Here is a 115,343-nt window from a genome sequence, read left to right as displayed (position 1 = left end):
GCACGAGGCCGCTTCGGCGGCCGCCTCAGGGTCGGCATCCCTCCCGCCCGGGAGGGATGGCCCGACATCTGCGAGCAGCTCGCCGAGATGCTGGTCGCAGGCTGCAGCAGGCGCGGCGCCAGGCCCGACGGCGTCGTCCTGTTCCTGTGCCAGGACCCCGCGGAAGGGGAGACCGCCCATGCCGTGATGGAGCGGCTGCGCCCGCTCGCCCAGAGCCTCCGTCTCGCCTGCGGCGGGCTCGACGTGCCCGTCTTCGAGGCGCTGTGCATCTCCGACGGCCGCTTCTGGTCGTACTGCTGCTCCGACACCCGCTGCTGTCCACCCGAAGGCGTGCCCCTGGCCCTGCCCGGCACCTCGGTGATGGCCGCGGCAGCCGCCTACGCCGGCATCCAGGTCGCGGGCTCCCTGCGGCAGATGGAAGCCCGGCTGGCCCCGCTCACCGGCACCCCGGCCGACGAGCAGCGGCGGGCTCTCGACTCCGCGGCTGCCGAGCTCGTCCCGCGCATGCTCGGAGAGGACGTCGAGGCCGTGCGCCGGGAAACGCTGGACCTGGCACAACTGGTGCTGCGACGGCTCCGTGAGGCTCCGCCCGCCCCCGACAGGCAGGAGGCCGATGCGCGCGACGACAGTCTCGTCTCCGCCGACGAAGCTGCCGCGATCGTCCTCGGGCTGCAGGACCGCGTGACCCGGGATCACGCCGCGGAATGGATGGAAGGCCCGGACGCGACGGCGATCCAGCGCCTCTGGCGCGCGATCGCCCGGCGCTGTATCCCTCCGTACACGGAACACGCGGCTGCGCCCCTGGCCCTGGCCGGCTGGGTCTCCTGGTCGATCGGTGACCACGCGGAGGCCCGGGTCGCCCTCGGCCGCGCGCTGAGCGCCGATCCCGAGTACCTGTTCGCGCAGCTCCTGCACCACGCGTGCAACGAGGGACTGGACCCGGAACGGCTCCGGAGCCGCCTGCGCCGGGATCGAAGCGGCCGTGGAGGTCCGGGAGCGCCCCGGCCCGGCGGCCCGCACGGGCCCGCGGGCAAACCACGGGCACGGCGGCACGCCGGGCGGCGCGCGGTGCGTGACAAGCGGTGACGGCATGCCGTAAGGGCCACCGTGACCTCCGCGGGCCCGGCGGCGTTCACCTGAGTGGTCCCCTCAGCCGTCCCCCGTCCCGGTCCTGGCGCCCGCAGGGAGTGCAAACACGTGCATGACACCGTCCCCCATGCCCATTCCGCTCTCCGGGTGCCCGCGCAGCAGCGCACCGCCGCCGCGCGGCCCCCGGGGCCGGAGCCCGTGCACACCGCGCTGATCTGCGTCGCGCTCCCGGCGCTCGCGATCTCCGGTGAGCACGGGCAGCTCACCGGGCAGGGGCTCGACGGCTTCTACCGGAGCGGGAGGCGGCTGCTGGCGCGGTGCCGCGTGCGCGTCGCCGGCGCCGAGCCGGTTCCCGTGCAGGGCCGCCTGCTCCGGGCCGACCGCGCACGCTTCGTGGGCACGGTGCGCACTGCGGACGAAGGGCCGGACCCCGCCGTCGTCGTCGAGCGGCTGCGGGACGCCGAGGGCATCGAGCGGATCACCGTGCGCAGCTCGGCCGTCCGGGAACTGCGGCTGGGGGTGGAGGTGTCGCTGGGCACCGACCTTGCTGAGCTCGGCGCGGTGGCGGCGGGCCGGGGCGGCCCCGAGATCCCCGCCGACGTGCATGCCTCCGGCCTGCGCTGGGCGGCGCCCGGCATGCACAGCGTGGTCACGGCCGACCCGCCGCCCGGCGACATGCTGGCCTCCGCCGGGCTCCTGTGCTGGGAGATAGCCCTGCCGCCCGGCGGGAGCTGGAGCACGGAGCTCCGCGTCCGGCCCGAACTCCCCGGCAGGCCCAGCGTGCCGAAGAGCGCCGCATCCCGCGGCGGAGCGGGCGCACCGTGGGGCGACGCCCAGGCGGACGGCGACGACCCCCGAGCAGCCGCGCTGCTGGAGGCCAGCCTGGACGACCTCCAAGCCCTGCTCGTGCGCGACCAGGGCCACGCGACGGTCCACCTGGCCGCAGGGGTTCCCTGGCGCTGCGGCTCCCTCGCTCCGGCGGAGGCCCTGTGGGCGGCCCGTATGACACTGCCGCTGGGAGTCCGGCTGGCCGCCGGGACGCTGCGCGCCCTCGCCCGTACGCAGCTCCCGGGGCCGGGCCCGGACACCGGACGCATCCCGGGGGCGCTCCGGCACGCGGGTGCGCACCTGCCGCCCGGGTGTACGGGCATCGAGGCGACGCTGCTGTTCCCCGTAGTCCTCGCCGAAGCCCGGCGATGGGGCCTCCCCCCGCAGGAGGTGGAGTCGTTGCTGCCCGCTGCCGAGCGCTGTCTGCGGTGGCTGCGCTCGGCGGCAGGTGATGGCGTGTTCCTCGCGGATCCGGCGCCGGGCGGCCCGTACCGCTGTGAGGTCCAGGCACACGCCCACCGCGCGGCCCTGCTCGGCGCGGACCTCCTGGAGGCGTTCGGCCGCCCCGGAGCGGGGGAGTGGCGGGAGTGGGCGGCCGTTCTCCGCCGTCGCTTCCGCGAGGAGTTCTGGGCCGAGGACCGCACGGGCGGACGCCCCCTGACCGCCCGGACCCCTCAGGGCCGCCGGATACCGCACCTGGGCAGCACCGCCGCGCACCTGCTCGACACCGGCCTGCTCGGTACCGGGACGTATGCCCAGGGCCTGCTCGACAAGGTGCAGACCGAGCAGCTGGCCCGCCTGCTCGGCGGTCCCGCCTTCGACTCCGGGTGGGGTCTGCGCAGCCTCGGGTCGAAGGAGCCGGGGCACAATCCGTTCGGCCACCGCAGCGGAGCCGTGCGGGTGCACGAGACGGCCGTGGCCGTGGCAGGGCTGGCCGCGGCGGGCTACGAGAAGGAGGCCGCCGCGCTCCTGCGCGGGACGCTCGACGCCGCCGAGGCGTTCGGCCATCGGCTGCCGGAGATGTACGCGGGCGAACAGCGCAGCATCGGCAGTGCCCCGCTGTCGCACCCCGCCGCCTGTCGGCCGGCCGCCGTCGCGGCGGCGGGTGCGGTCCAGCTGCTGACCACGCTCGTCGGCGTCAGGCCCGACGTGCCGGCGGGGAGCGTGAGCGTCCGCCCGCTGCGTTCCGCGCCCCTGGGCGCCCTGCGGCTCACGGGGCTGCGCGTGGCCGAGCGGCCGTTCGCCGTGAGGATCAGCAGGCTCGGGCTGGGCATGGTCGAGGAAGCGGCCGACGGTTTGCAACTGGGGGTGTGAGCGGGATGCGTGCCAGACTGTCCGGCAGATCATCCGCCGCCGGGATCGGCGGTGGTCAAGCGCCTGATTATCGTCAGGCAGACGACTATGATCGCGACATGCCCTACGACCCGTCGGCTTTCCCGCCTTTTGCCGTCACCGTCGACCTGGTCGTGCTCACCGTGCGCCGCCACGCGCTGTGCGCGCTGGCGGTCCGCCGCGGTGAGTCGCCCTTCCAGGGGCGGTGGGCGCTGCCGGGCGGGTTCGTGCGTGCGGACGAGGACCTGGCGACCGCCGCGGCCCGGGAGCTCGCCGAGGAGACCGGGCTGCACGCCCACGAACCGGCCTGCCCGGTGCTCGCCAACGCCGCTCACCTCGAACAGCTCGCCACATACGGGGATCCGAAGCGCGATCCCCGCGGGCGGGTGGTGAGCGTCGCGCATCTCGCCCTCGCCCCGGACCTCCCGGCCCCGCGCGCCGGCGGTGACGCGCACAGCGTCCGCTGGGCCCCGGTGGACGACCTGCTGGGCCGCGGGACCTCCCACGAGGGCGAACAGGCCGCCCCGCTCGCCTTCGACCACGCCCGCATCCTGGCCGACGGCGTCGAACGGGCCCGCTCGAAGATCGAGTACTCCTCGCTCGCCACGGCCTTCTGCCCCCAGGAGTTCACCGTCGGCGAGCTGCGGCGGGTGTACGAGGCGGTGTGGGGCGTCGCCCTGGACCCGCGGAACTTCCACCGGAAGGTCACCGGCACCCCGGGCTTCCTGGTCCCCACCGGGGGGACCACGACCCGTCAGGGCGGCCGTCCCGCGCAGCTCTTCCGGGCGGGCGGGGCCACGCTGCTCAACCCGCCGATGCTGCGCCCCGAGGCGTAGGCGGGCTCTGCTCCGGCACAGGGCGTGACACGCCCTCCAGGGGCCCGCAATACATGGCAAATAGGACATATCGGTTTACGGTGCTGCGGTACGTCCGCCGTCCCCGTACGCCCGCCGACGCCCACGCGCAGGGCCGTCTCACGTCCCGCGAGAGAAGCCATGATCCAGGCCATCGGACTGACCAGCGCTCCCCGTCGCAACCAGCCCCTCGCCGTCGAAGACCTCACCTTCGAAGCCCGGCCCGGACGCGTCACCGTCCTGCTCGGAGAGCCCGGAGCGGGCAAGACCAGCGCCCTGCGTCTCATGCTGCGCCTCGCCCCCGGCCGGGGCGTCGCGCTCTTCCGCGGGCGCCCGCTCGACCGGGTCCCCCATCCCACCCGGGAGATCGGCATGCTCCTCGGCGACGTCCCCGGACACCCCGCCCGCACCGCCCGCAGCCACCTGCGGATGCTCGCCGCGGCCGCCGGGGTCCCCGCGGAGCGCGCGGACGAGGTGCTCGAGGTCGTCGGACTCAGCGGCCTCGCCGACCAGCGGCTCGGCGACTTCTCCCGCGGCATGGACCGCCGCCTCGGCCTCGCGGCGGCTCTCCTCGGCGACCCGCACACGCTCGTGCTGGACGACCCCGGCCATGATCTCTCGCCCCGCGAGACCGCCTGGCTCCACGGGATGCTGCGCGGCTACGCGGCCCACGGCGGCGCCGTCCTCGTCACCTCACGCTCTCCCGGCGAGGCCGCACGCATCGCGGACCAGGTCGTGACCATCGACCAGGGCCGTCTCGTCGCCGACCAGGAGGCCGCGGACTTCGCCCGCTCGCGCCTGCGGCCCCGTGTCGTCGTCCAGACGCCGCACGCGAGCCGCCTCGCCCATCTCCTCTCCGAGGACTCCGGTGCGGACGGCCCGTCGTCGGCCGGATCCCCCGTCGAAGTGGTGCGCGAGGACGGCACCCGGCTGTCCGTCTACGGCAGCAGCTGCGCCGTCGTGGGTGAGACCGCCTACCGGCACGGCATCCTCGTACACCGCCTGGCCGAGGAGACCGGGGACTCCGGCCCCGTACCGCCCTTGCAACGCGCCGACGGCCGCCGTGAGGCTGACGACCCCGGCACACCGCAGGCGCCGCGCGCCCAGACCCAGAGGCCCCTCCCCGGGCCGGGTCCCGCGTGGCCGCTGCGTTACGAGCTGCGCCGGGCCGCCGGTGTGCGCACCGCCTGGGTCGTCCTGGCCGCGACCCTCGTGGCCTCGCTGCTCGCCGCCGTGCTGCTCGCGCGCACCGGAGCGCCGGTGCCCGCGGTGCTCGCGGGCTGGCCCACGGTGCTGCCGCTGCCGCCGGCCGCCCTGGGCGCCGGGCTGTTCGGGGCGTTCGCCTTCGGTCACGAGTTCCGCTACCCCGCGCTGGTCCCGGACGGGGGTACCGTCCCGCGCCGCCTCGGCCTGCTCGGGGCCAAGCTCGTCGTCGCGGCCTGCGCGGCCCTGTTCTTCGTGCTGTCCTCCGTGGTGCTCGACGCGGCCGTGGCGTGGCTGCTCTTCGGCGGATCCGTCGTCGCGCCTCCGGCCGGCTGGGGGCTCACGCTCACGGGCTGGGTCGCCCTCTCCGGCGGCTGTGCCTGGGCCGGTCTGCTCGGTGCGGGGCTCTTCCGCTCGACCGTCCTGGGCCTGTTCGCGGTGCTGGCTGTGCCGGCGTTCGGGGCGCCCGTCGTGAGCGGCATCCTCGCCCGGCCCGCGGTGCGGTCCTTGACCGGACTGCCGGAGCGGCTGCGCTCCACCGGCCTGGTGCAGTGGCCGTCCGGGCTGGACCAGGGCGTCGCGGCCGGCCTGCGGATGATGTCCCAACCCGTCGGCTGGGCCCTGGTGTTGTCGCTCACAGGGCTCCTCGGCGCCTACGTCCTCACGGTGTTCCGTGGCCGGCCACGCTGAGCGCTGTGCTAATGCGGCCGTCGTGCCTCCCGGCCGGAGGGCGCCAACGCAGGGTGACCATCGATCCGTGCGGAGTCGGACGGATGCTCGTCAAGATCCGTGGATATGGGCCCGAGGGGAGGTCAAGGGCGCAGCGCCCGTGGTGAGTTGGTAGCTCTCCGTACTCATGCCACCTCGGAGCGTGCCCTTTTGTGTCCGTTTGGGCGTCAATTGTGAGGTAATGGGCGATCACCCTTTCGTGTGCTTTTCACCAAAGACCTCAAGGCGCTTCCACCCGTCGCCGACAAAGGAAGCGTGAGTACCCTTGCGCACACCATGATGACCGCGGCTCGCCCCGCCGACTCAGGCCTCACGGGCCCGGGCGAGCTAGACCGTTACTCCTACGCGGAAGCCCCCGGGGCGGACCGCGGCTCTCCGCCGGCCTGGGAGAGCGACGCGGAGCTGGGCCGTGGCCGCCGCGCCGCCGGAAGCCGCGGCCGAGGGCTGCACGGCCAGCTCGTCCAGCAGCTGGGGCAGATGATCGTCTCCGGCGATCTGGGCGCCGACCGCCCGCTCGTCCCCGAAGAGATCGGGCAGCGCTTCGAAGTCTCCCGCACCGTCGTCCGCGAGTCCCTGCGCGTGCTCGAGGCCAAAGGCCTCGTCAGCGCCCGCCCGAACGTCGGCACCCGCGTCCGTCCCGTCAGCGACTGGAACCTCCTCGACCCGGACATCATCGAGTGGCGGGCCTTCGGCCCGCAGCGCGAGGACCAGCGGCGCGAGCTGTGCGAACTGCGCTGGATCATCGAGCCGCTGGCCGCCCGGCTGGCCGCGGGCCACGGCCGCGAAGAGGTCCAGCAGCGGCTCGCGGACATGGCGGAGATCATGGGCCACGCGCTGGCCCAGGGTGATTCGCTCACCTTCTCCCGGGCGGACGCCGAGTTCCACACCCTGCTGCTCCAGGTCGCGGGCAACCGCATGCTGGAGCACCTCTCGGGCATCGTCTCCGCGGCCCTCCACGTCTCCGGCGCCCCGGCCGGCGGCTGCGACCGCCCCACTGATGCGGGCGTCGGTCACCACCTGCGGATCGTCGACGCCGTGGGTGCGGGGGACGGCGCGGCGGCGGAGGCCGCGATGCGTCAACTTCTCGTGTCCCACCCAGAGGTCGAGCGGGTGGTTCCCGCGCCGCGCGAGCACTGACGCGAGGGCCGGATCGGACGGACGGAACGGTACGCGCGGGGTTGCTCGTCCGGCTCGCGCGTACGACCGTAGGCGCGAGCCCGGCGGGCGGTCTCGCGCGGCTCGGTGTGGTGGTCTGTCCGGTTGAATGGCCTTTCACTCCAGTATGTGGTGTGACTCGGGCCACGAGGATTGGGCGTAACGCTCCTTGAAACAGCGCGATGACTAAAGAGGTGGTGGCCGCGGAGGGAATACAAGCCTCATTCGAGGCGCTGTGTTTGCACACCGCACCACCGCCCGCGCCGTCGGTTTTATCCCTGCCGACGGTCGTCGGCTCCGGTCCGCCGCGGACGGAGCCGGAAGCCATTTCCATCGTTCCGAGAGGTTGTTCGTGTCGGCCAGCACATCCCGTACGCTCCCGCCGGAGATCGCCGAATCCGAGTCTCTGATGGCGCTCATCGAGCAGGGAAAGGCCGAGGGGCAGATCGCCGGCGACGACGTGCGTCGGGCCTTCGAGGCTGACCAGATTCCGCCAACCCAGTGGAAGAACGTTCTGCGCAGCCTCAACCAGGTCCTCGACGAGGAGGGTGTGACGCTGATGGTCAGTGCCGCAGAGGCGCCCAAGCGCACCCGCAAGAGCGTCGCAGCGAAGAGTCCGGCGAAGCGCACCGCCACCAAGGCCGTCTCGTCGAAGACGGTCACGTCCCGGTCGGCCGCCTCCACGGCGTCCGCCTCCGCCCCGGTCGGCGCGTACGGGGACGACGCGGATGACGAGACCATGACGCCCGCCAAGAAGGCCGCGGCCAAGAAGACGGCCGCCAAGAAGGCGGTGGCCAAGAAGGCTCCTGCCAAGAAGGCGACGACCAAGAAGGCTGCCGCCAAGAAGGATGCCGACGAGCTCCTCGAAGAGGATCTTGTCGACGAGACCCCCACCCCGGGCAAGGGCGACGAAGAGGAGGAGTCCGGCGAGAACAAGGGCTTCATCCTCTCCGACGACGACGAGGACGACGCCCCCGCGCAGCAGGTCGCGGTGGCCGGCGCCACCGCCGACCCGGTCAAGGACTACCTCAAGCAGATCGGCAAGGTCCCCCTGCTCAACGCCGAGCAGGAGGTCGAGCTCGCCAAGCGCATCGAGGCCGGTCTGTTCGCCGAGGACAAGCTGGCCAACGCCGACAAGCTCGCGCCCAAGCTCAAGCGCGAGCTGGAGATCATCGCCGAGGACGGCCGGCGCGCCAAGAACCACCTCCTGGAGGCCAACCTCCGTCTGGTGGTCTCCCTGGCCAAGCGCTACACCGGTCGCGGCATGCTCTTCCTGGACCTGATCCAGGAGGGCAACCTCGGTCTGATCCGCGCGGTGGAGAAGTTCGACTACACCAAGGGCTACAAGTTCTCCACCTACGCGACGTGGTGGATCCGCCAGGCGATCACCCGCGCCATGGCGGACCAGGCGCGCACCATCCGCATCCCGGTGCACATGGTGGAGGTCATCAACAAGCTCGCGCGTGTCCAGCGCCAGATGCTCCAGGACCTGGGCCGTGAGCCCACCCCGGAGGAGCTGGCCAAGGAGCTCGACATGACCCCCGAGAAGGTCATCGAGGTCCAGAAGTACGGGCGCGAGCCGATCTCCCTCCACACGCCGCTGGGCGAGGACGGCGACAGTGAGTTCGGTGACCTCATCGAGGACTCCGAGGCGGTCGTTCCGGCCGACGCGGTCAGCTTCACGCTCCTTCAGGAGCAGCTGCACTCCGTCCTGGACACGCTCAGCGAGCGTGAGGCCGGCGTGGTCTCCATGCGGTTCGGTCTCACCGACGGCCAGCCGAAGACCCTCGACGAGATCGGCAAGGTCTACGGGGTGACGCGTGAGCGCATCCGGCAGATCGAGTCGAAGACGATGTCCAAGCTGCGTCACCCGTCGCGCTCCCAGGTGCTGCGCGACTACCTGGACTGATCCCGGAAGCGATGCTCCCTCAGGGCCCGGTCTCTCCCTCTGGAGAGGCCGGGCCCCGGTGCTTCCGGATGCGGTGATCGCCATCTCGTCTGACGCTGAGTGAGTAAGGAACTCCGATCCGTCAGGAGGTGGTTATGTGTGCCCTGAGATACCGACTGGCCGGCCTGCTCGCGCTGGTGCTGGTGTTCTCGGTCCCGGCTTCGGCCCAGGACCGGGTGGTGGTCGGAGGACAGGTCGTGAAGGTCATCGACGCGCCCTGGGCGGTGGCTCTGGCGAGCCGTGCGCGGTTCGGGAGCTCCAGGGGAGGGCAGTTCTGCGGCGGGGTCGTGGTGGGGCCGACGACCGTGCTCACCGCCGCCCACTGTCTGGGCCGCGATGTGCTCGGTGCCGACGTGGCCGAGACCAAGGACCTCAGGGTCATCGTGGGGCGCGATGATCTGCGTGCTGCCGGCGGGGTGGAAGTTCCCTTGCAGGGCGCATGGGTCAACCCCGCTTTCAACACCACGACCAACTCCGGCGATGTGGCCGTCCTCACTCTGGCGCAGCCTCTGGTGGAGGGGTACGTCCTTCCCATGGCGCAACAGGGCGATGCGACCTATGAACCCGGGACGTCAGCCGCCGTCTACGGCTGGGGCGACCTGACCGGCATGGGGGCGTACGCCCACACCCTGCACGGCGCTCCGGTGCTGGTGCTGGGGGACGAACTGTGCGAGCAGGCGTACCCAGGAGGCCCGGAAGGCGTGTACAGCCGCGCCTCGATGCTCTGCGCGGGATGGCCGCAGGGCAAGAGGGACGCCTGCCAGGGGGACAGCGGCGGGCCGCTGGTGGCGCGCGGGCGGCTGGTCGGGCTCGTGTCGTGGGGGAGCGGGTGTGCGATGCCGGGGCATCCGGGGGTCTATACGCGGATCTCGGCCGTGGCGCCCATGGTCATGGCGCACCGGGCCGGAGCCGCGAGGCCTCCTGTCGCCCAGGCCGGTCCGCCGGCCGCGGGGCAGCACAAGTGAGAGCACACGAGAGCGGGCGGCCTCCCCCCTGAGGGATGCCGCCCGCGGCTGTCCAGCCCTGGATGGCGGGACCTCGCTCGTCGTCGGATGCGATGTGTCTGCGTTCGCTTGCGGACTCAGCGGTCCTCGTCGGACGCGGACGCCGGGACGGCGGTCAGCCGCTCCGTCTCGTCCTGTATCTCCGCGGCGATCTTCTTGAGTTCTGGCTCGAACTTGCGCCCGTGGTGAGCGCAGAAGAGCAGTTCACCGCCGCTCAGGAGAACGACGCGCAGGTATGCCTGGGCGCCGCACCGGTCGCAGCGGTCAGCGGCCGTCAGCGGGCTCGCAGGGGTCAGAACAGTAGTCACGTCGCCTCTTCTCTAGCTCGACGAGCTGTCGTACCAGGGTCAACATCCAACCAGGCCGAAAACGTTCCCGCTCGTGGCTTTTCCTCGAAACTTCCTTCCGAGTGAGCCGGATCTTGACGTTTGGCGGCGAATGAGCCGTATTGCGTGGGGCTTACGGTGTCACATCGCTGGGGGCTTTCGTCCGCCCGGCCGGCTTGCCGGGTTGTTCTTGAGGACGTGCCCGGAGCCTAAATGGTTCATGCCTCCAAGGGAACGTGACGTGCGCGTCACCCTATCGAGTCATCGAACGTCTGATCGATATTCGACTAGCATGGGCATCATCACGGGTGGCGGCGCAAAGGCTCTACCAGGCCTCGGTACCCTCTGAACGGCAGACTGAGCCACCCAAGTGCCCACAGTGGGGCCGAGAGAGAAATTCAGCGAGGAGCGAACCGCGTGACCGCCGATACGTCCGTGCCGTCCACCGCATTGCTGACCGGGGCAGACCGGGACGGATCCAACTACACCGCGCGGCACCTGCTCGTCCTCGAGGGACTCGAGGCCGTTCGCAAGCGTCCCGGCATGTACATCGGCTCCACCGACAGCCGTGGACTGATGCACTGCCTCTGGGAGATCATCGACAACTCCGTCGACGAGGCCCTCGGCGGCTTCTGCGACCGCATCGAGGTGATCCTCCACGACGACGGTTCGGTGGAGGTGCGGGACATCGGCCGTGGCATCCCGGTGGACGTGGAGCCCAAGACCGGGCTGTCGGGCGTCGAGGTCGTGATGACCAAGCTGCACGCGGGCGGCAAGTTCGGCGGCGGCTCGTACGCCGCCTCCGGCGGTCTGCACGGTGTCGGTGCCTCCGTCGTCAACGCGCTGTCCTCGCGCCTGGACGTCGAGGTGGACCGCAACAGCAGGACCCACTCGATCAGCTTCCGCCGGGGCGTCCCCGGCATCTTCACCGAGTCCGGGCCCGACGCTCCCTTCGACCCGGCCAACGGCCTCCTCAAGAGCAAGAAGGTCCCCAAGACCCGCACCGGTACCCGCATCCGCTACTGGGCGGACCGCCAGATCTTCCTCAAGGACGCGAAGCTTTCGCTCGAGACGCTGTACGGGCGCGCCCGGCAGACCGCGTTCCTGGTCCCGGGACTGACGATCGTCGTCCGTGACGAGCGCTGCCTGAACGGTGAGGACATCACCGAGGAGACCTTCCGCTACGACGGAGGCATCAGCGAGTTCTGCGAGTACCTCGCGCAGGACAAGGCGGTGTGCGACGTGCTGCGGCTGAGCGGGCAGGGCACCTTCAAGGAGACCGTGCCGGTCCTCGACGACCGAGGCCACATGACCCCCACCGAGGTCACGCGCGAGCTCGGAGTGGACGTCGCCCTGCGCTGGGGCACCGGGTACGACACCACGGCGAAGTCCTTCGTCAACATCATCGCCACCCCCAAGGGCGGCACGCATGTGACCGGTTTCGAGCGCGCGATCACCAAGACGGTCAACGAGGTGCTGCGTGCGTCGAAGATGCTGCGGGTCGCCGAGGACGACGTCGTCAAGGACGACGCCATGGAGGGACTCACCGCCGTCGTGACCGTGCGGCTGGCGGAGCCGCAGTTCGAGGGGCAGACCAAGGAGGTACTGGGCACCTCGGCCGCGTCCCGGATCGTGGCGAACGTGGTGGCCAAGGAGCTCAAGGCGTTCCTGACCTCCACCAAGCGCGACGCGAAGCAGCAGGCGCGTGCCGTGCTGGAGAAGATCGTCGCCGCGGCACGCACCCGTATCGCCGCCCGGCAGCACAAGGAGGCCCAGCGGCGGAAGACCGCCCTGGAGTCCTCCTCGCTGCCGGCCAAGCTCGCCGACTGCCGCAGCGACGACGTCGACCGGAGCGAGCTGTTCATCGTCGAGGGAGACTCGGCACTCGGCACCGCCAAGCTGGCGCGGAACTCGGAGTTCCAGGCGCTCCTGCCGATCCGCGGCAAGATCCTCAACGTTCAGAAGGCGTCCGTCTCGGACATGCTCAAGAACGCCGAGTGCGGGGCGATCATCCAGGTGATAGGAGCCGGGTCCGGCCGGACCTTCGACATCGACGCCGCCCGTTACGGCAAGGTCATCTTCCTCGCCGACGCCGATGTCGACGGTGCGCACATCCGCATCCTGCTGCTCACGCTCTTCCAGCGCTACATGCGGCCGATGGTGGAGGAGGGCCGGGTCTTCTCGGCGGTGCCGCCGCTGCACCGTGTCGAGCTGACCAACCCCAAGAAGGGCCAGGACAAGTACATCTACACGTACTCCGACAACGAGCTGCGGCAGACCCTGATGGAGCTCGAGCGCAAGGGCGTCCGGTACAAGGACTCCATCCAGCGCTACAAGGGTCTTGGCGAGATGGACGCCGACCAGCTCGCGGAGACGACGATGGACCCGCGCCACCGCACCCTGCGGCGGATCAACATCAGCGACCTGGAGGCGGCCGAGCGCACCTTCGACCTGCTGATGGGCAACGAGGTGGCGCCCCGTAAGGAGTTCATCACGAACTCCGCGGCCACGCTGGACCGTTCGCGCATCGACGCCTGACCCTCCACCTCCGGGTGGAGAGAGGATCTCCACCCGGAGCCAACCCGTGCTCCGATCCGGGCAGGGCGCCGTCTCCGTAGCGTCGGACGTGTCGATGGTCCACGTTCCACGGAGGCTCTTCTCATGTCCGGTGCGATCTATGCGGTGGCGATCGTCGCGGTGCTCGCGGTCGTGTTCGCGCGGCAGTTGAAGCCGCGGAGAGTGGCCACGGACACCAGGCGATGGTGGCTCATTCCCGCGGTGCTCTGCTTCGTGGCGCTGCGCGGCCCGGGGCTGATCGATCCCGGCGATCGCACGATCTCCGCCGCCCTGCTGGCCGGAGGCGTGCTGAGCGGGCTCGCGATAGGCGTGGCCTGGGCGTTCACCACCCGAATATGGGCCGACGAGGCCGGGGCGGTGTGGGCCCGGGCCGGCCGGGCGACGGTCGCGGTGTGGTGCGGAGGAATCGTCCTGCGCCTGGGGCTGTACGGCCTCGGCATCCTCGCCGGGGTTCACCAGGGAGGCCCGGCCGCGATGCTCACCATGGCGGCCGTGCTGCTGGCCCGGACCGGCACCGTGGTCTGGCGGGCCCAGGCCCTGCAGCCGACGTACCGTGTCACTGCCCGTGGCTGACACAGGTGCCTCGGCGGAGGGATGGCGCGTGCCGATCGAGAACTGGACCGAGTGGCCTGCCCGTGAGGCGCTGTACCGGGGGAACGTGCCGCTGCGGCGGCAGATCATGACCTGGGTGGTGCGGCTCGTCCTGGTCGGGGTGTTCTTCTGGGCCTCGCTGAGCGAGGGAGCGCTGCACGGGTGGGGGTTCGCCGGCTTCGCCGCCGGGTTCCTGGTCGCCGCGGTGGCGGTCTGGCGCTACTACCACTCGACGCTCGCCCACCGGCTGTGGCCGTCGGTGGGGTTGCTGGGGGTGCTCGTCCTCATCGGGGCCGGTGCCGCTGCGGCGGGGATGCACGCGGCTGCGGCAGGGCTGTGGTGTGTGGGGGCGGCCATCGCGGTGCAGAGGCTTCCCCTGAGACATGGGCTGGCCGTCGCGGTGGTCGCCATGGGCGCCTACTACGCCTTGGTCGGCAGGGAGAAGGTGCTCATGACCGCGGGCACGGTCGCCGCGGTCATCCTGGTCGGGTACTCGCTCAGGCTCGACGACGAGGCACGGGGGGCGGGATTCAGGTTGCTGGCGCAGGAGCGGGTGGCGCGGCGGGCGGAGGCCGAGTCGGCGGCGCTGGCCGAGCGCACCCGGATCGCCCGTGAGATCCACGACGTGCTCGCGCACAGCCTTTCCGCTCAGCTCGTCCATCTCGAGGCCGCCCGGCTGCTCATCGAGAGCGGGGCGGAGCGGGAGCGGATCCTGGAGCGGGTCACGGCCGCCCGGGGCATGGCGCGCGAGGGGCTCGCCGAGACCCGGCAGGCCTTGTCGGCGCTGCGGGGCGAGATGGCGCACGTCGAGGACTTCCTGCGGGAGGTCGCCGATGCCGAGGGAGCGCGCCTCGAGGTGACGGGTGAGCGGCGCCGGCTGTCCGCGGAAGCCGGGCTGGCCGTACGCAGGGTTGCGCAGGAGGCGTTGACGAATGTGCGCAAGCACGCGCCGGGTGCGTGGGTGGAGATGAAGTTCGCCTATCTGGAGGGAGAAGTGGAGCTGTCGGTGCGTGATGGAGGGGCGCACAAGGAGCACGGCGGCCTGGAGGCCACCGGAGCCGGGTACGGTCTGCTCGGAATGCGGGAGCGTGCCGAGCTGCTGGGCGGGACGCTGGAGGCCGGGCCGGCCGGGGCCGATCAGGAGGGTTTTGTGGTGCGACTGAGGGTGCCTGCATGACGGAGGACGCGGGTGCCGTGCGGGTGGTGGTCGCCGATGACCAGACCGTGGTCCGGGAGGGGATCGTGACCCTGCTGGGGCTGTTGCCCGGCATCGAGGTCGTGGGTTCGGCGGCCGACGGGCTCGAAGCCCTGCGGCTGGTGGCGGAACACGCCCCCGACGTCGTGCTGATGGACCTGCGCATGCCGCGCTGCGACGGGGTGGAGGCGACCCGGCGGATCCGCGCCGAGTTCCCGGGCACGCAGGTCGTGGTCCTGACCACGTTCGGCGACGACGACTCGCTCTTCCCCGCCCTCCAGGCCGGTGCGCGCGGCTATCTGACGAAGGACGCCGGGGCGAAGGAGATCGTCAGGGCGGTGCAGCATGTGAGGTCGGGGGAGGCGGGGCTGTCGCCGCAGGTGCAACGGCGGTTGCTGGAGCGGCTGGCCGGTTCCGGCGCGGGTGTGCCCGGGGCCGGTGTGCCGGCGGCCGGTGACGCGGGTCCTCGGGAGCTGCCGGACGGGCTGACGGTCCGCGAGGCGGAGGTGCTCGCGCTGGTCGCCGAGGGGTTGTCGAACACGGAGATCGCCCGCAGTCTCCACGTCAGCCCGGCGACGGTGAAGACGCACATCAACAACCTGTTCGCCAAGACCGGTCTGCGCGACCGGGCCCAGGCCGTGCGGTATGCCTTCCGGCACGGCATCGCCCGGACGCCGGGCCCCCACGACGGCGGCTGAAGCGCAGCAAGCCGTCAGCGGACTGTCCAGGTGTAGCGGTGTTCCGGGCGGCCCGTCTCGCCGTATCTGAGCGTGAGGCTGAGCCTGCCGGACTCCTCGAGCCGTTTGAGGTAGCGCTGGGCGGTGGAGCGGCTCAGCCCCGCCCGGGCCGCGACCTCGTGCGCGGACAGGGGGTGCGCCGCGTCCGACAGCACCTGGCGGATCAGGTCGGCCGTCGGGGCGGAGTGGCCCTTGGGCAGCGGCGCGGTGGTGGCGGCGGTGCGCAACGTGCCGAAGATCCGGTCGACTTGGTCCTGTTCCGCCTCGGCGGTGCCGTCGAGCGTACGGCGCAGCTGGGCGTAGGCCTCCAGCTTCACCCGCAGCCCCGGGAAGGCGAAGGGTTTGACCAGGTACTGCAGTGCGCCGTAGCGCATGGCCGTCTGCACGGTGTCGATGTCGCGCGCGGCGGTGACCATGATGACGTCGGTCAGGTGTCCGCGCTGCCGGATGCGGTGGATCAGTGACAGGCCCGATTCGTCCGGCAGATAGTGGTCGAGCAGCATCAGGTCGACCGGGTCGCGTTCCAGTACGGACAGAGCCTCCGCCGCGCTGTGGGCCTTGGCCCGGACGCGGAAGCCCGCAACCCTGGCCACATAGGCCGCGTTGATCTCGGCGACGCGGAAGTCGTCGTCCACGACGAGGACTTCGATCATCGGTTCACCCCTTCGAGCAGTCGCAGTGCTTCCGGCAGTTCCACCGTGAAGACCGCACCACCGCCGTCGCGTTCGGTCACCCGGGCCGATCCGCCGTACCGTTCGGCCAGCCGTCGTACGAGAGCGAGGCCGAGGCCCCGGCGGCGGTGCGGGGCCGAATCCTTGGTGGTCCAGCCGTCGGCGAAGACCAGCTCCCTGGCCTCGGCGGGGACTCCCGGGCCGTTGTCCGAGACCCGCAGGACGACGGTGGATCCTGTGGGCCGCAGATCGATTTCCACCAGTGGCGCCAAGTCCCGGTCCGCATGCGGTCGTTCGATTGCAGCGTCGACGGCATTGTCCACCAGGTTGCCGAGGACGGTGACCACGTCCCTGGAGTCCACCACATGGCCCGGCAGCCGTGTCGTCCCGCTCACCCGCAGCGTCACACCGCGTTCCGCGGCGACCGCGGTCTTGCCGACCAGCAGCGAGGCGATCAGCGGGTCCCGCACCCGTTCGGTGACCTGCTCGGCCGTGGCCCGGTGCGCTCCGGTCACCTCCGACACGAACGCGACCGCCTCGTCGTACAGTTCCAGTTCCAGCAGGCCGACCAGGGTGTGCATGCGGTTGGCGTGCTCGTGGTCCTGGGCGCGCAGCGCCTCGGTCAGCCCCCGGGTGGCGTCCAGTTCCCGGCCGAGCTGCTCGATCTCGGTGCGGTCGCGCAGGGTTGCCACGGCGCCGCCGTCGGAGGTGTCCGTCCGGTTGACGACCAGCACCCGTCCGTCCCGCACGGTGAGCAGATCCGTGCCCGCCACGCGCCCCGCCAGGACGTCGGCGGTCCGGCCCGCGGGCAGCACGGTGTCGAGGGAGCGGCCGACGGCCTCCGGGCCCAGCCCCAGCAGCCGCTGTGCCGCGTCGTTGACGAGCCGTACGCGCCCGTGCCGGTCGAGGGCGACCACCCCTTCGCGGATGCCGTGCAGCATGGCCTCCCGCTCGTCGAGCAGGGCCGAGATCTCCGAGAGTTCGATGCCGTGCGTGCGCTTGCGCAGGCGCAGCGAGACGGCGAACGCGGCCGCCGCGCCGACACCGAGCGCCGCGCCGGCGTACAGCAGGATGTCCGGCACCGCGTGCAGCAGCAGCACGCGCACGCTGTCGTACGGGATGCCGACCGAGACCGCGCCGACGATGCCGCCGTCGGAATCGCGGAGCGGCACTTTGCCGCGTGCCGAGCGGCCGAGCGTGCCCTCTTCGATGCCCGTCCACGTGTGTCCGGACAGTGCGGGGCCCGGGTCGCTGCTGACGTGCCGTCCGATTTCGGCGGGGTTGGTGTGGGAGTAGCGGATGCCGCGCGTGTCGACCACGACGACATAACTGGCGCCCGTGGCAAGGCGGATGCGCTCGGCGTCCTCCTGGACGGGACCGTCCGGGTCGGGCCGTGTGGCCAGCAGGGCGTGGGCCATGCCGGGTTGGGCGGCGGTGGCCTGGGCGATGGCCAATGCCCGGTGCTCGGCCTGGTCGTCCATGCGGGCACCGAGGGGGGCGAGGAAGAGCCCGACGGTGAGCAGGGTGACGCCCGTGATGATCAGCAGCTGGACGAACAGCACTTGGGCGAAGACGCGTCGGGGCCACCGGGGGCGCATGGGTGTCTCTTTCGTGTCGGCTCCACCCCGTTCCGGAGTGCGGCGTTGGTGCGGCGGTGTTGGTGCACAGGGGCCGTCCGGCGGGGCCGAACAGCGTGTTGATCATGCCCTGTTGCCCAGCCCTCGTATGCCTGTCACTTGTTCTAGCGCGAGCAAAACGAGTAGAACAGGGTTCGTGCACTCAAGCCGCACAGCGCTCACAAGGCTGCCCCCGTATCCTTCGCCACTCTTAGCCTCCAGCACCGGCGTGCCGTACCGGGGCGCCGGGCCGACGATCCGGTAGCGGAGGCGGATGAATGAACTACGGCAACCCACCGGGAAGCGTCCCGGCGATCGAACTGCGTGGTGCGAGCAAGGTGTTCCGTACCCCGTCGGGGGCGGACTTCACCGCGGTGCGCGATCTCGATCTCACCGTCGCGCAAGGGGAGTTCGTGGCCGTCGTCGGCCCGACCGGGTGCGGCAAGTCCACCACGCTCACCCTGGTGAGCGGCCTGGAGGAGCCCACCGAGGGCGACGTGCTGATCGCGGGCCGGCCCGTGGAGGGCATCCGGCCCGAAGTCGGCTTCGTCTTCCAGCAGGACGCCGTCTTCCCCTGGCGGACCGTCCTGTCCAATGTGATGGCGGGCCCGCGCTTCCGCGGCGTCCCCAAGGCGGAGGCGCGGCAGCGGGCCCGGGACTGGCTGCGCCGCGTGGGGCTGGCGGCCTTCGCCGACCGCTATCCGCATCAGCTCTCCGGAGGCCAGCGCAAACGCGTGGCACTCGCCCAGACCTTCGTCAACGACCCGGCCATTCTGCTCATGGACGAACCGTTCTCGGCGCTGGACGTCCAGACCCGGGCCCTGATGTCGGACGAACTGCTCGACATGTGGAGCGGTTTGCGGGCCGACGGGCACAACTCTCCTCGTGCCTCGGTCGTCTTCGTCACGCACGACCTCGAGGAGGCCATCGCGCTGGCCGACAAGGTCGTGGTGATGACCGCGGGCCCGGCCACCGTCAAGGAGATCTTCCCGATCGCCCTTCCGCGCCCCCGCAGGGTCGAAACCGTGCGTCTGGAACCGCAGTTCATCGAGATCTACCGCGACATCTGGGCCTCGCTCGGTGAAGAAGTCCGTATCACCCGGGAGAGGAGTGGCCACCGTGTCGCCTGAGTCCGCTGTCGCCCCCGCCACCGCGCGGCGGTCCGTACCGGGCCGTACGGAGGCCAGGGCGCGCGCCGCCCGTAACCGCAGGATCCTGGTGTACGCGGTACGCGTGCTGATCCTCGCCGCCTTGCTGGGCGCCTGGGAGATCATGGCGCGCAACGGCACCGTCGATTCCTTCTACTTCTCGATGCCGTCGAAGGTCTGGGACCAGATCGTCCAGTGGACCCTGCACGGCACCTCCCAGGGATCGCTCGGGAAGCAGATCTGGACCACGCTCTACGAGGCCCTGTGCGGCTGGGGCATCGGCGTGGGCGCCGGTGTGGCGTTCGGCATCGTGCTCGGCCGGGTGCCCTTTCTCGGCGATGTCCTGGGCCCGTTCGTCAAAGTGCTCAACGCGCTGCCGCGGATCGTCCTGGCGCCGATCTTCCTGATCTGGTTCGGGCTCGGACCGGCCTCCAAGATCGCCTCAGCGGTGGTGCTCGTCTTCTTCCCTGTGTTCTTCAACGCGTTCCAGGGCGCCCGCGAGGTGGACCGCAATCTGGTGGCCAACGCCCGCATCCTCGGTGCGAGCAACCGGCGCGTCACGCTGCAGGTCGTCGTCCCCTCCGCCACCTCCTGGATCTTCACCAGCCTGCACGTCAGCTTCGGCTTCGCCCTGATCGGCGCCATCGTCGGTGAGTACATGGGCGCGAGCAAGGGCATCGGCCTGCTCGTCTCCATCTCCCAGGGGAACTTCAACACGGCAGGCGTGTATGCCGCGATGGCGATCCTCGCCGTCGTCGCGCTGCTCGCGGAGGGCTTGCTGACCTTCGTGGAGAAACGCCTCTTCCGCTGGAAGCCCCAGGGCACGGACAGCAGGACCTGACACCGCACGACCCCGCCGCAGACACCCCCCCTGACCGTAAGGAACCGCACATGCGCACGTTCGGAAAGTCCGCCAGGGTCTTCGCGATGACGGCCGCGGGAACGCTGTGTCTTTCGCTCGCCGGTTGTGCCGACGACTCGTCGAGCAGCTCGTCCAAGGAGGTCGGCGACGCCGATGTCAAGATCATGGTCGGCGGTCTGGACAAGGTCATCTACCTCCCGGTGATGCTCTCGGAGCGGCTCGGCTACTTCCAGAAGGAGGGCGTGTCGGTCAAGTTGCTGACCGAGCCCGCCGGGGTGCAGGCCGCCACCGCCCTCGTCTCCGGCGATGTCCAGGGTGCCGTCGGCTTCTACGACCACACGCTCGACCTCCAGGCCAAGGGCAAGCAGGTCGAGTCGGTGGTCCAGTTGGGGCAGACACCGGGGGAGGCCGAGGTCGTGTCCGGCTCGGCAGAGGGCAACCTGGCCTCGCCGAAGGACTTCAAGGGCAAGAAGCTCGGCGTCACCGGCCTCGGCTCGTCCACCGACTTCCTGACGAAGTATCTGGCCGCGAAGAACGGTGTGAAGGCCGGTGACTTCACGCCCGTCGCCGTCGGCGCGGGCTCGACGTTCATCTCCGCGCTCAGCCGAGGCTCCATAGACGGCGGCATGACCACGGACCCGACTGTCGCGCAGATCCTCGCCAAGGGCGCGGGCAAGGTCATGCTCGACATGCGCACGCCCGAGGGGTCCAAGAACGCGCTCGGCGGCCTCTACCCCTCGTCCTGCCTCTACATGAGCACCAGTTGGGCGAACGGGCACAAGGACACCGTCCAGAAACTCGCCAGTGCCCTGGTGAAGACCCTCAAGTGGATGTCCGAGCACAAGGCGTCGGAAATCGCGGCCAAGATGCCCGACGACTACGCGAAGGGCGGCAGGGACCTCTACACGAAGGCAATTGAGAGCACCCTGCCGATGTTCACCAAGGACGGTGTGATGCCCGACGACGGGCCGAAGACCGTGCACAAGGTCATGAAGTCCTTCAGCCCGGAGCTCAAGAACGCCTCGCTGGACCTGGAGAAGACCTACACGACGGAGTTCGTCAAGCAGGTGGGGTGACGGAAGTTAAGCAGGGTGACGGGAGCCAAGCGGGGTGACGGAGGTGACGTCCATCCGGGCCGGGGTGACCAGTGCCCGGCCGCAGCTCTCCGGGCGGGGCGGCTCCGCGGCGCCCTGCTCGACCACCACGCGCCAGGCGCGGCCGTCGGTGTGGGCGACGGTCACGGCCCAGCGCGGGGCCGCGCCCTCGGTCGCGGACACGTCCAGGGCGTCCGCGCCCTCCTCGCCGGTCAGCTCCCGGACCGCCAGTTCGGCGGCCTGGGCGGGGCGCTCCCAGGCGGAGCGCCCCCGGCAGTTCGCGGTGACGGCCCGGCCGTCGCGGGCGGCCTCGAGCACCTCCTTGACGCCGTGCGCGGTGGCGCGCCCGTACGCGTAGCCGTACGGCAGCACGAAGAGCGTCGGCGCGAAGCGGTGGCCCCCGATGTGGGTGACCTCCCAGACCTCGGTGCCGCCCGCGGCGGCCAGCTCGGCGGCGAGCGGGCGGCCCAGCAGGGCACAGCAGCGGTCGCGCTTGCCGTTGGTGCACACCAGGGCGAACGGGTCCCCGTCGTACGGCTCCCACAGACCGTCGTGCTCACCCGCTCCGAGCGCGGTGAAGTCCAGCTCCGCGAGGCACGCAGTGTCGGTGAGATCCGTGGTGCGGATCCAGGAGCGGCCGGGGGCTGTATGGGCGGCGAAGACCCGCCGGCGGGCCGGCTCGTGGCAGTCGGCGTGCCGCCCGGGGCGGCGGATCAGCGCGATCCGTACGCCGGTGCCCGCGGCCGCCTCGTCCAGGGCGCGGCCGGTGGCGGCGTCGAGGTGGCTGGAGGCGAGCGCGTCGGAGCCCCACGGCCCGGGCTGCTCGACCAGCAGCCAGGTGCGTGCCGTGGCGGCGGTGCCGGCCAGGGGCTCGGCCAGGGTGCGGGAGGCGCTCGCGCAGGTGCTCACATAGGTGAGCCTAACCTGGCTGGGTCGGCTCTCAGGGCAGCGGCTGCGGCGGACGGGGCCCGCAGTACTGGCCGGACGGGCGCAGCCGCATGGGGCGCTCGGCGTACTCCTCCAGCGCGTGCGCGATCCAGCCCGCCGTCCGGGCCACGGCGAACACCGTCTCCCCGGCCTCGGGCGGCATGCCCGCGGAGACGGACAGGACGGCGAGCGCGAGGTCCACGTTGGCGTGCAGGGACGCGTGCCGCGCGGTGGTCGCCTCCACCTCCCGGGCGGCGGCCAGGGCCTCGGCCGCGGCGGGTACGGACTCCAGCCGGGTGAACAGCGCCTCGGCCCGCGGGTCCGGTCCCGGGTAGAGCCGGTGGCCGAGGCCCGGCACCCGCCGGCCGCCGCGCAGGTGGTCGGCCACCACCGCGGCCGCGCTGCCCCGCTCCAGCACCTCGCCGAGCATCCGGTGCGCCAGCCCGCTGGCCGCGCCGTGCAGCGGGCCGTCGAGGGCGCCCAGCCCGGCCGAGACCACGGCGTACGGGTGGGCCTGCGCCGATGCCGCGACCCGCACCGCGAGGGTCGACGTGGCGAGGTCGTGGTCGATGAGCAGCACAAGTGCCGCCTCGAGGGCGGCCAGTGACGTCTCGCCGGGTGCGTGTGCGCTCAGCCGTGACCACAGGCGCCGGGCGAGGCGTTCGTCGCCGCGGTGCGGCTTCGCGGCGGCCGGCAGCGCGTCGACCAGCGTCGGGATCAGGCCGCGCGCGGTGCCCAGTACGGCCTCGGGCGACAGGTCGAAGCGCAGCGGGTCGGCCGCCGCCGCGGCGATCGCGGCGACCCGCAGCCGGTCGACGGTCCCGCTGTGCGCGGGCAGCGCCGCCACGGCGTCGCGGGCCGCGGCGAGGGTCTCGGCGGGGGAGGTGAACCGGATGCCGTGGTGCAGCTCCCCGGTCCACAGCCAGTCGGCGACCTCCTCGTAGCCGTACCGCTCGGCGAGCGCGGTCGCGTCCACGCCGCGGTAGTAGTGCCGGTCCTTGGCGATGAGGGTGATGCCCGTACGGATCGCGCTCTCGCTGCCGAAGGAGGGCTCGCGCCGGGTGCCGCCGCGGCGCACCAGCGCCTCGACCTCGCGCGGGTCGAACGTACTGCCCCTGCCGCCCGGGCCGCGGCTGCTGGTGAGCTGGCCCCGGCTCACATAGGCGTACACCGTCTCGGGCTTCACCCCGAGCCGCTCGGCGACCTCGCGCGTGGTCAGCCGCTGCCTGCCGCGGGGCTCCGGGCCCGTCCCCTGATCAACCATGCGCCCACGGTATCCGTGTCTTCATATTGATTCAATCAACATTGACAGAGATTGAGTCAACCATGGACAGTCGGCATCAAGTTCGAGGAAGCAAGTTCGAGGTAGCAAGGAGGCATGGGATGACCCTCACCGAGGTGCCCCGCGGGCTCGCGGGCGTCGTCGTCACCGACACCGCCCTGGGCGATGTCCGGGGCCGCGAGGGCTTCTATCACTACCGCCAGTACTCCGCCGTCGAGCTCGCGCAGAGCCGCGGCTTCGAGGACGTCTGGCACCTGATGTTCCACGGCCGGCTGCCGGACGCGGCGGAGTCCGCGGCCTTCGCGGCCCGGACCGCCGCGCTGCGCCGGCTCCCCGCGGAGGTACGCGATGCCCTGCCCGGCATCGCCCGCTCCTGCGCGGACGCCGGGCCGCTCGCCGGGCTGCGTGCCGCGCTCTCGCTGCTCGGCGGCGCCCGCGGGATGCGTCCGCTGTACGACATCGGCCCCGCCGAGCGCTCCGCCGACGCGCTGGCCGCCTGCGCCGCCGTGCCCGTCGTGCTCACCGCGCTGCACCGGCTGGGGCGCGGGCTGGAGCCCGTCGAGCCGCGCGAGGACCTGTCGTACGCCGCCGACTACCTGTACATGCTCACGGGGGAGGTGCCGGACGCGCGGCGTGCGCGGGCCGTGGAGCAGTACCTGATCTCGACCATTGATCACGGTTTCAACGCCTCGACCTTCACCGCGCGCGTCATCGCCTCCACCGGTGCCGATCTCGCCGCCTGTCTGTGCGGGGCGATCGGTGCCCTGTCCGGGCCGCTGCACGGGGGTGCGCCGAGCCGGGCCCTGGACACGCTGGACGCCATCGGCACCCCCGACCGCATCGGCCCCTGGATCCGGGAACGGGTGCTCGGCGGGGAGCGGATCATGGGCTTCGGCCACCCCGTCTACCGCACCGAGGACCCGCGCTCGCGGATGCTGCGCGGCATCGCGCAGGAATTCGGCGGCCCGCTCGTGGAGTTCGCCGTCGAGGTCGAGCGGCAGGTGGAGGGGATCCTGGCGGAGCTCAAGCCGGGGCGTGAGCTGCACACCAATGTGGAGTTCTACGCCGGGGTCGTCATGGAGCTGTGCGGGCTGCCCCGGGAGATGTTCACGCCCACGTTCTGTGCGGCTCGGGCGGTGGGGTGGAGCGCCAATATCCTGGAGCAGGCGGAGGACTCGAAGATCATCCGCCCGGCGGCCCGTTACGTCGGTCCGCCCCCGCCGCAGCCGGTGCCCGCCGCCGTGCTCGGCTGACGACGCCCGTGTGACAAGGAGGCGCCCCCGTGGCCAAGCGACAGATCCCGGTCATCGTGCTCGCAGGATTCCTGGGATCGGGCAAGACCACATTGCTCAACCATCTGCTGGCGAGAAGCGGGGGCAGCCGTATCGGCGTGGTCGTCAACGACTTCGGCAGCATCGAGATCGACGCGATGAGTGTGGCGGGCCAGGTCGACTCCATGGTGTCGCTCGGCAACGGCTGTCTGTGCTGTGCGGTGGACACCAGTGAACTGGACGGGTTCCTGGAGCGGCTGGCCCGGCCGGCGGCCCGGATCGATGTGATCGTGGTGGAGGCCAGTGGGCTGGCCGAGCCGCAGGAGCTGGTCCGGATGATCCTCGCCAGCGAGAACGCGGACATTGTGTACGGCGGGCTGGTCGAGGTCGTCGACGCGGCGGAGTTCGCCGGTACGCGCGCCACGCATCCCGAGCTCGACCGGCATCTCGGCATCGCCGATCTTGTGGTGCTCAACAAGGCCGACCGGATCGGGGACGGGGCGCGGGAGGAGTTGCTGTCGACGCTCGGCGGGCTCGCGCCGGGTACGCCGGTGGTGCCCGCTTCGTACGGGCGGATCGATCCTGAGCTTCTGTTTGACTGCAAGCCGCGTGAGGATCATCTGGAGGCGGTGCGGCAGTTGTCCTTCGAGGACCTGTGCGCCGAGGAGCGCGATCACGAGCATGAGCACGGCGGGCATCTGCATGCGGCTTACGAGAGCGTGGAGTTCGTGTCCGACGAGCCGTTGCATCCGCGGCGGCTGATGGACTTTCTCGACCGGCGGCCGGAGGGGCTGTACCGGATCAAGGGCTTTGTGCACTTCGGGATATCCGGGTACAAGCAGAAGTTCGCGGTCCACGCGGTGGGGGATTTTCTCCGGTTCTATCCGTCGGCGTGGGCGCGTTCGGAGCGGCGGGTGACGCAACTGGTGCTGATCGGGCGGGGGGTTGATGCTTCGGCGTTGCGGGAGGGGCTTGAGAGGTGCCGGGTTGTGGGGGAGCCGGAGGGGGATGGGAGCAGCATGTGGGGGGTGCTGCGGTACGCGCAGGGGTGAGGTGTGCCCCGCTTGTCGCGGCTCCGCCGCTCGTCCTCAATCGCCGGACGGGCTGAATTTCAGCCCGTCCGGCGATTGAGGACAACCGCGCGAAGCGCGGTTTCGGGGGCCCGGGGGGGGGGGCCCCAAGGGGGAAGGGGAAAGGGGGGGGGGGGGGGGGGGGGGGGGGGGGGGGGGTTCCCCCCCCCCCCCCCGGCACTGGCCGTTTACACCGGCCCCGCCACCACGCTCACCTGCTTGGTCAGCGGGATTCCCGAGCCGTCTCGGCGGGGGTCGGGGGTCGGGAGGTCGGCGGGGGTGCCGTTCGATGTCGCGGCCCGGGCGGGGGTGGGGCCTGCCCAGGCGAGGGTCAGGCAGTCCTCGCCCTTGAGGAAGCGCTGGCAGCGCACGCCACCCGTGGCCCGGCCCTTGCGCGGGTACTGGTCGAACGGCGTCAGCTTCGCCGTGCCCGCGACCGCGGTGCCCGGCAGGCCGCCCGCGGCGCCCGCGACCGTGAACACCACCGCGTCGGCCGCCGGGTCCACGGCGGTGAAGGAGATCACCTTCGCGTCGCCGGACAGCTTGATGCCCGCCATGCCGCCCGCCGCCCGGCCCTGGGGCCGTACCTGCGAGGCCTGGTAGCGCAGGAGTTGTGCGTCGTCCGTGATGAAGACCAGGTCCTCCTCGCCCGTCCGCAGCTCGACCGCGCCGACGACGCTGTCGCCGTCCTTGAGGGCGATGACCTCCAACTCGTCCTTGTTGGCCGGATAGTCGGGGACCACGCGTTTGACGACGCCCTGCTCCGTGCCGATCGCCAGGCCCGGCGAGCTCTCGTCGAGCGTGGTGAGGCACACCAGCCGCTCGCCCTCCTCCAGCGACAGGAACTCGGAGACCGGCATGCCCCCCGCCAGGCTGGGCGCCGACGCCGTCTCCGGCAGCTGCGGCAGGTCGATCACCGGCAGCCGCAGCAGCCGACCGGTCGACGTCACCGCGCCCACCGTGCCGCGTGCGGTCGCCGGGACCGCGGAGACGATCACGTCGTGCTTGACGCGCTTGCCGTCGGCGGCGCCGGCGAAGGGCTCGACCCCGGACGTACGGGCGAGCAGCCCGGTCGAGGAGAGCAGCACCCGGCACGGGTCGTCGGCGACCTGGAGTGGCACCGCCGCCACCGTGGCACCGGCCGACTCGAGCAGCACCGTGCGCCGCTCGGTGGCGAACTTCTTGGACACCGCGGCCAGTTCGGTGGAGACCAGCTTGCGCAGCTCCGCGTCGGACTCCAGGATCCGCGTCAGCTCCTCGATCTCCGCGGTGAGCCGGTCCCGCTCCGACTCCAGCTCGATGCGGTCGAACTTCGTCAGGCGGCGCAGCGGGGTGTCGAGGATGTACTGCGTCTGCACCTCGGAGAGGGAGAAGCGCTCGACGAGTGACGCCTTGGCGGCCGCGGCGTTTTCGCTCGATCGAATGATTCTGATGACCTCGTCGATGTCGACGAGCGCCACCAGCAGACCCTCGACGAGGTGCAGCCGGTCGCGCCGCTTGCCGCGCCGGAACTCGCTGCGCCTGCGCACCACCTCGAAGCGGTGGTCGACATAGACCTCCAGCAGCTCCTTGAGGCCGAGGGTCAGCGGCTGCCCGTCCACCAGGGCCACGTTGTTGATGCCGAAGGACTCCTCCATCGGCGTCAGCTTGTAGAGCTGCTCCAGCACGGCCTCGGGGTTGAAGCCGTTCTTGACCTCGATGACCAGACGCAGGCCGTTGGTGCGGTCGGTGAGGTCCTTCACATCGGCGATGCCCTGGAGTTTCTTGGCGCCGACCAGGTCCTTGATCTTGGAGATCACCTTCTCCGGGCCGACCGTGAAGGGGAGTTCCGTGACGACGATGCCCTTGCGGCGGGCGGTCACGTTCTCGACGGAGACGGTGGCGCGGATCCGGAAGGTGCCGCGGCCCGACTCGTACGCGTCGCGGATGCCGTTCAGGCCCACGATCCGGCCGCCCGTGGGCAGGTCCGGGCCGGGGACGAACCTCATCAGGGTGTCGAGGTCGGCGTCCGGGTGCTTGATCAGGTGCCGGGCGGCGGCGACGACCTCGCCGAGGTTGTGCGGCGGCATGTTCGTCGCCATGCCGACGGCGATGCCGGACGAGCCGTTGACGAGGAGGTTGGGGTAGGCCGCGGGGAGGGCCACCGGTTCCCGCTCGCTGCCGTCGTAGTTGGGGGAGAAGTCGACCGTGTCCTCGTCGATCGAGTCGGTCATCAGCGACGTCGCCGACGCCATCTTGGCCTCGGTGTACCGCATGGCGGCCGGCGGGTCGTCGTTGCCCAGCGAACCGAAGTTGCCGTGCCCGTCGACCAGGGGCACCCGCAGTGAGAAGGGCTGCGCCATGCGCACCAGGGCGTCGTAGATGGAGGCGTCGCCGTGCGGGTGCAGCTTGCCCATGACCTCGCCGACGACCCGGGCACACTTCACATAGCCCCGGTCGGGGCGCAGCCCCATCTCGTTCATCTGGTAGAGAATGCGGCGCTGCACGGGCTTGAGGCCGTCACGTGCGTCGGGCAGCGCCCGTGAGTAGATGACCGAGTAGGCGTATTCGAGGAAGGAGCCCTGCATCTCGTCGACGACGTCGATGTCGAGGATGCGCTCCTCGAACTCTTCCGGCGGCGGGGTCTTCGTGCTGCGGCGGGCCATCGCGGCTGTGGCTCCTTCGATCGATCGATTGCCGGGGCAGGGACTGACGCCGACCATTGTGGACCGCGCCACCGACAACCCCGACCGCGACCCGTCCGCAAGCGTGCGCCGTGCGGGGAACTTCGCGGGAGGGCGGTGCGCTTGCATACAGTGACAGCAGTTTTCATTAAGCGGGAACCCACAGAGATCGAAGGGACGTACATGCCCATGGGTCACACGGCCACGCAACAGGCCGGCAGCGGCGGCCTGAAAGCGACTGAGTACCGCCTGGCCAATGGCCTGCGGGTCGTGCTCTCGGAGGACCACCTGACCCCGGTCGCGGCGGTCTGCCTCTGGTACGACGTCGGTTCGCGTCACGAGGTCAAGGGCCGCACCGGCCTCGCCCACCTCTTCGAGCACCTCATGTTCCAGGGGTCGGCGCAGGTCAAGGGCAATGGCCACTTCGAACTGGTGCAGGGCGCAGGCGGCTCGCTCAACGGCACCACGAGCTTCGAGCGCACCAACTACTTCGAGACCATGCCGGCCCACCAGGTGGAGCTGGCGCTGTGGCTCGAGGCGGACCGGATGGGCTCGTTGCTCACCGCGCTGGACGACGAGTCCATGGAGAACCAGCGCGACGTGGTGAAGAACGAGCGCCGCCAGCGCTACGACAACGTCCCCTACGGCACGGCGTTCGAGAAGCTGACGGCGATGGCCTACCCCGACGGCCACCCCTACCACCACACGCCGATCGGCTCGATGGCCGACCTGGACGCCACGTCCCTCGAGGACGCCCGGGAGTTCTTCCGGACGTACTACGCACCGGGCAACGCCGTCATCTCGGTCGTCGGCGACATCGACACCGAGCAGACGCTCGCCTGGATCGAGAAGTACTTCGGCTCCATCCCGGCCCACGACCGCAAGCAGCCGCCGCGCGACGGCGCCCTGCCGGACACCATCGGCCGGCAACTGCGCGAGGTCGTGCACGAGGAGGTCCCGTCGCGCGCGCTGATGTGCGCCTACCGGCTCCCGCACGACGGCGGGCGCGAGGCGGACGCCGCGGACCTCGCCCTGACCATCCTCGGCGGCGGCGAGTCCTCGCGCCTGCACAACCGCCTGGTCCGCCACGACCGTACGGCCGTCGCGGCCGGCTTCGGGCTGCTGCGCCTGGCCGGTGCGCCCTCGCTGGGCTGGCTGGACGTCAAGACCTCCGCCGGCGTCGAGGTGGGCTCCATCGAGAAGGCCGTCGACGAGGAGCTCGCCCGCTTCGCGCTCGAGGGGCCGACCCCGCAGGAGATGGAGCGCGCCCAGGCGCAGCTGGAGCGCGAGTGGCTGGACCGCCTCGCCACCGTCAGCGGCCGGGCCGACGAACTGTGCCGTTTCGCCGTGCTGTTCGGCGACCCGCAGCTGGCCCTCACCGCGGTCCAGCGCATCCTGGACATCACGCCCGAGGAGGTGCAGGCCGTCGCCAAGGCCCGTCTGCACCCGGACAACCGTGCCGTGCTGGTGTACGAGCCGGTGTCCGCCGAAGCCGACGAGCACGCACAGGAAGAGGAGACGGCGCAGTGAGCGACGCCGCAGCCGCAGGCACCACGAGCCCTTCGATGCAGTTCCACCCCCAGCCGCGGCCGGGCACGGCGACCCCCTGGGACTTCCCGGCCCCCGAGCGCTCCCAGCTGCCCAACGGCCTCACCGTGCTGCGCAGTCACCGCCCCGGCCAGCAGGTGGTCGCGGTCGAGGTCTCGCTCGACGCGCCCCTGGACGCCGAGCCCGCAGGGCTCGACGGCGTGGCCACGATCATGGCCCGGGCCTTCTCCGAGGGCACGGACAAGCTCAGCGCCGAGGACTTCACCGCCGAGCTGGAGCGCTGCGGTGCCACCCTCGACGCGCACGCCGACCACCCGGGCGTCCGGGTCTCCCTGGAGGTCCCGGCCTCCCGGCTGCCCAAGGCCCTCGGCCTGCTGGCCGACGCCCTGCGCGCCCCGGCCTTCCCGGACAACGAGATCGAGCGGCTCGTCCGCAACCGCCTGGACGAGATCCCGCACGAGCTGGCCAACCCCGCCCGCCGCGCGGCCATGGCGCTGTCCGCGGAGCTCTTCCCGTCCGACGCGCGGATGTCCCGCCCGCGCCAGGGCGGCGAGGAGACCGTCGGGCGCATCGACGCCGCCTCCGTGCGGGCGTTCTACGAGGCGCACGTACGGCCCGCCACCGCGACGGTGGTCGTCGTCGGCGACTTCACCGGTGTCGACCTCGACCAGGCCATCGCCGACTCGCTCGGCGCCTGGACGGGTTCCCCCGCCGAGCCGCGGCGGATGCGGCCCGTCACCGCGGACGACACCGGCCGCGTCCTGGTCGTCGACCGTCCCGGCGCGGTGCAGACCCAGTTGCTCATCGGCCGCATCGGCCCCGACCGGCACGAGCGCGTCTGGCCCGCCCAGGTGCTCGGCACGTACTGCCTCGGCGGCACTCTCACCTCCCGGCTGGACAAGGTGCTGCGCGAGGAGAAGGGCTACACGTACGGCGTCCGCGCCTTCGCTCAAGTACTGCGCTCCGCCGCGGACTCGACGGGTGCCGCGATGCTCGCCATCAGCGGTTCGGTGGACACCCCGAACACCGGCCCGGCCCTCGCGGACTTGTGGACGGTGCTGCGCACCGTCGCGGCCGAGGGGCTGACGGACGCCGAGCGCGACGTCGCCGTGCAGAACCTCGTCGGCGTCGCCCCGCTCAAGTACGAGACGGCGTCGGCCGTCGCGGGCACGCTCGCCGACCAGGTCGAGCAGCAGCTCCCGGACGACTTCCAGGCGGGGCTGTACGAACGCCTCGCGGAGACCGGCACGGTGGAGGCGACGGCGGCCGTCGTCAGCGCCTTCCCGGCGGACCGGCTGGTGACGGTGCTCGTCGGTGACGCGTCCGAGATCGCCGAGCCCGTCAAGGCGCTCGGCATCGGCGAGGTGACGGTGCTCTCCGCCTGACGGGAGCTCAAGCGCACGCCGTACAAGGGAGGCACGTGGGGCCGCAGGGGCCCACGTGCCTCCCTTATGTCCGATTCGGCGGAGTGGTTGCGCCTCACTTCTGTGGCGTGTGTCACTAAACCCGTAGTTCCATTTGCCGTTCGAAACTGACGCCGATTAGCTTCGTGGCGGCAGTCCGTCGGATGGGATTCGCACCCGCGGTCCCCGGGCAGCCATCGCCGAGTCCCCGTACGGCGCGAGCCAGGGGAGCCGGGGAACCACTTGTTCCCTGGGGTGAATCGGGCCCCTCTCGCGAGGGATCCGTAGGAGACCTTCCTGCTCCGAACCCGTCAGCTAACCCGGTAGGCGAGAGGGAAGGAAAGGACTAGCCGCACCCATGGCGTTCACCCGTCCTACCGGGAAACACCGTCGTCCGAGCCGTGCCGTGCGCGCAGGCGCCAACATAGCGGGCATAGCCACCCTCACCGCCACGGGCGTCGTCGCCGGTGTCGCCGCCCCGGCGTTCGCGGCCTCCGACAACACCCCGCACCCCCAGGACACGGGCCTCACCCAGGCCATCGTCATGTCCGACGACATGGCCGACAACGTCGGTGCCCAGGCCGACACCCAGCGCAGCGCCGTGGAGCAGGCCAACGCCCGCCACCAGGCCGAGGCGGACGCCAAGCGCGAGGCCGCCACGATCAAGAAGCACGCGGACGAGGCCAAGCGGAAGGCGGAGGCCGAGCGCGCCGCCAAGGAGAAGGCCGCCCGCGACGAGGAGCGCAAGCGCCTCAACATGTTCGTGCTGCCGATCGACGGCTCGTACGTCTCCACCGGCTACAAGGCGAGCAGCAACCTGTGGTCCTCCGGCAGCCACACCGGTGTCGACTTCCACGCCGAGTCGGGCACATCCGTGCACGCGGTGGGCGCGGGCACCGTCGTCGAGGCCGGCTGGGGCGGCGCGTACGGCAACAACATCGTCATCAAGATGAACGACGGCACCTACACCCAGTACGGCCACCTGTCGTCCATCGACGTCACCGTGGGCCAGACGGTGACGCCCGGTCAGCAGATCGGCCTCTCCGGCGCCACCGGCAATGTCACCGGTCCGCACCTGCACTTCGAGGCCCGTACGGCGCCGACGTACGGCTCCGACATCGACCCCGTCGCCTACCTGCGCGCGCACGGCGTCGACCTCTAGGCCCCGTACGGCACTTCGCACGGCCCCGGTCACATGTGACCGGGGCCGTGTCGTGTGCGGGCATGGCCGAAAAGCATCCCTGCGCACATCTGTGCCATCGGAAATCGCATGTGATTGCAATAGAGTCGACCGATCCTGACTCTGAGCCCGGAGGTCGTCCATGCGGGGCTGCACGTGAAGGGCGCCGACGGAGCGGCACAAGAAGGCCGGGGCGTTTCCGCACATGCCGTGTGCACGGCGATCCGTGACGACATCGTCTCCGGGACCTTCCCGCCCGGCAGCCGGCTCATCGAGGAGCTGCTGGCCCGCCGCTACGGCGTCTCCCGGGTGCCCGTGCGCGAGGCGCTGCGCACCCTCGCCTCCGAAGGCTTCGTCGTCACCCGCCGGAACGCCGGTGCCTGCGTCGCGGAACCCACCCGGCAGGAGGCGGCCGACCTGCTCGACGTCCGCGCCCTGCTGGAGCCGCTGGGCGCCGCCCGGGCCGCACAGCGGCGCACGGAGGCGCACCTGAAGGTGCTGCGGGGGCTGGTGCGGCTCGGCCGCGAGCGTGCCCGTGGCGGGCGGACCAGCGAGCTGTGCCCGCTCGGCGACTGGTTCGACGAGACCCTCGCCCAGGCCTGCGGCAGCCCCAGCCTCGCCACGCTCCTCACCCAGCTGCGGCGCAAGATCGCCTGGGTGTACGCGGCCGAGCCGCCCGCGCGTCCCGTGGAGACCTGGGAGGTGCACGGGGTGCTCGTCGACGCCATCGCCAGGAGGGACGCGGAGCGGGCGCGCGAACTCGCCGTGATGCGCGCCGGGCGGTTCCCCGGCGAGCTGAGGCTGCCCGCGCAGGCGGCGCCCGCCGGGGCCGGACGCGAAGGGGCAGGACGTGAACAGGGCCGGAAACGCCCCGTAAACACAGCGAGCGTTCGTTCTTAACAAACGGACGCTATTCCTTGAGGAGGACCGGCCGGGAATTGTGGCGGTTCCCGGCCGGGTGCCCTCAGCACAACAAGAACAACGGGGCCGCGGCGGCCCGTGAAAAGGCTGCCGCGGCCCCGCCGCGTATCAGGGCGACCGCTCAGACGGTCTCGGGGAGCTCCTCGAGACCCTCGGCGACCAGCTTCGCCAGACGGTCGAGCGCGGCCTCGACGTCGGAGCCGTCCGCCTCGCTCGCGAGCACGATCTCCTCGCCGCCCTGGGCGCCCAGGCCCAGCACGGCCAGCATGGACGCGGCGTTGACGGGGTTGCCGCCGGCCTTGGCGATCGTCATGGGGACACCGGCGGCCGTCGCCGCACGGACGAAGATCGACGCCGGGCGGGCGTGCAGGCCCTCGGCCCAGCCGACGTTTACGCGGCGCTCAACCATGGTGTTGCCCTTCAAGTCGTCATTGGTTGTCTAGACCAGTGTCTCACGGTGCGCACCGTGCTCGGGAGCCGCACTCCGTGCTGTCCGACCCCGGCCTTACGCTGACCCCATGCAGACGCCGTCGGATCACGCATACCCGGCCCACTGGGAAGCCGATGTCGTGCTGCGCGACGGCGGGACCGCGCACATCCGCCCCATCACCCCCGACGATGTGCGGCGCCTGGCCGACTTCTACGAGCATGTCTCGGACGAGTCCAAGTACTACCGCTTCTTCGCGCCCTACCCCCGGCTGTCCGACCGTGACCTGCACCGCTTCACCCACCACGACTACGTCGGGCGGGTGGGGCTCGCGGTCGTCGTCGGCGGCGAGTTCATCGCCACCGTGCGCTACGACCGCCTCCGCGCCGACGGGGCCGAGGCGGAGGTCGCCTTCCTGGTGCAGGACGCCCACCAGGGCCGCGGCGTGGCCTCGGTGCTGCTGGAGCACATCGCGGCCGTCGCCCGGGAGCGGGGCATCCGGCGCTTCGCCGCCGAGGTGCTGCCCGCCAACACCAAGATGATCAAGGTGTTCACGGACGCCGGTTACACCCAGAAGCGCAGCTTCGAGGACGGCGTCGTCCGCCTCGAGCTCGACCTCGAGCCGACCGACCGTTCGCTCGCGGTCCAGCGGGCGCGCGAGCAGCGTGCCGAGGCCCGCTCCGTCCAGCGCCTGATTGCCCCGGGCTCCGTCGCCGTCGTCGGCACCGGCCGCGGACCCGGCGGCATGGGCCGCACGGTGCTGCGCAACCTGCTCGAGGGCGGCTTCACCGGGCGGGTGCACGCGGTCAACCGGGCCTTCCCCGAAGGCACTTCGGTGCTCGAGCCGGAGGGCGTCCCCGCCCACCGCTCCGTGCGCGAGATCGAGGGGCCCGTCGATCTCGCCGTCGTGGCCGTGCCCGCCGGGCAGGTGCCGTCGGTCGTCGCCGACTGCGGCGAACACGGGGTCCAGGGCCTCGTCGTGCTCACCGCCGGATACGCGGAGAGCGGGCCCGAGGGCCGCGACCGCCAGCGTGAACTGGTGCGCCAGGCCCGGTCGTACGGCATGCGCGTCATCGGCCCCAACTCCTTCGGCCTGGTCAACACCGCCGCCGGGGTCCGCCTCAACGCCTCGCTCGCGCCGGAACTTCCCGCCGCCGGGCGGCTGGGGCTCTTCAGCCAGTCCGGCGCGGTCGGCATCGCCCTGCTCTCCGGGCTGCACCGCCGGGCCGCCGGGCTCGCCGGGGTCTCGACCTTCGTGTCGACCGGCAACCGCGCCGACGTCTCCGGCAACGACTTCCTCCAGCACTGGCACGACGACCCCGACACCGACGTCGTCCTCATGTACCTGGAATCCATCGGCAACCCGCGCAAGTTCACCCGCCTCGCCAAGCGCACCGCCGCCCGCAAGCCGGTCGTCGTCGTCAAGGGCGCCCGGCACGGTGCCGCGGCCCCCGCCGGGCACGCCGTGCCCACGACCCGGATCCCCGACGCCACCGTCTCCGACCTGCTGCGGCAGGCCGGCGTCATCCGCGTCGACACCGTCACCGAACTGACCGACACCGGGCTGCTCCTGGCCTCCCAGCCGCTGCCCGCGGGCGCGCGCGTCGCCATCCTCGGCAACTCCGAGTCCCTCGACCTCCTCACCTACGACTCCTGCCTCACCGAGGGCCTGCGCCCGCTGCCCCCGCACGACCTGACCACCGCCGCCGAGCCGGCCGGCTTCCGGGCGGCCCTCGCCGAGGCCCTGGCGGACGAGGGGTGCGACGCCGTCGTCGTCACCGCCATCCCCTGGGTCGACGGCCGGTCCACCGCCCCCGGCGACCTCGCGGCGGCCCTGCGCGACGCGGTGGCCGGGGCCCCGGCCACCAAGCCCGTGTGCGTCGTCCACCTGGAGATCCCGGGCCTCGCCGAGGCGCTCGCCGCACCCGGCGGCACCGCCTCCGGGATCCCCGCCTACCCCGCCGCCGAGCGGGCCGTCCGCGCGCTCGCCGAGGCCGTGCGGTACGCGGCGTGGCGCCGCCGCACCGAGGAGCGGCCCGGCCGCGTCCCCGAGTACGACGACATCGACGAGGCCGGCGCCGCGGCCGACATCCGCGTCCTGCTCGAGGCCCACGGCATGGCCGGGCACGACAGCGCGGCGTCCCACCGGCCGCCCTCCGTCACCCTGTCCGCCGCCGACACCCAGCGCCTCCTCGCCCGCTACGGCATCGCCGTGCTGCCCGCCCTGCCCGCGCCCGCCCCCGGCGCGGCCCTCGACGCGGCGCACCGGCTCGGCTTCCCCGTGGCCCTCAAGCCCACCGCCCCGCACCTGCGCCACCGGGCCGACCTGGGCGGCGTCCGCCTCGACCTCGGTGGCGAGGCCGAACTGCTGCGGGCGTACGCCGAGTTGACCGAGCTGCTCGGCAAGCCGTCGGAGACCCGCCTGGTCGTGCAGTCGATGGCCCCGCGCGGTGTCGACACGGTCGTCCGGGCCGCCATCGACCCGGCCGCCGGGGCCGTGCTCTCGTTCGGCCTGGCGGGGGCGCCCTCCCTGCTGCTCGGCGACACCGCGCACTGCCTCGTCCCGGCCACCGACCGGGACGCCTCCGAGATCGTCCGGGCGATCCGCACGGCACCGCTGCTGTTCGGCTGGCGCGGCTCCGCCCCGGTGGACACCCCGGCCCTCGAGGAGCTGCTGCTGCGGCTGTCCCGCCTCGTGGACGACCACCCCGAGGTGGTGGGCGCCGATCTGGAGCCGGTGATCGTCGCGCAGCGCGGCGTTCACGTCCTCGGCGCCTCCATACGCCTCGCCCCGCCCCCGCCGCGCAGCGACCTCGGCCCCCGCAGCCTGCCGTCCTACTGACCCCGGATACCGCGGCGGCCGGGCTCCGTACGCCCCGTAGGATGGGCGTATGGCGAAGACCGGTACGACGACCCAGGGGCTGCGCGCGGCTATCGAGCGCAGCGGCTACTACCCGGCCCTCGTGGCCGAGGCCGTGGAGGCGGCCGTGGGCGGGGAGCCGGTTGTGTCGTACCTGGTCCACCAGGAGACGACCTTCGACTCCAACGAGGTGCGCCGCCATGTGACGGTGCTCGTGCTGACCGGTGCGCGCTTCATCGTCAGCCACACCGACGAGCAGGCCGCCGACAGCACCTCCCCCTCGCCGTACGCCACCACCTCGACCGAGTCCGTGAAGCTGGAGCGGATCTCCTCCATCGTGCTCAGCCGGGTCGTGGCCAACCCCGAGTCGTACACTCCGGGCACGCTGCCCCGTGAGGTCGTCCTGACCATCGGGTGGGGCGCGGTGTCCCGCATCGACCTGGAGCCCGCCGCCTGCGGTGACCCCAACTGCGATGCGGACCACGGCTACACGGGCTCCTCCACCGCCGACGACCTCAGCCTGCGCGTCAGCGAGGCGGGCGACGGGCCGGACAGCGTCCGGCAGACCCTCGTCTTCGCCCAGGCCCTCTCCGAGGCGACCGCGGCGACCACCGCCTGATGTCCCACCAGACCACCACCGCGGCCTGGCCCGAACCCGAGCCGCTCGACCCGCGCCGCGCACCGCTGCCGCGCTACGGCACCGGCTCCCTCGCCGACCTCCTGCCGGCGGTCGCGTCGGGCATGGGCGTACCCGGTCTTCCGACCGGTCTGGAACTGACGCCCGCCGACCGGGCCTGTGTCTTTCTGATCGACGGCCTGGGCTGGGAGCTGCTGCGCGCCCACCCGGACGAGGCGCCGTTCCTGCACTCGCTGCTGGGCACCTCCATGAACGGCACCGGCGAGCCCATGACCGCCGGCTTCCCGTCCACCACCGCGACCTCGCTCGCCTCGGTCGGCACCGGCCTGCCGCCGGGCGCCCACGGCCTGCCCGGCTACACGGTCGCCGACCCGGCCACGGGCGCGCTGATGAACCAGCTGCGCTGGCGGCCGTGGACCGACCCGCAGGCGTGGCAGCCCTATCCCACGGTCTTCCAACTCGCGGACGCCGCCGGGGTCGGCACCTGCCAGGTCTCCGCACCCGACTTCCAGCACACCCCGCTGACGAAGATCGCGCTGAGCGGCGGCACCTTCCACGGCCGCCTCTCCGGCGAGGACCGGATGGACCTGGCCGCGCAGCGGCTCGGAGCCACCGACCGTTCGCTGGTCTACACGTACTACAGCGAGGTCGACGGCAAGGGACACCGGTTCGGCGTCGACTCCGAGGAGTGGCGCGGCCAGCTGATGTACGTGGACCTGCTCGCCCGGCGGCTGGCCGAGCAGCTCCCGCCCCGTTCCGCGCTGTACATCACCGCCGACCACGGCATGATCGACATCCCCTTCGACCCCGAGTCGCGCATCGACTTCGACGAGGACTGGGAACTGCGCGCCGGAGTCGCACTGCTCGGCGGGGAGGCCCGTGCCCGGCATGTCTACGCCGTGCCCGGGGCCGCCGACGACGTACTCGCCGTGTGGCGCGAGGTGCTCGGCGAGCAGATGTGGGTCGCGGGGCGTGACGAGGCCATCGAGGCGGGCTGGTTCGGGCCGCCCGGACAGGGTGTCGACGACCGGGTGTACGCCCGCATCGGCGACGTGGTCGCCGCGGCCCGTGACGACATCGCGATCGTCGCGACCGAGACCGAGCCCAACGAGTCGGCGATGGTCGGGCTGCACGGTTCGATGACCCCCGTCGAACAGCTCGTGCCCCTTCTCGAAGTACGCTCCTGATGTACGGGCGCGGCCCTGCCGCGCCCGGCGAACTCCCCCACGAATGAAAGGCCTTGGCCGTCCCATGCCCGAGCTGGTGTTCTTCTCCGGAACGATGGACTGCGGAAAGAGCACACTCGCTCTGCAGATCGAGCACAACCGCTCGGCGCGCGGCCTGCAAGGGATGATCTTCACCCGCAACGACCGGGCCGGCGAGGGGAAGCTGTCCTCCCGGCTCGGCCTGGTCACCGACTCCGTCGAGGCGGGCGCGGGGTTCGACTTCTACGCGCACGTCGTCGGCCACCTGTCCGCGGGAGGCCGTGCCGACTATGTGATCGCCGACGAGGCCCAGTTCCTCGAGCCGGAGCAGATCGACCAGCTGGCCCGGATCGTCGACGACCTCGGACTCGACGTCTTCGCCTTCGGCATCACCACCGACTTCCGCACCAAGCTCTTCCCGGGCTCGCAGCGGCTGGTCGAGCTGGCCGACCGCATCGAGGTCCTCCAGGTCGAGGCGCTGTGCTGGTGCGGTGCCCGGGCGACCCACAACGCCCGTACGGTGGGCGGGCAGATGGTGGTCGAGGGCGCCCAGGTCGTCGTGGGCGACGTCAACCAGCCGGAGACCGTGGTCGGTTACGAGGTGCTGTGCCGCCGACACCACCGGCGCCGGCTGACGGCGGCCGCGGCCCGCGCCGCGGCCCTGTCGCCCGACGTCCTGCCGGTCGACGCCCCGCCGCTGACTACCGGGCCGACCGCAGGAGCGTGAAGACGGCGCCCTCCGGGTCCTCGACCGTGAGGATCCGCCCGGCCGACGTCTCCCGAGCCTTCCCCCACACCCGTCCGCCGAGTTCGGCCACCCGCCGCCCGGCGGCGTCGGGGTCGGCGACCTCGAAATACGTCATCCAGTGCGGGCGGCGCAGTGCGGGCCCCGCGCCACGGACGCCGGCCACCGGCCGCCCGTCCAGGTGCAGGGTGAGGGACTCGGCGTCCGCCGAGCCGGCGGGCTTGGTCTCGTAGCCGAAGAGGGCCCGGTAGAACTTGACCGCGGCGGTGGCGTCATGGGTGACCAGCTCGTGCCACACCGGGGTGCCCGGCGCGCCCGACGGCCGGGAGCCCTGCAGCTCCGGTCCCTGCCAGACACCGAACGGTGCCCCGGCCGGGTCGCTGGCCAGCACCAGCCGGCCCGACTGCGCGGCGGCCAGCGGGCCCACGCCCACCGTGCCACCGGAGCAGCGGATCCACTCCGCGGTGGCATCCGCGTCGTCGCTCGCCAGATAGGTGGTCCAGGCGGACGGAAGTTGACGATCGGGCGTCAGTTCGGCGATTCCGGCCACATCCCGCCCGTCGAGCGTGGCCCGGACGTACGGTCCCAGCTGGGGCGGCCCGGGGCTGTAGTAACTCCAGCCGAACAGCCCGCTGTAGAAGTCCTTGATCGCCTCCAGATCGTGCACCAGGAGGCTCGTCCAGCACGGAGTGCCCGGTGTCTGCCGAGTCTCCCCGTCGCTCCGCTGCGGGGAGGACCCCCATACCTCGGTCATCGTCGCTCTCTCCTCGGACCATCGTGGTGGCCGCGCGTCCCGTGCGGCTTCAGCGCGCGGGGTGGTGCGGGACGGTGCCTGAGCAGATGTTTGCACCACCTGTCGGGACATGCCCCCCGGCCGCGCCGGATTCACTGGTTCCCGCGGGATCCCGCGACAAGAGACCGGGAATTCGCGTTTTGCTTCCGCTTCGGCGCCATTGCCGTTCAGTATCGGCGCGCCGTGCGGCTCTGGCCAGAGCGCGTACGCCGACGGCGCCGCCGGGCATCCCGACGGCGCCGTACGAGGGAGACCGCTCAGTCCTGTTTCTTGCGGCGGGTGCCGAAGACGATCTCGTCCCAGCTGGGCACCGCGGCCCGGCGGCCCGGCCGGACGCCGTCCGCCTCGGCCTGACGGTCCGTCGTGCCGGTCAGCCGCTCGCGGTGCCCGGCCACCGAGCGGGGCATCAGGACGTCCGCGTACGCCGAACCGGCGCTCGCCGCGGAGGCCGGCTGCTCGACCGGCTCCGCGCCCTGAGGCGGCGTGTCGGAGGAGACGGCGGGGGGCGCCGACGGCGGTTCGGGCACGACCATGTCGCCGCGGAAGCTGGGTACGGCCTCGAGCAGGCTGGTCAGCGAATCCCGCTCCTTGCCGCCCTCGTCGCCCGCGGCCGGGGTCTCGGCGTCGGAGGGCGAGGGCGGTGCCGGGGGCACCGGCGCCTGGCGGTCCAGCGGCCGGTCCCGGGGGAGCCGTGCGATGCGGGGCACGAAGGGGAAGCTGGGTTCGGGCGTGTCCTCGGTCTCGCCGATGAGCGCCCGCGCCTCCTCGTCGAGCGCAGAGACGATCCGGCGCGGCGGGTCGTACGTCCAGCTGGCCGCGCGCGGCTCACCGGCCGCGCGGTAGACGAGCAGCACCTCCCAGGTGCCGTCGTCACGCCGCCACGAATCCCACTGCGCCGTGTCCTTCTCGGCGCCGCGCAGCATCAGCCGCTCCGCCACGGCCTCGCCGAGCTGGGGGCCGGAGCTCTCGCCGGGCCGGCGCACGGGCGTCTTGCGGGCCCGCTCGGCCATGAACGCGCGCTCGGCGAGCACGGGCCCCTCGAAGCGCCGTACACGCTCCACGGGGATGCCCGCGTGCTGCGCGACCTCCTCGGCCGTCGCGCCCGCCCGGATTCTGGCCTGGATGTCACGGGGACGGAGGTGGCTCTCCACCTCGATCTCGATCTGGCCCAGGCGCGCACGGTCGTTGCGTACGGCGGCACGCAGCCGCTCGTCGATGGGAAGGGTGTACTCCGTGCTGTCCGCAGCCTTGAGCACCAGCCGTGTGCCGTCGTTGGAGACGGCCACGACACGCAGTTCGGGCATGGGGACCTCCCGGGTGGTGCCTGCCGACGTCACGTGCGTCGCTGCTTCCGCTGGTCGAGTGTGGCCTGCCCGGGTAGCAGCCTGCCACAACATTGCCGAGTTGACGGGGCGAGAGCCGCCCGGGCCCCTCCCGCCGGATCCGGGCAGCAAGACGGGATTATCGGGGCCAGGGCTCGCCACAGTACTCCATTCGGACCACCGGGGGTGGATCGGCGCGCCATCGATGCTCACGTCCCACAAGGGAGTTGGTTGCGCCCTTGTGGGCCAGGACCTTCCCATGGGTGGCGAGGTTCACACAATCGCCGGATTCGGAACTGTTCGTTGCGCTCGAATGTCTCTTCTAGCTGCAAGAGGGAGCGAAAGGAACGACAGAGGCTGGAGATGGACGAAAAAGCCGAAAGCGACGCAAAATCCAAGGGCAAACGTCTGGACTTGAGCGTCGCCCAGGTGTCCGGAAGCGCGCTGGCGGCGGTGGTGGCCGCCTTCCTGGCGGGCAAGTTCGGTGTCTACGGCACCGTGCTCGGTGCCGGTGTCGTCAGTGTCGTGGCCACGACGGGCGGCACGGTCTTCCAGCACCTGTTCAAACGTACGGGCGAGCAGGTCCGCGAGGCGACGGTGCAGGCAGCGCGGCCGAAGCTGCGCCAGGTCCCCGTCCGGGACGCGGGCCGGGCCGTCGACCGCGCCCGGGGCGACGCCCCGACCGTTCTCACGCCGGGTGCGGAGCCGGACCGTACGCAGTTGCTGCCCCAGGCGTACGCCGGTGCGCACTCAGGCGTACTGGACGAGGCGTACTCCGAGGGCACCACGCACGGCACACGGTTCCGCGGGTGGAAGCGTTCGCTGGCGGCTGCCGGTGTCGTCTTCCTGCTCGCGATGGGCACGGTGACCGTGGTCGAGCTGGCCTCCGGGCAGGAGACGACGGTCAACCAGGTCGTCACGGGGGACAGGCCGAAGCCGAAGAAGCGGCAGGAGCAGACCCCGCAGGCGCCCGACCCGGGCCGGTCGCACGGCAGCAGTGAGGGGACCGGTCACGGCGGCTCCACGCCGGACCCGGACTCCTCCGGGCAGGGCGGCGACAAGGGCAAGGAGTCGCCGCAGCCCTCGGTCACGCCCTCGGACGGCGGCTCGTCGCCGACCCCGGAACCCACGCCCACGCCGTCCCACACGCCGGACGACGGCAAGAGCGGCCGGCCGACGCCGTCCAAGCCGCCGACGCAGCAGCCGCCGAAGGGCCAGGACGCCGCGAGCGGCGGCGGGACCGGCTCAGCCTCCTAGCACCCGCCGCAGATAGTCGTTGCCGAACACGCGGTGCGGGTCCAGCCGGTCCCGCACCGCCGTGAACTCGGCGAAGCGCGGGTAGACCGCCGCCAGGTACTCCGCGTCACGGCTGTGCAGTTTCCCCCAGTGCGGTCGGCCGCCGTGGGCGGTCATGATCTGTTCGGCCGCGGTGAAGTACGCCTGGTGGGGCGTACCGCGGTACATGTGTACGGCCAGATAGGCGGTGTCCCGGCCGGAGGCCGTGGACAGCGGGATGCCGTCGGCCGGCGCGGTGCGCACCTCCACCGGGAAGGAGACCCGCAGCCCGCGGCGCTCGATCACCGCCCGGAGCTCGCGCAGCGCCGCCATGGCCCGGTCGCGGGGGAGCGCGTACTCCATCTCCACGAACCGGACCCGGCGGGGGCTGGTGAAGACCTTGTACGGGACGTCGGTGTACGTACGGGCCGACAGGGCGCGGCCGCTGATCCTGGCGATGCCGGGGATGGTGGCGGGCGCGGCCCGGCCCAGGGCGCAGACGGCGCCGAAGAGGCCGTTCGACAGGAGCTCGTCGTCCACCCAGGCGCGGGCGCGGCCCAGCGGCCGGGCCGGACCGGGGCTGCGGTTGTTGCGCTTGGTGACGCAGTGGTCGGTGTGCGGGAACCAGAAGAACTCGAAGTGCTCGTTCTCCGACACCAGTTGGCCGAATTCCTGAGTCACCCGGTCGAAAGGCATCGGTTCCTCGCGAGCCGTGAGCAGGAACTCCGGCTCCACCGCGAAGGTGATCGCGGTGATCACCCCCAGGGCGCCGAGCCCCACCCGGGCGGCCGCGAAGACCTCCGGGTGTTCCTGTGCGGAGCAGCGCAGCACCGAGCCGTCCGCCGTCACCAGTTCGAGGCCCTCGATCTGGGCGGCGATGGCCGCCGAGTCGCGGCCCGTGCCGTGGGTGCCGGTGCTGACGGCGCCGGAGACCGTCTGCTCCATGATGTCGCCCATGTTCGTGAGCGACAGGCCGTGCCGGGTCAGTGCTCTGTTCAGCTGCGCGAGCGTCGTGCCCGCCGCGACCGTGACGGTCCCGGCGGCGCGGTCGACGGCGCCGCCGGTGAGGCGGTCGGGGCGTATCAGCAGGCCGTCGGTGACGGCCGCGGTCGTGAACGAGTGCCCGGTGCCCACGGCCTTCACCCGTAAGCCGTCCGACGCGGCCCGGACGACCGCCTCGGCCAGCTCCTCGGTGGTGGCCGGAGCCGCGGTCCGTACGGGCCGGGCGGTGACGTTGCCCGCCCAGTTACACCACGCGTTCGTCCTCGCTGTCTCCGTCATGTGCGCCGGCCCCTCCCCTTGCCCGCGGGATGGACGTCCCCATCCCCTCCGGTGCCGGCCGCAGCCGGCGGTAGCCGAGGAACGCGACCGTGGCCGCCAGCGCTCCCGACGTGCCGGGCACCGCGTACCCCGTCGAGGCTCCGGCGGCGTCGACCACCCAGCCGGCGGCCGACGATCCGAGTGCCACCCCGACCGCCAGTCCGGTGCTCGTCCAGGTGATGCCCTCGGTCAGGTTCGCGCGCGGTACGTGCTGCTCGACGAGGGCCATGGTGGTGACCATCGTGGGTGCGATGGCGAGGCCCGCGAAGAAGAGCGCCACGGCCAAGAACGCCAGGTTCCCGACCAGTTGGAGGGGGATCATACTCACGGCCATGGTGCACACGCCCAGCAGCCAGCGCCGCGCGGGCTCGCTCTTGAGGTGCAGCAGCCCGAACACGGTGCCCGCCAGACAGGAGCCCAGTGCGTACGCCGCGAGCGCCAGGCTGGCCGCGGCCTTGTGCCCGCGCTCCTCCGCGAAGGCGACCGTGACCACCTCGATCGAACCGAACAGCGCCCCTGTGGCCACGAACGTCACCACCAGCACCCGCAGTCCGCGCGAGCGCATGGCGGAGCCGCCCGGGCGCTGGTCGCGGGAGTGCGGCACGGGTTCGGTGGCGCGCTGCGCGGTCAGCCAGAAGACGCCGGCAGCCAGGAAGCAGCCGGCCAGCAGGGGACCGGCCTCCGGGAACCAGGCCGTCGACAGGCCGATCGAGAGGATCGGCCCGACGATGAACACGAACTCGTCGATGACGGATTCGGCGGAGTAGGCCGTGTGCAGCTTGCGCGGGGAGTTCTCGTAGATCGCTGTCCACCGCGCCCGCACCATCGAGCCCACGTTCGGCACGCAGCCCATGCCCACGGAGAAGGCGATCAACGTCCAGTCGGGCCAGCCCTGTTGGGCGCTCAGCAGCAGCCCGGCGACCGAGAGCAGCGACGCGAGGGTGGCGGGGCGCATCACCCGCCGCTGCCCGTGCCGGTCGACCAGCCGCGACACCTGAGGGCCCATCACGGCGGCGGCGAGCGCGTAGACCGCGGTCAGGGCGCCCGCCAGCCCGTACCGCCCGGTGAGCTCGGAGACCATGGTGACGATGCCGATGCCCATCATGGACAGCGGCAGGCGGCCGATGAAGCCGGCCGCGGAGAATCTTCTGGTGCCGGGGGCGGCGAATATCGCGCTGTAAGGACTGGACAAGACCGGCTCCGCGCTGGACGAGGACCTGTGGACGACACGAGCGTGCCGTAAGGGACATGGGTGGGCTATACAGCTTACGAGTGAACGTGTGTACGTCGCACGGTTATTTAGCGTCGACCCGGGGCATCGGCCCGGCGCGGTGGTTGTCAGCGGCGGGTGGCAGGATCGGAACCATGTCGGACCAGCCAGCCCATGCCCCCTATGACGCCCTGCTGCTGCTCTCCTTCGGCGGCCCCGAGGGCCCGGACGACGTCGTCCCGTTCCTGGAGAACGTGACGCGAGGCCGCGGCATCCCTCGCGAGCGGCTCAAAGAGGTCGGGCAGCACTACTTCCTCTTCGACGGCGTCAGCCCGATCAATGACCAGAACCGCGCGCTGCTGGGCGCGTTGCGCGAGGAGTTCGCCGCCGCGGGCATGGACCTGCCGGTCCACTGGGGCAACCGCAACTGGGCGCCGTATCTGACCGACACCCTGCGGGAGATGGCGGCCGCCGGGCACCGCCGGGTGCTGACCCTCGCCACCAGCGCGTACGCCTCCTACTCCGGCTGCCGCCAGTACCGGGAGAACCTCGCCGACGCGCTGGCGACGCTGGCCGCCGAAGGGCTTCCGGTGCCGCGCGTGGACAAGCTGCGCCACTACTTCAACCACCCCGGCTTCGTGCGGCCCATGATCGACGCGGCGCTCGCGGCGCTCGCCGAACTGCCGGAGGAGGTGCGGGGGACGGCACACCTGGCCTTCACCACGCACTCCATCCCGACCGCCGCCGCGGACACCTCCGGCCCCGCCGACGGCCACGGCGACGGCGGGGCGTACGTGGCCCAGCACCTGGACGTCGCCCGGACCATCGCCGAGGCGGTGCGCGAGGAGACGGGCACCGACCGCCCCTGGCGCCTCGTCTACCAGTCGCGCAGCGGGGCCCCCCACATCCCCTGGCTCGAGCCCGACATCTGCGACCACCTCGAGGCCGTGCACGCGGAAGGGGCCCCGGCCGTCGTCATGGTCCCGATCGGCTTCGTCTCGGACCACATGGAGGTCAAGTACGACCTCGACACCGAGGCCGCCGCCAAGGCCGCCGAGCTCGGCCTGCCCGTCTCCCGCGCCGCCACCGTCGGGGCCGACCCCCGCTTCGCGGCCGCGGTGCGCGAGCTGGTCCTCGAGCGCGCCGCCGCCGAGCGCGGCGAGCAGCCCCGGCGCTGCGCGCTCGGTTCCCTCGGCCCCTCCCACGACCTGTGCCCGGTGGACTGCTGCCCCGCCAGGACCCCGCACGCGGCCGCCGCCGGCGCCGACAGCCCGTACGCGTAAGGAACACCGTGACCGATCCGCTCAACGCCGAACTCCTGACGGTGGCCCTGGAGGCCGCCGCCCTGGCCGGTGACCTGCTCAAGGACGGCCGCCCCGCCGACCTGGGCGTGGCCGCGACCAAGACCAGCCCGATCGACGTCGTCACCGAGATGGACCTCGCCGCCGAGAAGCTGATCACCGGCTTCCTCGCCGACCGCCGTCCGCACGACGGGCTCCTCGGCGAGGAGGGCGCCAGCAGCGAGGGCACCAGCGGGGTGCGGTGGATCATCGACCCCCTCGACGGCACGGTCAACTACCTCTACGGGCTCCCCTCCTGGGCCGTCTCCATCGCCGCCGAGCGCGACGGCGAGGTGGTGGCCGGGGTCGTCGCCGCCCCGATGCGCGGCGAGACCTACCGGGCCGTCCTCGGCGGGGGCGCCTTCGCGGGCGACCGCCCGCTGAAGGTGCGCCCGGCGCCCGTCCTCGCCCAGGCGCTCATCGGCACAGGCTTCGGCTACCTCACCGAGCGGCGCGCCGCCCAGGCGGAGGTGCTGCGCTCCCTGCTGCCCGAGGTGCGCGACATCCGGCGCGGGGGAGCGGCCGCGATCGACCTGTGTGATGTGGCCTGCGGCCGGCTCGACGGCTACTACGAGCGCGGCCTCAACCCGTGGGACTTCGCCGCCGGCGCCCTCATCGCCCGCGAGGCGGGCGCCCTCACCGGCGGCCGCCCCGGAGCCCCCGCCTCCGGCGAGCTGACGGTCGCCGCCCCGCCCGGGCTCTTCGAGCCGCTCCGGGCCCGCCTGGAGGAGCTCGGCGCCTGGCACGACTAGCCTCCGGCGGATCGTCGCCCGTGGATGCGGCCGGTTCGGCGCCGCCGGACTCCGGCGTCGTGGCTGATCACCGCTGCCGCGAAGGACGCGCACGCACGCGAGCGCCCCGACGCACATGTCATGCGTCGGGGCGCTCGGCCCGTATGCGCTGTGCCCTATGGGTCAGGCGGCGCTGACTTCGACGCCGTGCTCCGCGGCCAGGCGGTGCAGGTCGTCCAGCTCCGACTGTTCCACCTCGGCGAGAAAGTCGTCGCCGGTGCGGCGGGCCCGGTCGAGGTCGGTACGGGTGGTCTCTATGCGCTGCAGAATGCCAGCGGTGAACGCGTCCATATTGCTGCGCCCCCTCGTCGTGGGTCGTTGGCACGGGGGTGTGCCACGGCGAAACGATCTGTCCCCTGGGGTGCCGCCGATCATGGCGTGCGGCCGTTACAGGGACGTGATCGTGGGTTGCAGACGTCTTCCCCACCGTCATCCGGAGGGAAACCTGTGATTCGCGAACAATCCGAAATCTCTGCCCATCCAGGCCGACAGGAACCCCCTTACAGCCGGTTTACCGGTGTCCGAGGCAGGATGGAGGAACCCTCCGGAGCCCCAGGTCTGTCCGCAGGGGGATGGAACAGCCGGCCCACAGGGCCCAAGCGGAAGGAAAGCACCGTGCGCGTACTCGTCGTCGAGGACGAGCAACTGCTCGCAGACGCCGTCGCGACCGGACTGCGCCGGGAAGCCATGGCCGTCGACGTCGTGTACGACGGAGCCGCCGCCCTGGAGCGCATCGCCGTCAACGACTACGACGTCATCATCCTCGACCGTGACCTCCCGCTGGTCCACGGTGACGATGTCTGCCGCAAGGTCGTCGAGCTGGGCATGCCCACCCGGGTCCTGATGCTGACCGCCTCCGGCGACGTCAGCGACCGCGTGGAGGGCCTGGAGATCGGCGCCGACGACTACCTTCCCAAGCCCTTCGCGTTCTCCGAGCTCACCGCCCGCGTCCGGGCGCTGGGCCGGCGGACGACCGTGGCCCTGCCGCCCGTGCTGGAGCGCGCCGGCATCCGGCTCGACCCCAACCGCCGCGAGGTGTTCCGCGACGACCGGGAGGTGCAGCTGGCTCCCAAGGAGTTCGCGGTGCTCGAGGTGCTGATGCGCAGCGAGGGTGCCGTGGTCTCCGCGGAGCAGCTGCTGGAGAAGGCCTGGGACGAGAACACCGACCCGTTCACCAACGTCGTCCGGGTCACCGTCATGACGCTGCGCCGCAAGCTGGGCGAGCCCGCCGTCATCATCACCGTGCCCGGTTCGGGATACCGGATCTGACCGCGATGCCCATCACACCCCCCAGCCCGCCGACGCCGCCCGCGCCGGCACCTCCCGCCGCCCCTCCCAGGCCGGCCTGGGACCCCCGTCAGCCGGTCGTACGGCCCTTCCCCTGGCTGCGCCCGACGATCCGGATACGACTCACGCTGCTGTACGGCGGGATGTTCCTGATGGCGGGCGTCCTGCTGCTGACGATCATCTACCTGCTCGCGGCGGCCGCGATGCGGCAGGGCAGCGAGCTGCCGTTCTCCGTGATCGAGGGCAAGGTGCAGGTCGCCTCCAACTGCCCCGATCTCGTCGGCCTCAGCGGCGACAAGGACAAGTTCATGCAGGGCGTCAAGGCCTGCACCCAGCACCAGCGCTCCGTCGCCCTCGACGGCCTGCTGCGCCGCTCGCTGCTGGCCCTGCTGGGCCTCGCCGTGATCGCCTTCGCCTTCGGCTACGCCATGGCCGGCCGCGTTCTCTCGCCGCTCGGCAAGATCACGCGTACCGCCCGCCGGGTCGCCGGCACGGACCTGTCCCGGCGTATCGAGCTGGGTGGCCCGGACGACGAGCTGAAGGAGCTGTCGGACACCTTCGACGAGATGCTCGACCGGCTGGAGCGGGCCTTCACGGCCCAGCAGCGCTTCGTGGCCAACGCCTCGCACGAGCTGCGCACCCCGCTGGCGATCAACCGCACGCTGCTCGAGGTGCACCTCTCCGATCCCGGTGCCTCTCCGGAGCTCCAGCAGCTCGGCAAGACGCTGCTGGCCACGAACGAGCGCAGCGAGCAGCTCGTGGAGGGTCTGCTGCTGCTGGCCCGCAGCGAGAACGAGATCGTCGACCGCAAGCCGGTGGATCTGGCGGAGGTCGCCTCGCAGGCGCTGGACCAGACCCGCACCGAGGCGCAGGGGAAGGGCGTGGAGCTGCGGGGCATCCGGCAGCCGACGGTGGTGCAGGGCAATGGCGTGCTGCTGGAGCGGATCGCGCTGAACCTGGTGCAGAACGCCGTGCGCTACAACGTCCCGGACGGGTGGGTCGAGGTCACCACCGAGGCACAGCCGGGCCAGGCGGTGCTGGTGGTGGAGAACACCGGCCCGGTCGTCCCGGCCTACGAGGTGGACAACATCTTCGAGCCGTTCCGCCGGCTCCGTACGGAGCGCACCGGCAGCGACAAGGGCGTCGGTCTCGGGCTGTCCATCGTCCGTTCCGTGGCCCGTGCCCATGGCGGGCGCATCACGGCCACACCCCGTGAAGGCGGGGGGCTGGTGATGCGCGTGGTGCTCCCGACCTGACATGTCGCGAGAAATCTGCGACAATGCGCGACGCCGGTTCCCTTTGGGAGGAATTTCTCCGATCTGACCGGCATCTGTGCCGTGTGTGATCGATCACATGCACAGGCTTCCGGCCACCTACTCTCCGTGATCGAGTGGGCCGGTTCAACGCCTGGAAAATGGGGGTTTCCGGGGGTCTTGATCACGGGAAGTACAGGAGATGGCGCTGCCGCATATGGCTCTCGGACCGGATACGGTCCCCTTCGCCACCCGTTCCGATCACCTCTTCAGGTGCGGGGTTGGGTGTCGATTGAGTAACAGACCTTGATGTGAGGCAAAATCTCCGCCTCGGGTCGGGCACAAGTCCGGCCTCTCACGCGTTACGTGCGCTGGAGACACCGCAGACACCCAGAGGGGGAGAGCGACATGGCAACGGATTACGACACCCCGCGCAAGACCGATGATGACGTCGATTCCGACAGCCTTGAAGAGCTGAAGGCCCGGCGGAACGACAAGTCCGCCTCGTCCGTCGACGTCGACGAATTCGAGGCCGTCGAGGGCCTCGAGCTGCCCGGCGCGGACCTTTCCAACGAGGAGCTGGCCGTTCGGGTGCTGCCCAAGCAGGCCGACGAGTTCACCTGCATGAGCTGCTTCCTCGTGCACCACCGCAGCCAGCTGGCCGGTGAGAAGAACGGCCAGCCGATCTGCCGCGACTGCGAATGAGATGAGGGTCTGCGATGGCAGGCTCGAATCCGTTCCGGAAGCGGCGCTCCCGGCAGCCCGAAGCCTTCGGGCCCGCCGAGGAGGTCACGCGGTCCGCAGGGGCCGCAGCGGACGAAGCGGCCGACACACACGCCGGGCGGGGCTCCTTTGCCTCGCTCGCCGCTGAGGTCGGCCGCGACGTCGAGAAGGACCAGAAGGACCGCACGCGGTGGGTGAGGGGGGCACGGTCGGGCCTGAACGCCATCGCCGACCGGATCATCGCGACCGCACCGCGTGTGCCGGTACGTGACCTCGGTGCCCTGAGGGCCCAGTTCCCGGGGCTCGGCCCCGAGGAGATCGCCGACAAACTGGTGGCCGGCGCCGTCTACGGCACGTCCACCGTCGGCGCCGGGGTCGGCGCGGCGGCGATGCTGCCGGTGCCGCCCGCGATGCCCGCCGAGCTCGCCGCCGAGGTCGTCGGCGTCGCGGCCGTCGAACTCAAGCTGATCGCCGAACTGCACGAGGTGTACGGCGTGCGCGCGCCGGGCACGGCACGCCAGCGGGCCATGGCCTATCTGTGGGCCTGGGCCGACGAACGCGGCATCGACGCGGCCGCTCCCATGACCGTCAACGCCGCGCTCGGCGTACAGATGAAGCGCGAACTGCGCCAGCAGATCCTCAAGCGCACCTTCCGCAAGATGCCCAGCCTCGCGCCCTTCATGATCGGCGCGGCCGTCGGTGCCGTGATGAACCGCCGCGACACCCGCAGGCTCGCCGGGAAGGTCCGGGCGGACCTCCGCGCCAAACAGGTGCCGTGGGAGCCGCGGGCCTAGCCGCGCACGGCCTCGAGGGCGGCGGCGAGGCTCTCGGGGGAGCGGGTGGAGAGATAGACGTACGGCGTCGGGTCGGCGGGGTCGGTGATCTCGATCCGCACCGCCGTCGGCACATAGCTGCGCAGCAGCATGAAGGCGCGGGTGTCGGCCTTGTGCGTACGCCAGGCACGGGCCTCCTCCGCGTCCAGGACCTGCGGTGCGCCCAGCGCCTCGACCGGGATCCTCGCGTCCCCGGCCACGAGCGCGCCGCCCACCACGCGGATCCGGACGGAGCCGTACGAGCTGACCGCGACAGCAGCCAGGGCGCCTCCGCCGATGAGGCCGGCGAGCATGGGCACGGTGCCGAGCGGCAGCAGAACCAGCGCCATGGCCACCCCGAGGAGAACCGCAATGAACCACCAGGAACGGGGCGCGGTCAGGCGTTCTTCGTAAGGCTGCATGCATGCAAGCTTGGCACGGAGGGGACCGGGTGCCGTCGGCGCGGGTAAGGTCAGCCCCTGTGAGTGGACGAACGACAGCGCTGACACCGCCGGCCGACGCCGGACCGCCGGTGCGGCACCCCGAAGCCCCTGCGCCCGGAGAGGTCCTCGGGTCGCACTATGAACACTGCTTCGGCTGTGGTGGCGGAGTCCCGCACGGCCTGCACCTCGATGTGCGGGCCGGTGAGGGCGTCAGCGTCACCGCCGAGTTCCGGGTCAAGGAGGCCCACCAGGGAGCCCCCGGCCTGGCGCACGGTGGCGTGCTGGCGACGGCGCTGGACGAGACGCTGGGATCGCTGAACTGGCTGACGCGGGTCATCGCGGTGACCGGCCGGCTGGAGACGGACTACGTACGGCCCGTGCCGGTGGACACCGTGCTGTATCTCGAGGCCGAGACGACCGCGGTCCACAATCGCAAGATCTACTGCACGGCCACGGGCCGGATCGGCGGCCCCGAGGGGCCGGTGGCGGTGCGCGCGGACGCGGTGTTCATCGAGGTCAAGGTGGAGCACTTCGTGGAGAACGGCCGTCCCGCCGAGATCAAGGCCGCACTGGCGGACCCCGACCAGGTGAAGGTCGTCCGAGCGTTTGAGGTGAACCCGTGATGCGTCAGCCTGTCGATGTGCTGATCCGGCGGCTCGATCCGGAGGTGCCCGTGCCGTCGTACGGTCACCCCGGTGACGCCGGCTGTGACCTGGTGACCACCGAGGCGGCCGAGCTCGCGCCGGGCGAGCGGATGGTGCTGCCCACCGGGGTGTCGATCGCGCTGCCGGATGGGTATGCGGCCTTTGTGCATCCGCGTTCGGGGCTTGCTGCCCGGTGCGGGGTCTCCATGGTGAATGCCCCGGGGACCATCGATGCCGGGTACCGTGGAGAGATCAAGGTGATTGTGGTCAATCTGGACCCCCGCGAGAGCGTGCGGTTCGAGAAGTTCGACCGCATCGCCCAGTTGGTTGTCCAGCAGGTCGAGAAGGTCCGCTTCCACGAGGTGGCGGAGCTTCCCGGCTCGGCGCGGGGCGATGGGGGCTTCGGGTCCACCGGGGGCCACGCAGCCGTGGGGCATGGATTCGCTTCGGTCGCCTCTGACCGGGAAGGACAGTGACGTGTTCGGTCGTCGCCGCAAGCGCAGCGAGGACGCCGTCGATCAGGTCGACGACGTGATCTCCGAGGAGCCCGCGCAGGGCGAGGGGGCCGCGCAGGACACCGCGGCCGGGAGCCGGGTCCGGCTGGAGCCGGAGCCGCGCCCCGACGGGCCGTGGGACGTCTCCGAGGTCCATGAGCCCGCCGAGGGCCGGGTCGACCTGGGCGGGGTGTTCGTGCCCGGTGTCGACGGCATGGAGCTGCGGGTCGAGGTCGCCGGCGACGCGATCGTCGCCGCGACCGTGGTGCTGCGCGACAGCGCCGTGCAGCTGCAGGCCTTCGCGGCACCCAAGCGCGAGGGCATCTGGCCCGAGGTCCGGGACGAGATCGCCTCCGGCATCACCCAGCAGGGCGGTGTCGTGGACGAGGTCGAGGGCCCGCTCGGCTGGGAGCTGCGGGCCCAGGTGCCGGTCGCGCTGCCGGACGGTACGAGCGGGGTGCAGCTGGTGCGCTTCGTCGGCTGTGACGGCCCGCGCTGGTTCCTGCGCGGTGTGATCTCGGGCCAGGGCGCGGTGCAGCCGCAGACCGCGGGCATGCTGGAGCAGATCTTCCGGGACACGGTCGTCGTGCGCGGCACGTCGCCGATGGCGCCGCGCGACCCGATCGTCCTGAAGCTGCCCGATGACGCGCAGATGGTCGCCGAGGGCCTGCAGGAGCAGGCGGGCTCACGCTTCGCCGGAGGCGTGGAGCACCTCGAGCGCGGACCGGAGATCACCGAGGTCCGCTAGTCCACGACGCCGGTCCACCACCGCGCACAACGGCGCGAAGTGGCTGGCCAACGGCCGGATTATGCCGTTCCGCCGGGCCGGAACCCCTTGCCGGGGTTCCGGCCCGGCGGCGTTTTCGCAGGTCCTGGGCCTGGGCGTAAGAGTCTCGTCAAGGGGGCGCTAATGGCCGTAAGGGACCCGTCAACGAACCCGGAACGCCTCGGCAACGGAGGTTTCCTCTAGAGGTCCGTTCATCCGAACCTCTCTAGGAGCATGCGATGGCCGATGTGGCCTTCGTCGCCACCATGATCGCGGTATTCGCGCTGGTGGCTCTCGTCGCCAAGGGGGTGACGAAGCTGTGACCGCCGAGAACATCGTCGGCCTTGTCGTGGCCGTCGCCCTCCTGGGCTACCTGGTCCTCGCCCTTGTTTTCCCGGAGAGGTTCTGAGCACAGATATGAGCCCCGCACTCTCCGGAGTTCTCCAGCTGACCGCGCTCATCGTGGCGCTCGCGCTGGTCTACGTACCGCTGGGCGACTTCATGGCCCGCGTGTACAGCTCCGACAAGCACCTCCGCTCCGAGAAGCTGATCTACCGCCTGATCGGTGCCGACCCCAACGCCGAGATGCGCTGGCCCGCGTACCTGCGCGGCGTGCTGGCCTTCTCCGTCGTCAGCGTCCTGTTCCTGTATCTGCTCCAGCGGATCCAGGGCGTGCTGCCGAAGTCGCTGTCGCTCGGCTTCCACGCGATCAGCCCGGACCAGGCGTTCAACACGGCCGCGTCGTTCGTCGCCAACACCAACTGGCAGTCGTACTCGGGCGAGCAGGCCATGGGCCACGCCGTCCAGACGCTGGGCCTCGCGGTGCAGAACTTCGTCTCCGCCGCCGTGGGCATGGCCGTCGCCATCGCGCTCGTCCGGGGCTTCGCCCGGTCGCGCACCGGCGACCTGGGCAACTTCTGGGCCGACCTGGTGCGCGGCACCGTCCGGATCCTGCTCCCGATCTCCGTGATCGGCGCGCTGGTCCTGGTCGCCTGCGGTGCGATCCAGAACTTCTCGGGCATCCACGAGATAGGCCAGCTGGCCGGTGACCCCCAGCAGGTCAACGGCGGCGCCGTGGCCTCGCAGGAGGCCATCAAGGAACTGGGCACCAACGGTGGCGGTTACTTCAACGCCAACTCCGCCCACCCGTTCGAGAACCCGAGCGCCTTCACCAACCTGTTCGAGATCTTCCTGATCCTCGTCATCCCGTTCGCGCTCACCCGCACGTTCGGCAGGCTCGTCGGCAACGTCAAGCAGGGCTACGCGATCCTCGCCACGATGGCCGGCATCTGGATCGCCTTCACCGGCCTGATGCTGTGGACGGAGATCGCCCACCACGGTCCCGCGTTCCAGGCGGCGGGCAGCGCGATGGAGGGCAAGGAGCAGCGCTTCGGCGTCGCCGGCTCGTCGGTCTTCGCCGTCGCCACCACCCTCACCTCGACCGGTGCGGTGGACGCGGCCCACTCGTCCTTCACCGGACTCGGCGGCGGCATCGCGATGCTGGGCATGATGCTCGGCGAGATCGCGCCCGGTGGCGTGGGCTCCGGCCTCTACGGCATGCTCGTCATGGCGATCATCGCGGTGTTCATCGCGGGCCTGATGGTCGGCCGTACGCCCGAGTACCTCGGCAAGAAGATCGGCACCCGCGAGATCAAGCTCGCCGCGTGCTACATCCTGATCACCCCGACCCTGGTGCTGGGCTTCACCGCCCTGTCGATGGCGCTGTCCTCGCCGCCGGAGTCGATCCTCAACAAGGCCGACAGCTCGGTCGTCCACAGCGGGGCGCACGGCTTCTCCGAGGTCCTGTACGCCTTCACCTCGGGTGCCAACAACAACGGCTCGGCCTTCGCGGGCCTGAACGCCAACACCCCCTGGTACAACACCACGATCGGCCTCGCCATGCTGCTCGGCCGTTTCCTGCCGATGGTCTTCGTCCTGGCGCTGGCCGGCTCGCTCGCCGAACAGAAGCCCGTACCCGAGACCGCGGGCACCCTGCGCACCGAGAAGCCGCTCTTCGCCGGTCTGCTCGTGGGCGCGATCCTCATCATCACCGGCTTGACCTACTTCCCGGCCCTGGCCCTTGGCCCGATGGCGGAGGGACTCTCATGAGCACGACCACCCCTGTCCGCACCGCTCCCGAAGGGGACGAGAAGCAGCACGCCCCCGAGGAGAACGGCCGCGTCTCCGGCGGCATGTTCGACCCGGCGCAGCTGCTGAAGTCGCTGCCGGACGCGTTCCGCAAGCTCGACCCGCGGACCATGGTCAAGTCCCCGGTCATGTTCGTGGTCGAGGTCGGTTCGGTGGTCACCACCGGGCTGGCCTTCAAGAACCCGGGCGACTGGTTCGGCTGGACGATCGCCGCGTGGCTGTGGCTGACGGTCGTCTTCGCCAACCTCGCGGAGGCCGTCGCCGAAGGCCGTGGCAAGGCCCAGGCCGACACGCTGCGCAAGGCCAAGACCGACACCGTCGCGCGGCGCCTGACCAGCGACGGTAAGAGCGAGGAGTCGGTGCCCGGCACCGAACTGCGCGTGGGCGACCTGGTCGTCTGCGAGGCGGGCGACATCATCCCGGGCGACGGCGACGTCGTCGAGGGCGTGGCGTCCGTGGACGAGTCGGCGATCACCGGTGAGTCGGCGCCCGTCATCCGTGAATCCGGCGGTGACCGCTCGGCGGTCACCGGCGGTACCAAGGTGCTGTCCGACCGCATCGTCATCAAGATCATGACGAAGCCGGGCGAGACCTTCATCGACCGGATGATCAACCTGGTCGAGGGCGCGGCCCGGCAGAAGACGCCGAACGAGATCGCGCTCAACATCCTGCTGGCCTCGCTCACGATCGTCTTCCTGCTGGCGGTCCTCACGCTCCAGCCCTTCGCGATCTACGCGGGCGCCGAGCAGACGATGATCGTCCTCGCGGCCCTGCTGGTCTGCCTGATCCCGACGACCATCGGCGCCCTGCTCTCCGCGATCGGCATCGCGGGCATGGACCGGCTCGTCCAGCGCAATGTGCTGGCCATGTCGGGACGTGCCGTCGAGGCGGCCGGTGACGTCTCCACGCTGCTGCTGGACAAGACCGGCACCATCACCTACGGCAACCGCCGCGCTTCCGAGTTCGTCCCGGTCAAGGGCGCGCAGGAGGCCGATCTGGCGGAGGCCGCCCAGCTCTCCTCGCTCGCCGACGAGACCCCCGAGGGCCGCTCGGTCATCACCCTGGCCAAGGAGAAGTACGGCCTGGCGGAGCGCAGCCAGAGCGAGCTCACCGACGCCGAGTGGGTGCCCTTCACGGCCCAGACCCGGATGTCGGGCGTGGACGTGGACGGGCGCAAGGTCCGCAAGGGCGCGACCGGTTCGGTCATCGCCTGGGTCGAGGAGCGCGGCGGCAGCATCGCCGAGGACGCCCGCGACCTCAACGACCGGATCTCCCAGGCGGGCGGCACCCCGCTGCTCGTGGCGGTCGAGGACGAGAAGGGCGCCCGGGTCCTGGGCGTCATCCACCTCAAGGACGTCGTCAAGGAAGGCATGCGCGAGCGGTTCGACGAGCTGCGCGCCATGGGCATCAAGACCGTCATGATCACGGGTGACAACCCGCTGACGGCCAAGGCCATCGCGGAGGAGGCCGGCGTCGACGACTTCCTCGCCGAGGCCACGCCCGAGGACAAGATGGCGCTGATCAAGCGCGAGCAGGCCGGCGGCAAGCTCGTCGCGATGACGGGCGACGGTACGAACGACGCCCCGGCCCTCGCGCAGGCGGATGTCGGCGTGGCGATGAACACCGGTACCTCGGCCGCCAAGGAGGCCGGGAACATGGTGGACCTGGACTCCAACCCGACCAAGCTCATCGAGATCGTCGAGATCGGCAAGCAGCTGCTCATCACGCGTGGCGCGCTCACCACCTTCTCGATCGCCAACGACGTCGCGAAGTACTTCGCGATCATCCCGGCGATGTTCGCGGTGGCCTACCCCGGCCTGGACAAGCTCAACATCATGAGCCTGCACTCGCCGCAGTCGGCGATCCTGTCGGCCGTCATCTTCAACGCGCTGATCATCATCGCGCTGGTGCCGCTGGCCCTGAAGGGCGTGCGCTACCGGCCGATGAGCGCGGACGCGATGCTCCGCCGCAACCTCTTGATCTACGGACTGGGCGGCCTGATCTCCCCGTTCATCGGCATCAAGATCATTGACCTGCTCATCTCCCTCATCCCTGGCATCGGGTGACGTCATGAACAACTCCGTACGCGGCACAGCCCGAGTGCTGTGGGCGGGGCTCCGCGCCCTGCTCGTCCTCACCGTGGTCTGTGGCGTGATCTATCCGCTGGTCGTCACCGGCATCGCGCAGGCGGCCTTCCACGACAAGGCCAACGGCTCGGAGATCAAGGTCGACGGCAAGTCCGTCGGCTCCGAGCTCCTCGGCCAGAGCTACACGCTCGACGCGAAGGACAAGGACGGCAAGCCGCTGAAGGACAAGGACGGCAAGCAGGTCACGGTGCCGAATCCGGTGTTCTTCCAGCCCCGTCTGTCGGCGGCCGGCCCGAACACCGAGAACACCCAGTACAAGCTGGTGGTCTCCGGTGGTTCGAACCTCGCCGGTGACAGCAAGGCCCTGCTGGACCAGGTGAACCAGAACCGGGAGGACATCGCCAAGTTCAACGGTGTCGCCCCGTCCGAGGTCCCGGCGGACGCGGTGACCGCGTCCTTCTCCGGCCTGGACCCGGACATCTCCCCGGCGTACGCCCGCCTGCAGGCCAAGCGGGTCGCCCAGGCCAACAAGCTGTCGGCCGACAAGGTCGAGCAGCTGGTCAAGGACCACATCGACGGCCGCCAGCTGGGCTTCATGGGCGAGGAGCGCGTCAACGTGCTCAAGCTGAACATCGCGCTGCAGAAGCTCGTCAAGAGCTGACCGCACGCGCACAAGCGGGAGGGCCGGGGCACACGCCCCGGCCCTCCCGCGCGTTTCACCACACGTCGCCCGGCCGCCAGTCGCACACCAGCTCCGCGTCGAGGTCGAGCGGCGTCGTCAGCGGCAGGACGTGGATGCCGTCCTCCCCGGTGGGCTCGATGCCCGTGGGGGCGAGCACCGCGCACGGGCCCCGCCACGGGAGCCAGCCCCGGCCGCGGTAGAGCGGCACGGCCTCGTCGGCGGCGCCGAGTGCCCCCAGCTCGTACCCGCCGCGGCGCAGCACCTGCTCCAGCGCGTCCATCACGGCCGTCGCGTGCCCCCGGCGGCGCCGGTCGGCGCGTACGGCCACGGCCTCCACATAGCCCGTGCGCAGCGCCCGTCCGCCGTGCAGCAGGCGGCGCTGCACCACCGAGCCATGGGCGACGATCTCGCCGTCCTCCCGGACCAGGGCGTGGACGCCGCCCACGCTGTGGTCCCAGTCGTCGTCGGAGAAGTCGCCCTCGAAGGCGGCGTCCAACAGGGCGCGTACGGCGGCCAGTTCGGACGCCTCGAGGCCGGAGGTGTGTGCCGTGTGCAGCTCGGTCATGGTCCTCATGCTACGAACGTCACGCGGCCGCGCGTCAGGACCGCGTCAAATACCTGCGGGACGACCGCTCTTCGCCCGAAATGTCCGGACCGTCCGCCGTAAGCTCGTCGATGCGCGGCAGTGCTGCACCTCAGGACGGAGAACCGCCCCGACCACCGTCGCGATTCGTGAAAGACAATGGGGCCATGGGACGCGGCAATCTCCGGATCTATCTCGGCGCGGCGCCGGGCGTCGGCAAGACCTACGCCATGCTCTCCGAGGCGCATCGCCGGGTGGAGCGCGGCACCGACCTGGTCGTGGGCTTCGTGGAGCACCACGGCCGCCCGCGCACCGAGGTCATGCTGCACGGCCTGGAGGAGGTGCCCCGTCGTGAGCTCGTCTACCGCGACAGCGTCTTCACGGAGATGGACGTGGACGCGATCCTCGCCCGGAGCCCCAGGGTCGTCCTCGTCGACGAGCTGGCCCACACGAACGTCCCGGGATCGCGCAACACCAAGCGCTGGCAGGACGTCGCCGAGCTGCTCCAGGCCGGCATCGACGTCATCTCGACCGTCAACATCCAGCACCTCGAGTCGCTGGGGGACGTGGTCGAGTCGATAACGGGCGTGCGGCAGCGCGAGACGGTGCCCGACGAGGTCGTGCGGCGTGCCGACCAGATCGAGCTGGTCGACATGTCGCCGCAGGCCCTGCGCCGCCGCATGGCGCACGGCAACATCTACAAGTCCGACAAGGTCGACGCCGCCCTCTCCAACTACTTCCGGCCCGGCAACCTGACCGCGCTGCGCGAGCTGGCCCTGCTGTGGACCGCCGACCGCGTCGACGAGTACCTGCGCCAGTACCGCACCGACCACAGCGTCTCGACCATCTGGCAGGCGCGCGAGCGCATCGTCGTCGGCCTCACCGGCGGCCCCGAGGGCCGCACCCTCATCCGGCGTGCCGCCCGTATGGCCGCCAAGGGCTCCGGCAGCGAGATCCTCGCCGTCTACATCGCCCGCAGCGACGGGCTGACCTCGGCCTCGCCCAAGGAGCTGGCCGTCCAGCGCACACTGGTCGAGGACCTCGGCGGCACCTTCCACCATGTGATCGGGGACGACGTCCCCGCCTCGCTGCTGGAGTTCGCTCGCGGCGTCAACGCCACCCAGATCGTGCTCGGCTCCAGCCGCCGCAAGAACTGGCAGTACATCTTCGGCCCGGGCGTCGGCCAGACCGTCGCCCGCGACTCCGGTCCCGACCTGGACGTCCACATCGTCACCCACGACGAGGTGGCCAAGGGCCGGGGGCTGCCGGTGGCGCGCGGCGCCCGGCTCAGCCGGGGGCGCATCCTGGCCGGCTGGCTGGTCGGCGTGGGCTTCCCCACGCTGTTCAGCCTGGTGCTGACGAACATCGAGCCGGACCTCGGGCTCGCCAACGACATGCTGCTGTTCCTGTGCGCGACGGTCGCGGCGGCCCTGCTCGGCGGACTCGCGCCGGCCCTGTTCTCGGCGGCCTTCGGGTCCCTGCTGCTCAACTACTACTTCGTCGAGCCGCTGCACGAGCTGACGATAACGGACCCGAAGAACATCGTCGCCATAACGATCTTCGTGTTCGTCGCGGTCTCGGTGGCCTCCGTGGTGGACCTCGCGGCCCGCCGCACGCACCAGGCGGCCCGGCTGCGGGCCGAGTCGGAAATACTCTCCTTCCTCGCCGGCAGCGTGCTGAGGGGGGAGACGAGCCTGGACGCCCTGCTGGAACGGGTCCGCGAGACCTTCGCCATGGATTCCGTGGCGCTGCTGGAGCGCGCCAGCGAGCACGACCCCTGGACCTGCGCGAGCAGCGTCGTGACCAACTCGGGCAAGCCCCTGCTGCGCCCCGAGGACGCCGATGTCGACATGCCCGTCGGCGACCACATGGCCCTCGCGCTCTCCGGCCGGGTGCTGCCCGCCGAGGACCGCCGGGTGCTGGCCGCCTTCGCGGCCCAGGCGGCCGTCGTCCTGGACCGCCAGCGCCTGGTCGGCGAGGCCGAGCGGGCCCGGCAGCTGGACGAGGGCAACCGCATCCGTACGGCCCTGCTGGCCGCGGTCAGCCATGACCTGCGCACCCCGCTGGCCGGCATCAAGGCGGCCGTGACCTCGCTGCGCTCCGACGACGTGGCCTGGTCCGAGGAGGACGAGGCCGAGCTGCTGGCCGGCATCGAGGACGGCGCCGACCGCCTCGACCACCTGGTCGGCAACCTGCTCGACATGTCCCGGCTGCAGACCGGCACCGTCACCCCGCTGATCCGCGAGATCGACCTCGACGAGGTGGTCCCGATGGCGCTCGGCGGCGTCACCGAGGGCAGTGTGAGCCTCGACATCCCCGAGACGCTGCCGATGGTCGCCGTCGACCCGGGCCTGCTCGAGCGCAGCGTCGCCAACATCGTCGAGAACGCCGTCAAGTACAGCCCGGACGGCGACCCCGTCCTCGTCGCCGCCAGCGCGCTCGGCGACCGCGTCGAGGTCCGGGTGGCCGACCGCGGCCCCGGCGTGCCGGACAGCGCGAAGGACCGCATCTTCGAGCCCTTCCAGCGCTACGGCGACGCCCCGCGCGGCGCGGGCGTCGGGCTCGGCCTCGCGGTCGCCCGCGGCTTCGTCGAGGCGATGGGCGGCACGCTCTCGGCCGAGGACACCCCGGGCGGCGGCATGACCATGGTCCTCACCCTTCGGGCCGCCGCGGGTCTTCCGCCGGTCCGTCCGGACCTGCCGGCGCAGGCCACCTCATGAGCCGGTCCGCAGACCTGGAGCCGCGGGCCACCGCCCGCCGCTCCCCGGGGGTCCCGAACCCCGGATCCCTAGCCGAAAACCCCGGGTCCCGTGGCGGGGCCCGCATGAACAGCAGAGGTGGTTCCGCATGAACCGGGTGCTCGTGGTGGATGACGAGCCGCAGATCGTCCGCGCCCTGGTGATCAACCTCAAGGCTCGCAAGTACGAGGTCGACGCGGCGCCCGACGGCGCCACCGCGCTCCAGCTCGCCGCCGCCCGCCACCCCGACGTCGTCATCCTCGACCTGGGACTGCCCGACATGGACGGCGTCGAGGTGATCAAGGGCCTCCGGGGCTGGACCCGGGTGCCGATCCTCGTCCTGTCCGCCCGCCAGACCTCCGACGAGAAGGTCGAGGCGCTCGACGCGGGTGCCGACGACTACGTCACCAAGCCGTTCGGGATGGACGAACTGCTCGCCCGGCTGCGGGCAGCCGTGCGCCGGGCCGAACCCACGGGCGCGGCGTCGGCGGGCGACGACGCGATCGTCGAGACCGACGTGTTCACCGTCGACCTCGCGGCGAAGAAGGTCAACCGCGGCGGACGGGACGTCCGCCTGACCCCGACCGAGTGGCACCTGCTCGAGGTGCTCGTGCGCAACACGGGCCGCCTCGTCAGCCAGAAGCAGCTCCTCCAGGAGGTCTGGGGCCCTTCCTACGGCACGGAGACGAACTACCTGCGGGTCTACATGGCGCAGCTGCGCCGCAAGCTCGAGCAGGACCCGTCGCACCCGAAGCACTTCATTACTGAGCCCGGGATGGGATACCGGTTCGAGATGTAGGCCCGAAAGGGGTGCCCGGGCCCCGGTAGGCTGGATTCATGAGTGCCGTACCCCGTCCCGAGAAGCCGACCGGCCGTTTCCGCCGGATGCTCGACCGGCTGTCCAGTTCGCAGTCGGAGCTGCACGACGCAGAGCTGCAGAAGGACACGGAAGCGGTGGGGTGCACCAGGATCTGCGACTGCGACGACCGTCAGATAGTCAAGGTCACCGGTACGCTGCGCACGGTCACGCTGCGGCCGCGTGCCGGGGTGCCCGCCCTGGAGGCGGAGCTGTTCGACGGTTCGGCCGCGCTCGACGTGGTGTGGCTCGGGCGCCGTTCCATCGCGGGGATAGAGCCCGGCCGTAAGCTGATCGCCTCCGGCCGGATCTCGATGAGCCGCGGCCGGAGAGTTCTGTTCAACCCTCGATACGAACTCCGACCGCTCGGACAGGAGTAGCCGTTGACGTCCCTCGACAACCCGACGGATCAGCAAGCCTCCGGGCCCCGGCCCGGGGACTCCAGATCGGCTACCGAAGCCGCCCTCTTCGAGGCGTTCGGCGGTGTGCGGGGCATGGTGGAGACCACCGTCCCCGGCTTGGTGTTCGTGGCGGTCTACACGGTCAACCGGGACATCCACGTCTCGGCCGTCGCCGCGCTGGCCCTCTCGCTCGTACTCGGCGTCGCGCGGCTCGTGCGCAAGGACACCCTCAAGCACGCCTTCGGCGGTGTCTTCGGGGTCGCCTTCGGCGCGGTCTTCGCGATGATGTCCGGTGACGCCAAGAACTTCTATCTGCCGGGCATGCTCTACACCCTCGGGCTGGCGGTGGCGTACATCGTCACCTCGCTGTGCGGGGTGCCGCTGCTCGGCCTGATCCTCGGCCCGGTGTTCAAGGAGAACCTCTCCTGGCGCACCCGCAACCCCGGCCGCAAGAAGGCCTACACCAAGGCCAGTTGGGCCTGGGGGCTGATCCTGCTCGCCAAGTCGGCGATCCTCTTCCCGCTCTACTGGTGGGGCGACGCCACCCAGCTGGGCTGGGTGAAGGTGGCGCTCGGCATCCCGCCGATGCTGCTCTCGGTCTATCTGACGTGGATCTTCCTCGCCAAGGCCCCGCCGCCCATCGACGTGTTCGCCGAGATGGAGGCGGCCGAGGCGGAGCGCGAGGCGAAGGCCGCGGCCAACTGACGGACGTACGTACGCGGAAGGGGCCCCGGGAAACATCCCGGGGCCCCTTCGCACGGTTCAGTCCTCGCGGCGCACCGACAGCAGGTCCTCCAGCTGCTCCTCGCGCGCGGGAGCCGCGACGAACAGCAGCTCGTCGCCCGCCTCGAGGGCGTCCTCCTTGTTCGGGGTCAGCACGCGGTTGCCGCGGATGATGGTGACCAACGCGGTGTCCTCGGGCCAGTCCACATCGCCGACCCGGGTGCCGGCCAGCGCAGCCTCCGGCGGCAGCGTCAGCTCGACGAGGTTGGCGTCGCCCTGGCTGAAGCGCATCAGCCGCACCAGGTCGCCGACGCTCACGGCCTCCTCGACCAGCGCCGACATCAGGCGCGGCGTCGAGACGGCCACGTCCACGCCCCAGGACTCGTTGAACAGCCACTCGTTCTTGGGGTTGTTGACCCGGGCCACGACGCGCGGCACGCCGTACTCCGTCTTGGCCAGCAGCGAGACGACCAGGTTGACCTTGTCGTCACCGGTGGCGGCGATCACCACGTTGCAGCGCTGGAGCGCGGCCTCGTCCAGCGACGTGATCTCACAGGCGTCCGCCAGCAGCCACTCGGCGAGCGGCACGCGCTCCACGGAGATGGCCGACGGGGCCTTGTCGATGAGCAGGACCTCGTGCCCGTTCTCCAGCAGCTCGCCCGCGATGGAGCGGCCGACGGCACCCGCGCCCGCAATGGCAACCCTCATCGGTGACCCTCCTCAGGCCCCTGCGCGAAAGCGGCCTCGACCTTCTCGATCTCGTCCGTGCGCATCATCACGTGCACCAGATCGCCCTCCTGCAACACCGTCGAGGACGCCGGCAGCATCGCCTCGCCCAGCCGGGTGAGGAAGGCGACCCGTACGCCGGTCTCCTCCTGCAGGACGCTGATCCTGTGGCCGATCCAGGCCTCCGACACCGGGACCTCGGCGAGCTGGACACCCCCGCTGGGGTCGCGCCACAGCGGCTCGGCGCCCGAGGGCAGCAGCCGGCGCAGCATCTGGTCGGCCGTCCACCGGACGGTGGCCACCGTCGGGATGCCGAGCCGCTGGTAGACCTCGGCGCGGCGCGGGTCGTAGATACGGGCCGCCACGTTCTCCACGCCGAACATCTCGCGGGCCACCCGGGCCGCGATGATGTTGGAGTTGTCGCCGCTGCTCACCGCGGCGAAGGCGCCGGCCTCCTCGATGCCCGCCTCGCGCAGGGTGTCCTGGTCGAAGCCGACGCCGGTCACCCGCCGTCCGCCGAAACCGGAGCCCAGCCTGCGGAACGCCGTCGGGTCCTGGTCGATGACCGCGACCGTGTGGCCTTGCTGCTCCAGGGTCTGCGCGAGGGCCGAGCCCACGCGTCCGCACCCCATGATCACAATGTGCACGACGCCTGCCCCGTACTCCGGAATGCCGTGTTGACCTGCACCAACACCCTGCTCACTTCTCTTCTTGCTCGTTCGGTGCCGTCCCGACACCTTCGCGACCGTGCCGGGGACGGGATCCCGTCCCCGCCGGTGCATGCCACCACCGTATAGGCCCCGGGCGCGGTGGTCCCGGCACACCCCCTCGCCCGGGCCCCGGCCGCGGGTGCCGGGCCCGCGCGGACGCCCGGTGGCCGGACCACCCGGCGGCCCGGCGACCGGGTGGCCCGCGCACCTGGGCGGGGAGGGCCGCCGGAGCGCACCGTGGAGCACGGCCCGGTGACGTCCGTGCAAGGGGAGTGGAGAACCGATGAGCGGTGCGGTGACGTACGCGACGCGTCCGAGGCCCGTACGCGGCCCCGGTGACGCCCGGGACCTGCTGCTCACCGAGCTGAGCGACCCGCTCCTCGCCTCCCTGCCGCGCAGCGACCAGCGCCGGCGCGGCGAGGCCTATCTGCGCGGGCTGCTGGGGGCGCGGGGGCGCAAGTCCATCCGCAACATCGCGGCCCTGGCCGGCGGCCAGGCCGCCGAGCAGAGCCTGCACCACTTCATCTCCAGCTCCACCTGGGACTGGTCGCCGGTGCGCCGCGCCCTCGCGCACCACCTGGTGCGGCTGTCGCCGCCGCAGGCATGGGTCGTACGGACCATGGTGATCCCCAAGGCGGGGGAGAACTCCGTCGGCGTGGAGCGCCGCTTCAGCCCGGCCGCGGGCCAGGTGATCAACGCCCAGCAGGCCGCGGGCGTCTGGGCCGCCTCGGCGGAGCGCGCCGTTCCGGTCAACTGGCGGCTGCACCTGTCCGGCGCGTGGCTGGACGATCCGCTGCGCCGCCGTCAGGCGTCGATACCCGGTTCGGTGCCCGTGGAGACGCCGGGGGAGTGCGCGGTCGAGGCGTACGCCGGGATGATGGCGGACTGGGGGCTGCCGACCCGGCCCGTGGTGCTGGACGCCCGCGAGGAGGACACGCTCGCCGCGCTCCACCGGCTGCGGGCCGCGGGCGTACCGGTGCTGGCCCGGGTCGGCGGCTCGCTGCGGCTGGTGCCGGCGGAGCACGCGCCGCAGGGGCGTGGCGAGGTGACGCTGCCGGCGCACCGGATCATGGCGGCCGCCCGGGACCTGCGGCGCCCGGTGCCGTGGCGGGACCACGGTCCGCGCCGGGCCGCACGGACCTCTCTGACGGCGGTGGTGCGCGTGGGCCTGCCGGTACGCCGGTCCGCCTCGGGCCGGCCCGTCCGTCTGCGGGACATGCTCCTGCTGGGGACGGGCGACCACGGCGGCGACTGGCCGGGGGAGCTGTGGCTGACGGACCTGGTGAACGTGCCGCCCGCCGCGCTGCTGCGGCTGACCCGGCTGACCCGGCGCGTGGAGCGGGACTTCGCCGAGATCGCCGACCAGGTGGGCGTCCGGGACTTCACGGGCCGGTCCTTCGACGGCTGGCACCGGCACGTCACCCTGGCCTCGGCCGCCCACGCCGTCGCCGCGCTCGCGCGGTGGGACGACGGGGTTCAGGTCTCCTGAGCGCGATGAAGGCTGTCGCGGACGCGGAACACCCGCAGCGCCAGCTGGACTTCGAGCGCGCGGGTGGGCTCCTGCCAGCCGGGGCCCAGGAGTTCGCCGATGCGCTCCAGCCGCCGGGCGACGGTGTTGGCGTGCACGTGGAGCCTCTTGGCCGCGTTCGTGGGGCTGCCGCCCGCCTCGAAGTACGTCTCCAGCGTGTGGGTCAGATCGGTGAAGCGCTGCGCGTCGTAGTCGATCACGGGGCCGATGGCGGCCTCGATGAACTCGTCGACGTTGTGGTGGTCCGCCAACAGCATGCCCACGAAGCCGAGTTCGCCCAGCGACGCCGCCGTGCCGGTCGCGCCGAGCGAGGTCATCGCCTCCATGCAGCGCTGCGCCTCGAGGAAGCAGTGCCGTACGGAGGCCGGGCCGGCCACCGGCCCCGCCGCGCTCACCGTCACGGGATGGCCGAGCAGCGGCGTCAGTTCCGCCAGCACCGCGCGGGCGGCGGCGCCCGGGTCCTTCCCCGGCAGGAGCAGCACCGCGCTGCCGTGGAGCATGCTCCTGAGCCCGCCCGTCCGGCGGGCGTACGAGGACGCCCAGACGGCCGGCCTGCCCCGGGCGTCGCCCTCGGGGCGCGCGATGACGACGACGTGCTCGGCGTCGAGGTCGACGCCGAGCCGCCGGGCCTGCTGTTGCAGTCGCCGGGGTGGCGGTTCGGGGCCGGTGAGCAGATCGCCGAGGAAGTCCTCGCGGATCTGGCCCTCCGCGATCGCGGTCCTGCTGCTCTCCACCAGGAGCTGTACGGACACCACCTGGGCCACCAGGCGCAGCGGCCGCCGGTCGTCCTCCGTCAACGGGCGCCGGGGGTGCAGCACCAGCGTGCCGAGGCGCCCGGTGCCCGCCTCGAGCGGTACGGCCCACAGGCCGTCCGGGAGGGCGAGAGGTTCGTGCCCGGCGTACTCCAGGGCGTCCGCGCCGTCCGCGTCGTACGCGGGCAGGTCGCCGGCCGCCGCGAGGACGGTGCCGTCGGCCGCGAGGATCCGTACGGCGGCGTCCAGTTCGTCCCCGGCCTGCCGGGCGAGGGCGTCGGGGTCGCTGTCGTTCAGAACCAGTTCGATCAGGCGGTGGTGGATCTCGCCGAGCCCGCGCGCGTCCCGCAGCCCGGCCTCGGAGTCCCGGGTGCGGCGCTCGAGTTCGGCGATGCGCGCGGCGTTCCGCTCGAGCTGCCCGACCTGGTCGATGGCCACGCTGACGAGGTCCGCGAAGGAACACATCAGGGCGACCTCGTCCGTCGTGAAGTGCCGCACCGTGCGCTGCCCGGCGTAGAGGGTGCCGACCGGCCGGGTGCCCCGGGTCAGCGGCACCGCGAGGATCGCGCGCTGCCGCTCGGCCCTGACGACGTCGTCGATGGCCTGGGTGTGCTCGATCCGTTCGTCGGCGAGGTAGTCGGGTGTCCAGAAGGGCGAGGGGTTGTCGCTGCGGGTGGTGGCGGAGCCGAGCCCCGCGCCCGGGGCCACGCGCAGGCCGATGTTCCGGTCGGTGGTGTGGCCGTCCGAGGCCCGGATCACGGGACAGCCCAGCTCCTCGTCGAGCAGCCCGATCCAGGCCATGTCCGTCGAGAGCAGCACCCGCACCCGCCGCAGGACGACCTTCAGCAGCGTGCCGAGGTCCTGCGGTGCGGCCATGTCGAAACCGGCGTCGAAGAGGGCGGACAGGCCTGCCTCGCGCTGCTGCTGCGCCTCGGCCCGGGCCCGTACGGACAACCCCAGCGTCACGGCGCGCCGCAGCACGGCCGTTTCCTCGGGTCCGGCTTCCTCCAGCAGGGCCTCGTACTGTTCCGGAGGGGCGCCTCGTTCCAGGAGCTCCAGTACGGCGAGCACCCCGGCCCCGGGTGCGCTCTGCGACACGGTCCCTACCCCCTGATCCCCGATGCGGTAAGTCCCGTTAGCCGGAGGCGGGGCGTACCAGATCATGCGCGCTCAAGCTATTCGAGGCGCCGGAGTGTCGCAAGTAACTTATGGTAAGTGCAGTGCCGGCCCCCCGGGGCGCAGCTGCTCCTCGACCGTACGCCGCAACTCCCGCCACCAGAACGCCTGCTGACGCAGGTCTTCCTCCGCGAGCGCGTGCGCGGCGTCCTCCGGTGCGACGCCGAGCCGCTCCAGCCGGTCCATCACCGCCTGTGCACGGGCGTGTTCGCCGGTCAGCGTGTCGCCCTCCAGGCGGCACTCCCGGGCGACGGCGCCGAGCGCCGCGGCCGGTACGGCGGTGACGGTGCCCCAGGCGACCAGGGACCCGGCGAGGCGGGCGCTCCCGGAGCCGCCGACGCTCCACATCAGCCGCGGCGGGCGCGCCCCGGCGGCGGTCAGGCTCCGCCAGCGGCCGCCGCCCAGCCGCTCCTCGTAGAGCCGGTACGCGAGGCGGGCCACGGCGAGCGACGCCGCGCCCCGCGGAACGTCCGCCCCGGCGGCACCTAGGGGGTGGCCGGCGGGTCTGCGCGGCGTCGCGGCGTCTGGTGCCGCGCCTCGCGGCGTTGTCGTCGGTCGCCGATGCTCCGCATCGACTCCCTCCTCCGCCTTGCGATGCACGGCACCAGACGCCGCTCCTTCACCCGCGCAGACCCGCCGGCCACCCCCTAGCGCGTCCAGGCGGCGGTCGATCCCGTCGTCGAGACGGCCGACGGGGAACGAGGCGAGCGAGGCGATCGCGGACAGGCCGAGGCCCGCGGCCCGGGCGCGCTCGAGTCCCTCGAAGTAGGCGTCGAGCACCTCGCCGTAGCGCCGTACGGAATAGACGCCCGTGACATGGACACCGATGCCCCGGCCCAGGCAGGCGGCGGTCGCGGCCAGGCCCTCGTCCGTCGCCGGGATCTTGACCAGCGCGTTGCTCCGGCACGCCGCCCGGTGCAGCCGCTCGGCGGCCGCGACCGTGGCGCGGGCGTCGTGGGCGAGCGCGGGATCGAGGTCCATCGACACCTGGCCGTCGAGGCCGTGCGTCGACGCGAAGACGGGCCGCACCGCGTCGCAGGCGGACCGCAGGTCATAGGCGCACACGGCCAGGAGGGCCCGCTCCGGCGCGACCGAGCGGAGCGACAGGTGGGACAGCTGCTCGCGGTACGTGCCGTGGTGCGCCATGCCCTCGGCCAGAGCCCGCGGATCCGAGGTCGCGCCCCGGACCGCGCCGCCGGCCACCAGCCGGGCGAGCAGCCCGGAGTCGAGCGACTCGCGGGACAGGCCGTCGAGCCAGGGGGAGACGCCCTCCGCGCGCAGGGCGTGCAGCGCGTCGGCCGGTGGCTCCACCATGGGCTCCCCCCTCGAACGATGCGTGGGGGCTCGACCTTAGGGAGGGATTCGTCCCGCCGTCGAACGGTCCCGCCCTACTCCGTCAGATACGCACCGGACGGGACAAGTGTCGCTCGTTTGTTCAAGAATCGAGATGAGAGCCGAACGCTCGGTCACGGGTGTGGTTGGATGATCCGCGTATTCCGCTTTTGGACGGGACGTCAGGACGCCGTAACCTGTCCCGCCGCCCGCATGCCGCCGTTGTCCAAGAGGAATTGATGTCACATCACATACCGGAAGCGGGTATCTGGTGTCTGGCCGTAGCGCTGGTCGCCGTGCTCGCGCTGCTGATCCGTCAGCGCAGGATCACGACCGCCGTGCGCGCCCGTGTCACCGCGCTGGAAGGAAATCTGAGGGCGCGTGACGAGGAGGCGGCACGCCTGGTGAGCGTCCGCCTGCCGGCCGTGGCGGACTCCGCGACGAACAAGTCCGTGCCGCTGCCCGGCCTGCTCGACGAGCGGCTCACCGGCACCGATTTCTCCCGCAGCCTCCAGTCGGTGATGGACCTGTTCGCCCAGGCCGTGGACAAGGCGCAGGAACGTGCCGACCAGTCGGCCAAGGCCGCGCTCAAGGCCTCCATGCGCGCCGTCCAGGGACTGGCCCACGAGCAGCAACTGGCCATCTCCCGCATGCAGGAACGTCACGACGACCCCGACGTGCTCCGCGACCTGCTGGAGATCGACCACGCCAACTCCCAGTTCGGGCGCCGCGCACAGGCGATCTCCGTGCTGTGCGGCTCCTGGCCCGGACGCCAGCGCGTCGCCTCGCAGCTGACCGACGTCGTACGCGGCGCGACCTCCCGCATCCGCGACTACCGCCGCGTCCGGGTGCACGGCCACGGTGAACTGGCCGTCATCAGCCGGGCGGTTGAGCCCGTGGTCCTCGCCGTCGCCGAACTCCTCGACAACGCCGCGCGGCACTCGCAGCCCAACACGAGCGTCGAGGTCAGCCTCCAGCCCGTGCACAACGGCGCCTGCATCGTCATCGACGACGCGGGTGTCGGCATGGACGGCCAGGAGGTGCAGCGCGCCGCCGCCCTGCTCTCCGGACGACGCGGCGTGGACGTCTCCCGGCTCGGCGACCCCCCGCAGTTCGGCTTCCCCGTCATCGGCGTGCTCGCCGCGCGCTACGGCTTCAGCGTCTCCGTCGACACCCGCTCGCCCTTCGGCGGCGTACGGGCGGTGCTGTTCCTGCCCACCGGGCTGCTGAGCAACCTCGACATCGACGGCCCCGGCACCACGCCCCTGAAGACGCCGGCCCGCACGCCCGAGGCCGACTGGCCGGGCACTCCCCGCGAGGGCACTCCCCGCGAAGGCACCCTCCGTGAGAGCGCTCACCGTGAGGGCGCTCCCCGCGAGAGTGTCCAGCCCGCGCACGCGCCGGCGCCCGAGGCTCCGGCGCGCCCCCGGCCGGCGGAGGACGCCCCGGCCGCCCCGCCCCCGGCCGCCCCGCCGTCGCAGGCCGGCACCACGGCCGGCGGGCTGCCCAAGCGCCGTCGCAGGCAGCCCGGCGCCGCGCAGCAGCAGCCGGCCGCCCGGCCGTTGCCTGCCGAGACCCCGCCGGACCGTACGGCCGAGGAAACAGCCCGGCGCATGGGCGCGTTCGCGCGCGGCACCCGCGCCGGGCGCACGCCCGCGTACGGCACCCCCACCGCCCCCGGCCTGCCCGAGGAGCGCGGCACCACGGACGCCCACCCCCCACGCCCCGCACCCCGCGAAGACGAAGGGAAGCCCCACGCGTGAACGACCACATGAACAAAGAGCTGGCCTGGATGCTCGACGAGGTCGTGAAGATCCCCGATGCCCGTCATGCGATCCTGCTCTCGGCCGACGGCATGTTGCGTGCCCACTCCCAGGGCATCGACCGCGACGAGGCCGAGCGCCAGGCCGCAGCCCTGTCAGGCCTGCAGTCGATCAGCCGCTCCACGGCCGACTTCTGCACCCACCCCGCCCCTCAGGACACCCCCTGGCGGCAGACGCTCATCGAGTTCGCCCACGGCTACGTCTTCCTCATAGCCGCCGGTCCCGGCGCCTACCTCGCCGTCTCCGCCACGGAGAACGTCGACATGGAGGCCGTCACCTACCGGATGCAGAAGACCGTCGACCGGCTCGGCAAACAACTGGTCAGCCCGCCGCGGCAGGGCACCGGCCGGCAGGGCCCGGGCAGCCCGGCATGACCCCGGCGACGCCGAGGCGTGAGCACGGGCTGGTACGGCCGTACGTCGTCACCGACGGCCGTTCCCACCCGACCCGCAACACCTTCGACCTGGTCACCCTGGTCATGGCGCACGGCGACCGGCCGCTCGGCGGCCTCAGCCCGGAAAAGCGCAGGCTCATGGAACTCTGCCTCGGCGGCGCCCTCTCGGTCGCCGAGATCGCCGGCCACCTCGCGCTGCCCGTCAGCGTCGTCAAGGTGCTGCTCGGCGATCTCGTGGACAGCGGCCACCTCACCACCCGCGCCCCCATCCCCTCGGCGCAGCTGCCCGAGGCCCAGATCTTGCAGGAGGTGCTCGATGGACTCCGCGCTCGTCTCTGACGGCGGCTTCACCGACCACGGCGTTGACCACGGTGTCGACAACGGCGTCTATCTCCGGCAGACCGTGCGGACGGCTGCCAAGCTCCTGGTCGTCGGCCACTTCGCGGTCGGCAAGACCACCTTCGTCGGCGCTCTGTCGGAGATCCGTCCGCTGCGCACCGAGGAGACCATGACGCAGGCCGGTGCGTACGTCGACGACCTGGCCGGCATCGAGGGCAAGACCACGACCACGGTCGCCATGGACTTCGGCCGGATCACGCTCAGCGACAGTCTCGTCCTCTACCTCTTCGGCGCCCCCGGCCAGCAGCGCTTCACCCGGCTCTGGCAGGACATGACGCACGGTGCGCTCGGTGCGCTCGTCCTCGCCGACACCCGGCGTCTGGACCAGTCCTTCGACGTCATGGGGCTGCTCGAGGAGCACGGCCTGCCGTACGCCGTCGCCGTGAACCACTTCGACGGCGCCCCCGTGCACCCCGAGGAGGAGATCCGCGAGGCCCTCGACCTTCTCCCCGAGACGCCCCTGGTCACCTGTGACGCCCGCGACCGGGCCTCCGCGACCCGGGCGCTGATCACGCTCGTGGACTACCTCCGCACCCGTACCGCCCAGGAGCCCGTGTGACCCACCGCGCCACCGCCGGCCCGCCGCCCGGCTGCCCCGCGCACCGGGAGGTGACCCCGCTCCACGGGCCCGAGTTCGCCGCCGACCCGCACGCCGTCTACCGGCGGCTGCGGCAGTACGGCCCGCTCTCGCCCGTAGAGCTGGCGCCCGGGGCGCACGCCGTCCTCGTCACCGACTACCGGGCCGCCCTCGACGTCCTGCGCAGCCCCGACAAGTTCGCCAAGGACGCCCGGCGCTGGCGGGCCCTCGCCGACGGCCGGGTCGCGCCGGACAACCCGGTGGTGCCGATGATGGCCTACCGCCCCAACTGCCTGTTCTCCGACGGCGACGCGCACCGCCGCTACCGGCAGGCCGTCAGCGACAGCCTCGACCGCATCGACCCCAACGCCCTGCGCGGCTACGTCGAGCGCAGCGCCGACGCCCTCATCGACCGGTTCACCACCACGGGCGAGGCCGACCTGCTCGGCTCGTACGCCAAGGTGCTGCCCCTGCTCGTCTTCCAGCAGCTCTTCGGCTGTCCGCCCGAGCTCGGGGACCGGCTCGTCGAGGGCTTCTCCGGCATCTTCGACGGCGTGGACGCCGAGCGCGCCAATGAGCTCATCACCAGCAGCCTCCTCGAGCTCATCGGCCTCAAGAGGGCGACGCCCGGCGCGGACATGACGTCCTGGTTGATGGCCCATCCGGCCCAGTTGAACAACGAGGAGATGCTGCACCAGCTCGTCGTCCTCATCGGCGCGGGCACCGAGCCCCAGCAGAACCTCATCGCCAACGCGCTGCGGCTGCTGCTCGCCGACGACCGCTTCGCGGGCGACCTCGCCGGCGGCAGCATGCCCGTCGAGGACGCGCTCGACGAAGTCCTCTGGCTCGACCCGCCGATGGCCAACTACGGCGTCCACTACCCCGTCGACGACCTGGACTTCGCCGGCACCCGGCTGCGCGCGGGCGAGCCGGTCGTCGTCAGCTTCGCCGCCGCCAACACCGACCCCGCCCTCCACAGCGACCAGCGCACCGGCAACCGCGCCCACCTCGCCTGGAGCGCCGGACCGCACCACTGCCCGGCCAAGGACCCGGCCCGGCTGATCGCCGCCGCGGCCGTCGAGCGGCTCCTCGACCGGCTGCCCGACGTCGAACTCGCCGTGCCGCGCGACCGGTTGGTGTGGCGGCCCGGCCCCTTCCACCGCGCGCTGACCGCACTGCCGGTGCGCTTCCCGCCCGTCCCCGTGCCCGTCGTCACGCACTTCCCGGAACAACCGCACCCGTCATCCTCGTCATCTTCGTCATCCTCGTCATCCGAGACCTCTGGAGACAGTCGATGGAACGTCAGCTCTGCCCCGTCTCGATCGACCCCACCGGAAGCGACATCCAAGGAGAGGCCGCCCGCCTCCGCGAGCGCGGCCCGGCGAGCCCCGTGGAGCTCCCTGGCGGCGTGGTGGCGTGGGCAATAACCACCCAGCCCCTGCTCAAGCAACTGCTCACCGACCCGCGTGTGTCCAAGGACCCGCGGCAGCACTGGCCCAGGTGGATCAACGGCGAGGTCTCTCCCGAGTGGCCGCTGTACACCTGGGTCGCGGTGCAGAACATGTTCACCGCCTACGGCAAGGACCACCGGCGGCTGCGCTCCCTCGTCGCCCCGGCGTTCACCGCCCGCCGCACCAACGCCCTGCGCCCCCGCATCGAGCGGCTGGCGGCCGGCCTCCTCGACGACCTCGCGGCCACCGAGCCCGGCACGGTCGTCGACCTGCGCGAGCGGTACGCCTACTCGATCCCCATCCAGGTCATCTGCGACCTCTTCGGCCTCGACGACGGACCCACCCGCGAGGGCCTGCGCCACTGCGTCGACTCGATCTTCCACACCTCCGCCGACCCCGCCGAGGTCACGGCCACCTACGCCGAGATCTACCGGCTGCTCGGCGAGATCATCGCCGCCAAGCGCGCCGCGCCCGGCGACGACATGACCAGCGTCCTGATCTCCGCCCGCGACGAGGAGGACGGCTCCCGCCTCAACGAGCAGGAACTCGCCGACACCCTGCTGCTCATCATCGGCGCCGGCCACGAGACCACCGTCAACCTCCTCGACAACGCCATCCACGCCCTGCTCACCCACCCCGAGCAGCTCGCCCTCGTCCGCGAGGGCAGGGCCGACTGGAACGACGTGATCGAGGAGGCCCTCCGCGCCGAGTCCCCCGTCGCCAGCCTGCCGCTGCGCTACGCCGTCGAGGACATCGAGCTCGACGGCGGCATCACCCTCCGCAAGGGCGACGCCATCCTCGCCGCCTACGCCGCCGCCGGGCGCGACCCCGGGCTGCACGGCCCCGACGCCGACCGGTTCGATGTGACCCGTACCACCAAGGACCACCTCGCCTTCGGTCACGGCGCGCACTTCTGCCTGGGCGCACCCCTGGCCCGGCTCGAGGCCGCCATCGCCCTGCCGGCCCTCTTCGAACGCTTCCCCGACCTCGCGCTCGCCGCCGAGCCCGGTGAGCTGGAGCCGGTGGAGTCGTTCATCTCCAACGGCCACCGCTCACTGCCCGTCCGACTGCACGGCTGAGGACCGCCTGCCACCCGCCGATCGCATGTTGGCGGGTGGCGGGTGCACAAGACCGATTTGCGAACGCTTACGATCCTCTGCGTGTCCAAATTGACCGATCTCCCGAAACGGATCCTCATCGGGCGAGCACTGCGCAGCGACCGGCTGGGGGAAACCCTCCTCCCCAAGCGCATCGCACTCCCCGTCTTCGCGTCCGACCCTCTCTCCTCTGTGGCGTACGCACCGGGTGAAGTGCTGCTCGTCCTGTCCGTGGCGGGTGTGTCGGCGTACCACTACAGCCTGTGGATCACCCTCGCCATCGTCGCCCTGATGGTCACGGTCGTCGCCTCGTACCGGCAGACCGTGCACGCCTACCCCAGCGGCGGCGGCGCGTACGAGGTCGCCACGACCAACCTCGGCCGCAAGGCCGGGCTCTCCGTGGCCAGTGCGCTGCTCGTCGACTACGTCCTCACCGTCGCGGTGTCCGTCGCCTCCGGCGTGGAGAACCTCGGCTCGGCCTGGCCCTTCGCCATCCAGCACAAGGTGCTCGTCGCACTCGTGATCATCGCGCTGCTCATGGTGATGAACCTGCGCGGCGTCAAGGAATCCGGCACCCTCTTCGCGATCCCGACCTACGCGTTCGTGGGCGGCGTCATCCTCATGGTCCTCTGGGGTGGCTTCCGCGGCCTGGTCCTGGGCGACACCATGCGCGCCCCGACCGCGAACTACACGATCCAGGCGGAACACGCCGGACTCGCCGGTCTCGCCCTCGTGTTCCTGATGCTGCGCGCCTTCTCCTCCGGCTGTGCCGCGCTCACCGGTGTCGAGGCGATCAGCAACGGCGTGCCCGCCTTCCGCAAGCCCAAGAGCAAGAACGCCGCCGCGACCCTGTCCCTGATGGGCGTCCTCGCGATCGTCATGTTCGTCGGCATCATGGCCCTGGCCATGACCACCAAGGTCAAGATGGCCGAGAACCCGGCGGCCGACCTTCTCGTGGGCGGCAAGCCGGTCGGCGCCGACTACACCCAGAACCCCGTCATCGCCCAGGTGGCCGAGGCCGTCTTCGGCCACGGCTCCGCGGCCTTCGTCTTCCTCGCCGCCGCCACCGCCCTGGTGCTCTTCCTGGCCGCCAACACCGCCTACAACGGCTTCCCGGTGCTCGGCTCGATCCTCGCGCAGGACCGTTTCCTGCCCCGCCAGCTGCACACCCGGGGCGACCGCCTCGCCTTCTCCAACGGCATCGTTCTCCTCGCCCTGCTGGCCGGCGCCCTCGTCTACGCCTTCGGCGCGGACTCGACCAAGCTGATCCAGCTCTACATCGTGGGCGTCTTCGTGTCGTTCACCTTCAGCCAGGGCGGCATGGTCAAGCACTGGAACCGCCACCTCGCCGAGGAGACCGACAAGGCCGCCCGCCGCCGCATGCACCGCGCACGGGCCATCAACGCCTTCGGCATGGTCTTCTCGATCCTGGTCCTTGTCATCGTGCTGCTGACCAAGTTCACGCACGGCGCCTGGCTCGCCGTCCTCGGCATGGTCGGCTGGTACACCGTCATGACTGCCATCCGGCGCCACTACGACCGGGTCGCCGACGAGATCGCCGCCGAGGAGGGCATGGCCGAGGAGGTGCGCCCCTCCCGGGTCCACTCCGTCGTCCTGGTCTCGAAGATCCACAAGCCCACGCTGCGCGCCCTGTCGTACGCCAAGCTCATGCGCTCCTCCGGCCCGCTCGAGGCCCTCAGCATCAACGTCGACCCCGCCGAGACCAAGGCCCTGCGGGACGAGTGGGAGCGCTACGGCATCGACGTGCCGCTGAAGGTCCTCGACTCGCCCTACCGCGAGATCACCCGCCCGATCATCGACTACGTCAAGGGCCTGCGGAAGGAGAGCCCGCGCGATGTGGTCAGCGTCTACATCCCGGAGTACGTGGTCGGCCACTGGTACGAGCACCTGCTGCACAACCAGAGCGCCCTGCGCCTCAAGGGCCGACTGCTCTTCACTCCAGGAGTGATGGTCACCTCCGTCCCCTGGCAGCTCGATTCCTCCGAGGCCGCCCGCAAGAGGGCCCGCAAGCGCGCCGAGTGGAACGCGCCCGGCGCGGTGCGGCGCGGCCCGGTCACCCCGCCGAAGCGGGAAAAGGCCGCCGCGAAGAAGTAGCGCGCAGGAGGGTGGCGCGACGGGACGTAGACTGAGCGGCTGTTGTCCCGCCGTGCCACCCGCCTCACCAGGAGCTCTCCCACCATGCAGACCGAACAGCCGCAGTCCCTGGTGGGCCAGGAGTACGAGGTCGAGGTCGGCCCGGTGGCCCACGGCGGCCACTGCGTCGCCCGCACGGAGTCCGGCAGGGTCCTCTTCGTCCGCCACGCCCTCCCCGGCGAGCGCGTCGTCGCCCGCGTCACCGAGGGCGAGGAGACCTCCCGCTTCCTCCGCGCCGACGCGGTGGAGATCCTCGACGCCTCCAAGGACCGCGTCGAGGCCCCCTGCCCCTTCTCCGGCCCCGGCAAGTGCGGCGGCTGCGACTGGCAGCACGCCAAGCCGGGCGCCCAGCGCCGCTTCAAGGGCGAGGTCATCGCCGAACAGCTCAAGCGCCTCGCGGGCCTGACCCCCGAGGACGCCGGCTGGGACGGCACGGTCATGCCGGCCGAGGGCGACAAGGTCCCCGCGGGCGAGGTCCCCGCCTGGCGCACCCGCGTCCAGTACGCGATCGACGCGGACGGCCACGCGGGCCTGCGCAAGCACCGCTCCCACGACGTCCAGGTCATCGACCGCTGCCTGATCGCGGCCCCCGGCGTCACCGAACTCGGCATCGAGAAGCGCGACTGGCCCCAGATCGCCTCGGTCGAGGCCATCGCCGCCTCCGGCTCCGGCGACCGCCAGGTCGTCCTCACCCCGAAGCCGGGCGGCCGCCTCCCGATCGTCGAACTCGACAAGCCCGTCTCGGTGTTGCGCGTCGGCGAGAAGGACCACCGGATCCACCGAGTCCACGGCCGCCCCTTCGTCCGCGAACGCGCCGCCGACCGCACCTGGCGCGTCGCCGAGGGCGGCTTCTGGCAGGTCCACCCCAAGGCCGCCGACATGCTCGTCAAGGCCGTCATGCAGGGCCTCATGCCCCGCAAGGGCGATATGGCCCTCGACCTCTACTGCGGCGTCGGCCTCTTCGCCGGCGCCCTCGCCGAACGCGTCGGCGACCAGGGCGCGGTCCTCGGCATCGAATCCAACAAGCGCGCCGTCGAGGACGCCCGCCACAACCTCGCCGACCTCGACCGCGTCCGCATCGAACACGGCAAGGTCGAATCCGTCCTCCCGCGCACGCGCATCGACTCCGCCGACCTCGTCGTCCTCGACCCGCCCCGCGCGGGCGCGGGCAAGCAGACGGTCCGCCAGCTGGCGGGTCTGGGCCCGCGCCGCATCGCGTACGTGGCCTGCGACCCGGCGGCGCTGGCACGGGACCTGGCGTACTTCGCGGAGGAGGGGTACCGGCCGGTGACGCTGCGGGCGTTCGACCTGTTCCCGATGACGCATCACGTGGAGTGCGTGGCGATCCTCAAGCCTGCGGCAAAGGGCGTCTGACCTGCGGTTTTACTCGGCGTGCATTATGTGCGCTATGGGCGTTACGGGCGAAATTCTGACGCTGAAATGACGCTCGTGACGCTCTCCTGACGCTCGTTCTGATGGGGTGTTAGCTGCCTGATCGCGCAGGTCATGCTGGGTGGGAGGCGTGCTTCCGCGGACTGTCTTTGCGGGAACTTGAAGGAAGGCGGCCGGGTTCCGGCGCCGCTGGTTGCGGTGGCAGGCGCGCCCCCGCCGCGCTTTGGCGGGCCGGACATCTGGCGGTGTGGGTGCTCAGTAAGCGGGGCCGTACGGGCTCCAGCCGCGCAAGAATGGCTTGAGATCCTCGGGGCGGGGCTCAGGGACTGCAGGCAGCAACGGTGAACCGTTGAAGGGGTTCAGATGTTGCACGTGGGTCTCTGCCCATGCGATCCATGCCTCGGCTTCGTCCCTGGTCGGCCCGGTCGGCAGAGCCTCTGCGTGGAGGCGGAGCGCGCTGATGTACTCGGCCAAGCCCGCTGCGTGACGCCACGCTCTTTCCTGCGCTTCGAGGTGCTGGACGCGGTACGCCTCCGCGTACTGGATGCGGGCTTCCTCCATGGCGGTCTCCAAGCGGATGCGCTTCTGGCGTGCCGCTTCGATCTCGTCCTGGCGTCTGCGTTCGGCGGCTTCGCCGCGGAGGGCGACCTCGTGGGCGATCTCGGCGAGCTGGTCTTCGAGGGTGCGGCCGGGGGTGTCGGCCCATTCGCTCGCCCGGTGTGGTTGGCCGCCGCTGAGGACGAAGCGGAGCCGTTCGGACGGGGTGTAGTCGAAGCGGGGGATCCTGATCCAGGAGTTCTTCTTGGCCTCGGCGAGTTCCTTCTCGGTGGCGACGTGCTCGGTCCGGTCCTGCTCCTGGAGGACGAGGAACCCCACGGTCTGGTCCTGTGCGGTGATGGTGAAGTGAGGAGTTGCTCTGCGGCGGCGATGAGACGGAGGTGCGGAGCCGGTCTGTCCTGCCGAACCGGAGTGTCCTTCGGTCTCGGTGGCGGTGATCAGCGCCTGGATGAGCCGGAGGGCACGTCCTTGGACGGGCTTGGTCAGGCCCAGTGGCTGGGGTTCGTTCTGCATGGCCCGGACCACGGCGTGAGGCCGCGTGAGCCGAGAGGGAACGGGCACGGGTGCGAGGACGGCGAGGCGCCAGGCGGGGATGTCGACCAGTTTGATTTCGTACCCGCCACGGCACCAGCCCCCGTACAGCTCCTTCGTCTCCGGGACCCTTCCGGACCTGCGTGCCGCGGCGACGCGGGACGGCCACTTCTCCAAGTCCGGACCGCTGCCGCTCTTGATGATCCGGCCGCCGGTCTCCGCGAGCTCCTGCAACAGCTGCTCCGTGAACGTCATGCGAGGCTGTGATGGAGGGCTTGGCTTCCGCCCGGCGGCCGGGGCTTCCTGCGCTCGAGCGGACGGGGGTTGCGGGGCAGCGGCCTGAGCCTTCCGTGGGCGAGACCCGCGGGGAGGGTATGTGCCGTGCGCCAGATAGTGCTGGCCTGCGCTCGTCAGGGCGACGCTCCACTGCCCGCCCTTCCGGGAGACCGTGACCAGACCCCGGTTCTGCAGTGCCTGACAGGTGGTCTTGTAGGAGCTGGTCTTCCAAACGCCGGCAGGGCACCCGTCTTCCACCCACTGAAGCACCGAGAGTTGCCACTCATTGACCTGCCGTTCCAATGTTCCGCCCTCGACTCGAGGTTGCCGTACGACGGCGGCATGTTGTCAGTTCCGTTCGTCAGCGACGGGTGGTTCGAAACAATTCGCTCGAATGAGCGGGGGTGACGTGGACCGTGTCTATGTCCGCGCGGGCGGCGTCTTCACCGTTGCCGTCAGCTCGGCCTCCGTGACCTGCTGACGAGTCAGCCCAGGGCTTCGGTCGGGACCTTCAGCCACTGAACTTCGCGCGCAAGCGTTCGTTCTCCTTCTCCAGCGCCTTAACACGTCGTTCGAGTTCGGCTCGTGTCGGCTTCTTCGGCGGCGGAGGAGGTAGGGGTTCTGTTGCTTCCGGTGGCTCACCACGCAGTCCGATGGGTTCGAAGGCCACGATCGTTTGGCGGTCTTCCCCGCACTCCGAGCAACGCCTGCCGTATGACCCGGCGGAGAGGGGGCCGGTGTACGTGTAGTGCGCCTCCGTCTCGATGATGTGGCCGCAGTGCAGCCGGACACGCCACCGCATGATCTCGTGGTCGGCCTTCTTGAAAGACTGCATCAGCTTCGCGACGTTCTCGAACGCCTGGCGGCGACGCTCTGCCCTCGCCGGGTCTGCCCGGCATTTGTGTTCAACTCGCCTTACCGGCACGCTCTATGGGCTTGCGTCTCCGGACAGATCGCCGGAGGCCTCAAACCGGAACGCGTAGCGCTTGATTCCCTGCATCACTCTGCGGGACACGACCCCTTGCGGATTCGCAACGCCGAGCATTCGCTGCCGTCCTCTGTGACAGCCTCGAAATGAGGCTGTCACAGAAACCGGGGTGTGACCTGAATCTCGGGATGAGTCTGGCGGGTGCCCGTTTATTGGCTAGGTGGTGTCCGGCATGTAGGCGACGTGAGTCCGGGGTGCGGCTTCCGCATGGAACAGGAGAAGGCGCGTCTCGATACCGCTCTGCCCGTGGCAGGCGAGAGGGAGCACCCCAAGCAGCGGACACTGCAAGGGGCTGAGTACCGATGCGGGGCGCGCTGGCGGACCGGCTCGTAGTAGTGATGAAGCCCCTGTAATGGGGGCGGAGCGAAGGGGCCGGGTCGTTCGTGGCTGTGTTGATCGCATCAACCGGGCATCGCCCGGGAGGAGTCCGGTGGACCAGTTGAAATCCCAGATCGAGCCGTTTGAGATTTCGAAGTGGGAAGTCAAGGAAGCGTGGGAGGAAGTCAGGGCAAACAAAGGGGCACCAGGGGTGGACGGGCAGAGTATCGCCGACTTCGAGAAAGACCTGAAGGGCAACCTCTATAAGGTCTGGAACCGGATGTCGTCGGGATCGTACTTTCCTCCCCCGGTGCGTGCGGTGGCCATCCCCAAGTCGCATGGAGACGGCGAAAGAATGCTAGGTATTCCCGCTGTCGCTGATCGTGTGGCTCAGACTGTGGTGGCCCGGCATCTGATGAGGCGGGTGGATCCAATTTTCCACCCGGACAGTTTCGGATACCGGCCCGGACGGTCTGCCTTGGACGCTGTGGAGAAGTGCCGGGAACGCTGCTGGAAACGGAGCTGGGTGGTAGAGCTCGATATCGCCAAGTTCTTCGACAGCGTGCCCCGGGACCTCCTGGTCAAGGCGGTGGAAGCACACACCGACGCCGTCTGGGTCAAGTTGTATGTTGAGCGGTGGCTCCGTGCGCCGCTTCAACTGCCTGACGGCTCCTTGCGGGAGCGGGAGCGCGGGACGCCCCAAGGTGCCCCGGTTTCCCCTGTTTTGGTGAACCTGTTCCTGCACTATGCGTGTGATGCCTGGATGGTCCGGGAGTTCCCGACCGTGCAGTTCGAACGCTATGCGGACGATGCGGTGCTGCACTGCGTCAGCGAGCGGCAGGCCCGCGAGGTGCTGGCCGCCCTCGCGAACAGGATGGACGAGGTCGGACTGCAACTGCATCCGGCCAAGACCCGGATCGTGTACTGCCAGGACGGCGTACGCCAACGTGCCTTTGAGCACACGGCGTTCACGTTCCTCGGGTACACCTTCCGCGCCAGACTGAACCGGAGTCGGCACGGGAACCTGTTCCTGTCGTTCGAGCCGGCAGTCAGCAAGGATGCTCTGAAGAAGATGGGCCGGGAGGTGCGGTCCTGGCACCTGCACACCCGCTCCGAACTGTCCTTCAACGCCATCGCCCGCAGGATGAACCTTGTCGTGGCGGGATGGATCAACTACTACGGCCGGTTCCGGCCCTGGGAGTTGAACCCCTTCTTGATGCGCATCAACGCCTACCTGGTGCGCTGGATCCGCCGGAAGTACAAGCGACTCGCGGCCAAGCGGAAGGCCATCGCGAAGATGCAGGAGGTCGCCCAGCGGTACCCCCGCATGTTCGCGCACTGGCGCTGCACCTCCGTGGCCGTATCGGTCTGACGATCAGAACGACAAGAGCCGTATGACGGGCGACTGTCACGTACGGATCTGTAAGAGCCGAGGGGTGAGACTCCCCTCGGCTACTCGGCACGGGGCTGGTGTGCGGGGCGGTCTGCCGACTCATCGGTCGTGGTGTCTTTCCCTGTCCCGTTGCCCGTCCCGGGCATCGCTATCGCGTACCGATTTCGGCTCTCATGCGTGTCGTTGAGGTAGAGAGCAGCCCTGTCTGCCTGGACGATGTGGATGCGGGTGCGGAGTTCGCCGGCAGGTTTGCCTGCGACGCGGTTCGAGACCTCTGGCAGAGGGTCCCGCCGTTCCGGGGATTTGATCTGGTAATGGGGCGATCGCGGTGCCGTCCTTGACGTTCGAGGTCAGGATGGTGGGGAGAAACAGTGGGGCGGGTGTTGCGACTCAGGACGCCCAGTGCCGGTACGCCTCCACCCAGGCCCATCCCGTGGGTGCGGGTTCGGGCAGCGGCAGGTCGAGGATGCCGATCGCCTGCCGGTACCGACCGCGTCGGCACAGGGCGATGATGCCGCTGCAGGGCCGTTCCTGGATGGCGGTGACACTCACTGTGACGCCGAGCACGGTAGTGTCGAACGGCAGCGCGAGGTGATCCTCGATGGCCACGTGGAAGGCGGCGAACTGTTCGTACTCGTCGTACGCGTCGACGGTCGCTTCCTCGACCATGGCGTCGAGTTCCGCGGTGGTGAGTCTCATCGCCTGTGCCGCCTCTGTGCGCGCAGGAGTTGGGCCAGGCGGGCGCCGACCGGGGTGACGCTGGGCAGGGGCTCGTGGTCGTAGTGGCTCTTCTTGCGGCGGCGCAGCAGCTCCTCCCCGTCCCGCTCCCAGCTGAACGCGGGCTTGCATAGGAGTGCGCGGAAGACGGCGTCGGCGTTCTCGGGATGCCGCTGGATCAGGCGGCGGATGGCCATGGGAGAGACGGAGCCGTCGTTCAGGTACTTCCGCAACTGCGCCAGGTAAGTTCGGTCGCGGGCCAGGGACGGATCGGCGAACAGCGCGTCGAGCCGACCGAAGTCGGCGTAGTAGCAGATGCCTTCGGTCTCGTCACAGATGACGGCGATGGTGTCCGCGTCGAGGAGTTCTTCGGGCAGGGCGCTGAGTTCGTCGAGGGAGGGGACGCCGCTCCTCGCCTCCGCGGCGGCCTTGCCCTTGAGTTCGGCGAGGGCTTTGTCCTGCCGATGGCGGTGGTACTCCCGTAGCCGGCCCTGTGTTTCGCCGGGGTCCAGGATGAGCAGATCGGTGCCGAACAACTCGATGAAGTCGGCGCGGGCCTCAGCCTGCATCTCCCAGCCCTTGCGCAGCATCTCGGGGTTTCGGCGCAGCAGTTGTGGATTGGCAGTGAGAGTCTGGACGGCGGCCTGCGCCAACTCCTTACCATCGCTCGGCCGGTAGGTGGCGAGGTTGCCGCTGACCAGCCAGGCGTCGGTGTCGGGGTGGACGGGCACGATGCGGGCGGCGACGAACATCCCCTTACGGAGCTTGCCCAGGGCGCGCCGCCCCATGTTGGAGTGGACCCGGTAGACGAGATCGTCGAGGAGGTTGTGCAGTGTGGCGGCATTGGGGTCGAGGCTCTGTACCTCGAAGATCCCCTCGACCACGTCGCGCCAGCCGAGCAGCATCGCACGCTCGTCCTCCGACAGCGGCGGCCGGCGCTGGGCCACGAACCGCTCGACCACCGTGGAGCCGTTCGCCAATCGGTATTGCAGCGCGAAGTGGTCGATCGTCTCGATGACGGTCGCCTCATCGAGGAAGCCGAGCCGGTCCGCTGCCTCGTCGAGCCGGGCATCCAGCCGCCTCGCGAAGTACGGACTCTGCGCGAAGGCCACCAGCTCGCTCTTGAGATCCCCGCTCCGTGCCACCAGCATGTCGATTTGAGGGAGAACCATGGGGGAGTCGCCTTTTTCCACTTCTTCCTACTGCTCCACTTCTTCTTGCCTGCTCTTTCGGGTTCTGTCGCTGCCGGGAGGCGTCCCTTGGGGTGCGTGCGCCCCTGGCTGCGACATGTGTCAGGAGCTGGACGGCCGTGGTCGGCCCGTGAGCTGCCGGGCGAGCCGTTCGGCGTTGAGGGCGCGCACGGCGGCGTCGACGGCATCGTGGTCGGTGAGGTCGACGCCCCGTGCGGCGAGGGCAGCGGAGATCTGCTTGGCCGGGCCCCATGCCGCCTCGTCGTCGAAGGCCGCGCGGAAGGCGGGCACATGGGTGTCGACCGCGGAGACGACGGGAGCGATCCACGGCGCCTCGACGCCGCGTTCGGTGAGCGCGAAAGTCACCCATTGCTTCAAGGCGTCGGGCAGGAATGCGCGGTGCTCCTGATCGAGTACGGCCTTGCGCGGCAGCCAGTCCTTCAGTAAGACGGCGACCTGGCCGGGACTCCAGCACAGTGGCCCGCGACTCAGGTAGTTCTCCCCGTAGTCAAGGAACAGCTCGCCCAGAGACCGGACGGTGCCGACCTCTTTCGCTGCGCCGGTGCGGGAAGCTGTGAACACGTTCAGCAAACGGGCCCGTTCAGCCTCCTCCAGCGGCTGCTGCCCGGGCCGGTCCGGCAGGCGGTCTCGGCAGCGCGCCCAGGCCAGCGACCGCAGGGCGACGACGTCCTCGTCGTCCTGGCGGGGCCAGGTCATGTCCGTCAGACGCAGGGCCGCGGCGAGATCCGCGAGGACATCGTCGACGTTCTGTCCGACCAACGGCATCGGTGCCTCGCCCGTCTCCCGTGCCTCCTCCCAGGCGGTGACGGCCTCCGGAGCCAGCAGCGCCAGCTTGTCGACCAGCGTGCCGCCGACCTCGCCGATCTGCGCCATCAGCGTGTGTGGGACCGGACCGTTGTACTCGATGAACAGCGCCCGCTCGCTGTCCCATACGTCCTCCGCGCACCAGGCTCGCACCGGGCGGTGCGGTGCGGCTCCGTGCCAGGCGGGCAGCGGCTGGGAGTCGGCGAGGATCTCCACCGTCCCGTGGAGCAGGGAGCGGCTGCCGGGCGGGCCGACCCGCTCCAGGGCGCCCATGGCGGCGAGGCCGTGCGGGGACGGTGTCGTCGAGGCCCGTCCCACCACCTCAAGACATAGCATGTGCTCCGGCTCGCGCTCCGTCATCCCTGCGGTCAGCCACGCCTCTCCCAGGAGCCCGCTTGCCCACGCCTCCACGGCGAGGATGTCCTTGTCTCCCAGACATAGCGTTCGGGCCTCCCGCAAGGCACGGTCCGACAGCCGCAGGGGGCGCGGTGAACGGCGTACGGGCTTCCTGGCACCGCCCGGCTTGCGGCGGCCGCGACTCTTCGGCATGCCTGGAAGCATGGCAGAGCAGAGCAGGATGCGGGCCGGGTGGCGGAGGACAGCCTCGCCACGGTGAACGGTCGGGGCCAGCCGCGCCAAGAGCGCGCCAGCCGACGCCAATATACATCAGCTTGGTACATGGGTTAATCTTGGTACATGTCGATGAAGCGAACCAACGTCTACGCCGATCCGGAAGATCTCGCGATCATCAAGGAAGCGGCCAAGCGTCGTGGCATCAGTGAGGCCGAGATCATCCGGCAGGGTATTCACCTCGCTGCCATGGCCAACCGGGTCTGGGACGAGCCGCTGTTCTCCCGGACCTTCGAGGGTTCGGGGCGCACTCCCTCCAAGGCCGAGGTCCGTGACGCGGTCGCGGATGCGGTTCAGCGGGAGACGGGGACCGCTGCGTGATCATCGTTGTGGCCGACACATCCGGCCTGCTGGCCGCGCTCGACTCCACGCACCCCGAGCATCAGGCGGCGAACGAGGCGATCATGGTGGCGGGATTGCTCGTCATGTCGCCGCTGTTGCTCGCGGAGATCGACCATGTCGCCACCCGTGAACTCGGCCGCGAGGCCGCGGTCAGTGCGGTCGACGACATTCGACACTGGATGCGCCGGGGGCGTATCTCGGTACCGGAGATCACGGAGGACCACCTGGGGGTCGCGCAGTCCGTCCGCGCCCGCTACTCGGGCCTGGACCTCGACCTGGCGGACGCAGTGAACGTTGCGCTGGCCGCGGACTTCGACACCGATGCCATCCTCACCCTCGACCGCCGGGACTTCCGCGCGGTACGCCCGCTCGGCCGCTACAAGGCATTCCGGGTCCTCCCTGACGACCTCCCGCTCTGACGTGGACCTCGCCAGTACGGTCGGCGATATGACCCACGGAAGGTCAGCGGAACGCCCCCTTGCATAGGGGAGCGTCGCGCAGGTGTCCGTAGCGCCCACGCCGCACGTAATGCACACTGCCGGTCAGTGCGATGCTCGCGCAGCAGGCTCCTGACCTGCAGTTTCTTTCCACATGTTTTCCATCTACTGCTTCCCGATGACCCATCACGTGGAGTGCGTGGCGATCCTCAAGCGGGTGGAGACAGGGGCCTGACCCGCGGTTACTCGGCGCGCTCGCTGATGCGGCCTGGCTGCTGGTTGGCCCGGCAGTGAAATGCCCGGTGTCCTGGCGCCGGGCGCTTCACCCATTGCGTGCGCCGGGCCGGACCGGATCCGGCGACCTTGCCGGGCATCGTCTGCGCCGTGCGACACGTCGTCGGAGACGTTGCAGCTGGTGCGTCTGACTTCGGTCTGGAGCCGACATCGTCGCTGGAGACTCTCTCCGCGACGATCAGTGGCCAGGCCTGCACGCACGCCGCTCCGGGTGAGCGTGTCTGCTCCCGGCAGCGCGACCTCACACGCATTCCCGGTGCACCTCTGCCAGCTGCGCTGGTCGCAGCCGCACTGTCGCATCCGCAGGACGTGCATGGGGTAGATGCCAAGAACGTGGACCCTGCCATTGGGCGCCCCAAGATGTGGGCCGCCGTGAGCCGTATGCGCCAAGCCGGGATTCATCGCGGGCTGCTGGCTCGAAGTAGCAGGCTCGGCACGGCCGTTGTCTGCGGAAGGGAAGGGCGCCCAGTCGACGATGCGCTCTCCGTGCCCGTCGACGATGCCAACGGGTGCCAGCGCTCTCCAGCGTGAGCGCGGTCTGATGCCGGCGCCTGGACGTGATCGGCGTGAGCCGCTGTCAGCCATCGCAAAGTGACGAAAGTGCCACCGGAATGCCATGCGCAGACATAGTCTGCGGGAATTACCGCACTCCGGGCTCGGGCGGTTCGTGCAGTGCGGCGGAGGTGTCATGGGTGGGGACCCGTCTGCATCAGCAGCCGTCGGCGCACGTGGGTGGCCGGAGGCGTCATCGGCGCGTCGCGACGGGACGGAGGTGCCTGACCCATACGGCAACCGGGCACTGCTGAGCTCCGCCATGACATGGGGCTACGACGCCGTACCCGAGCAGGAGCGGGATCGGCTTCTGCGCTACCTCGAAGCGGTTGTCAGAGCGCGCCCGGCGCCGGTGCACACCACCGTCGCCTTCAACGCCGTGTACTTCGGGTATGACCTCGGCGGCGATGGATATGGCGGCAGCCCGCTGCGCCTCGACGACTTCCCTGTAATCACCTTCGGCGAGTGCGCTCCCGTGCTCCCGGTCGGTGCCATGGTGTGTGTCGCTACCGGGTCGGACCCGCTCTACGCCGAGATCGTTTACAAGGAGGGCGCCCACCCGGGGGTTGGCGGTCTTGGTGATGTTCCGGCCTGGGTGTCGGGGGCGCCCGCAGGTGCCGAGGGGCCGGGCAGGCCGGGGAGCGGCGCCACTTCCCGGCGAAGGGAGCTGCTGGTCCCGGACCTCCACGCCTTCGGCTCGGCCCTGAGCTTGTCACCGGCCCAGCTCCACCGCTTGCGCATGCGCCGGCGCTGGATCAACGGGGACGGCCATGTCGTCGTCGACGTCTGCTACCCGTCCCCGGAGGCAGCCCGGCGTGACGACCTGACGGCCTATGCGGATCACCTCCTGACGACGGCGCGGGAGCAGCTGCTCAGTCCCTTCGTTCCCGTTTCTCTCGCCGAACTGGTGGGCGGCACACACGCCGACGACCTGCGGGCGGGTCTGCTCGGTCTCCTCGACACGGTGCGGGGTGTCCTCAACTCCAGCGACGCGCTGCGCACATGGGGTCATTACGCCATGACCCGGATCTCCCTCGCGGATTGCTGGCGCGACACCGGGCCGCTGGGCGGTGATGACCTCAAGTCCCTCGCGGCGGCGGTGGAACACGCGGCCACTCCGGCGAGGCGGCGCTACGGCCTCACCTCTCCGGTCACCGTGTACACAGCGGTCGGACCGCGGCTTCGGGGGTTCCCCGGGGCAGCGGGACCGCTCGGGGGAATGGGGTACGCCGCAGCGGTATGCCGGGCGAACGTGGCACTTGCTGATGTCGTCCAACGGGAGAGTGACCAGGGCCTGTTCGAGAACGGATCCCGAATAACTCTCGACGACGCCTTTGAGGGCGGAGGTGTATGGCGGTCGCATCATCCCGGTGACACGGAAGCTCCCGGAGATCCCCTGGTTCCGGCCGGACGCGGCTGGACGTCCACGACATCTGTGCCATCGGGGCCGGAAGCGGATGTGGATCCGGTCGACCTGCCCCTCGCCGACGATGCCTCCCTCGGCCCCAGCGAACTCCTGCGGGCCGACGCGAAGGAGATCGTCTGGCGGTTGCCCCTGCGGCTGGCTCATCTCATCGACGGTCGGCTGCCCCTGCACCCGGATGTCGCGCGGGAACTTCGCCGGTCTCACGGCCGGCACCTCATGGTGCATCTCGAACTCGCTCACTCTGGCCGTGTGTTGGGCAGGAACGAGGCGATACAGTCCGTCGCCGCCGAACTCGGTGATGACTCCGGTCGGCTGACCGGAGCCATCTGGCCCCGAGACTACTTCCCCGGCCTGATACTCGAGCTGTGCTGGCCCCGCGGTGGCATGGTGATCCGGGTGGCCACGACACGGCTCAAGGAGCCGGTGCAGATCGATGACCGAGTGATCGGGCACTGCTACGACCCCCGTGTGCTCACCCGGGAGGATGCTCCGGGCAGTGGCCGCCATGGGGACACGGCTGTCGGGCTGGGCCCCCGACAGCTGGTGATGCGCACCGTGCGCCGCTGCGGCCTGCTCACCCTGGACGGCCATGCCCTGCTGGACCGTTCGGCCCTGCCGGGTGCGGTCTACGGCTGCCGGCCGGCATGGCCACAGGCCGCGGTCCTGGAGACAGCGGTCGTGGAACTACTCGCGCAGCGGCTGCTGGAACCGGCCCTCGGCAGCCGCGACGCCTGGGGCCGGCCACACTTCCCGGCGCGTGCCAGGGAACCGGCCATCCCCCTCATCGGGTACCGCCCCGCTCGACGCCGGGTGATACGCCCATGGAGCGGTGCGGAACCGGGCGATGGAGTGCTGGGCGGTGTCCAGTTCGTCCCCGGCCATCTGCGCCGCCTGCAGCCGGGCTGCTTGCCCAGCGAAGTTCAGCGAGCGGCCTTTCGGGATTACTGCCGCAGGCTCGGCAAGGCCGACGGCTGGGAACTGCCTGATGGCTACACGTTCGTCACCGAGTACACGCGCGGTCGCTGATCCCGCCACCGCTTGCGTGCATCCCGCTTCACCCCGCAAGGTTCCTCGCCGTCGGGTGAGCCGATCCCGGAGAGCCAACCACAGCCACAGAATCAGGAGTACGCGTATATGCACGACTGCTATCGCGTCGTCACAGAGCCGCCGTTGTCCCCGCCCAGCGTCTCGGTCGAGTGCCTCGAAGGCCTGGCCGCTGCGCTCAACGCCCTGGAAAACCCGGCCGTTGCTGCCCTGAACGACCTCACGGTCGGCATGGTGGAACTCGCCTTCAACTCCCTGCCTCCCAAGTGCCGTCAGGAGTTGCTCGGAAAGCTGGGAATCCGTATGGCGGCCCCTCGGCGGGCGGGCAGCGCCCTGTGTCGGGACGTTCTCACCAGGCTGGGGCGCGAGTCACGCCAGCACACCTGCACCTGCAAGGTCAGGGATCTCACGTACACCGTGATGAATCAGGTGGACAGGTTCGTCTTCGCTCAGGACGCCGAGACGGCTTCCGACCCCGTTACCCGGTGGGGTACGACGCTGGTCCGGGCTGCGGTGTTCGCTTGGTGCAATGCCACCGTCGCCGACGCCTACGTCCTGGCCTGGGCGGCGGACCAGGACTGGTTTGCGGCGACGGCCGATGAGAGGGAGGCAGCACGACTCTCCGCTGTCGGTGACGCAGCACGGTCCGTCGTGGCGGCGAACCCGGGCTTCGTTCTCGGTACACCGGAAGACCAGGAGTCGCCTCTCGCGGGCGGCGGGAAGCGTGCGCGCACTACCGTCGGCCGGCCGGTCACGAAGGCCGCCGCACGGGACCGTGCCACTTTGGGCGACGTGCCCACGACGGTGGTCGACGACGTCCGGACCGAGATGTCGACGGATCCGGAGATGGTCTGTCGACAGCTGGAGTCGGCCCTCGAAGAGGCCAGGCAAACCGCGCAGAACGTGACCGGCGCGGTCACGGACGGCCGACCTCCGCGCGATGAGGACTTGGCTCCGCTGGTCGCCCTGGGCGCCGTTTTCGACAGCGCCGACGCGGTGTTCCGAGCGGTGGGGATCGAGGGAGTGCCGCGTCGCCTGGAGGACATGACGCGCGCCGCACGCGCGCATCGGGCGGCACACGAACGTGACCTCCAGGCACGAGAGACCTTGCGGGAACTGCTCGATGCCGAATGCCGCCCGGACAGCGCTGCCGCCTCAGCGGCCGAGGCCGTACGAGGTGCAGCCCGCCGCCTGCTGGACGCACCGGTATGGGAGGAGACGCAACGGCAGGAGAACGCCGCGCTCGCCGCGTTGGCGCGGCTCATCCGGCTGGGGCGCCGGGCGGACGTCGCGACGGAGATCCTGGCCCTCCAGGAACAGGTCGCGCGTGTGCTGCCCGAGTGTGCCGTGGCAGCGGTCATGGCCGCTGAACTGACCTTGGCACAGTCGGAGGACGCCTGTCGCAGGCCGGTCGGAGCGGAGGCGGACGGCGGCGACGGCAGCATGACAGGCAACGCCGGGCCTGCGAGCGATGCGACGACCGTGGCGCACGGGACCGTACAGCCCGCCGGGCACATGGAGCCGGCCGAGAGGACGGACGGGAGCCCGACGGGGGAGATCCCCGGCCACACCACCGGGATGCCGGCTCCCCACCCTGCATCGGCAGCCGTCGCACCTGTTCGGACGACGGCCTCCGGTCCCCTCCACGCCGACGATGCAGACGCGGCGACACATGCCGACAGTGACCCGGTACCACTCACGGACCCGGACGCAGGCCCCCCGGCCGCGCCGGCCTCGGCACCCGCACACGTGCACACTCCCGCCGCGCCGCGCGACGAGGGCGCATCAGCCCTGGGAACGGCCCCGGCCATATCCGCCGGCGAGGACTTCGGCGAGGTCGCGGCCGAGCGGGCCCTGGCGCGGCTGGTCGTGGAGCGGCGCTTCGGGCTCGCCCACCATGTGGCGAACGCCGCCGGGCACCCCGAGCCGCAGGTTGCGGCGCTCCGACTGGCCGGCGCCGCCGCGCTCCTCACCTCTGGTAACAGTCAGGGCGCCCGGCTGACCACGGATCTGCTCCAGCAGTACGGCGGATACGCAGGCCGTGATGCGGAGGGCAGCGAACTCCTCCTGCTGCCTGCCCTGCTGCGTACGGCGCTGATCACCGGCAGCTATCTGGCGGGCGCTCAGCTCAAGGCTCTGGTGCCCCGGCTGCCGGACCGGCTCGGGGAGGCAGCGGCCGCTGTTGCCGACCGTGCCCTCAGCGGCGCCCTGATGATCGCCTCTCCACTGGTCGTCATTGCTGACGTCTCCGGGACGGAGGCACGGCTGCGTGAGCTGCGCGAGCAGTGCCATGCCCTGCTCGCGCCGCAGAGGCTGCGGTTCGCGCGGGCGACGGAGATCGGCAAACGATGGCTGGCCCCCGACGACGGGATGCTCGGATCGCTGCTCATGGCCGTGGTCCGCAACGACCGTGACGCGGTGCCGCAGGCGCAGGAGCAGGCCGAACGCCTGTCGAAACTGACCGAGATCAACAACGAGATCGACCGCATGGACCGGAAGCACCGCTCGCCCAGCGGCAAACCGCTCCAGGGCTCCGGGCGGCAGGATCTGGTGCACGTCGTGGAGCGGGCCGTCGGCTTGGTCAAGGAGTGGTGCCTGGTGGTCGACGGCGCCCGCCGCAGCGACCGGTCCGACGGCAACCGGGCAGTGAAGGAGATCTCCTCGCTGCGCCAGTCCCTGCTGGACGGCAAGGCGGCGATACTTGGCGAACTGGAGCAGCTGGCGCGACGCTCAGGCGCCGTCGCCGCCGCGACGGCATGGGCAGCGCGCGCCTCGATGGAGGAGCTGTTCGCCCTGCTGGCCGGTGACACGGCGACCACGCGTCCCGGCGGTTCGCTCACCCCTGAACTCGTGCTGGACGCGGAGCTGCTGAAGGTGTGCGACACCCGTGACGAACGGCCGTCGCTCGGCCTGCTTCTCACTGCCGTCGATCGGAGCTGGGAGGACGCCCTCGCCGAGCGGCTTGCCCACGACGCCTTTCCCGCCGCTCGTGCCATCGTCGAGCTGGCCGGACGCGAGCTGCTGCCCGCCGCACAGGCAGGGGAGTTCACCCCGCCCGCGGTCACCGAGATCGCGGAGCGGGAGACCGTCCGGCGCCGAGAGCTGCGCCGGGCGCACGGTGAACTCGTCGTCGAGCTGCACCACGCGCAGGCCGGTGGTGCCGTGACCGACGATCAGGACCTGCGCCTCCAGGAGCTGCTGGCCGACGCCCGCGACCGGCTCGACGGCGCCGCCGCGCACGACCTGATGAACGTGCGGCGTGCACTCGACACTGTACGGAGCGACCTGCCCGCCTGTTGGCAGCAGGCGGCTGACAGGATCCGGGCTCGGCTCGACGCGCTGGACCTCACCACGGGTGAGCGTGCCCGGGTCCTGCGGCACCTGGACACCGACGACCTGGTCACCGCCGCCGACCTCGTCTACTTCCTGGAGATCGGTGAACCTGTCCCGGAGATCGAGACCGGCGAGTCCCATCTGACCGAGTTCTTCCCGGCCGTGCCCGACGGACTGCGCAAGGGTATCGACCGTGGCCTCGTCGACCTCGTCCGGTGCGGCGGCAAGCATCCGGTGGTCCCTGTCCTGGACTACGGCGCCCTCTCCACCGACGAGGCAGCGCTGGCGGGCGACGCCCTCGACGAGTGGCGGGAGCTGGGCGCGACCGAGCCGAAGGACCGGCTCGACGTGTCAGCGCGGCGCCAGTTGCTCCCGGCCCTCAAACTGCTCGGCTACGACGCCAAGAGCGCCAGGCCACTGGACGAGCGGTCACCGCACCGGCGTGAGTACCGCCTGTTCGAGGTGACCGAGGTGGAGATCAACGGCAGGGCGAAGGCACCCGCGTTCGGCTCGCAGATCAGAGAGCAGGGTGGCAGCATCCGCGTGCTGATGGTCTGGGGCCGCCCGCCTGCCAAGGTCGTCATGAGCCTGGCGTCCCGCGACACCAGCGGGGCGAGCCTCCTGGTCGCCTATTTCGGTACGTTGGGCCGCGAGGCCCGCATCGAACTCGCCGTCGGGTCCGACCGGTTGCAGCCGTTGCTGGTGGTGGACGATGCCGCCCTCGCCTACCTCGCGGCCCGGGGCAACCGCCAGGTCAGCACGGCCACGCAGACACTGCTGCCGTTTTCCGGAGTCAACCCGTACATCAGGGAGAAGCGCGGCCGGATCGGCGGCGAGATGTTCTACGGCCGTGATGCCGAATGCGTGAGCATCCTCAACCCGCACGGCACCCAGGTCATCTTCGGCGGCCGGGGTCTCGGCAAGTCGGCGCTGCTCAGTGATGCCGGGGAGCGGTTCGAGGGACAACGCCCCGGCTACCACCAAGTGGTGTATGTGAACCTCGATCAGGAGAACATCGGCAAGGGCAGCTCGCTGGGACCGGAGGCGCTGTGGAGCGTCCTGGACAGGCAGCTGGCAGAGGCACGGGTGCTGGGCCGGCCGCAGGGCCGCAAGTCGCGGCAGGGCATCCCCGAACGGGTGCGTGCCGGCATCCGGGCCTGGCTCGACGGGGACTCACGCCGCCGCCTGCTGATCCTCCTCGACGAGTGCGACCAGTTCTTCGAGGCGGACGCCCCCCGCTTCGACCACACCAAGAAGCTCAAGGGCCTCGGGTCGGACACCAAGGACCGCGCCAAGGTCGTCTTCGCGGGGCTGCACTCCGTACAGCGATTCTCCAAGCTCGCGAGCAACGGTCCGTTCGGCCACCTTGCGCAGACCCCGAAGGTGATCGGCCCGCTTGCCCCTCAGTTCGCCGCCGAACTGCTGGTCGAGCCGATGCGGGCACTCGGCTTCGAGTTCCAGGACGTGGACCTCATCAACCGGGTGCTCGGCTACTGCTCCTACCAGCCGTTCCTGCTCCAGATGTTCGGCCACCGGCTGGTCGAGCTGATGCACCGCAAACGGGCGCGACGCGGAGCCGAGGGACCCCCGTACCGGGTGGAGGTCGCCGACATTGAGGTCGTGGAGTCGGACACCGGGCTCAGGGACGGCATCTCGGCGGCCTTCAAGGACACGCTGAGCCTCGACCACCGCTACGACGTGATCGCCAACGTGCTGGCCTACCATGCCCGCCACCGCGGCTTGGAGGTGCGGCTGAGCGACGCCGAACTGCGAGAGGAGTGCGAGACGTTCTGGCGCAGGGGCTTCGAACAGCTCGACACCGAGGGCTTCCGCGCCTATCTCTCCGAGATGGTGGGTCTCGGCATCCTTGCGCCCAACCACGACGGTCAGGGCTGGCATCTGCGGGGCCCGAACGCCCTGCGCATGATCGGTACCTCCCACGAGGTGGACGCCCGTCTGCTCAGGGCCGAACAGGACTGCGAACTCCAGGAGAGCATCGTGCAGGAGGGCCGTCCCGAACTGCCCGACGGCCAACCGGCTCCGCTCACCATCACCCAGCTGGACGATCTTCTCGGCGAGCGGTCCAACCAGACGAGGGTCGTGCTCGGCACATCTGCCACCGGCGTCACCGACGTCGGCGACACCCTGCGCACGGTCGCCGGGCGCATCGCCGACTGGAAGCTGCCGCCCGTCGGCAGGCCCAGCGTCTACAAGCAGGAACTCACGGGCGGACTTCCGCGTGAACGTCGCGTCGTCATCAGCGACTTCGCCCGCTACCCCGATGCGCGGCCCGAGGCCCCACGGCAGGCCGTCGACCTGGCCGAGACGCTGCTGCCCGCGACGCCGGGGGTGACCCGTGCAGTGGTCATCGTCACCGACCCCACCCAACTGACCCTGTGGCGCACCCTGCTGACGGGCACCGAACCCACCTCGGCCGCCCCCGTGGTGCTGCGCCGCCATGATCGCCGCAGCCTGCGCGGCTGGGCCCAGCGCGTCGAGATGTTCCATACGGAGGACCGCCTGGACCGCCTCCATGAGCTGACCGGCGGCTGGCCGCTCCTGGTCGGCCGGGCCCGCCGCCTGCACGGTGAACTGGGCGACCCCGACGAGGTGTTGCGGCGCCTGGCCGGTCTGCGCACGGACCGGGCCGAGGCCCACGCCTTCGCCGGGGCGACCGGAGTGTACGCGGACCCGCTGCTCGCGACCGGATACCGTGCCCTCGACGACGAGTTCAAGAAGGACTCGTTCGACTGGGAGAGCGCGGTGACCGCCGTGGCGGTCCGGATCGAGGACGAGGCCGAGGCCCGGTGGATCGTCACCTGCCTCGACGCCCTTCAGGTGTTCGACCGCGAGAACACCCAGCTGCGCCTGGAACCGCTGCTTCGTGAGTGCGTGGCACTCCACGTGTGAGAACTGGCACGATCCGGTCGTCGATTATCCGGGCGGGTGCGGTTCCGTACCTCGCAGTCGGCGAGCGCGGCGACGAGGAGGAGCCGGGGCCTGACTCGGCGAGGTGCGCGAAGGGGGCGTACCCGCTCGGGACCGGGGTCGGGGGCTCGGGCGTCGGGGTCATTGCTTCGCCATCCTGGCCGATGTTCTGTGGTGCTGACGTGCAAAGCCGGGAATCTCGCAGATCGTGAGCAGTCGCTTTTCCGAGTGACATCAGCCTGCCCCGGCTGAGGCCTGCCGGACGGCGACCGGTTGGTCAGGCCCAGAATCGCCCCGCGACCAGCAGCGCGATCGCCGCGTACCAAACCACCGGCACCGTCCAGTGGAACTCGCGCACCGCGGCCACCAGGGCTCGCGGTGCCGGGATGATGCCGTGGGCGAGGTTGTGCACCGTCGTGTACCAGAACGTCGCGATCGTGGTGGCCCAGGCGAGGCAGCACCACAGGCACAACGCACCAACGGAGTACAGGGCTTGGCTCATCAGCCACATGCAGAAGATCGCCCCGACCAGTGTGCCGAGGTTGAGGCCGAGCCAGAACCAGCGGCGGTAGCGGGCGCCCGACAGCAGTGCGCAGCCCACGGTCACGATCACCGCGTACCCGGCCAGTCCCAGCAGTGGGTTGGGGAAGCCGAACGCCGATGCCTGAGGGCTCTGCATCACATTGGTGCAGGACAGCACGGAGTTGATGCTGCACGAGGGTTGGAAGGCGGGGTCCTTCAGGAGTTCGATCTTGTCGACCGTGATGATGAAGGAGGCCAGTAGCCCGAGTGCTCCGCTGGTCACCAGGAGCCAGGACACGGCGCGCCCGGCGCCGAAGGAGTACCTCACGGTCGGCCCTTCCGGGCGGCACCGGAAGGCCAGACGACCTCCACCGGGATGCCGCGGGCGCGGGCGAAGGCCACCAAGTGGGCGGTGGCGTCACGGCCGTTGGACGGGGAGCCGTCCCAGACGGCCAGCATCCGGCGGCACGAGGCGACGAGCTTCTCGTCCGCGGTCACCTGCGCGTGGCGGTCGGTCGGTGCGTACTCGAGGAGTTGTACGTGCTCGGCCAGGAGCAGGAGTTCTCCGGCTGCGACTCGTTCGTTCAGCGGCAGGGGAGCGGGCACGCCCGCTCGTGCGGGCAGTGCTACGACCAGCCGCCCGCCGGCTTCCTTCACCGCCCGTCCGAACGCCACGGGCAGCCCGGTGCCGACGCGTACCAACCCCTGGGGTTGTTCCGGCAGGCCTGCCAGCCGACGGGACAGTTCGGCCTCGAGCAGCTCCACCGTGTCCGGGGTCAGGTCGGCGTGTCCCACGCTCGCGATCTCCACGTGTTCTCCTTCCGCGGAGATGAGTGAACACAGTCGTGATCTTCCTGGGGAAGGGGCCGAACGGCCCTGGTGGGGGAGGTGCATGCCGGGACTGTCGGTCCCGGTCGAGGGACTGTTCGGCCCTGTCCGGGGGGTGCACCCTGCGGCCGATCATGGGGCGGCGGCCGGGAGCGGCTCCGGCTCCCTCGCCCGGAGCCCCTCCCGCCGCCTTCGGACAGAGCACGAGCAGGAGGTCACCGGCCAGTGGACGCGGTGGATACGCAGACGAAGAAACCCGCGGAGAAGGTGGTGAAGGCTCCCCGGAGTCGGGCGGTGGAGTGGCTGACAACCACCGACCACAAGCAGATCGGGACGCTCTATCTCGTCTCCGCCTTCGTCTTCTTCATCATCGGTGGCGTCATGGCGCTGCTGATGCGCGCCGAACTGGCGCGCCCCGGCACGCAGATCATGTCGAACGAGCAGTTCAACCAGGCGTTCACCATGCATGGCTCGATCATGCTGTTGTTGTTCGCGATGCCGTTGTTCACCGGCTTCGCGAACTGGATCATGCCGTTGCAGATCGGTGCGCCCGATGTGGCGTTCCCCCGGCTGAACATGCTCTCCTTCTGGCTGTTCCTCTTCGGCTCGCTCATCGCCGCGTGTGGATTTCTTACGCCGCAAGGCGCCGCGGATTTCGGGTGGTTCGCGTATGCGCCGCTCTCGGATGCCGTCCACTCGCCCGGCGTCGGGGCCGACATGTGGATCATGGGCGTGGCGCTCTCCGGTTTCGGGTCCATCCTCGGTGCGGTCAACTTCATCACCACCATCATCTGCATGCGTGCCCCCGGCATGACGATGTTCCGGATGCCGATCTTCGTCTGGAACGTCCTGCTCACCGCCGTGCTGATCCTGATGGTCTTCCCGGTGCTCGCCGCCGCGCTGTTCGCCCTCGAGATGGACCGCAAGTTCGGCTCGCACATCTTCGATCCGGCCAATGGCGGGCCGCTGTTGTGGCAGCATCTGTTCTGGTTCTTCGGGCATCCTGAGGTCTATGTCCTGGCGCTGCCGTTCTTCGGCATCGTCTCCGAGGTCATTCCGGTCTTCTCGCGTAAGCCGATGTTCGGCTACTGGGGGCTCATCGCGGCGACGATTTCGATCGCGGGTCTGTCGGTGACGGTGTGGGCGCACCACATGTACGTCACGGGTGGTGTGTTGTTGCCGTTCTTCTCCTTCATGACGTTCCTCATCGCGGTTCCGACCGGTGTGAAGTTCTTCAACTGGATCGGCACCATGTGGAAGGGCTCGCTGTCCTTCGAGACGCCGATGCTCTGGGCCACCGGCTTCCTGATGACCTTCGTCTTCGGCGGGCTGACCGGCGTCATCCTGGCCTCGCCCCCGATGGACTTCCACATCTCGGACTCGTACTTCGTGGTCGCGCATTTCCACTACACGCTCTTCGGCACCGTGGTGTACGCGATGTTCGCCGGATTTCATTTCTGGTGGCCGAAGTTCACGGGCAAGATGCTGGACGAGCGCCTGGGGAAAGTCACCTTCTGGACGCTGACCGTCGGGTTCCACACCACCTTCCTCGTCCAGCACTGGCTGGGTGTCGAAGGCATGCCCCGCCGCTATGCCGACTATCTCGCCGCCGACGGTTTCACCGCGCTCAACACCATTTCGACCATCGGTTCCTTCCTGCTCGGGCTGTCCTTCCTGCCGTTCTTCTACAACATCTGGAAGACCGCAAAGTACGGGAAGAGGGTCGAGGGCGACGATCCGTGGGGCTACGGCCGTTCGCTGGAGTGGGCCACCTCCTGCCCACCTCCGCGGCACAACTTCACCACCCTGCCGCGGATACGTTCCGAGTCCCCGGCATTCGACGCGCACCACCCCGATGTGGCAGCGCTCGAGACGGTGCACGGCTGATGGGGGGAGTGAGTGCAATGTCCCACCCTGTCCTGTCACTTGGAGCGGCGGCGGTCAGTGCGTCCGGCTGCGTCTGGTACGTGCCCGCCATCGTCGACCTGCGCGCCGGGCACGACCGGCCGGTCTCCCGGCGGCTCGCCGCCTGGGCAAGCCTGACCGGGTGGGGCGCCTGGGCCGTGGCCGGTCTGGTGCTGTTCGTCACCGGCACATGGCAGGCCGTCGGCATCATCGCGGCGGCGGGTACGGCAGCCGTGACGCTCCTCGCGCTCCGGTCCCGCGCGTACCGCCGCCGCGAGCGACACGAGATCGACGACTGCTGGTCCTCCCTGGGCTACGACGCACCCGCCGCCGCTTCCAGGGGCGTGGCGCCCGCCGCCGTGGTGGCCGTCGCGATCACTGTGGTGTTCCTGCCGGTCGCGGCAGTTCTGGCAGCTCTGGCCGTACGGACCTGAGGAGCCTCACGGTTGGGGTGCGGGGAAGGCGACCGGGCTGTGCAGGCCGGAGTGGTTGAGTGCGCGGACGCCGAAGAAGACGTTGTCCTTGGACATGTCGACGGTGTGCCGGGTCGTGTTCCCGGCCGGGATGACATGCGTCCACTCCGGTTCGGTGGTCTCCCGCCACACCACCTCGTACCCGGCGAGGTCCGGCTCCGGGCCGCGTTCCCACACCAGCTCGGTGGAGTTGCCGAGGGCGGCGGTGCGGATCTTCGCGCCGCGCGGGGCGCCGGGGGCCTGGGCGAGCGACCACAGGGCGGCCGCGTTCACCCGGGCCACCCGGGCGATGAAGCCGAAGTCGCAGAACTCGGGCAGGTCCCCGTACTGCCTGCCGTCCACCACCCGCACGTCCTGGTGCTGGTGCGCATAGTTCTCGGCGGGCTCGGTGAACCGGGCCGCCGGATAGCCCTGTTGGAGGAACGGGAGGTGGTCACCGCTGCGCAGGTAGCGGTCGCGGCGGTACACCACCCGTACGCGCATCCCCGTCGCGTCGTTCTCGGCGGTGTCCCGCACGAACCGGGCCAGCTGGCGCGAGGGCGAGTCGTTCTCGCCGCCCACCGAGCGTCGTATCTCGGCCTGTTCCGGCGTCTCCGAGGTCGGCACCCCCTCGGCGAACAGCCGGATCGTGTGCGGGTCGCGCGAGCCGTCCTCGGCGGTCGGGCTCCCCACGATGTCGTTGGTGAACATGCCCTGCACGTCGGCCTGCCGGCCCCGGTACGTCCGGGCCATGTGCCCGGACCCGTACAGCCCCTGCTCCTCGCCCGCCACCGCCGCGAACACGATGGTCGCCGCCGGCCGCCGCCTCGCGAAGACGCGGGCCAGCTCCAGGACGACGGCCACCCCGGAGGCGTCGTCGTCGGCGCCGGGCGCGTCACCGGTCGCGTTCATGGGGTCGCTGTTGCGCGAGTCGTAGTGCCCCGAGACCACATAGATCCGCTCGGGCGTGGCCGAACCCCGCAGCGTGGCAACGACGTTGGTGATCCTGGTCGCCACCGGGACACGGGGCGCGGGCTGCTGTACGTACGACTGGAGCTCCACGGTCATCCGGCCACCGGAGGGCCGTGCACGGTGGCGCAGCTCGGCGAGAAGCCAGTCGCGGGCCGCACCGACGCCGCGTACGGGATCGTCCTGGGCGGACAGGGTGTGCCGGGTGCCAAAGGAGACCAGCTTGCGGACGGTCGCCTCGATACGGCGCGGGTCGATCTCCCGCAGCAGCGCGCGGAGTTCGGGCGGGGGAGGCTGTTTGGTCGGTCGGTGGGAGGCGGTTCCGGCCGCCGCCGAGGGCGCCGCCGCTGCCGACGGCAGCCCGAGAGCCGCCGCACCGGCCGTGGCCGCACCGAGCACCGTACGCCGTGCCGTACCCCGTCCGCTGTTCCCGCTGCGCTCGTCCTGTCTGCTGCCCGCGTCCTCGCCCGACTGCGTCATGCCCGCCATCGTCACGCCCGCCCCAGTACCCCCGCAAGGTTCGGTTTCGGCCCGGTGAGGAGTCAGAGGAGTCAGAACGGACCGTGGTCGCGCCGCCCGCGGCGTGGGTCGGGCAGGCGGTGCGTCATGAACGGACTGCCGGTGATGAACTCCTGGAATCTCAGCGCCGCTTCCGACAGATAGGCATCGCGGTTGCGCACCAGCGTGAGCACCCGGTGGCAGTCGGGAGCGTCCACGTGCAGCCAGAAGACCGGGACGTGCGTATCCGTACCGAGCCGACGGGAGATCGTCGGGATGAGGCCGATGCCGAGGCCCACACTGATCATGTCCTGGCTGGCGCCCGGTTCGTCGCCCTCGCAGGACACCAGCGGCGTGAGCCCCTCGGCAGCGAACAGCCGGTCGAGGAGGGCGCGTTGCCAGTGGCCTTGCCGTGTGGTGACGAAGGGCTCGTCGGCGAGCTCGCGGATCGTCACGCTCTCCCGCCCGTCGAGCCAGTGCCCGAGCGGAACCGCGAGCAGCACCTCCTCGCGGGCGAGCTCGACCGACTCGAGGTTCGCTCCGCTCAACGGCTGTGAGGCCACACAGAAATCGACCTCGCCGGCGCGCAGCTGGCGTTCCATCTCCGCCGCGTTCGACTGGAAGAGCCGTACGTCGGCACGGGGGTGAGCGGCCCGGAAGCTGCCGAGGAGATGGGTGATCGTCAAAAGGGTCTCCGAGGCGACGCTGACCCGGCCGAGCCCCGTGTCACGGGCCTCACGGACGGCCCTGCGGCCGTCGTCGAGCTCGCTCAACGCGCGGTCGACGTGGCGCAGGAACACCGTGCCGTACTGGTTGAGCCGGATGCGGCGCCCCCGCCGGTCGAAGAGCGGGGAGCCGAGCTCGGCCTCCAGGCGCGCGATGGTGCGGCTGAGCGAGGGCTGGGCCACGCGCAGCTCCTCCGCGGCGCGGCTCATGTGCTCGTAGCGGGCGACGGCCTGGAAGTACCGCAACTGCAGAAGATCCACTGTCCACCTTCGCTCATGCCTGCGGAGTCATCTCTACATGGCAAAACAGGTCTTGGAATGCATAAGCCATTCTCCCTACGGTCTTGGTCGGGGTGATCACCACACCCCTCAGTCCGCCGTCAGCCCGCCGTCCAGGAAGGCCGCACCATGAGCGCTGCGGATCTGGCCCGACTCCAGTTCGCGGCCACGACCGGCATTCACTGGCTGTTCGTGATCCTCACCATGGGACTCGTCCCGATCGTGGCGATCATGCACACCCGGGCCGCGTACTCCCGTGATCCCGGCAAGAGAGCCGACCGGGAGCGCATGACACGCTTCTGGGGCCAGCTCTACGTCATCAACTACGCGGTCGGCATCGTCACCGGCCTCGTCATGGAGTTCCAGTTCGGGCTCAGCTGGAGCGGCCTGAGCAAGTTCGCGGGCAATGTCTTCGGCGCCCCGCTGGCGCTCGAAACCCTCATCGCCTTCTTCGCCGAGTCCACCTTCCTCGGCATGTGGATCTTCGGCTGGGGCCGCCTGCGCCGTGGCGTGCACGTCACGCTCATCTGGCTGGTCGCCCTGACCGCGTACGCCTCCGGGTACTGGATCCTGATCGCCAACGGCTTCATGCAGCACCCCGTCGGCTACGAAGTGCGCGGCGGCGCCGCCTACTTGACCGACTTCGGGGCGCTGCTCACCAACCCCAACGCGCTGCTCGCGCTCGGCCACCTCACGCTTGCCGCGCTGACCACGGGCGGCCTCTTCGTCGCCGGGATCAGCGCCTTCCATGCCGTCCGGGGCGCCAAGGAGACCGACCTGTTCCGCGGCTCGCTGCGTCTGGGGCTGTGGGTGGGCACGATCGCCTCCTTCTTCGTCATCATCGTCGGCCAGCTGCAGGTCCCCGTGCTCGAGCGGACCCAGCCCATGAAGATGGCCGCCCTAAACAACGACAACGACGGCGTCGCCCGGCTGCAGGAGCAACTCGTCCAGCAGCACGGCCCCGGCGACTACGTACCCCCGCACGGCTGGCTGCGGATCGCGATGGACAGCATGACCATCATCGGCAACACCCTCTCCACCATCACCCTCATCGCCCTCGTCCTGCTGTGGAAGGACAGGCTGGTGCGCCGCCGCTGGCTCGCCTACCTGATGACCGCGCTGATCCCATTCCCCTTCATCGCCTCCGTGGGCGGCTGGGTCTTCCGCGAGGTCGGGCGCCAGCCCTGGCTCGTGTACGGCCAGTTGACGGTCGAGGACGCGCTCTCGCATGTGAGCAGGACCTCCCTGGCCGTGTCTTGCATCGCGTTCATCGCCATCTTCGCCGCGCTGGCGGTGACGAACTGGACCCTGATCACCCGCTTCGCCCGCCGCGGCCCGGACGCGACCCAGCTCGGCGCAACCGAGCCACTCGCCGCGGACAGCGAGCGCCAGCCTGTTCCGGCCTTCTGACACGGAAAGTTGAGCAAGATGAGTCTGGAGACCCTCTGGCTGGCCCTCCTGGGCTTCCTTCTCGCCGGGTACTTCGTGCTCGGCGGCTACGACTACGGCGCACAGATGCTGCACCCCTTCCTGGGAGGATCGCGCGGTCGGGACAGCCGTAACGCCGCCCTCGACGCCATCGCGCCGTTCTTCCTCGGCAACGAGGTGTGGCTGGTCGCCTTCGCCGGCGTCATGTTCGGCGCCTTCCCGCACCTGGAAGGCGCCCTCCTGCCCGGCCTGTACCCGCTGATCGTCGCGATCCTCGTCGGCCTCGTCCTCGGCAACGCCGCGGTCCAGCTGCGCCGCCGTGCCCAGAGCGCCCGCGGCCGCCGGTGGTGGGACGCCCTGATCGTGTTCGGCGGCGCGCTGCCTGCGCTGTGCTGGGGGCTCGTCGTGGGCCTGCTGCTCCACGGAGTGCCCCGCCGGGCCGACGGGACCTTCCATGCCGGGTTCGGTGACGTGCTCCGGCCGTTCGTGCTGGCCTGCGGAGTGACCACCGCACTGCTCTTCGCCGCGCACGGGGCGGCCTTCGTCGCGCTGCGCTCGGCTCCCGAACTCGCCACCAGGGCACGGAGAATGGGCGCGAAATTGTTGTCCGGAGCCGCCACCGCGGCCGCCCTCGCCTTGCTGCTGACGCTCCTCGGCACGGGCGCCTCGATGACGAACCGTGTGACCTCGGCGGTCATCGCCGCCCTGTTCGCGGCGGCCATCGGCGGCGGCTGGTGGTGCCTCTCACGCGGGCACAACATCCCGGCGTTCGTGGCCACTTGCTGTGCGACGCTGCTGCCCGTGCTGCTCGTGGGGGCTGGCCAGTACCCGTACCTCCTGGTCAGCTCGGCCGGCCACGGGCTGGCGGTCGGCCAGGCCGTGGCGGACGGCGCCACGCTGAAGATCCTGAGCGGCTTCGGGGTTCTGGTGGTCCCCACGATCCTCGCGTACCAGGCGTGGAGCTGGTGGGCCTTCCGAGGACGTACGGGCCGTCGCCACCCGAGCTACTTTTGATGAAGCCTGTAGAACGCCGCCTGATGCGGGAACTGCCAGTCCTGCGGCGCCATATGACGTACTCCACCGCTCTGGCGCTGCTGGGCGCGCTGCTCGTCGTCGCCCAGGTGAGCCTGCTGGCGGCGGTCCTCGCGGACGGCTTCGCCGGGCACCCGCTCCGGTCCGCGCCCCTGGCCGCACTGGGCGCCGTCATGACCCTGCGCGCGCTGCTGACCTGGGCCCGAGGGGTGCTCGCCCAGCACGCCGCGGCCGACGCCAAGCGGACGCTGCGGGACCGGATCACCGGCCGGCTGCAGCACACCGGCCCCCTGCGCCTGGCGGCCCGCCGCCACGGCGAGACGGCCACCCTGCTCACCCGCGGCCTCGACGCCCTGGACCCGTACGTCGTCGGCTACCTGCCCACGATGGCGGCCACGGCGGTGGTCCCCCTCACCGTCGTCACCTGGCTGCTGTGGACGGACTGGACCTCGGCACTGATCATCATCGTGACGCTGCCGCTGATTCCCGTGTTCGGCGCGCTGGTCGGCATGCACACCGCCCAACGCACCGCCCGGCAATGGCGGTTGCTGGCCCGCCTCGGCGGCCACTTCCTGGACGTGGTGGCCGGACTGCCGACGCTGCGCGCGTTCGGCCGCGAGCAGCACCAGACCCGGGTGGTGGCCGACATGGCGGACGCCCACCGACGGGCCACCATGCGGACGCTGCGCGTGGCGTTCCTCTCCTCCTTCGTCCTGGAGACGGTCGCCACCCTCTCCGTCGCGCTGGTGGCCGTCCCGGTCGGACTCCGGCTGCTCGGCGGCGAGATGGACCTGCGCACCGCCCTGACCGTCCTGTTCCTCGCCCCCGAGGCGTATCTTCCGCTGCGTGCCGCCAGCGCGGCGTTCCACGACAGCGCCGAGGGCATCGCGGTGACCGAGCGGGTCTTCGCCGTCCTCGACGACGAGGACCCACCCCGCACCGGCAAGGCCCCGGCCCCCGACGCTCGCACGGCGCACCTGCACCTCGACGACATCACGGTCCACTACCCGGACCGCCCCGCGCCCGCCCTCCGCAGCGTCTCCCTCTCCATCCGCCCCGGCGAGCACGTGGCCCTGGTCGGCCCGAGCGGAGCGGGCAAGTCCACGCTGCTGTCACTGCTCCTCGGCTTCGTCACCCCGGGGACGGGCCGGGTCACGGTCGGCGGTACCGACCTCACCGACCTCGAACCCGACGAATGGCGCGCCCAGGTGGCGTGGGTGCCGCAGCGCCCGCACCTGTTCGCGATGTCCGTCGCGGACAACATCCGCCTCGGGCGCCCCGACGCGAGCGACGCCGAGGTGCGGGAAGCGGCTCGTGCCGCCTCGGCCGACCTCTTCATCGACGAGTTGCCGGAGGCGTACGACACCGTGCTCGGCGAACACGGCGCCGGACTCTCCGCGGGCCAGCGCCAACGGATCGCCCTGGCCCGCGCGTTCCTCAAGGACGCCCCCGTACTGCTCCTCGACGAACCGACCGCCCATCTCGACCCCGAGAGCGAGGCCGCCGTCACCCGCGCCACGGTCGACCTCATGCGCGGCCGGACCGCGATCGTGGTCGCCCACCGCACCAGCCTGTTGCCCCACGCCGACCGGATCATCACGGTACGGGCGGGCAGCACCGAAGAGTTGGTGACCTCATGACCCGCCTCCTGCGTCATCTCCTCCCGTACTGGCGCCGATTGCTGCCCGCCGCACTCGCTTCGGCCGGCAGCGACCTCGCCGCCGCCGCGCTGATGGCCACCGCCGCCTGGCTGATCACCCGCGCCGCGCAGCAACCTCCGATCGCGGCGGTGAGCGTCGCGATCGTCGCCGTACGCGCCCTGGCCCTGGGCCGCGGGACCCTGCGCTACGCCGACCGGCTCCTCGGCCACGACGGCGTACTGCGGGCCGTCGCGGGCTTCCGCACCCGGGTGTACGAGGCACTGGTACCGCTCGCCCCGGCGGGCACCCCCGCCTTCCGCAGCGGTGACCTGCTGACCCGCCTCGTCGACGACGTCGACGCTGCCCAGGACTTGCTGCTGCGGGTCCTGATCCCGGCCGTCGCCGCCTGCGCGGTCACCGCGACCGCTGTTGGAACGGCCGCTGTGCTGCTGCCGCAGGCAGGCCTCCTGCTCGGGCTGCTCCTGGCCGTTGCGGGGTTCGGCGTGCCTGCGCTGGTACTCGCCGCGTCCCGCCGCGCGGGCCACGCGGAGAAGGCGGCACGCGCCGAACTCGCGGCGCTCACCGTGGACTTGACCCAGGGTGCCGCTGACCTCGCCGCGTACGGCGCCCGGGGCCGCGTTCACGAGCGCGCCCGCCACGCCTCCGCCCGGATCGCCGCGCTGGAGCGCCGCAAGGCGCTGACCACCTCGCTCGCCTCGGCCGTGGTGTTGTTGCTCCAGGGCGGGGCGACGGTCGGCGTCACGTGGCTCGCGCTGCGCGCGCACGCGGCCGGTGCGCTGCCCGCCGTGCACCTCACCGTCCTCGCGGTCCTCGCCCTGGTCTCTTTCGAAGCCCTCACCCCACTGCCCGCCGCAGCCCGCCACCTCGCCGAAGTCCGCGCCTCCGCAGGCCGGTTGGCCGACCTGTTCGACACGCCACCGCCCGTCACCGACCCGCCCGCCCCGGCCCCATTCCCCACCGGCGAGCCGCTCGGCGTGGACATCACCGACCTGCGAGTGCGCCACCGCCCCGACAGCCCGCCGGCCCTGGACGGGGTGAGCCTGCACCTGCTGCCAGGGCAGCGGGTTGTACTCCATGGCGCCAGCGGGTCCGGCAAGTCGACGCTGATCGCGGCGCTGATGCGGTTCGTCCCGTACGAAGCCGGAAGCATCTGCGTCGGCGGACGCGAACTGCGCGACTGCGCGGGCGCCGACGTCCGCCATGCGGTCACCGGCATGACCCAGGACGCGCACGTCTTCCACACCACGATCCGGGCCAACCTACTCCTGGCCCGCCCCGACGCCACGGACACCGACCTGCGCGAAGCGGCGCGCCGGGCCCGGCTCCTGGACTGGATCGAGTCGCTGCCCGACCGCTGGGACACCCTCCTCGGCGGGGACGGCGCCACGATGTCGGGCGGCCAGCGCCAACGCCTGCTTCTGGGCCGCGCGTTGCTCGCCGACCCGCCCGTCCTCGTCCTGGACGAACCCACTGAGGGCCTCGACCCGGACACCGCCGCCGCCGTGCTCGCCGACATCCTCGACGCCACGCGCGGCCGCACCACGCTCCTGGTCACCCACGAACGGTCGGGCCTCGCGGCCGCGGATCGGGTCGTGACCCTCGATCGCGGTCCTGCCGATTCCGTTCCGGACGTCACTGTGTGGCGGTAGTGTGACCGGTAGTGACATCTGAGTGGGAGGGCGAGCAACTGTGCCCGCGTCAAAGCTGGTTGAACCGACGAACCTGAACGAGTGGTACGGCCTGAAGATCCGCGAGCTGCGCGAAGCGCGCGGCTGGACGCAGGCGGAGCTGGGGAAGATGGTCAGGCTCTCGCATAGCCGGATCGCTCAGTTCGAACGGGCGGAGGGCGTGCCGCCGAAGGACATCGCGAAGTTGCTGGACGAGGTCTTGGATTCAGGGGGCATCTTCACCTCGCTGCGGCCTTATCTTCTCACGCGCAGCTCGTATGCCAAGTGGGTTGACCTGTTCCTTGAGCCGGACGACTCGGCGGTGAAGATCCTGGACTTTTCGTACGTCATCCCAGTCCTGTTCCAGACGAGGGAGTACGCGACGGCCCTGCTGAGCGCGGGAATTCCGTTCTTCGGGGGCGATCTCGAGGATAAGGTCGCAAAGCGTCTGAGGCGTCAGGCTGTCTTCGACAGCCCAAGGCGCCCCTGGGTACGTTCCATCATCGATGAGTCGGCCCTCTATAAGGTTATTGGTGACGCAGATGTCATGCGGCGACAGCTGTCACATCTGCTGGAGATGTGCGAGAGGCCCCGAGTGGGGGTCCAAGTGCTGCCGCGGGATGGCTCCTCCCTGGTGGTCATGTCCGTTGCGCAGTGCTTCATCTGGGTGCTCGAGGACGGACGCACCATTGTGGCGCAGGAATCGGCTACTGACGTGTCGCGAGTCAAGGACCCGGCGGATGTATCGCGGATTACGTCGGTGTACGACCAGTTGACCGCGGACTCACTCTCGATCGAGGCGTCAACTTCACTCATTCGTAAAGTCCTTGAGGAGCACTACTCGTGATTGTCATCAGCCCCGGCATACCTCGCCCGGACTGGCGGAAGAGCACCTACAGCAACGGTATACAGGACTGCGTCGAGCTCGCCGACAACATACCCAGCCGCATACCCATACGGGACAGCAAACGCCGCCCCTATGTGATCACTGCCCAACCCGCCTCCTGGGCCGCGTTCATCGCGGCCCTGCGCACCGGCACCCTGTCAACCTGTGGTGGGTGAGTAGGCGCGGGCGACAGCAGAGAAGGCGGCCTTGGGGGTAGTGCGCCCGTCCGGCCAGGAGCGGACCAGGCCGTAGCCGACCATGTCGAGATCGTGCAACGGGTCTTCGGCCGCCGGATAGACAGGGGTCACGTAGGTGAAAACGAACGCCCCGGCCAGTCCCGCGGCGGTGAACAGGTCAAGCATCGAGGTGAGTTCACGGGCCTGGGTCGCCTCGTCGCGGACCAGTTCGGTGCGCAGCCGACGTGGCACGGCTGATCGGTCGACCAACGTCCAGGCCAGGCTGCCGTGGTCCGCCGCCCCGGCGAAAGCGGCGCAACCGAACTCAGCTGCGACCACCGGCTTGCCGTGCTCGTGCAGCGACTTCAGAGCCGCTTGGAGGGTCGTGGCGTTGGTCGCGTCTCGGTAGGCATCGACCGCCACGATGTCGAACGGTGTCCAGTCGATGTCCTCCCAGAGCCCAGCGGCATAGGTGACCGGGCCCGTGAAATGTTGCCGCGCCGTCGCGACCGCGGTGGCCAGCAGAGAGTTGAGCCGGACCGGCGGCGGACCTGCCGCGAAAAACTCCGGCGGCCAGCCCATCGGGTCAGCAAGCGCGGCCAGCCGTGCGGAGATGTCCGCGCCCGGTACGAGACCGGCCATGAACACGCTCAACTCGCAGCCGACGACCAGCGTGACGTCGCCGCCGGCGCGGTGAAGCTCCCCGGCGAGTTCAGCCGCGTCAGCAACCGCTCCCAGTACCTCTTCCTCATCGGCGTCCGGCAACATCGGGGAGAGCCACACCGCCAGGCCCAGCCCGACAGCCATCTCCGCGGCCTGCCGCAACCTGCTTACATCGCCACCGGTTATCCGTACCGCGGTGCAGTGCAGCTCGTCGGCGATCGCAGCAAGCTCCCGCTCCATCGTCGCCGCGGCAAGATCCGGTCGAGTCACCGAGCCATCGACGGTCCGAGTGCCTACGTCATAGGTAACGCCCTTGATTCTCACGGCTCCTTTTCTACATGACCGTGATCGGCCGCGACCGCGCGGTCCGGTGGGTGGGGCGGCATCGGTGGGCGGTTTACGTGGCGGGTGCTTGGCCGTCTGCCCGCATCGTCGTTGTGCACGTGAAAAGCGGCTGGTTGTAGGGCGGGTGGGGCCCGTGGGCGGGCTCTCGTCGCCGGGTGCGCGACCGGCTGGGGTGGTCTGACTGTGTGTCAGCGGTAGGGAAGTTACGTTCCATGGCCCGTATGTCCGCTATGGAATGTAGCCAACTCACTGCTGACGTCCCGTCATGTCACACCCGTCTCACCCGCACCGTAAACAGCCCACCGCTGCCGCCTCATGCGCGAGCGTGAGGGTGACTGGCGAGTCGGGTACCGGTTTCCTCCCGAGAACTGCTCTCAGTCGTGCGGAAACCGGTACCCGACTCGCCGTTCAGTAGCTGGGTTGTGGCGCATGGGATCGGTGAGGCCGGGCCCGCCCCCCCGCGCGCAGTGGAGCGGGCCCGGGATCGGGCAGCAACGGCACGCCGTCGCCGCCGATATCCCGCACCCGGCAACGGGCACCGGCCGGGCTCCCTCCTCGCCCGTAGCCCGCCGCTGTGCGCCGAAGGCGCGAGACGAGACCCGCACCCGCCCGAGCGCCATGCCGCCCCACGGAGTGGTGTAGGCGTCCGGTACCTGCGATTCCGCAGCAGGGGCCTGAGAACCATCACTCGTTCGGCCTGCAGCGCTCGCTGTGGTACGTGGGTTCGGTTTCGATGAAGTGAGCCCCGGCTTGTGACCGGACCTCTCCAAACCGTCGAGCGAAGGAGACGCAGCCATGTCTACAGGCAAGATTCAGGAGTGGAACGAAGCCAACGACGAGGGCAAGATCAAGGACGATCGAGGTGGTCCCCAGCTGGGATTCTCCTCACAGGACCTCCGGAATCCTCCCGAGCGCATGAGTCTCCAGCGTGGCGACAAGGTCCAGTTCGAGCTCGACACCGAAGAGCCCGATCATGCGGTGGACATCAAGAAGGCCTGAGCTTCGAAAGCACCGCACGGCAGGCGCCGCCCGCAGGCCAGCGGGTGGTGCCTGCCGACGTTCCAGGTTTCCCGAGAACGTGCCCGTTCATAACGCGTCGCAACAGGACCGGCTGTTGCACCGAATGGGCAGGCGCCCTGCAGCCTGGTCAGGTCGCTGCTGCTCGCAGCAGGCGGAGTCGCTCTTCCGGCACCCGGTCCAAGGACAGCAGGGTGAAGAAGTCGGCGGTCCGGAAGTCGCTGTCGAGCGCGGGCGGTCCGCAGACCCAGGCGCCCAGCGCGAGGTAGCCACGGAGCAGTGACGGAATGGCGGCCGGCTTGACGGGACCGGCTTGTTGCGGCTGCCAGGGAGTCCGAGGGTGCACTTGATATTCGGCCGGGGCGCGATGCCGCGCTCCAACCGCTTCCCGCACAGCGGCTGCCCGGGCGCCGCCGTCCGCCAGTGACACCGAGGTGCATCCGCAGATCCAGCTCAGCCCCCGGTCCGTCATGTAGCGCAGGATGCCCGCCCATAAAGCCTGCAGCGCCAACCCGTTACGATGCGCGGGCTGTACGCAGGCCCGTCCCGCCTCCACCAGAGCACTGCGCAGCGGCGCAAGGGCGTCCAGCGTGAACTCGCCTTCCGCAACGAGCCGTTCCGACCTGCCAGGGGGCAGGAGCCGGTAGGTTCCCACCACCTCGGCCGTCGCCTCGTCCCGCACGAGGAGGTGATCGCAGAGGTCGTTGAAGCCGTCCGCGTCCAGGCCGGAGTGGGCCGACGGTAAACAGGCACCTTGTTCCATGCCGAAGACCTCGTACCGCAGCCGCTGGGCGCTGCGGATGTCCGATTCGCCTTGAGCCAGAGAGACTTGATATGCGCGGTCCGGTGCCGCCGCTCCGCCTCGTGGGCGGGCAACACGCGCCAGAACCTGGAAGTCCGTCATGAGATTCCCCGCCCTGCCAGGAGGCCGCACTCCGGCCCGGTTCCGGGAGTCTCTTCCTTGAGTCCCACGCGCTACAGCGTCGGGGCGGGTTATCAGCCCAAAGAGTTAGCGTGTCAGCGGGACATGGGGGTGGTTCCGGGCAGTGCTCGAAATCGGCCACGAACAAGGGGAGACGACGGGTGATCTCTGTCGCGGAGCCCGATGCCGGGCAAGATCCGCACCTAGCCTTTCCGGGGCCACCGGCCCAGAGCACTCAACAGAGAGGCGGCACCGTATGAGGAAGCTCTCCCGTGTCTGTGTATCCGTCGCGGCCAGCCTGCTCGCGGCTTTCGCGACCGTTCCCGGACAGGCGTCCGCGGCGGCTCCCGCCGAAGCGCGCGCGGGCTGTCACAACGAAGGGACGTCGTTCAACGACCGTCTGATTCCTGGTCATTGCATTTCGAACGGCGGCTATCGGCTCGAGATGCAGTACGACGGCAATCTGGTGCTCTACTCGCCCTCACGGGCCTGCTGGGCGAGTGGTACGGACGGTACCGACGGCGTCTACGCGAAGTACTCCGGGGACTGGAAGCCCGACTCCCCGTGGATGTCTCTGGAATCACAGTTCGGCCAGCTGAGGAAGTACCGCGGCAAGTACACCGGGCTGCACAAGACCGGCAATGTGAGCATCAACAACAAGGGCGAAGTCTGGATCGCCTACGGCAAGATGGCGGGCTGCTGACGTGCGGCGCTCGATCGCCGCGGCCCTCCTCGCGCTGAGCCTGCTGGCGGGCGCTCCCGTGTCCGCGGAGGCGGTGGACGTCTCCTCCGTACGGTCGCACGACGCCTGCGTGGCGAGCGAGAACCTGGGGGAGGTCGCGAACAACTTCATCTCCCGGTGCCGGAAGGCGTCCATCCGGCAGAGGTTTCCCGGGCAGCACTACGGTGACACGCTCGGCTTCATCAGGGGGTGCAACGCCGCATCGTGCAAGACGGCCTGGAAGTTGCTGAACGACAACAGGTTCAAGAAGTCATGACCAGGTATGTCGCCGTTCTGCTGCATGAGTCCCCGGCCGGCGGAAAGGGGCAAGCTCCGCTCTACCAGGAGAGTTTCGTCCTGCTCACGGCGGAGAACCAGGAGCAGGCCCTCGCGAAGGCCCGCGCCCACGGCGAAGGCCTGGAAACGAGCTATGAGAACGAGAACGGTGAGCTGATCACCTGGCGGCTGAAGCACGTGGTGGACGTCAACGAGGTGCTCGACGAGAGCCTCGGGGACGGCGCCGAGCTCTACGCCCGGCACTTCAGCGACTACGCCGCCTACCGGTCTTTCGAGCCTCTGCTGTCAGGCGAAGAGCTCTGATGTCGCCATGGTTCAGTTGGCTACCGACCCGGCACAGGCGCACGAACACCTATAGCCAGGGGCTGGAGCAAAGCGCATAGCCATACGGGACAGCAAAGCCGCCCCACATGTTCAACGCCTGGGCAGATCGCACCTGTGAGTAGTACCAAGTACTACATGGAAACCACGGCTCGCGAGTTCAACCAGAACTCCTCGCAGATCCTCGCTGCGGCGGAACGCGGCGAGACCATCACAGTCACGAAGAACGGCCGCCCTGTAGCCGTGCTCCGCCCCTACCAGCAGCCTGAGGTCGCCCCCTATCCCACCGACCTCATGGGCGACATTGAAATTCCCCGGCTCGATTTGGGCGGCGATCTCAGTGACGATGAGATCGACAACGTTAGGTAGACGCACCGGGTTGCGGGGAACACCTCGGTAGCCGCCCAACCCGCCTCCTGGGCCGCGTTCATCGAGGCCCAGGAGGCGGCACCCTCGGGGTTACTCCCATTCGATCGTCCCCGGCGGCTTGCTGGTCACGTCCAGCACCACGCGGTTGACGTCGCGTACCTCGTTGGTGATCCGGGTGGAGATGCGTGCGAGCACGTCGTAGGGCAGGCGTGACCAGTCGGCGGTCATGGCGTCCTCGGACGAGACGGGGCGCAGGACGATGGGGTGGCCGTAGGTGCGGCCGTCGCCCTGGACGCCGACGCTGCGGACGTCGGCGAGGAGGACGACGGGGCACTGCCAGATCTCGGCGTCGAGGCCGGCGGCGGTGAGTTCCGCGCGGGCGATGGCGTCGGCCTCGCGCAGGAGGTCCAGGCGCTCGCGCGTGACCTCACCGACGATCCGGATACCGAGACCCGGGCCGGGGAAGGGCTGGCGCTGGACGATCTCATCGGGCAGGCCGAGCTCCTGGCCGACCATGCGCACCTCGTCCTTGAACAGGTGCCGCAGCGGCTCGACGAGCTTGAACTCCAGGTCCTCGG

Annotated in this window: 99 protein-coding genes and 1 riboswitch (1 of these 100 running past the window's edge); of the genes, 69 read left to right on the top strand and 30 right to left on the bottom strand. The window is 70.8% G+C overall.

What is annotated here, in order from left to right:
- The 7 genes from ACV530_RS21415 to ACV530_RS21385 form a co-directional block, all read left to right on the top strand.
- A protein-coding gene (locus ACV530_RS21415) for a DUF4192 domain-containing protein (RefSeq protein WP_494334183.1) crosses the window boundary here: on the top strand, positions 1-1,086 show its 3' portion. The gene continues 168 nt to the left of window position 1, outside the view; the window shows 1,086 of its 1,254 coding nt (coding positions 169-1,254); its start codon lies beyond the left edge, outside the window; the stop codon is at positions 1,084-1,086.
- 150 nt (positions 1,087-1,236) lie between these two features.
- Complete coding sequence (locus ACV530_RS21410) at positions 1,237-3,231, top strand: glycogen debranching N-terminal domain-containing protein (protein WP_494334214.1); 1,995 nt, start codon at positions 1,237-1,239, stop codon at positions 3,229-3,231.
- Positions 3,232-3,329: 98 nt separating this feature from the next.
- Complete coding sequence (locus ACV530_RS21405; RefSeq protein ID WP_494334182.1) at positions 3,330-4,085, top strand: NUDIX hydrolase; 756 nt, start codon at positions 3,330-3,332, stop codon at positions 4,083-4,085.
- A gap of 159 nt (positions 4,086-4,244) precedes the next feature.
- Positions 4,245-5,996, top strand: a complete 1,752-nt coding sequence (locus tag ACV530_RS21400; RefSeq protein WP_494334181.1) for an ABC transporter ATP-binding protein — start codon at positions 4,245-4,247, stop codon at positions 5,994-5,996.
- A 294-nt stretch (positions 5,997-6,290) separates the two neighbouring features.
- The gene (locus ACV530_RS21395; protein WP_494334180.1) at positions 6,291-7,172 is read left to right on the top strand and encodes a FadR/GntR family transcriptional regulator; all 882 of its coding nucleotides are present in this window, start codon (positions 6,291-6,293) and stop codon (positions 7,170-7,172) included.
- A gap of 370 nt (positions 7,173-7,542) precedes the next feature.
- Positions 7,543-9,099, top strand: a complete 1,557-nt coding sequence (locus tag ACV530_RS21390; RefSeq protein WP_494334179.1) for an RNA polymerase sigma factor — start codon at positions 7,543-7,545, stop codon at positions 9,097-9,099.
- 134 nt (positions 9,100-9,233) lie between these two features.
- The gene (locus ACV530_RS21385; RefSeq protein ID WP_494334178.1) at positions 9,234-10,103 is read left to right on the top strand and encodes a S1 family serine peptidase; all 870 of its coding nucleotides are present in this window, start codon (positions 9,234-9,236) and stop codon (positions 10,101-10,103) included.
- 116 nt (positions 10,104-10,219) lie between these two features.
- Here the strand turns inward: ACV530_RS21385 and ACV530_RS21380 are convergent, their stop codons facing one another.
- A complete protein-coding gene (locus tag ACV530_RS21380) occupies positions 10,220-10,450 on the bottom strand; it encodes a DUF7455 domain-containing protein (RefSeq protein ID WP_004949045.1) in 231 nt (76 codons plus the stop codon).
- A 435-nt stretch (positions 10,451-10,885) separates the two neighbouring features.
- Between ACV530_RS21380 and ACV530_RS21375 the strand changes: the two genes are divergently transcribed.
- The 4 genes from ACV530_RS21375 to ACV530_RS21360 all read left to right on the top strand — a co-directional run bounded on the left by ACV530_RS21375 (position 10,886) and on the right by ACV530_RS21360 (position 15,529).
- Positions 10,886-13,006 (top strand): DNA gyrase/topoisomerase IV subunit B, encoded by a 2,121-nt coding sequence (locus tag ACV530_RS21375; RefSeq protein WP_494334177.1) that lies wholly within the window; start codon positions 10,886-10,888, stop codon positions 13,004-13,006.
- Between the two features lie 123 nt (positions 13,007-13,129).
- Entirely contained in the window at positions 13,130-13,618 is a 489-nt protein-coding gene (locus tag ACV530_RS21370; protein ID WP_494334176.1) for a DUF1453 domain-containing protein, read from the top strand.
- A gap of 28 nt (positions 13,619-13,646) precedes the next feature.
- Positions 13,647-14,813, top strand: a complete 1,167-nt coding sequence (locus ACV530_RS21365; RefSeq protein ID WP_494334175.1) for a sensor histidine kinase — start codon at positions 13,647-13,649, stop codon at positions 14,811-14,813.
- Positions 14,810-15,529 (top strand): response regulator transcription factor, encoded by a 720-nt coding sequence (locus ACV530_RS21360; RefSeq protein WP_494334174.1) that lies wholly within the window; start codon positions 14,810-14,812, stop codon positions 15,527-15,529. Before ACV530_RS21365 ends, ACV530_RS21360 begins: the two co-directional genes overlap by 4 nt.
- A 14-nt stretch (positions 15,530-15,543) precedes the next feature.
- Here the strand turns inward: ACV530_RS21360 and ACV530_RS21355 are convergent, their stop codons facing one another.
- Positions 15,544-16,221 (bottom strand): response regulator, encoded by a 678-nt coding sequence (locus ACV530_RS21355; protein ID WP_494334173.1) that lies wholly within the window; start codon positions 16,219-16,221, stop codon positions 15,544-15,546.
- Positions 16,218-17,837: a sensor histidine kinase gene (locus ACV530_RS21350; protein ID WP_494334172.1), complete on the bottom strand. Its 1,620-nt coding sequence runs from the start codon at positions 17,835-17,837 to the stop codon at positions 16,218-16,220. Before ACV530_RS21350 ends, ACV530_RS21355 begins: the two co-directional genes overlap by 4 nt.
- A gap of 296 nt (positions 17,838-18,133) precedes the next feature.
- On the opposite strand from ACV530_RS21350, the gene ACV530_RS21345 reads away from it, so the two are divergent.
- Genes ACV530_RS21345 through ACV530_RS21335 form a run of 3 tightly spaced genes read left to right on the top strand, consistent with a single transcriptional unit; the run spans position 18,134 to position 20,941 of the window.
- Positions 18,134-18,985 carry an ABC transporter ATP-binding protein gene (locus ACV530_RS21345; protein ID WP_494334171.1) on the top strand — a complete coding sequence of 284 codons (852 nt, stop codon included), beginning with the start codon at positions 18,134-18,136 and terminating at the stop codon, positions 18,983-18,985.
- Positions 18,975-19,844 (top strand): ABC transporter permease, encoded by an 870-nt coding sequence (locus ACV530_RS21340; RefSeq protein ID WP_494334170.1) that lies wholly within the window; start codon positions 18,975-18,977, stop codon positions 19,842-19,844. The genes ACV530_RS21345 and ACV530_RS21340 overlap by 11 nt, the downstream gene beginning before the upstream one ends.
- A 50-nt stretch (positions 19,845-19,894) precedes the next feature.
- Positions 19,895-20,941 carry an ABC transporter substrate-binding protein gene (locus ACV530_RS21335; RefSeq protein ID WP_494334169.1) on the top strand — a complete coding sequence of 349 codons (1,047 nt, stop codon included), beginning with the start codon at positions 19,895-19,897 and terminating at the stop codon, positions 20,939-20,941.
- A 6-nt stretch (positions 20,942-20,947) separates the two neighbouring features.
- Here the strand turns inward: ACV530_RS21335 and ACV530_RS21330 are convergent, their stop codons facing one another.
- Complete coding sequence (locus ACV530_RS21330) at positions 20,948-21,868, bottom strand: ferredoxin family protein (RefSeq protein WP_494334168.1); 921 nt, start codon at positions 21,866-21,868, stop codon at positions 20,948-20,950.
- Between the two features lie 31 nt (positions 21,869-21,899).
- On the bottom strand, positions 21,900-23,150 hold the full coding sequence (locus ACV530_RS21325) for a citrate/2-methylcitrate synthase (RefSeq protein WP_494334167.1): 1,251 nt from the start codon (positions 23,148-23,150) through the stop codon (positions 21,900-21,902).
- Between the two features lie 119 nt (positions 23,151-23,269).
- Here ACV530_RS21325 and ACV530_RS21320 point away from each other — a divergent pair, with 119 nt between their 5' ends.
- Both ACV530_RS21320 and ACV530_RS21315 read left to right on the top strand, forming a co-directional pair.
- Positions 23,270-24,421, top strand: a complete 1,152-nt coding sequence (locus ACV530_RS21320; RefSeq protein ID WP_494334166.1) for a citrate synthase/methylcitrate synthase — start codon at positions 23,270-23,272, stop codon at positions 24,419-24,421.
- Positions 24,422-24,450: 29 nt separating this feature from the next.
- Positions 24,451-25,491 carry a CobW family GTP-binding protein gene (locus tag ACV530_RS21315; protein ID WP_494334165.1) on the top strand — a complete coding sequence of 347 codons (1,041 nt, stop codon included), beginning with the start codon at positions 24,451-24,453 and terminating at the stop codon, positions 25,489-25,491.
- A 206-nt stretch (positions 25,492-25,697) separates the two neighbouring features.
- Here the strand turns inward: ACV530_RS21315 and ACV530_RS21310 are convergent, their stop codons facing one another.
- On the bottom strand, positions 25,698-28,154 hold the full coding sequence (locus ACV530_RS21310; protein ID WP_494334164.1) for a DNA gyrase/topoisomerase IV subunit A: 2,457 nt from the start codon (positions 28,152-28,154) through the stop codon (positions 25,698-25,700).
- A 207-nt stretch (positions 28,155-28,361) separates the two neighbouring features.
- Between ACV530_RS21310 and ACV530_RS21305 the strand changes: the two genes are divergently transcribed.
- From ACV530_RS21305 to ACV530_RS21290, 4 genes are all read left to right on the top strand, one after another.
- Positions 28,362-29,702: a M16 family metallopeptidase gene (locus ACV530_RS21305; protein ID WP_494334213.1), complete on the top strand. Its 1,341-nt coding sequence runs from the start codon at positions 28,362-28,364 to the stop codon at positions 29,700-29,702.
- A gap of 35 nt (positions 29,703-29,737) precedes the next feature.
- Positions 29,738-31,105, top strand: coding sequence for a M16 family metallopeptidase (locus ACV530_RS21300; protein ID WP_494334212.1), 1,368 nt, complete (start codon positions 29,738-29,740; stop codon positions 31,103-31,105).
- 206 nt (positions 31,106-31,311) lie between these two features.
- Positions 31,312-31,468, top strand: a riboswitch (cyclic di-AMP (ydaO/yuaA leader).
- A 13-nt stretch (positions 31,469-31,481) separates the two neighbouring features.
- Positions 31,482-32,285 carry a M23 family metallopeptidase gene (locus tag ACV530_RS21295; RefSeq protein WP_494334163.1) on the top strand — a complete coding sequence of 268 codons (804 nt, stop codon included), beginning with the start codon at positions 31,482-31,484 and terminating at the stop codon, positions 32,283-32,285.
- Positions 32,286-32,513: 228 nt separating this feature from the next.
- Complete coding sequence (locus ACV530_RS21290) at positions 32,514-33,203, top strand: GntR family transcriptional regulator (RefSeq protein ID WP_494334162.1); 690 nt, start codon at positions 32,514-32,516, stop codon at positions 33,201-33,203.
- 142 nt (positions 33,204-33,345) lie between these two features.
- Here ACV530_RS21290 and ACV530_RS21285 read toward each other — a convergent pair whose 3' ends face one another.
- On the bottom strand, positions 33,346-33,633 hold the full coding sequence (locus ACV530_RS21285) for an HPr family phosphocarrier protein (RefSeq protein WP_494334161.1): 288 nt from the start codon (positions 33,631-33,633) through the stop codon (positions 33,346-33,348).
- 109 nt (positions 33,634-33,742) lie between these two features.
- Between ACV530_RS21285 and ACV530_RS21280 the strand changes: the two genes are divergently transcribed.
- The 4 genes from ACV530_RS21280 (at position 33,743) to ACV530_RS21265 (ending at position 39,080) form a co-directional block, all read left to right on the top strand.
- The gene (locus tag ACV530_RS21280; RefSeq protein WP_494334160.1) at positions 33,743-36,493 is read left to right on the top strand and encodes a bifunctional acetate--CoA ligase family protein/GNAT family N-acetyltransferase; all 2,751 of its coding nucleotides are present in this window, start codon (positions 33,743-33,745) and stop codon (positions 36,491-36,493) included.
- 49 nt (positions 36,494-36,542) lie between these two features.
- Positions 36,543-37,130: a DUF5998 family protein gene (locus ACV530_RS21275; protein WP_494334159.1), complete on the top strand. Its 588-nt coding sequence runs from the start codon at positions 36,543-36,545 to the stop codon at positions 37,128-37,130.
- Complete coding sequence (locus ACV530_RS21270; protein WP_494334158.1) at positions 37,130-38,335, top strand: alkaline phosphatase family protein; 1,206 nt, start codon at positions 37,130-37,132, stop codon at positions 38,333-38,335. Before ACV530_RS21275 ends, ACV530_RS21270 begins: the two co-directional genes overlap by 1 nt.
- Positions 38,336-38,399: 64 nt before the next feature.
- Positions 38,400-39,080, top strand: coding sequence for a thymidine kinase (locus ACV530_RS21265; protein ID WP_494334157.1), 681 nt, complete (start codon positions 38,400-38,402; stop codon positions 39,078-39,080).
- Here ACV530_RS21265 and ACV530_RS21260 read toward each other — a convergent pair.
- Both ACV530_RS21260 and sepH read right to left on the bottom strand, forming a co-directional pair.
- Positions 39,055-39,852 carry a VOC family protein gene (locus ACV530_RS21260; protein ID WP_494334156.1) on the bottom strand — a complete coding sequence of 266 codons (798 nt, stop codon included), beginning with the start codon at positions 39,850-39,852 and terminating at the stop codon, positions 39,055-39,057. The two genes, ACV530_RS21265 and ACV530_RS21260, sit on opposite strands and share 26 nt — an antisense overlap.
- Before the next feature lie 296 nt (positions 39,853-40,148).
- The gene (gene sepH / locus ACV530_RS21255) at positions 40,149-41,195 is read right to left on the bottom strand and encodes a septation protein SepH (RefSeq protein ID WP_494334155.1); all 1,047 of its coding nucleotides are present in this window, start codon (positions 41,193-41,195) and stop codon (positions 40,149-40,151) included.
- A gap of 432 nt (positions 41,196-41,627) precedes the next feature.
- Between sepH and ACV530_RS21250 the strand changes: the two genes are divergently transcribed.
- Positions 41,628-42,470 (top strand): hypothetical protein, encoded by an 843-nt coding sequence (locus tag ACV530_RS21250; protein ID WP_494334154.1) that lies wholly within the window; start codon positions 41,628-41,630, stop codon positions 42,468-42,470.
- On the opposite strand, the gene ACV530_RS21245 is transcribed toward ACV530_RS21250, so the two are convergent.
- Entirely contained in the window at positions 42,459-43,769 is a 1,311-nt protein-coding gene (locus tag ACV530_RS21245) for a D-arabinono-1,4-lactone oxidase (RefSeq protein WP_494334153.1), read from the bottom strand. The genes ACV530_RS21250 and ACV530_RS21245 overlap by 12 nt on opposite strands.
- Positions 43,735-45,000, bottom strand: a complete 1,266-nt coding sequence (locus tag ACV530_RS21240) for an MFS transporter (protein WP_494334152.1) — start codon at positions 44,998-45,000, stop codon at positions 43,735-43,737. Before ACV530_RS21240 ends, ACV530_RS21245 begins: the two co-directional genes overlap by 35 nt.
- Positions 45,001-45,173: 173 nt before the next feature.
- Between ACV530_RS21240 and ACV530_RS21235 the strand changes: the two genes are divergently transcribed.
- Positions 45,174-46,301: a ferrochelatase gene (locus ACV530_RS21235; RefSeq protein WP_494334151.1), complete on the top strand. Its 1,128-nt coding sequence runs from the start codon at positions 45,174-45,176 to the stop codon at positions 46,299-46,301.
- Between the two features lie 8 nt (positions 46,302-46,309).
- A complete protein-coding gene (locus ACV530_RS21230; protein WP_494334150.1) occupies positions 46,310-47,110 on the top strand; it encodes an inositol monophosphatase family protein in 801 nt (266 codons plus the stop codon).
- A gap of 162 nt (positions 47,111-47,272) precedes the next feature.
- Here ACV530_RS21230 and ACV530_RS21225 read toward each other — a convergent pair whose 3' ends face one another.
- A complete protein-coding gene (locus ACV530_RS21225) occupies positions 47,273-47,440 on the bottom strand; it encodes a hypothetical protein (protein WP_494334149.1) in 168 nt (55 codons plus the stop codon).
- A gap of 324 nt (positions 47,441-47,764) precedes the next feature.
- On the opposite strand from ACV530_RS21225, the gene ACV530_RS21220 reads away from it, so the two are divergent.
- From ACV530_RS21220 to ACV530_RS21205, 4 genes are all read left to right on the top strand, one after another.
- Complete coding sequence (locus ACV530_RS21220) at positions 47,765-48,418, top strand: response regulator transcription factor (protein WP_494334148.1); 654 nt, start codon at positions 47,765-47,767, stop codon at positions 48,416-48,418.
- Positions 48,419-48,423: 5 nt separating this feature from the next.
- A complete protein-coding gene (locus ACV530_RS21215) occupies positions 48,424-49,692 on the top strand; it encodes a sensor histidine kinase (protein ID WP_494334147.1) in 1,269 nt (422 codons plus the stop codon).
- Positions 49,693-50,097: 405 nt separating this feature from the next.
- Positions 50,098-50,394 (top strand): DUF4193 domain-containing protein, encoded by a 297-nt coding sequence (locus ACV530_RS21210; RefSeq protein ID WP_494334146.1) that lies wholly within the window; start codon positions 50,098-50,100, stop codon positions 50,392-50,394.
- Positions 50,395-50,408: 14 nt separating this feature from the next.
- Positions 50,409-51,206 carry a hypothetical protein gene (locus ACV530_RS21205; protein ID WP_494334145.1) on the top strand — a complete coding sequence of 266 codons (798 nt, stop codon included), beginning with the start codon at positions 50,409-50,411 and terminating at the stop codon, positions 51,204-51,206.
- Here ACV530_RS21205 and ACV530_RS21200 read toward each other — a convergent pair.
- On the bottom strand, positions 51,203-51,646 hold the full coding sequence (locus tag ACV530_RS21200) for a DUF3093 domain-containing protein (RefSeq protein WP_494334144.1): 444 nt from the start codon (positions 51,644-51,646) through the stop codon (positions 51,203-51,205). The two genes, ACV530_RS21205 and ACV530_RS21200, sit on opposite strands and share 4 nt — an antisense overlap.
- Before the next feature lie 59 nt (positions 51,647-51,705).
- On the opposite strand from ACV530_RS21200, the gene ACV530_RS21195 reads away from it, so the two are divergent.
- The 7 genes from ACV530_RS21195 to kdpC all read left to right on the top strand — a co-directional run bounded on the left by ACV530_RS21195 (position 51,706) and on the right by kdpC (position 58,467).
- Positions 51,706-52,290: a PaaI family thioesterase gene (locus ACV530_RS21195; protein ID WP_494334143.1), complete on the top strand. Its 585-nt coding sequence runs from the start codon at positions 51,706-51,708 to the stop codon at positions 52,288-52,290.
- Positions 52,290-52,787: a dUTP diphosphatase gene (dut, locus tag ACV530_RS21190; RefSeq protein ID WP_494334142.1), complete on the top strand. Its 498-nt coding sequence runs from the start codon at positions 52,290-52,292 to the stop codon at positions 52,785-52,787. Before ACV530_RS21195 ends, dut begins: the two co-directional genes overlap by 1 nt.
- Positions 52,747-53,553, top strand: coding sequence for a DUF3710 domain-containing protein (locus tag ACV530_RS21185; RefSeq protein ID WP_494334141.1), 807 nt, complete (start codon positions 52,747-52,749; stop codon positions 53,551-53,553). The genes dut and ACV530_RS21185 overlap by 41 nt, the downstream gene beginning before the upstream one ends.
- 337 nt (positions 53,554-53,890) lie before the next feature.
- Positions 53,891-53,980, top strand: coding sequence for a K(+)-transporting ATPase subunit F (gene kdpF / locus ACV530_RS21180; RefSeq protein ID WP_033264828.1), 90 nt, complete (start codon positions 53,891-53,893; stop codon positions 53,978-53,980).
- 8 nt (positions 53,981-53,988) lie between these two features.
- Positions 53,989-55,680, top strand: a complete 1,692-nt coding sequence (kdpA, locus tag ACV530_RS21175) for a potassium-transporting ATPase subunit KdpA (RefSeq protein ID WP_494334140.1) — start codon at positions 53,989-53,991, stop codon at positions 55,678-55,680.
- Positions 55,677-57,785, top strand: coding sequence for a potassium-transporting ATPase subunit KdpB (gene kdpB, locus ACV530_RS21170; RefSeq protein WP_494334139.1), 2,109 nt, complete (start codon positions 55,677-55,679; stop codon positions 57,783-57,785). Before kdpA ends, kdpB begins: the two co-directional genes overlap by 4 nt.
- A gap of 4 nt (positions 57,786-57,789) precedes the next feature.
- A complete protein-coding gene (kdpC, locus tag ACV530_RS21165; RefSeq protein ID WP_494334138.1) occupies positions 57,790-58,467 on the top strand; it encodes a K(+)-transporting ATPase subunit C in 678 nt (225 codons plus the stop codon).
- Positions 58,468-58,522: 55 nt separating this feature from the next.
- Here the strand turns inward: kdpC and ACV530_RS21160 are convergent, their stop codons facing one another.
- On the bottom strand, positions 58,523-59,062 hold the full coding sequence (locus ACV530_RS21160; RefSeq protein WP_494334137.1) for a GNAT family N-acetyltransferase: 540 nt from the start codon (positions 59,060-59,062) through the stop codon (positions 58,523-58,525).
- 176 nt (positions 59,063-59,238) lie between these two features.
- Between ACV530_RS21160 and ACV530_RS21155 the strand changes: the two genes are divergently transcribed.
- From ACV530_RS21155 to ACV530_RS21140, 4 genes are all read left to right on the top strand, one after another.
- Complete coding sequence (locus ACV530_RS21155; RefSeq protein ID WP_494334136.1) at positions 59,239-61,791, top strand: DUF4118 domain-containing protein; 2,553 nt, start codon at positions 59,239-59,241, stop codon at positions 61,789-61,791.
- A gap of 127 nt (positions 61,792-61,918) precedes the next feature.
- On the top strand, positions 61,919-62,608 hold the full coding sequence (locus tag ACV530_RS21150) for a response regulator (RefSeq protein WP_494334135.1): 690 nt from the start codon (positions 61,919-61,921) through the stop codon (positions 62,606-62,608).
- A 38-nt stretch (positions 62,609-62,646) separates the two neighbouring features.
- The gene (locus ACV530_RS21145; protein ID WP_494334134.1) at positions 62,647-63,045 is read left to right on the top strand and encodes an OB-fold nucleic acid binding domain-containing protein; all 399 of its coding nucleotides are present in this window, start codon (positions 62,647-62,649) and stop codon (positions 63,043-63,045) included.
- A 3-nt stretch (positions 63,046-63,048) separates the two neighbouring features.
- Positions 63,049-63,771 carry a DUF3159 domain-containing protein gene (locus ACV530_RS21140; RefSeq protein ID WP_494334133.1) on the top strand — a complete coding sequence of 241 codons (723 nt, stop codon included), beginning with the start codon at positions 63,049-63,051 and terminating at the stop codon, positions 63,769-63,771.
- A 57-nt stretch (positions 63,772-63,828) separates the two neighbouring features.
- Here the strand turns inward: ACV530_RS21140 and ACV530_RS21135 are convergent, their stop codons facing one another.
- Positions 63,829-64,497 carry a potassium channel family protein gene (locus ACV530_RS21135; RefSeq protein WP_494334132.1) on the bottom strand — a complete coding sequence of 223 codons (669 nt, stop codon included), beginning with the start codon at positions 64,495-64,497 and terminating at the stop codon, positions 63,829-63,831.
- Entirely contained in the window at positions 64,494-65,162 is a 669-nt protein-coding gene (locus ACV530_RS21130) for a potassium channel family protein (protein WP_494334131.1), read from the bottom strand. Before ACV530_RS21130 ends, ACV530_RS21135 begins: the two co-directional genes overlap by 4 nt.
- 346 nt (positions 65,163-65,508) lie before the next feature.
- On the opposite strand from ACV530_RS21130, the gene ACV530_RS21125 reads away from it, so the two are divergent.
- Positions 65,509-66,714 carry an IS701 family transposase gene (locus tag ACV530_RS21125; RefSeq protein WP_494334130.1) on the top strand — a complete coding sequence of 402 codons (1,206 nt, stop codon included), beginning with the start codon at positions 65,509-65,511 and terminating at the stop codon, positions 66,712-66,714.
- On the opposite strand, the gene ACV530_RS21120 is transcribed toward ACV530_RS21125, so the two are convergent.
- Both ACV530_RS21120 and ACV530_RS21115 read right to left on the bottom strand, forming a co-directional pair.
- The gene (locus ACV530_RS21120) at positions 66,702-68,603 is read right to left on the bottom strand and encodes a helix-turn-helix domain-containing protein (RefSeq protein WP_494334129.1); all 1,902 of its coding nucleotides are present in this window, start codon (positions 68,601-68,603) and stop codon (positions 66,702-66,704) included. The two genes, ACV530_RS21125 and ACV530_RS21120, sit on opposite strands and share 13 nt — an antisense overlap.
- 108 nt (positions 68,604-68,711) lie before the next feature.
- Complete coding sequence (locus tag ACV530_RS21115; RefSeq protein ID WP_494334128.1) at positions 68,712-69,995, bottom strand: transaldolase family protein; 1,284 nt, start codon at positions 69,993-69,995, stop codon at positions 68,712-68,714.
- Between the two features lie 257 nt (positions 69,996-70,252).
- Between ACV530_RS21115 and ACV530_RS21110 the strand changes: the two genes are divergently transcribed.
- The 8 genes from ACV530_RS21110 (at position 70,253) to ACV530_RS21075 (ending at position 79,282) form a co-directional block, all read left to right on the top strand.
- The gene (locus ACV530_RS21110; RefSeq protein ID WP_494334127.1) at positions 70,253-71,776 is read left to right on the top strand and encodes an ATP-binding protein; all 1,524 of its coding nucleotides are present in this window, start codon (positions 70,253-70,255) and stop codon (positions 71,774-71,776) included.
- A gap of 8 nt (positions 71,777-71,784) precedes the next feature.
- Positions 71,785-72,210 carry a roadblock/LC7 domain-containing protein gene (locus ACV530_RS21105; RefSeq protein WP_494334211.1) on the top strand — a complete coding sequence of 142 codons (426 nt, stop codon included), beginning with the start codon at positions 71,785-71,787 and terminating at the stop codon, positions 72,208-72,210.
- A complete protein-coding gene (locus ACV530_RS21100; protein WP_494334126.1) occupies positions 72,207-72,569 on the top strand; it encodes a DUF742 domain-containing protein in 363 nt (120 codons plus the stop codon). The genes ACV530_RS21105 and ACV530_RS21100 overlap by 4 nt, the downstream gene beginning before the upstream one ends.
- Positions 72,547-73,188 (top strand): GTP-binding protein, encoded by a 642-nt coding sequence (locus ACV530_RS21095; protein WP_494334125.1) that lies wholly within the window; start codon positions 72,547-72,549, stop codon positions 73,186-73,188. Before ACV530_RS21100 ends, ACV530_RS21095 begins: the two co-directional genes overlap by 23 nt.
- A complete protein-coding gene (locus ACV530_RS21090) occupies positions 73,185-74,633 on the top strand; it encodes a cytochrome P450 (protein WP_494334124.1) in 1,449 nt (482 codons plus the stop codon). Before ACV530_RS21095 ends, ACV530_RS21090 begins: the two co-directional genes overlap by 4 nt.
- On the top strand, positions 74,615-75,736 hold the full coding sequence (locus ACV530_RS21085) for a cytochrome P450 family protein (protein WP_494334123.1): 1,122 nt from the start codon (positions 74,615-74,617) through the stop codon (positions 75,734-75,736). The genes ACV530_RS21090 and ACV530_RS21085 overlap by 19 nt, the downstream gene beginning before the upstream one ends.
- A gap of 81 nt (positions 75,737-75,817) precedes the next feature.
- On the top strand, positions 75,818-77,869 hold the full coding sequence (locus ACV530_RS21080) for an APC family permease (protein WP_494334122.1): 2,052 nt from the start codon (positions 75,818-75,820) through the stop codon (positions 77,867-77,869).
- An 84-nt stretch (positions 77,870-77,953) separates the two neighbouring features.
- On the top strand, positions 77,954-79,282 hold the full coding sequence (locus tag ACV530_RS21075; protein ID WP_494334121.1) for a class I SAM-dependent RNA methyltransferase: 1,329 nt from the start codon (positions 77,954-77,956) through the stop codon (positions 79,280-79,282).
- A gap of 273 nt (positions 79,283-79,555) precedes the next feature.
- Here ACV530_RS21075 and ACV530_RS21070 read toward each other — a convergent pair whose 3' ends face one another.
- Positions 79,556-80,644, bottom strand: coding sequence for a hypothetical protein (locus ACV530_RS21070; RefSeq protein WP_494334120.1), 1,089 nt, complete (start codon positions 80,642-80,644; stop codon positions 79,556-79,558).
- Positions 80,645-81,176: 532 nt separating this feature from the next.
- A complete protein-coding gene (locus tag ACV530_RS21065) occupies positions 81,177-81,500 on the bottom strand; it encodes a hypothetical protein (RefSeq protein WP_494334119.1) in 324 nt (107 codons plus the stop codon).
- 583 nt (positions 81,501-82,083) lie between these two features.
- Between ACV530_RS21065 and ltrA the strand changes: the two genes are divergently transcribed.
- On the top strand, positions 82,084-83,343 hold the full coding sequence (ltrA, locus tag ACV530_RS21060; RefSeq protein ID WP_494334118.1) for a group II intron reverse transcriptase/maturase: 1,260 nt from the start codon (positions 82,084-82,086) through the stop codon (positions 83,341-83,343).
- Between the two features lie 411 nt (positions 83,344-83,754).
- Here ltrA and ACV530_RS21055 read toward each other — a convergent pair whose 3' ends face one another.
- The 3 genes from ACV530_RS21055 to ACV530_RS21045 form a co-directional block, all read right to left on the bottom strand.
- Positions 83,755-84,063 (bottom strand): hypothetical protein, encoded by a 309-nt coding sequence (locus ACV530_RS21055; protein ID WP_494334117.1) that lies wholly within the window; start codon positions 84,061-84,063, stop codon positions 83,755-83,757.
- Positions 84,060-85,253, bottom strand: coding sequence for a hypothetical protein (locus ACV530_RS21050; RefSeq protein ID WP_494334116.1), 1,194 nt, complete (start codon positions 85,251-85,253; stop codon positions 84,060-84,062). The genes ACV530_RS21055 and ACV530_RS21050 overlap by 4 nt, the downstream gene beginning before the upstream one ends.
- Positions 85,254-85,373: 120 nt before the next feature.
- Positions 85,374-86,645, bottom strand: coding sequence for a hypothetical protein (locus tag ACV530_RS21045; RefSeq protein WP_494334115.1), 1,272 nt, complete (start codon positions 86,643-86,645; stop codon positions 85,374-85,376).
- A 147-nt stretch (positions 86,646-86,792) separates the two neighbouring features.
- Here ACV530_RS21045 and ACV530_RS21040 point away from each other — a divergent pair, with 147 nt between their 5' ends.
- The 4 genes from ACV530_RS21040 to ACV530_RS21025 all read left to right on the top strand — a co-directional run bounded on the left by ACV530_RS21040 (position 86,793) and on the right by ACV530_RS21025 (position 97,064).
- Positions 86,793-87,047: a ribbon-helix-helix domain-containing protein gene (locus tag ACV530_RS21040; RefSeq protein WP_229322148.1), complete on the top strand. Its 255-nt coding sequence runs from the start codon at positions 86,793-86,795 to the stop codon at positions 87,045-87,047.
- A complete protein-coding gene (locus ACV530_RS21035) occupies positions 87,044-87,487 on the top strand; it encodes a PIN domain-containing protein (protein ID WP_116214332.1) in 444 nt (147 codons plus the stop codon). The genes ACV530_RS21040 and ACV530_RS21035 overlap by 4 nt, the downstream gene beginning before the upstream one ends.
- A gap of 1,084 nt (positions 87,488-88,571) precedes the next feature.
- Complete coding sequence (locus ACV530_RS21030) at positions 88,572-90,803, top strand: hypothetical protein (RefSeq protein WP_494334114.1); 2,232 nt, start codon at positions 88,572-88,574, stop codon at positions 90,801-90,803.
- A gap of 108 nt (positions 90,804-90,911) precedes the next feature.
- Positions 90,912-97,064, top strand: a complete 6,153-nt coding sequence (locus ACV530_RS21025; protein ID WP_494334113.1) for a hypothetical protein — start codon at positions 90,912-90,914, stop codon at positions 97,062-97,064.
- A gap of 295 nt (positions 97,065-97,359) precedes the next feature.
- Here ACV530_RS21025 and ACV530_RS21020 read toward each other — a convergent pair whose 3' ends face one another.
- Positions 97,360-97,932: a vitamin K epoxide reductase family protein gene (locus ACV530_RS21020; RefSeq protein WP_494334112.1), complete on the bottom strand. Its 573-nt coding sequence runs from the start codon at positions 97,930-97,932 to the stop codon at positions 97,360-97,362.
- On the bottom strand, positions 97,929-98,414 hold the full coding sequence (locus ACV530_RS21015) for a hypothetical protein (protein WP_494334111.1): 486 nt from the start codon (positions 98,412-98,414) through the stop codon (positions 97,929-97,931). Before ACV530_RS21015 ends, ACV530_RS21020 begins: the two co-directional genes overlap by 4 nt.
- Before the next feature lie 252 nt (positions 98,415-98,666).
- Between ACV530_RS21015 and ctaD the strand changes: the two genes are divergently transcribed.
- Positions 98,667-100,319 carry an aa3-type cytochrome oxidase subunit I gene (gene ctaD, locus ACV530_RS21010; protein ID WP_494334210.1) on the top strand — a complete coding sequence of 551 codons (1,653 nt, stop codon included), beginning with the start codon at positions 98,667-98,669 and terminating at the stop codon, positions 100,317-100,319.
- Between the two features lie 17 nt (positions 100,320-100,336).
- Positions 100,337-100,771 carry a hypothetical protein gene (locus tag ACV530_RS21005; protein WP_494334110.1) on the top strand — a complete coding sequence of 145 codons (435 nt, stop codon included), beginning with the start codon at positions 100,337-100,339 and terminating at the stop codon, positions 100,769-100,771.
- Positions 100,772-100,777: 6 nt separating this feature from the next.
- On the opposite strand, the gene ACV530_RS21000 is transcribed toward ACV530_RS21005, so the two are convergent.
- Positions 100,778-102,238 (bottom strand): M20/M25/M40 family metallo-hydrolase, encoded by a 1,461-nt coding sequence (locus tag ACV530_RS21000; protein WP_494334109.1) that lies wholly within the window; start codon positions 102,236-102,238, stop codon positions 100,778-100,780.
- A 71-nt stretch (positions 102,239-102,309) separates the two neighbouring features.
- Positions 102,310-103,242: a LysR family transcriptional regulator gene (locus ACV530_RS20995; RefSeq protein ID WP_494334108.1), complete on the bottom strand. Its 933-nt coding sequence runs from the start codon at positions 103,240-103,242 to the stop codon at positions 102,310-102,312.
- Between the two features lie 147 nt (positions 103,243-103,389).
- Between ACV530_RS20995 and ACV530_RS20990 the strand changes: the two genes are divergently transcribed.
- Genes ACV530_RS20990 through ACV530_RS20965 form a run of 6 tightly spaced genes read left to right on the top strand, consistent with a single transcriptional unit; the run spans position 103,390 to position 110,110 of the window.
- Complete coding sequence (locus ACV530_RS20990; protein WP_494334107.1) at positions 103,390-104,670, top strand: cytochrome ubiquinol oxidase subunit I; 1,281 nt, start codon at positions 103,390-103,392, stop codon at positions 104,668-104,670.
- Between the two features lie 18 nt (positions 104,671-104,688).
- Complete coding sequence (gene cydB, locus ACV530_RS20985) at positions 104,689-105,702, top strand: cytochrome d ubiquinol oxidase subunit II (protein ID WP_494334106.1); 1,014 nt, start codon at positions 104,689-104,691, stop codon at positions 105,700-105,702.
- Positions 105,702-107,360, top strand: coding sequence for a thiol reductant ABC exporter subunit CydD (gene cydD / locus ACV530_RS20980; RefSeq protein WP_494334105.1), 1,659 nt, complete (start codon positions 105,702-105,704; stop codon positions 107,358-107,360). Before cydB ends, cydD begins: the two co-directional genes overlap by 1 nt.
- The gene (gene cydC / locus ACV530_RS20975) at positions 107,357-109,030 is read left to right on the top strand and encodes a thiol reductant ABC exporter subunit CydC (RefSeq protein WP_494334104.1); all 1,674 of its coding nucleotides are present in this window, start codon (positions 107,357-107,359) and stop codon (positions 109,028-109,030) included. Before cydD ends, cydC begins: the two co-directional genes overlap by 4 nt.
- Before the next feature lie 40 nt (positions 109,031-109,070).
- Positions 109,071-109,895 (top strand): helix-turn-helix domain-containing protein, encoded by an 825-nt coding sequence (locus ACV530_RS20970; protein ID WP_494334103.1) that lies wholly within the window; start codon positions 109,071-109,073, stop codon positions 109,893-109,895.
- Positions 109,892-110,110 (top strand): DUF397 domain-containing protein, encoded by a 219-nt coding sequence (locus ACV530_RS20965; RefSeq protein ID WP_494334102.1) that lies wholly within the window; start codon positions 109,892-109,894, stop codon positions 110,108-110,110. Before ACV530_RS20970 ends, ACV530_RS20965 begins: the two co-directional genes overlap by 4 nt.
- Here the strand turns inward: ACV530_RS20965 and ACV530_RS20960 are convergent.
- Positions 110,093-111,097 carry a hypothetical protein gene (locus ACV530_RS20960; protein ID WP_494334101.1) on the bottom strand — a complete coding sequence of 335 codons (1,005 nt, stop codon included), beginning with the start codon at positions 111,095-111,097 and terminating at the stop codon, positions 110,093-110,095. The two genes, ACV530_RS20965 and ACV530_RS20960, sit on opposite strands and share 18 nt — an antisense overlap.
- Positions 111,098-111,913: 816 nt before the next feature.
- On the opposite strand from ACV530_RS20960, the gene ACV530_RS20955 reads away from it, so the two are divergent.
- Positions 111,914-112,117: a hypothetical protein gene (locus ACV530_RS20955; RefSeq protein ID WP_494334100.1), complete on the top strand. Its 204-nt coding sequence runs from the start codon at positions 111,914-111,916 to the stop codon at positions 112,115-112,117.
- A 148-nt stretch (positions 112,118-112,265) separates the two neighbouring features.
- Here the strand turns inward: ACV530_RS20955 and ACV530_RS20950 are convergent, their stop codons facing one another.
- A complete protein-coding gene (locus ACV530_RS20950; protein WP_494334099.1) occupies positions 112,266-113,039 on the bottom strand; it encodes a GNAT family N-acetyltransferase in 774 nt (257 codons plus the stop codon).
- Positions 113,040-113,313: 274 nt separating this feature from the next.
- Between ACV530_RS20950 and ACV530_RS20945 the strand changes: the two genes are divergently transcribed.
- The 4 genes from ACV530_RS20945 (at position 113,314) to ACV530_RS20930 (ending at position 114,765) form a co-directional block, all read left to right on the top strand.
- Complete coding sequence (locus ACV530_RS20945; RefSeq protein ID WP_494334098.1) at positions 113,314-113,760, top strand: hypothetical protein; 447 nt, start codon at positions 113,314-113,316, stop codon at positions 113,758-113,760.
- A 1-nt stretch (position 113,761) separates the two neighbouring features.
- Entirely contained in the window at positions 113,762-114,055 is a 294-nt protein-coding gene (locus tag ACV530_RS20940) for a hypothetical protein (protein ID WP_494334097.1), read from the top strand.
- Positions 114,052-114,378, top strand: coding sequence for a DUF4288 domain-containing protein (locus tag ACV530_RS20935; RefSeq protein WP_494334096.1), 327 nt, complete (start codon positions 114,052-114,054; stop codon positions 114,376-114,378). The genes ACV530_RS20940 and ACV530_RS20935 overlap by 4 nt, the downstream gene beginning before the upstream one ends.
- A gap of 156 nt (positions 114,379-114,534) precedes the next feature.
- Positions 114,535-114,765, top strand: coding sequence for a type II toxin-antitoxin system Phd/YefM family antitoxin (locus ACV530_RS20930; RefSeq protein WP_494334095.1), 231 nt, complete (start codon positions 114,535-114,537; stop codon positions 114,763-114,765).
- 90 nt (positions 114,766-114,855) lie between these two features.
- Here the strand turns inward: ACV530_RS20930 and ACV530_RS20925 are convergent.
- The coding region (locus ACV530_RS20925; protein ID WP_494333468.1) for a GMP synthase (glutamine-hydrolyzing) at positions 114,856-115,343 on the bottom strand (488 nt) is incomplete at its 5' end.

It is taken from the genome of Streptomyces sp. SX-6 (assembly GCF_059089585.1).
This window is presented reverse-complemented; position numbering and strand designations above follow the sequence as displayed.

Excerpts from the sequence above, each read along its gene's own strand:
- ACV530_RS21405 (WP_494334182.1), top strand. The coding sequence starts at position 3,330 with ATGCCCTACGACCCGTCGGCTTTCCCGCCTTTTGCCGTCACCGTCGAC.
- ACV530_RS21400 (WP_494334181.1), top strand. The coding sequence starts at position 4,245 with ATGATCCAGGCCATCGGACTGACCAGCGCTCCCCGTCGCAACCAGCCC.
- ACV530_RS21385 (WP_494334178.1), top strand. The coding sequence starts at position 9,234 with ATGTGTGCCCTGAGATACCGACTGGCCGGCCTGCTCGCGCTGGTGCTG.
- ACV530_RS21370 (WP_494334176.1), top strand. The coding sequence starts at position 13,130 with ATGTCCGGTGCGATCTATGCGGTGGCGATCGTCGCGGTGCTCGCGGTC.
- ACV530_RS21360 (WP_494334174.1), top strand. The coding sequence starts at position 14,810 with ATGACGGAGGACGCGGGTGCCGTGCGGGTGGTGGTCGCCGATGACCAG.
- ACV530_RS21355 (WP_494334173.1), bottom strand. The coding sequence starts at position 16,221 with ATGATCGAAGTCCTCGTCGTGGACGACGACTTCCGCGTCGCCGAGATC.
- ACV530_RS21350 (WP_494334172.1), bottom strand. The coding sequence starts at position 17,837 with ATGCGCCCCCGGTGGCCCCGACGCGTCTTCGCCCAAGTGCTGTTCGTC.
- ACV530_RS21345 (WP_494334171.1), top strand. The coding sequence starts at position 18,134 with ATGAACTACGGCAACCCACCGGGAAGCGTCCCGGCGATCGAACTGCGT.
- ACV530_RS21335 (WP_494334169.1), top strand. The coding sequence starts at position 19,895 with ATGCGCACGTTCGGAAAGTCCGCCAGGGTCTTCGCGATGACGGCCGCG.
- ACV530_RS21325 (WP_494334167.1), bottom strand. The coding sequence starts at position 23,150 with ATGGTTGATCAGGGGACGGGCCCGGAGCCCCGCGGCAGGCAGCGGCTG.
- ACV530_RS21320 (WP_494334166.1), top strand. The coding sequence starts at position 23,270 with ATGACCCTCACCGAGGTGCCCCGCGGGCTCGCGGGCGTCGTCGTCACC.
- ACV530_RS21310 (WP_494334164.1), bottom strand. The coding sequence starts at position 28,154 with ATGGCCCGCCGCAGCACGAAGACCCCGCCGCCGGAAGAGTTCGAGGAG.
- ACV530_RS21305 (WP_494334213.1), top strand. The coding sequence starts at position 28,362 with ATGGGTCACACGGCCACGCAACAGGCCGGCAGCGGCGGCCTGAAAGCG.
- ACV530_RS21300 (WP_494334212.1), top strand. The coding sequence starts at position 29,738 with ATGCAGTTCCACCCCCAGCCGCGGCCGGGCACGGCGACCCCCTGGGAC.
- ACV530_RS21295 (WP_494334163.1), top strand. The coding sequence starts at position 31,482 with ATGGCGTTCACCCGTCCTACCGGGAAACACCGTCGTCCGAGCCGTGCC.
- ACV530_RS21285 (WP_494334161.1), bottom strand. The coding sequence starts at position 33,633 with ATGGTTGAGCGCCGCGTAAACGTCGGCTGGGCCGAGGGCCTGCACGCC.
- ACV530_RS21280 (WP_494334160.1), top strand. The coding sequence starts at position 33,743 with ATGCAGACGCCGTCGGATCACGCATACCCGGCCCACTGGGAAGCCGAT.
- ACV530_RS21275 (WP_494334159.1), top strand. The coding sequence starts at position 36,543 with ATGGCGAAGACCGGTACGACGACCCAGGGGCTGCGCGCGGCTATCGAG.
- ACV530_RS21270 (WP_494334158.1), top strand. The coding sequence starts at position 37,130 with ATGTCCCACCAGACCACCACCGCGGCCTGGCCCGAACCCGAGCCGCTC.
- ACV530_RS21265 (WP_494334157.1), top strand. The coding sequence starts at position 38,400 with ATGCCCGAGCTGGTGTTCTTCTCCGGAACGATGGACTGCGGAAAGAGC.
- ACV530_RS21260 (WP_494334156.1), bottom strand. The coding sequence starts at position 39,852 with ATGACCGAGGTATGGGGGTCCTCCCCGCAGCGGAGCGACGGGGAGACT.
- sepH (WP_494334155.1), bottom strand. The coding sequence starts at position 41,195 with ATGCCCGAACTGCGTGTCGTGGCCGTCTCCAACGACGGCACACGGCTG.
- ACV530_RS21245 (WP_494334153.1), bottom strand. The coding sequence starts at position 43,769 with ATGACGGAGACAGCGAGGACGAACGCGTGGTGTAACTGGGCGGGCAAC.
- ACV530_RS21235 (WP_494334151.1), top strand. The coding sequence starts at position 45,174 with ATGTCGGACCAGCCAGCCCATGCCCCCTATGACGCCCTGCTGCTGCTC.
- ACV530_RS21225 (WP_494334149.1), bottom strand. The coding sequence starts at position 47,440 with ATGGACGCGTTCACCGCTGGCATTCTGCAGCGCATAGAGACCACCCGT.
- ACV530_RS21215 (WP_494334147.1), top strand. The coding sequence starts at position 48,424 with ATGCCCATCACACCCCCCAGCCCGCCGACGCCGCCCGCGCCGGCACCT.
- ACV530_RS21210 (WP_494334146.1), top strand. The coding sequence starts at position 50,098 with ATGGCAACGGATTACGACACCCCGCGCAAGACCGATGATGACGTCGAT.
- ACV530_RS21205 (WP_494334145.1), top strand. The coding sequence starts at position 50,409 with ATGGCAGGCTCGAATCCGTTCCGGAAGCGGCGCTCCCGGCAGCCCGAA.
- ACV530_RS21200 (WP_494334144.1), bottom strand. The coding sequence starts at position 51,646 with ATGCAGCCTTACGAAGAACGCCTGACCGCGCCCCGTTCCTGGTGGTTC.
- dut (WP_494334142.1), top strand. The coding sequence starts at position 52,290 with ATGCGTCAGCCTGTCGATGTGCTGATCCGGCGGCTCGATCCGGAGGTG.
- ACV530_RS21185 (WP_494334141.1), top strand. The coding sequence starts at position 52,747 with ATGGATTCGCTTCGGTCGCCTCTGACCGGGAAGGACAGTGACGTGTTC.
- kdpA (WP_494334140.1), top strand. The coding sequence starts at position 53,989 with ATGAGCCCCGCACTCTCCGGAGTTCTCCAGCTGACCGCGCTCATCGTG.
- kdpB (WP_494334139.1), top strand. The coding sequence starts at position 55,677 with ATGAGCACGACCACCCCTGTCCGCACCGCTCCCGAAGGGGACGAGAAG.
- kdpC (WP_494334138.1), top strand. The coding sequence starts at position 57,790 with ATGAACAACTCCGTACGCGGCACAGCCCGAGTGCTGTGGGCGGGGCTC.
- ACV530_RS21160 (WP_494334137.1), bottom strand. The coding sequence starts at position 59,062 with ATGAGGACCATGACCGAGCTGCACACGGCACACACCTCCGGCCTCGAG.
- ACV530_RS21155 (WP_494334136.1), top strand. The coding sequence starts at position 59,239 with ATGGGACGCGGCAATCTCCGGATCTATCTCGGCGCGGCGCCGGGCGTC.
- ACV530_RS21150 (WP_494334135.1), top strand. The coding sequence starts at position 61,919 with ATGAACCGGGTGCTCGTGGTGGATGACGAGCCGCAGATCGTCCGCGCC.
- ACV530_RS21145 (WP_494334134.1), top strand. The coding sequence starts at position 62,647 with ATGAGTGCCGTACCCCGTCCCGAGAAGCCGACCGGCCGTTTCCGCCGG.
- ACV530_RS21135 (WP_494334132.1), bottom strand. The coding sequence starts at position 64,497 with ATGAGGGTTGCCATTGCGGGCGCGGGTGCCGTCGGCCGCTCCATCGCG.
- ACV530_RS21125 (WP_494334130.1), top strand. The coding sequence starts at position 65,509 with ATGAGCGGTGCGGTGACGTACGCGACGCGTCCGAGGCCCGTACGCGGC.
- ACV530_RS21115 (WP_494334128.1), bottom strand. The coding sequence starts at position 69,995 with ATGGTGGAGCCACCGGCCGACGCGCTGCACGCCCTGCGCGCGGAGGGC.
- ACV530_RS21110 (WP_494334127.1), top strand. The coding sequence starts at position 70,253 with ATGTCACATCACATACCGGAAGCGGGTATCTGGTGTCTGGCCGTAGCG.
- ACV530_RS21105 (WP_494334211.1), top strand. The coding sequence starts at position 71,785 with ATGAACAAAGAGCTGGCCTGGATGCTCGACGAGGTCGTGAAGATCCCC.
- ACV530_RS21100 (WP_494334126.1), top strand. The coding sequence starts at position 72,207 with ATGACCCCGGCGACGCCGAGGCGTGAGCACGGGCTGGTACGGCCGTAC.
- ACV530_RS21095 (WP_494334125.1), top strand. The coding sequence starts at position 72,547 with ATGGACTCCGCGCTCGTCTCTGACGGCGGCTTCACCGACCACGGCGTT.
- ACV530_RS21075 (WP_494334121.1), top strand. The coding sequence starts at position 77,954 with ATGCAGACCGAACAGCCGCAGTCCCTGGTGGGCCAGGAGTACGAGGTC.
- ACV530_RS21070 (WP_494334120.1), bottom strand. The coding sequence starts at position 80,644 with ATGACGTTCACGGAGCAGCTGTTGCAGGAGCTCGCGGAGACCGGCGGC.
- ACV530_RS21065 (WP_494334119.1), bottom strand. The coding sequence starts at position 81,500 with ATGCAGTCTTTCAAGAAGGCCGACCACGAGATCATGCGGTGGCGTGTC.
- ACV530_RS21055 (WP_494334117.1), bottom strand. The coding sequence starts at position 84,063 with ATGAGACTCACCACCGCGGAACTCGACGCCATGGTCGAGGAAGCGACC.
- ACV530_RS21050 (WP_494334116.1), bottom strand. The coding sequence starts at position 85,253 with ATGGTTCTCCCTCAAATCGACATGCTGGTGGCACGGAGCGGGGATCTC.
- ACV530_RS21045 (WP_494334115.1), bottom strand. The coding sequence starts at position 86,645 with ATGCCGAAGAGTCGCGGCCGCCGCAAGCCGGGCGGTGCCAGGAAGCCC.
- ACV530_RS21040 (WP_229322148.1), top strand. The coding sequence starts at position 86,793 with ATGTCGATGAAGCGAACCAACGTCTACGCCGATCCGGAAGATCTCGCG.
- ACV530_RS21025 (WP_494334113.1), top strand. The coding sequence starts at position 90,912 with ATGCACGACTGCTATCGCGTCGTCACAGAGCCGCCGTTGTCCCCGCCC.
- ACV530_RS21005 (WP_494334110.1), top strand. The coding sequence starts at position 100,337 with ATGTCCCACCCTGTCCTGTCACTTGGAGCGGCGGCGGTCAGTGCGTCC.
- ACV530_RS21000 (WP_494334109.1), bottom strand. The coding sequence starts at position 102,238 with ATGACGCAGTCGGGCGAGGACGCGGGCAGCAGACAGGACGAGCGCAGC.
- ACV530_RS20990 (WP_494334107.1), top strand. The coding sequence starts at position 103,390 with ATGAGCGCTGCGGATCTGGCCCGACTCCAGTTCGCGGCCACGACCGGC.
- cydB (WP_494334106.1), top strand. The coding sequence starts at position 104,689 with ATGAGTCTGGAGACCCTCTGGCTGGCCCTCCTGGGCTTCCTTCTCGCC.
- cydD (WP_494334105.1), top strand. The coding sequence starts at position 105,702 with ATGAAGCCTGTAGAACGCCGCCTGATGCGGGAACTGCCAGTCCTGCGG.
- cydC (WP_494334104.1), top strand. The coding sequence starts at position 107,357 with ATGACCCGCCTCCTGCGTCATCTCCTCCCGTACTGGCGCCGATTGCTG.
- ACV530_RS20955 (WP_494334100.1), top strand. The coding sequence starts at position 111,914 with ATGTCTACAGGCAAGATTCAGGAGTGGAACGAAGCCAACGACGAGGGC.
- ACV530_RS20950 (WP_494334099.1), bottom strand. The coding sequence starts at position 113,039 with ATGACGGACTTCCAGGTTCTGGCGCGTGTTGCCCGCCCACGAGGCGGA.
- ACV530_RS20945 (WP_494334098.1), top strand. The coding sequence starts at position 113,314 with ATGAGGAAGCTCTCCCGTGTCTGTGTATCCGTCGCGGCCAGCCTGCTC.
- ACV530_RS20935 (WP_494334096.1), top strand. The coding sequence starts at position 114,052 with ATGACCAGGTATGTCGCCGTTCTGCTGCATGAGTCCCCGGCCGGCGGA.
- ACV530_RS20930 (WP_494334095.1), top strand. The coding sequence starts at position 114,535 with ATGGAAACCACGGCTCGCGAGTTCAACCAGAACTCCTCGCAGATCCTC.